Annotated in this window: 111 protein-coding genes, 1 tRNA gene, 1 pseudogene and 3 riboswitches (1 of these 116 only partly in view); of the genes and pseudogenes, 29 read left to right on the forward strand and 84 right to left on the reverse strand. The window is 61.8% G+C overall.

Annotation, left to right across the window (positions count from 1 at the left end):
• The 4 genes in view from ccmB to ACQKP1_RS18865 are tightly spaced (at most 59 nt apart) and all read left to right on the forward strand, a layout consistent with a single transcriptional unit that may run on beyond the window.
• Positions 1-76 carry the 3' end of a heme exporter protein CcmB gene (gene ccmB / locus ACQKP1_RS18850; protein ID WP_054150054.1) on the forward strand. It extends 584 nt beyond the left edge of the window, so the window shows 76 of its 660 coding nt (coding positions 585-660); its start codon lies beyond the left edge, outside the window; the stop codon is at positions 74-76.
• 59 nt (positions 77-135) lie between these two features.
• Positions 136-903 carry a heme ABC transporter permease gene (locus ACQKP1_RS18855; RefSeq protein WP_427276553.1) on the forward strand — a complete coding sequence of 256 codons (768 nt, stop codon included), beginning with the start codon at positions 136-138 and terminating at the stop codon, positions 901-903.
• Positions 900-1,073, forward strand: a complete 174-nt coding sequence (ccmD, locus tag ACQKP1_RS18860; RefSeq protein ID WP_427276554.1) for a heme exporter protein CcmD — start codon at positions 900-902, stop codon at positions 1,071-1,073. Before ACQKP1_RS18855 ends, ccmD begins: the two co-directional genes overlap by 4 nt.
• Positions 1,070-1,660, forward strand: coding sequence for a DsbE family thiol:disulfide interchange protein (locus ACQKP1_RS18865; protein ID WP_427276555.1), 591 nt, complete (start codon positions 1,070-1,072; stop codon positions 1,658-1,660). The genes ccmD and ACQKP1_RS18865 overlap by 4 nt, the downstream gene beginning before the upstream one ends.
• A 10-nt stretch (positions 1,661-1,670) precedes the next feature.
• Here ACQKP1_RS18865 and ACQKP1_RS18870 read toward each other — a convergent pair whose 3' ends face one another.
• The 11 genes from ACQKP1_RS18870 to ACQKP1_RS18920 all read right to left on the reverse strand — a co-directional run bounded on the left by ACQKP1_RS18870 (position 1,671) and on the right by ACQKP1_RS18920 (position 12,352).
• On the reverse strand, positions 1,671-2,261 hold the full coding sequence (locus ACQKP1_RS18870) for a DUF2585 domain-containing protein (protein WP_427276556.1): 591 nt from the start codon (positions 2,259-2,261) through the stop codon (positions 1,671-1,673).
• On the reverse strand, positions 2,258-2,899 hold the full coding sequence (locus tag ACQKP1_RS18875; RefSeq protein ID WP_427276557.1) for a septation protein A: 642 nt from the start codon (positions 2,897-2,899) through the stop codon (positions 2,258-2,260). Before ACQKP1_RS18875 ends, ACQKP1_RS18870 begins: the two co-directional genes overlap by 4 nt.
• Before the next feature lie 27 nt (positions 2,900-2,926).
• The gene (gene ftsY, locus ACQKP1_RS18880; protein ID WP_427276558.1) at positions 2,927-4,291 is read right to left on the reverse strand and encodes a signal recognition particle-docking protein FtsY; all 1,365 of its coding nucleotides are present in this window, start codon (positions 4,289-4,291) and stop codon (positions 2,927-2,929) included.
• Between the two features lie 19 nt (positions 4,292-4,310).
• Positions 4,311-5,603 carry a tRNA (N(6)-L-threonylcarbamoyladenosine(37)-C(2))-methylthiotransferase MtaB gene (mtaB, locus tag ACQKP1_RS18885; RefSeq protein WP_427276559.1) on the reverse strand — a complete coding sequence of 431 codons (1,293 nt, stop codon included), beginning with the start codon at positions 5,601-5,603 and terminating at the stop codon, positions 4,311-4,313.
• Positions 5,600-6,508, reverse strand: coding sequence for a diaminopimelate epimerase (gene dapF, locus ACQKP1_RS18890; RefSeq protein ID WP_427276560.1), 909 nt, complete (start codon positions 6,506-6,508; stop codon positions 5,600-5,602). Before dapF ends, mtaB begins: the two co-directional genes overlap by 4 nt.
• An 87-nt stretch (positions 6,509-6,595) precedes the next feature.
• A complete protein-coding gene (locus tag ACQKP1_RS18895) occupies positions 6,596-7,201 on the reverse strand; it encodes a thiamine phosphate synthase (RefSeq protein ID WP_427276561.1) in 606 nt (201 codons plus the stop codon).
• On the reverse strand, positions 7,198-7,974 hold the full coding sequence (locus ACQKP1_RS18900; RefSeq protein ID WP_427276562.1) for a thiazole synthase: 777 nt from the start codon (positions 7,972-7,974) through the stop codon (positions 7,198-7,200). Before ACQKP1_RS18900 ends, ACQKP1_RS18895 begins: the two co-directional genes overlap by 4 nt.
• 1 nt (position 7,975) lies before the next feature.
• Complete coding sequence (gene thiS, locus ACQKP1_RS18905; protein WP_203018681.1) at positions 7,976-8,173, reverse strand: sulfur carrier protein ThiS; 198 nt, start codon at positions 8,171-8,173, stop codon at positions 7,976-7,978.
• Positions 8,170-9,153: a glycine oxidase ThiO gene (thiO, locus tag ACQKP1_RS18910; RefSeq protein ID WP_203018679.1), complete on the reverse strand. Its 984-nt coding sequence runs from the start codon at positions 9,151-9,153 to the stop codon at positions 8,170-8,172. The genes thiS and thiO overlap by 4 nt, the downstream gene beginning before the upstream one ends.
• A complete protein-coding gene (thiC, locus tag ACQKP1_RS18915; protein ID WP_427276563.1) occupies positions 9,150-10,988 on the reverse strand; it encodes a phosphomethylpyrimidine synthase ThiC in 1,839 nt (612 codons plus the stop codon). Before thiC ends, thiO begins: the two co-directional genes overlap by 4 nt.
• Positions 10,989-11,079: 91 nt before the next feature.
• Positions 11,080-11,209: riboswitch (TPP riboswitch) on the reverse strand.
• Between the two features lie 57 nt (positions 11,210-11,266).
• Positions 11,267-12,352 (reverse strand): MBL fold metallo-hydrolase, encoded by a 1,086-nt coding sequence (locus tag ACQKP1_RS18920; RefSeq protein ID WP_427276564.1) that lies wholly within the window; start codon positions 12,350-12,352, stop codon positions 11,267-11,269.
• 308 nt (positions 12,353-12,660) lie between these two features.
• Here ACQKP1_RS18920 and ffh point away from each other — a divergent pair, with 308 nt between their 5' ends.
• The 5 genes from ffh to trmD all read left to right on the forward strand — a co-directional run bounded on the left by ffh (position 12,661) and on the right by trmD (position 16,672).
• Positions 12,661-14,232, forward strand: coding sequence for a signal recognition particle protein (gene ffh, locus ACQKP1_RS18925; RefSeq protein WP_427276565.1), 1,572 nt, complete (start codon positions 12,661-12,663; stop codon positions 14,230-14,232).
• A gap of 10 nt (positions 14,233-14,242) precedes the next feature.
• On the forward strand, positions 14,243-14,563 hold the full coding sequence (locus ACQKP1_RS18930; RefSeq protein ID WP_427276566.1) for a chorismate mutase: 321 nt from the start codon (positions 14,243-14,245) through the stop codon (positions 14,561-14,563).
• A 67-nt stretch (positions 14,564-14,630) separates the two neighbouring features.
• The gene (rpsP, locus tag ACQKP1_RS18935; protein WP_203018674.1) at positions 14,631-15,005 is read left to right on the forward strand and encodes a 30S ribosomal protein S16; all 375 of its coding nucleotides are present in this window, start codon (positions 14,631-14,633) and stop codon (positions 15,003-15,005) included.
• 388 nt (positions 15,006-15,393) lie between these two features.
• Complete coding sequence (gene rimM / locus ACQKP1_RS18940; protein WP_203018673.1) at positions 15,394-15,972, forward strand: ribosome maturation factor RimM; 579 nt, start codon at positions 15,394-15,396, stop codon at positions 15,970-15,972.
• A 7-nt stretch (positions 15,973-15,979) separates the two neighbouring features.
• Positions 15,980-16,672: a tRNA (guanosine(37)-N1)-methyltransferase TrmD gene (trmD, locus tag ACQKP1_RS18945; RefSeq protein WP_427276567.1), complete on the forward strand. Its 693-nt coding sequence runs from the start codon at positions 15,980-15,982 to the stop codon at positions 16,670-16,672.
• On the opposite strand, the gene ACQKP1_RS18950 is transcribed toward trmD, so the two are convergent.
• Entirely contained in the window at positions 16,654-17,400 is a 747-nt protein-coding gene (locus ACQKP1_RS18950) for a sulfite exporter TauE/SafE family protein (protein ID WP_427276568.1), read from the reverse strand. The two genes, trmD and ACQKP1_RS18950, sit on opposite strands and share 19 nt — an antisense overlap.
• A gap of 278 nt (positions 17,401-17,678) precedes the next feature.
• On the opposite strand from ACQKP1_RS18950, the gene rplS reads away from it, so the two are divergent.
• Positions 17,679-18,215 carry a 50S ribosomal protein L19 gene (rplS, locus tag ACQKP1_RS18955; RefSeq protein ID WP_054150070.1) on the forward strand — a complete coding sequence of 179 codons (537 nt, stop codon included), beginning with the start codon at positions 17,679-17,681 and terminating at the stop codon, positions 18,213-18,215.
• Between the two features lie 68 nt (positions 18,216-18,283).
• Here rplS and ACQKP1_RS18960 read toward each other — a convergent pair whose 3' ends face one another.
• Together ACQKP1_RS18960 and leuC are read right to left on the reverse strand one after the other, a co-directional pair.
• A complete protein-coding gene (locus ACQKP1_RS18960) occupies positions 18,284-19,114 on the reverse strand; it encodes an EamA family transporter (protein WP_427276569.1) in 831 nt (276 codons plus the stop codon).
• 182 nt (positions 19,115-19,296) lie between these two features.
• The gene (leuC, locus tag ACQKP1_RS18965; protein WP_427276570.1) at positions 19,297-20,706 is read right to left on the reverse strand and encodes a 3-isopropylmalate dehydratase large subunit; all 1,410 of its coding nucleotides are present in this window, start codon (positions 20,704-20,706) and stop codon (positions 19,297-19,299) included.
• 329 nt (positions 20,707-21,035) lie between these two features.
• Here leuC and ppk2 point away from each other — a divergent pair, with 329 nt between their 5' ends.
• Positions 21,036-21,929 (forward strand): polyphosphate kinase 2, encoded by an 894-nt coding sequence (gene ppk2, locus ACQKP1_RS18970; RefSeq protein WP_427276571.1) that lies wholly within the window; start codon positions 21,036-21,038, stop codon positions 21,927-21,929.
• A 4-nt stretch (positions 21,930-21,933) separates the two neighbouring features.
• Here ppk2 and ACQKP1_RS18975 read toward each other — a convergent pair whose 3' ends face one another.
• Genes ACQKP1_RS18975 through ACQKP1_RS18985 form a run of 3 tightly spaced genes read right to left on the reverse strand, consistent with a single transcriptional unit; the run spans position 21,934 to position 24,591 of the window.
• A complete protein-coding gene (locus ACQKP1_RS18975) occupies positions 21,934-22,941 on the reverse strand; it encodes a glycosyl transferase family 90 (protein ID WP_427276572.1) in 1,008 nt (335 codons plus the stop codon).
• Positions 22,938-23,756 carry an amino acid ABC transporter permease gene (locus ACQKP1_RS18980; protein ID WP_427276573.1) on the reverse strand — a complete coding sequence of 273 codons (819 nt, stop codon included), beginning with the start codon at positions 23,754-23,756 and terminating at the stop codon, positions 22,938-22,940. Before ACQKP1_RS18980 ends, ACQKP1_RS18975 begins: the two co-directional genes overlap by 4 nt.
• Before the next feature lie 37 nt (positions 23,757-23,793).
• Positions 23,794-24,591, reverse strand: coding sequence for a transporter substrate-binding domain-containing protein (locus ACQKP1_RS18985; protein WP_427276574.1), 798 nt, complete (start codon positions 24,589-24,591; stop codon positions 23,794-23,796).
• A 220-nt stretch (positions 24,592-24,811) separates the two neighbouring features.
• On the opposite strand from ACQKP1_RS18985, the gene ACQKP1_RS18990 reads away from it, so the two are divergent.
• Entirely contained in the window at positions 24,812-25,318 is a 507-nt protein-coding gene (locus ACQKP1_RS18990; RefSeq protein ID WP_427276575.1) for a nuclear transport factor 2 family protein, read from the forward strand.
• A 69-nt stretch (positions 25,319-25,387) separates the two neighbouring features.
• Here ACQKP1_RS18990 and ACQKP1_RS18995 read toward each other — a convergent pair whose 3' ends face one another.
• Positions 25,388-26,218 carry an aldo/keto reductase gene (locus ACQKP1_RS18995; protein WP_427276576.1) on the reverse strand — a complete coding sequence of 277 codons (831 nt, stop codon included), beginning with the start codon at positions 26,216-26,218 and terminating at the stop codon, positions 25,388-25,390.
• A gap of 153 nt (positions 26,219-26,371) precedes the next feature.
• A complete protein-coding gene (locus ACQKP1_RS19000; protein WP_427276801.1) occupies positions 26,372-26,902 on the reverse strand; it encodes a L,D-transpeptidase family protein in 531 nt (176 codons plus the stop codon).
• A gap of 151 nt (positions 26,903-27,053) precedes the next feature.
• Between ACQKP1_RS19000 and ACQKP1_RS19005 the strand changes: the two genes are divergently transcribed.
• Together ACQKP1_RS19005 and ACQKP1_RS19010 are read left to right on the forward strand one after the other, a co-directional pair.
• Positions 27,054-27,737, forward strand: a complete 684-nt coding sequence (locus tag ACQKP1_RS19005) for a response regulator transcription factor (protein WP_006724290.1) — start codon at positions 27,054-27,056, stop codon at positions 27,735-27,737.
• A 117-nt stretch (positions 27,738-27,854) separates the two neighbouring features.
• On the forward strand, positions 27,855-28,310 hold the full coding sequence (locus ACQKP1_RS19010; protein ID WP_054149799.1) for a cyclic nucleotide-binding domain-containing protein: 456 nt from the start codon (positions 27,855-27,857) through the stop codon (positions 28,308-28,310).
• Positions 28,311-28,332: 22 nt separating this feature from the next.
• On the opposite strand, the gene ACQKP1_RS19015 is transcribed toward ACQKP1_RS19010, so the two are convergent.
• The 6 genes from ACQKP1_RS19015 to tesB all read right to left on the reverse strand — a co-directional run bounded on the left by ACQKP1_RS19015 (position 28,333) and on the right by tesB (position 35,763).
• Positions 28,333-29,139 carry an exodeoxyribonuclease III gene (locus ACQKP1_RS19015; protein WP_427276577.1) on the reverse strand — a complete coding sequence of 269 codons (807 nt, stop codon included), beginning with the start codon at positions 29,137-29,139 and terminating at the stop codon, positions 28,333-28,335.
• 116 nt (positions 29,140-29,255) lie between these two features.
• Positions 29,256-29,927: an outer membrane lipoprotein carrier protein LolA gene (locus ACQKP1_RS19020; protein ID WP_420804537.1), complete on the reverse strand. Its 672-nt coding sequence runs from the start codon at positions 29,925-29,927 to the stop codon at positions 29,256-29,258.
• Between the two features lie 110 nt (positions 29,928-30,037).
• Positions 30,038-32,689, reverse strand: coding sequence for a DNA translocase FtsK 4TM domain-containing protein (locus ACQKP1_RS19025; protein ID WP_427276578.1), 2,652 nt, complete (start codon positions 32,687-32,689; stop codon positions 30,038-30,040).
• Positions 32,690-32,911: 222 nt separating this feature from the next.
• The gene (locus ACQKP1_RS19030) at positions 32,912-34,285 is read right to left on the reverse strand and encodes an ammonium transporter (RefSeq protein ID WP_427276579.1); all 1,374 of its coding nucleotides are present in this window, start codon (positions 34,283-34,285) and stop codon (positions 32,912-32,914) included.
• A 27-nt stretch (positions 34,286-34,312) separates the two neighbouring features.
• A complete protein-coding gene (locus ACQKP1_RS19035; RefSeq protein WP_194842755.1) occupies positions 34,313-34,663 on the reverse strand; it encodes a P-II family nitrogen regulator in 351 nt (116 codons plus the stop codon).
• A 215-nt stretch (positions 34,664-34,878) separates the two neighbouring features.
• On the reverse strand, positions 34,879-35,763 hold the full coding sequence (gene tesB / locus ACQKP1_RS19040) for an acyl-CoA thioesterase II (RefSeq protein WP_427276580.1): 885 nt from the start codon (positions 35,761-35,763) through the stop codon (positions 34,879-34,881).
• Here tesB and ACQKP1_RS19045 point away from each other — a divergent pair.
• Positions 35,751-37,061 (forward strand): ubiquinone biosynthesis hydroxylase, encoded by a 1,311-nt coding sequence (locus ACQKP1_RS19045; protein ID WP_427276581.1) that lies wholly within the window; start codon positions 35,751-35,753, stop codon positions 37,059-37,061. The genes tesB and ACQKP1_RS19045 overlap by 13 nt on opposite strands.
• A gap of 35 nt (positions 37,062-37,096) precedes the next feature.
• Here ACQKP1_RS19045 and ACQKP1_RS19050 read toward each other — a convergent pair whose 3' ends face one another.
• From ACQKP1_RS19050 to ACQKP1_RS19065, 4 genes are all read right to left on the reverse strand, one after another.
• Entirely contained in the window at positions 37,097-37,294 is a 198-nt protein-coding gene (locus ACQKP1_RS19050; RefSeq protein ID WP_427276582.1) for a Trm112 family protein, read from the reverse strand.
• A 3-nt stretch (positions 37,295-37,297) separates the two neighbouring features.
• On the reverse strand, positions 37,298-37,975 hold the full coding sequence (locus tag ACQKP1_RS19055; RefSeq protein ID WP_006724300.1) for an LON peptidase substrate-binding domain-containing protein: 678 nt from the start codon (positions 37,973-37,975) through the stop codon (positions 37,298-37,300).
• An 86-nt stretch (positions 37,976-38,061) separates the two neighbouring features.
• Entirely contained in the window at positions 38,062-39,036 is a 975-nt protein-coding gene (gene trxA, locus ACQKP1_RS19060) for a thioredoxin (RefSeq protein ID WP_427276583.1), read from the reverse strand.
• A gap of 68 nt (positions 39,037-39,104) precedes the next feature.
• Positions 39,105-39,608, reverse strand: a complete 504-nt coding sequence (locus ACQKP1_RS19065; RefSeq protein ID WP_427276584.1) for a prolyl-tRNA synthetase associated domain-containing protein — start codon at positions 39,606-39,608, stop codon at positions 39,105-39,107.
• Between the two features lie 275 nt (positions 39,609-39,883).
• Here ACQKP1_RS19065 and ACQKP1_RS19070 point away from each other — a divergent pair.
• A tRNA-Gly gene (locus tag ACQKP1_RS19070) sits at positions 39,884-39,958 on the forward strand.
• 108 nt (positions 39,959-40,066) lie between these two features.
• Here ACQKP1_RS19070 and ACQKP1_RS19075 read toward each other — a convergent pair.
• From ACQKP1_RS19075 to ACQKP1_RS19095, 5 genes are all read right to left on the reverse strand, one after another.
• Complete coding sequence (locus ACQKP1_RS19075; protein ID WP_427276585.1) at positions 40,067-41,077, reverse strand: aldose epimerase family protein; 1,011 nt, start codon at positions 41,075-41,077, stop codon at positions 40,067-40,069.
• A gap of 42 nt (positions 41,078-41,119) precedes the next feature.
• On the reverse strand, positions 41,120-42,304 hold the full coding sequence (locus ACQKP1_RS19080) for a vWA domain-containing protein (protein ID WP_427276586.1): 1,185 nt from the start codon (positions 42,302-42,304) through the stop codon (positions 41,120-41,122).
• Positions 42,305-42,405: 101 nt separating this feature from the next.
• On the reverse strand, positions 42,406-43,335 hold the full coding sequence (metA, locus tag ACQKP1_RS19085) for a homoserine O-acetyltransferase MetA (protein WP_427276587.1): 930 nt from the start codon (positions 43,333-43,335) through the stop codon (positions 42,406-42,408).
• A gap of 91 nt (positions 43,336-43,426) precedes the next feature.
• A riboswitch (SAM riboswitch) is annotated at positions 43,427-43,504 on the reverse strand.
• A gap of 352 nt (positions 43,505-43,856) precedes the next feature.
• Positions 43,857-44,063 carry a DUF1737 domain-containing protein gene (locus ACQKP1_RS19090; RefSeq protein ID WP_069042784.1) on the reverse strand — a complete coding sequence of 69 codons (207 nt, stop codon included), beginning with the start codon at positions 44,061-44,063 and terminating at the stop codon, positions 43,857-43,859.
• Complete coding sequence (locus ACQKP1_RS19095) at positions 44,060-44,980, reverse strand: HpcH/HpaI aldolase/citrate lyase family protein (protein ID WP_427276588.1); 921 nt, start codon at positions 44,978-44,980, stop codon at positions 44,060-44,062. Before ACQKP1_RS19095 ends, ACQKP1_RS19090 begins: the two co-directional genes overlap by 4 nt.
• 110 nt (positions 44,981-45,090) lie before the next feature.
• Between ACQKP1_RS19095 and ACQKP1_RS19100 the strand changes: the two genes are divergently transcribed.
• Positions 45,091-45,321, forward strand: a complete 231-nt coding sequence (locus tag ACQKP1_RS19100; RefSeq protein WP_203018646.1) for a hypothetical protein — start codon at positions 45,091-45,093, stop codon at positions 45,319-45,321.
• A gap of 164 nt (positions 45,322-45,485) precedes the next feature.
• On the forward strand, positions 45,486-46,091 hold the full coding sequence (leuD, locus tag ACQKP1_RS19105; RefSeq protein ID WP_203018645.1) for a 3-isopropylmalate dehydratase small subunit: 606 nt from the start codon (positions 45,486-45,488) through the stop codon (positions 46,089-46,091).
• Positions 46,092-46,148: 57 nt separating this feature from the next.
• On the opposite strand, the gene ACQKP1_RS19110 is transcribed toward leuD, so the two are convergent.
• Positions 46,149-47,081 carry a pyridoxal-phosphate dependent enzyme gene (locus tag ACQKP1_RS19110; protein WP_427276589.1) on the reverse strand — a complete coding sequence of 311 codons (933 nt, stop codon included), beginning with the start codon at positions 47,079-47,081 and terminating at the stop codon, positions 46,149-46,151.
• Positions 47,082-47,257: 176 nt separating this feature from the next.
• On the opposite strand from ACQKP1_RS19110, the gene leuB reads away from it, so the two are divergent.
• Positions 47,258-48,370, forward strand: a complete 1,113-nt coding sequence (leuB, locus tag ACQKP1_RS19115) for a 3-isopropylmalate dehydrogenase (RefSeq protein WP_427276590.1) — start codon at positions 47,258-47,260, stop codon at positions 48,368-48,370.
• A 320-nt stretch (positions 48,371-48,690) separates the two neighbouring features.
• Entirely contained in the window at positions 48,691-49,563 is an 873-nt protein-coding gene (locus ACQKP1_RS19120; RefSeq protein ID WP_427276591.1) for an RNA polymerase factor sigma-32, read from the forward strand.
• A gap of 67 nt (positions 49,564-49,630) precedes the next feature.
• Here the strand turns inward: ACQKP1_RS19120 and ACQKP1_RS19125 are convergent, their stop codons facing one another.
• From ACQKP1_RS19125 to ACQKP1_RS19160, 8 genes are all read right to left on the reverse strand, one after another.
• Positions 49,631-51,157, reverse strand: coding sequence for a M48 family metalloprotease (locus ACQKP1_RS19125; RefSeq protein WP_427276592.1), 1,527 nt, complete (start codon positions 51,155-51,157; stop codon positions 49,631-49,633).
• Positions 51,158-51,380: 223 nt separating this feature from the next.
• Positions 51,381-52,124 (reverse strand): ATP-binding cassette domain-containing protein, encoded by a 744-nt coding sequence (locus ACQKP1_RS19130; protein WP_427276593.1) that lies wholly within the window; start codon positions 52,122-52,124, stop codon positions 51,381-51,383.
• The gene (gene thiP / locus ACQKP1_RS19135) at positions 52,114-53,769 is read right to left on the reverse strand and encodes a thiamine/thiamine pyrophosphate ABC transporter permease (protein WP_427276594.1); all 1,656 of its coding nucleotides are present in this window, start codon (positions 53,767-53,769) and stop codon (positions 52,114-52,116) included. The genes ACQKP1_RS19130 and thiP overlap by 11 nt, the downstream gene beginning before the upstream one ends.
• 6 nt (positions 53,770-53,775) lie before the next feature.
• Positions 53,776-54,774, reverse strand: coding sequence for a thiamine ABC transporter substrate binding subunit (gene thiB, locus ACQKP1_RS19140; RefSeq protein WP_427276802.1), 999 nt, complete (start codon positions 54,772-54,774; stop codon positions 53,776-53,778).
• A gap of 66 nt (positions 54,775-54,840) precedes the next feature.
• A riboswitch (TPP riboswitch) is annotated at positions 54,841-54,955 on the reverse strand.
• Positions 54,956-55,087: 132 nt separating this feature from the next.
• Positions 55,088-56,917 (reverse strand): ABC-F family ATP-binding cassette domain-containing protein, encoded by a 1,830-nt coding sequence (locus ACQKP1_RS19145; protein ID WP_427276595.1) that lies wholly within the window; start codon positions 56,915-56,917, stop codon positions 55,088-55,090.
• Positions 56,918-56,921: 4 nt separating this feature from the next.
• Positions 56,922-57,575 carry a thiamine diphosphokinase gene (locus tag ACQKP1_RS19150; protein WP_427276596.1) on the reverse strand — a complete coding sequence of 218 codons (654 nt, stop codon included), beginning with the start codon at positions 57,573-57,575 and terminating at the stop codon, positions 56,922-56,924.
• Between the two features lie 123 nt (positions 57,576-57,698).
• Entirely contained in the window at positions 57,699-57,836 is a 138-nt protein-coding gene (locus tag ACQKP1_RS19155) for a hypothetical protein (RefSeq protein WP_193353698.1), read from the reverse strand.
• Complete coding sequence (locus ACQKP1_RS19160; protein WP_006724320.1) at positions 57,800-58,090, reverse strand: hypothetical protein; 291 nt, start codon at positions 58,088-58,090, stop codon at positions 57,800-57,802. The genes ACQKP1_RS19155 and ACQKP1_RS19160 overlap by 37 nt, the downstream gene beginning before the upstream one ends.
• A 365-nt stretch (positions 58,091-58,455) precedes the next feature.
• On the opposite strand from ACQKP1_RS19160, the gene ACQKP1_RS19165 reads away from it, so the two are divergent.
• Positions 58,456-59,295, forward strand: coding sequence for an AAA family ATPase (locus tag ACQKP1_RS19165; RefSeq protein ID WP_203018628.1), 840 nt, complete (start codon positions 58,456-58,458; stop codon positions 59,293-59,295).
• A gap of 125 nt (positions 59,296-59,420) precedes the next feature.
• Here ACQKP1_RS19165 and bfr read toward each other — a convergent pair whose 3' ends face one another.
• From bfr to ACQKP1_RS19190, 5 genes are all read right to left on the reverse strand, one after another.
• Positions 59,421-59,906 (reverse strand): bacterioferritin, encoded by a 486-nt coding sequence (gene bfr / locus ACQKP1_RS19170; RefSeq protein WP_006724322.1) that lies wholly within the window; start codon positions 59,904-59,906, stop codon positions 59,421-59,423.
• A gap of 231 nt (positions 59,907-60,137) precedes the next feature.
• Positions 60,138-60,461: a (2Fe-2S)-binding protein gene (locus ACQKP1_RS19175; RefSeq protein WP_427276597.1), complete on the reverse strand. Its 324-nt coding sequence runs from the start codon at positions 60,459-60,461 to the stop codon at positions 60,138-60,140.
• A gap of 120 nt (positions 60,462-60,581) precedes the next feature.
• Positions 60,582-63,938 carry an error-prone DNA polymerase gene (locus tag ACQKP1_RS19180; RefSeq protein ID WP_427276598.1) on the reverse strand — a complete coding sequence of 1,119 codons (3,357 nt, stop codon included), beginning with the start codon at positions 63,936-63,938 and terminating at the stop codon, positions 60,582-60,584.
• 16 nt (positions 63,939-63,954) lie between these two features.
• A complete protein-coding gene (locus ACQKP1_RS19185) occupies positions 63,955-65,535 on the reverse strand; it encodes a Y-family DNA polymerase (RefSeq protein WP_427276803.1) in 1,581 nt (526 codons plus the stop codon).
• The gene (locus ACQKP1_RS19190) at positions 65,423-66,352 is read right to left on the reverse strand and encodes a hypothetical protein (RefSeq protein ID WP_203018624.1); all 930 of its coding nucleotides are present in this window, start codon (positions 66,350-66,352) and stop codon (positions 65,423-65,425) included. Before ACQKP1_RS19190 ends, ACQKP1_RS19185 begins: the two co-directional genes overlap by 113 nt.
• Positions 66,353-66,511: 159 nt before the next feature.
• On the opposite strand from ACQKP1_RS19190, the gene ACQKP1_RS19195 reads away from it, so the two are divergent.
• Positions 66,512-66,955, forward strand: a complete 444-nt coding sequence (locus tag ACQKP1_RS19195; RefSeq protein ID WP_006724327.1) for a metallopeptidase family protein — start codon at positions 66,512-66,514, stop codon at positions 66,953-66,955.
• Positions 66,956-66,961: 6 nt separating this feature from the next.
• Here the strand turns inward: ACQKP1_RS19195 and ftrA are convergent, their stop codons facing one another.
• Entirely contained in the window at positions 66,962-67,993 is a 1,032-nt protein-coding gene (gene ftrA / locus ACQKP1_RS19200) for a transcriptional regulator FtrA (RefSeq protein ID WP_427276599.1), read from the reverse strand.
• Between the two features lie 68 nt (positions 67,994-68,061).
• On the opposite strand from ftrA, the gene ACQKP1_RS19205 reads away from it, so the two are divergent.
• Entirely contained in the window at positions 68,062-68,460 is a 399-nt protein-coding gene (locus ACQKP1_RS19205) for a rhodanese-like domain-containing protein (RefSeq protein ID WP_427276600.1), read from the forward strand.
• 18 nt (positions 68,461-68,478) lie between these two features.
• Here ACQKP1_RS19205 and ACQKP1_RS19210 read toward each other — a convergent pair whose 3' ends face one another.
• The 10 genes from ACQKP1_RS19210 to obgE form a co-directional block, all read right to left on the reverse strand.
• Positions 68,479-69,012, reverse strand: a complete 534-nt coding sequence (locus ACQKP1_RS19210) for an RNA pyrophosphohydrolase (protein ID WP_427276601.1) — start codon at positions 69,010-69,012, stop codon at positions 68,479-68,481.
• 7 nt (positions 69,013-69,019) lie between these two features.
• Positions 69,020-70,201, reverse strand: coding sequence for a divergent polysaccharide deacetylase family protein (locus tag ACQKP1_RS19215; RefSeq protein WP_427276602.1), 1,182 nt, complete (start codon positions 70,199-70,201; stop codon positions 69,020-69,022).
• An 83-nt stretch (positions 70,202-70,284) separates the two neighbouring features.
• Complete coding sequence (locus tag ACQKP1_RS19220) at positions 70,285-71,604, reverse strand: S41 family peptidase (RefSeq protein WP_203018617.1); 1,320 nt, start codon at positions 71,602-71,604, stop codon at positions 70,285-70,287.
• The gene (locus ACQKP1_RS19225; protein ID WP_427276603.1) at positions 71,594-73,081 is read right to left on the reverse strand and encodes a murein hydrolase activator EnvC family protein; all 1,488 of its coding nucleotides are present in this window, start codon (positions 73,079-73,081) and stop codon (positions 71,594-71,596) included. The genes ACQKP1_RS19220 and ACQKP1_RS19225 overlap by 11 nt, the downstream gene beginning before the upstream one ends.
• A gap of 71 nt (positions 73,082-73,152) precedes the next feature.
• Positions 73,153-73,635: a 23S rRNA (pseudouridine(1915)-N(3))-methyltransferase RlmH gene (rlmH, locus tag ACQKP1_RS19230; RefSeq protein ID WP_006724334.1), complete on the reverse strand. Its 483-nt coding sequence runs from the start codon at positions 73,633-73,635 to the stop codon at positions 73,153-73,155.
• A 103-nt stretch (positions 73,636-73,738) separates the two neighbouring features.
• Positions 73,739-74,098: a ribosome silencing factor gene (gene rsfS, locus ACQKP1_RS19235; protein ID WP_427276604.1), complete on the reverse strand. Its 360-nt coding sequence runs from the start codon at positions 74,096-74,098 to the stop codon at positions 73,739-73,741.
• Between the two features lie 179 nt (positions 74,099-74,277).
• The gene (locus tag ACQKP1_RS19240; RefSeq protein ID WP_427276804.1) at positions 74,278-74,874 is read right to left on the reverse strand and encodes a nicotinate-nucleotide adenylyltransferase; all 597 of its coding nucleotides are present in this window, start codon (positions 74,872-74,874) and stop codon (positions 74,278-74,280) included.
• Positions 74,875-74,911: 37 nt separating this feature from the next.
• Entirely contained in the window at positions 74,912-76,195 is a 1,284-nt protein-coding gene (locus ACQKP1_RS19245; protein WP_427276605.1) for a glutamate-5-semialdehyde dehydrogenase, read from the reverse strand.
• Positions 76,188-77,363: a glutamate 5-kinase gene (gene proB / locus ACQKP1_RS19250; protein ID WP_427276606.1), complete on the reverse strand. Its 1,176-nt coding sequence runs from the start codon at positions 77,361-77,363 to the stop codon at positions 76,188-76,190. The genes ACQKP1_RS19245 and proB overlap by 8 nt, the downstream gene beginning before the upstream one ends.
• Positions 77,363-78,451 carry a GTPase ObgE gene (gene obgE / locus ACQKP1_RS19255; protein WP_427276607.1) on the reverse strand — a complete coding sequence of 363 codons (1,089 nt, stop codon included), beginning with the start codon at positions 78,449-78,451 and terminating at the stop codon, positions 77,363-77,365. The genes proB and obgE overlap by 1 nt, the downstream gene beginning before the upstream one ends.
• An 87-nt stretch (positions 78,452-78,538) precedes the next feature.
• Between obgE and ACQKP1_RS19260 the strand changes: the two genes are divergently transcribed.
• A complete protein-coding gene (locus ACQKP1_RS19260) occupies positions 78,539-79,399 on the forward strand; it encodes an endonuclease/exonuclease/phosphatase family protein (RefSeq protein WP_427276608.1) in 861 nt (286 codons plus the stop codon).
• Between the two features lie 35 nt (positions 79,400-79,434).
• Here ACQKP1_RS19260 and ACQKP1_RS19265 read toward each other — a convergent pair whose 3' ends face one another.
• The 18 genes from ACQKP1_RS19265 to phnG form a co-directional block, all read right to left on the reverse strand.
• Positions 79,435-80,022 carry a GNAT family N-acetyltransferase gene (locus tag ACQKP1_RS19265; RefSeq protein ID WP_427276609.1) on the reverse strand — a complete coding sequence of 196 codons (588 nt, stop codon included), beginning with the start codon at positions 80,020-80,022 and terminating at the stop codon, positions 79,435-79,437.
• Positions 80,019-80,657: a GNAT family N-acetyltransferase gene (locus tag ACQKP1_RS19270; protein WP_427276610.1), complete on the reverse strand. Its 639-nt coding sequence runs from the start codon at positions 80,655-80,657 to the stop codon at positions 80,019-80,021. Before ACQKP1_RS19270 ends, ACQKP1_RS19265 begins: the two co-directional genes overlap by 4 nt.
• Before the next feature lie 124 nt (positions 80,658-80,781).
• Positions 80,782-81,051, reverse strand: a complete 270-nt coding sequence (gene rpmA, locus ACQKP1_RS19275; RefSeq protein ID WP_054158048.1) for a 50S ribosomal protein L27 — start codon at positions 81,049-81,051, stop codon at positions 80,782-80,784.
• A gap of 33 nt (positions 81,052-81,084) precedes the next feature.
• Complete coding sequence (rplU, locus tag ACQKP1_RS19280; RefSeq protein WP_054150254.1) at positions 81,085-81,399, reverse strand: 50S ribosomal protein L21; 315 nt, start codon at positions 81,397-81,399, stop codon at positions 81,085-81,087.
• 262 nt (positions 81,400-81,661) lie between these two features.
• Positions 81,662-82,261: a phosphonate metabolism protein/1,5-bisphosphokinase (PRPP-forming) PhnN gene (gene phnN, locus ACQKP1_RS19285; RefSeq protein ID WP_425958662.1), complete on the reverse strand. Its 600-nt coding sequence runs from the start codon at positions 82,259-82,261 to the stop codon at positions 81,662-81,664.
• Positions 82,261-83,397 carry an alpha-D-ribose 1-methylphosphonate 5-triphosphate diphosphatase gene (locus ACQKP1_RS19290; RefSeq protein ID WP_427276611.1) on the reverse strand — a complete coding sequence of 379 codons (1,137 nt, stop codon included), beginning with the start codon at positions 83,395-83,397 and terminating at the stop codon, positions 82,261-82,263. The genes phnN and ACQKP1_RS19290 overlap by 1 nt, the downstream gene beginning before the upstream one ends.
• A gap of 4 nt (positions 83,398-83,401) precedes the next feature.
• Positions 83,402-84,103, reverse strand: a complete 702-nt coding sequence (locus ACQKP1_RS19295) for a DUF1045 domain-containing protein (RefSeq protein WP_203018602.1) — start codon at positions 84,101-84,103, stop codon at positions 83,402-83,404.
• Between the two features lie 50 nt (positions 84,104-84,153).
• A complete protein-coding gene (phnE, locus tag ACQKP1_RS19300; protein WP_427276612.1) occupies positions 84,154-85,680 on the reverse strand; it encodes a phosphonate ABC transporter, permease protein PhnE in 1,527 nt (508 codons plus the stop codon).
• 7 nt (positions 85,681-85,687) lie between these two features.
• Positions 85,688-86,650 (reverse strand): phosphonate ABC transporter, permease protein PhnE, encoded by a 963-nt coding sequence (gene phnE / locus ACQKP1_RS19305; RefSeq protein WP_427276613.1) that lies wholly within the window; start codon positions 86,648-86,650, stop codon positions 85,688-85,690.
• Between the two features lie 83 nt (positions 86,651-86,733).
• Entirely contained in the window at positions 86,734-87,639 is a 906-nt protein-coding gene (gene phnD, locus ACQKP1_RS19310) for a phosphonate ABC transporter substrate-binding protein (RefSeq protein WP_427276614.1), read from the reverse strand.
• 78 nt (positions 87,640-87,717) lie between these two features.
• Positions 87,718-88,575: a phosphonate ABC transporter ATP-binding protein gene (phnC, locus tag ACQKP1_RS19315; RefSeq protein WP_427276615.1), complete on the reverse strand. Its 858-nt coding sequence runs from the start codon at positions 88,573-88,575 to the stop codon at positions 87,718-87,720.
• Positions 88,576-88,696: 121 nt separating this feature from the next.
• Positions 88,697-89,311, reverse strand: coding sequence for a DapH/DapD/GlmU-related protein (locus ACQKP1_RS19320; protein WP_427276616.1), 615 nt, complete (start codon positions 89,309-89,311; stop codon positions 88,697-88,699).
• Positions 89,308-90,015, reverse strand: a complete 708-nt coding sequence (phnL, locus tag ACQKP1_RS19325) for a phosphonate C-P lyase system protein PhnL (protein WP_427276617.1) — start codon at positions 90,013-90,015, stop codon at positions 89,308-89,310. Before phnL ends, ACQKP1_RS19320 begins: the two co-directional genes overlap by 4 nt.
• An 11-nt stretch (positions 90,016-90,026) precedes the next feature.
• A complete protein-coding gene (phnK, locus tag ACQKP1_RS19330) occupies positions 90,027-90,803 on the reverse strand; it encodes a phosphonate C-P lyase system protein PhnK (protein ID WP_427276618.1) in 777 nt (258 codons plus the stop codon).
• A complete protein-coding gene (locus ACQKP1_RS19335) occupies positions 90,800-91,693 on the reverse strand; it encodes an alpha-D-ribose 1-methylphosphonate 5-phosphate C-P-lyase PhnJ (RefSeq protein ID WP_427276619.1) in 894 nt (297 codons plus the stop codon). Before ACQKP1_RS19335 ends, phnK begins: the two co-directional genes overlap by 4 nt.
• Positions 91,690-92,796, reverse strand: a complete 1,107-nt coding sequence (locus tag ACQKP1_RS19340) for a carbon-phosphorus lyase complex subunit PhnI (RefSeq protein ID WP_427276620.1) — start codon at positions 92,794-92,796, stop codon at positions 91,690-91,692. Before ACQKP1_RS19340 ends, ACQKP1_RS19335 begins: the two co-directional genes overlap by 4 nt.
• A gap of 3 nt (positions 92,797-92,799) precedes the next feature.
• Positions 92,800-93,408: a phosphonate C-P lyase system protein PhnH gene (gene phnH / locus ACQKP1_RS19345; protein ID WP_427276621.1), complete on the reverse strand. Its 609-nt coding sequence runs from the start codon at positions 93,406-93,408 to the stop codon at positions 92,800-92,802.
• A complete protein-coding gene (gene phnG / locus ACQKP1_RS19350) occupies positions 93,408-93,878 on the reverse strand; it encodes a phosphonate C-P lyase system protein PhnG (RefSeq protein ID WP_427276622.1) in 471 nt (156 codons plus the stop codon). The genes phnH and phnG overlap by 1 nt, the downstream gene beginning before the upstream one ends.
• 103 nt (positions 93,879-93,981) lie before the next feature.
• Here phnG and phnF point away from each other — a divergent pair, with 103 nt between their 5' ends.
• Complete coding sequence (phnF, locus tag ACQKP1_RS19355) at positions 93,982-94,701, forward strand: phosphonate metabolism transcriptional regulator PhnF (protein WP_203018590.1); 720 nt, start codon at positions 93,982-93,984, stop codon at positions 94,699-94,701.
• A gap of 39 nt (positions 94,702-94,740) precedes the next feature.
• Here the strand turns inward: phnF and ACQKP1_RS19360 are convergent, their stop codons facing one another.
• Positions 94,741-98,988 (reverse strand): beta strand repeat-containing protein, encoded by a 4,248-nt coding sequence (locus ACQKP1_RS19360; RefSeq protein ID WP_427276623.1) that lies wholly within the window; start codon positions 98,986-98,988, stop codon positions 94,741-94,743.
• 390 nt (positions 98,989-99,378) lie between these two features.
• Here ACQKP1_RS19360 and ACQKP1_RS19365 point away from each other — a divergent pair, with 390 nt between their 5' ends.
• Positions 99,379-102,084, forward strand: a complete 2,706-nt coding sequence (locus ACQKP1_RS19365) for a cation-transporting P-type ATPase (RefSeq protein ID WP_427276624.1) — start codon at positions 99,379-99,381, stop codon at positions 102,082-102,084.
• Between the two features lie 30 nt (positions 102,085-102,114).
• Here the strand turns inward: ACQKP1_RS19365 and ACQKP1_RS19370 are convergent, their stop codons facing one another.
• Positions 102,115-102,792, reverse strand: coding sequence for a GntR family transcriptional regulator (locus ACQKP1_RS19370; RefSeq protein WP_427276625.1), 678 nt, complete (start codon positions 102,790-102,792; stop codon positions 102,115-102,117).
• Between the two features lie 157 nt (positions 102,793-102,949).
• Between ACQKP1_RS19370 and ACQKP1_RS19375 the strand changes: the two genes are divergently transcribed.
• Positions 102,950-103,636, forward strand: a complete 687-nt coding sequence (locus tag ACQKP1_RS19375) for a type 1 glutamine amidotransferase (protein ID WP_427276626.1) — start codon at positions 102,950-102,952, stop codon at positions 103,634-103,636.
• 6 nt (positions 103,637-103,642) lie between these two features.
• Here the strand turns inward: ACQKP1_RS19375 and ACQKP1_RS19380 are convergent.
• Positions 103,643-104,426 (reverse strand): annotated as a pseudogene (locus ACQKP1_RS19380) (LysR family transcriptional regulator).
• Between the two features lie 123 nt (positions 104,427-104,549).
• Between ACQKP1_RS19380 and ACQKP1_RS19385 the strand changes: the two are divergent.
• Positions 104,550-105,479, forward strand: a complete 930-nt coding sequence (locus ACQKP1_RS19385) for a ring-cleaving dioxygenase (protein ID WP_427276627.1) — start codon at positions 104,550-104,552, stop codon at positions 105,477-105,479.
• Positions 105,480-105,534: 55 nt separating this feature from the next.
• The gene (locus ACQKP1_RS19390; protein WP_427276628.1) at positions 105,535-106,143 is read left to right on the forward strand and encodes an alpha/beta hydrolase; all 609 of its coding nucleotides are present in this window, start codon (positions 105,535-105,537) and stop codon (positions 106,141-106,143) included.
• Positions 106,144-106,205: 62 nt separating this feature from the next.
• On the opposite strand, the gene ACQKP1_RS19395 is transcribed toward ACQKP1_RS19390, so the two are convergent.
• From ACQKP1_RS19395 to ACQKP1_RS19410, 4 genes are all read right to left on the reverse strand, one after another.
• Entirely contained in the window at positions 106,206-107,222 is a 1,017-nt protein-coding gene (locus ACQKP1_RS19395) for a zinc-binding alcohol dehydrogenase family protein (protein ID WP_427276629.1), read from the reverse strand.
• 76 nt (positions 107,223-107,298) lie between these two features.
• Positions 107,299-108,270, reverse strand: a complete 972-nt coding sequence (locus tag ACQKP1_RS19400; RefSeq protein WP_054150306.1) for an ABC transporter permease — start codon at positions 108,268-108,270, stop codon at positions 107,299-107,301.
• Positions 108,271-108,315: 45 nt separating this feature from the next.
• Positions 108,316-109,869: a sugar ABC transporter ATP-binding protein gene (locus tag ACQKP1_RS19405; protein WP_427276630.1), complete on the reverse strand. Its 1,554-nt coding sequence runs from the start codon at positions 109,867-109,869 to the stop codon at positions 108,316-108,318.
• 100 nt (positions 109,870-109,969) lie between these two features.
• On the reverse strand, positions 109,970-110,956 hold the full coding sequence (locus ACQKP1_RS19410; RefSeq protein ID WP_203018572.1) for an ABC transporter substrate-binding protein: 987 nt from the start codon (positions 110,954-110,956) through the stop codon (positions 109,970-109,972).
• Between the last annotated feature and the right edge of the window lie 115 nt (positions 110,957-111,071).

Here is a 111,071-nt window from a genome sequence, read left to right on the forward strand (position 1 = left end):
CTCGGCCATCACGCTTCTCTTTGCCGTGATCGGTCCCGTGGGTGCGGCCGCGGCCTTGCGCAGTTCCGGCGATTGAGACAATTCGGCTTGACCAGGATCAATTGCAGGGCCGGCTGAGACAGGCTAGAACAAGGCATGACCGACAATAGCCTCGCCCTGACCAAGATCATCGATCTCGCCAACCCGACGCGATTCCTCGCTTTTGTCGAGCGGGCCCTGCCGTGGTTCGTGGGCATCACCGCGCTCCTCTTTGTCGTGGGGCTTTCCCTTGGTTTCACGTCCGAGACGGACTACCAGCAGGGCGATACCGTGCGCATCATGTATGTGCATGTGCCTGCCGCCTGGCTCTCGATGATGTGTTACTCCGTGATGGCGATCTCGGCGATCGGCACGCTGGTCTGGCGTCATCCGCTGGCGGATGTCAGTCACAAGGCGGCAGCCCCGCTCGGGGCGGCCTTCACCCTGATTGCTCTCGTCACCGGTTCGCTCTGGGGCAAGCCCATGTGGGGCACCTGGTGGGTCTGGGATGCGCGCCTCACGTCAGTCTTCGTGCTGTTCCTGATGTATCTAGGCCTAATTGCGCTCAATCGCTCCATGGATGATCCGTCCAAGGCTGCGCGCGTCAGCGCCGTCCTGATCCTGGTCGGCTTCGTCAACATCCCGATCATCAAGTTCTCGGTCGACTGGTGGAACACGCTGCACCAGCCGGCCAGCGTCATGCGCCTTGATGGTCCGACCATTCACCCCGAGTTTCTCTGGCCGCTCCTCGTCATGGCTCTGGCCTTCACCCTCCTCTTCTTCACGCTCCATCTGATGGCGATGCGCAACGAGATCTGGCGCCGCCGTGTCGGCGCACAGCGCCGCATGGCAGCCCGTCAGGCTGGCCGGGAGCATCAGGCATGACACACGCCTTCTACGTCATTGGATCTTATGTACTGACAGCCGCCATCTGTCTCAGCCTGGCTGTCTGGATCTATCTCGACGGTCGGGCGCGGCAGGCGGAACTGAAAGCATTGGAAGGACAGGGCATTCGCCGCCGTTCGGCCCCTGCCGGACAGGACACGTCGGCATGACCGAGCGCAGCGAAACCGAATTAGCCGGTTCCAAGGGGCGTGGGCGTTACTTCATTGCCGCCTTGCCGCTCGTCCTTTTTGCCGGTCTGGCTGCGGTCTTCATGACCCAGCTCCAATCCGGTCGCGACGTATCGGAGATCCCGTCGGCGCTAATTGGGACAAAGGCTCCTATGCTCGACCTTGTTGCCCTTGAGGGCTCCGAGCTCCCCGCACTGACCACGGCCGCCATTTCCGGCAAGCTGACGCTGGTCAATGTGTTTGCCTCCTGGTGCGTGCCCTGCCGGCAGGAGCATCCTATGCTGCTCGAGCTCTCCAAGGATCCGCGCGTCAATGTGGTTGGCATCAACTACAAGGATCGCAACGACAACGCGCTCAGGTTCCTTGGTGAACTCGGCAATCCCTACGATGCGATCGGGGTTGATCCAAATGGCAAGGCTGCCATCGATTGGGGCGTCTATGGTATTCCGGAAAGCTATCTCGTGGGACCCGATGGCATGATCCTCTACAAGAAGGTCGGCCCCTTCGATCCGGAGAGTTTTCAAACGCAGCTGATGCCGGCGATCGAAAAGGCCCTGGCCGGCAGCTGAGCCTCCTCGGTCAGAGCGCTCCCTGCCAGGTCTTTACAGCCTCGATCGGCCAAACCAGCATGACGACATTGAGCGTCAGGTTGTCTCTGATGATGATGGCCGTCAGGATTTCAAAACCGATCGTGAGCACTGCCGTCAGCCAGATCGGTGCGCGCGCCGCAAAGAAGAAACCGGCGATCATCGCGACCATGTCCATCCCGGAATTCAGAATGCTGTCGCCGCTATAGCCGACCGCCATGGTAGCCGTCCGGTAGCGGTCGATCACGATTGGCGAGTTTTCCAGGATCTCCCAGCCTGCCTCGATCAGGGCGGCAAGCGCAAGCTTCGCGGTGATTGGCTTGTCGCGCATCACCAACCAACCCAGGCCATAGAACAGAAAGCCGTGGATGATGTGCGATGGCGTGTACCAGTCGAAGAGGTGCTGCGAATTGCCGGGCGTGTTCACGCCCGCTTCGAAGAGCTTCACATAGCCGCATTCGCAGATCCAAAGCCGCCCCATCAGATACTGGGAGACAACCTGAACGAGGATGATGACGAAGGTCACGGCCAGCCAGAAACGCGTCGTCGAGTTCCCCTCCGTTTGGCTGGTCGAATCGGTCATTCCGCTTCCTTCTCTTCCAGCGAGTGCTTCATGATCAGCGGCATCTGGGCGAGCGTAAAGAGGATGGTGATCGGCATGGTGCCCCAGACCTTGAAGCTAACCCAGACATCATCCGAGAAATTCCGCCAGACGACTTCATTCAACACTGCGAGGAAGAGGAAGAAGATGCCCCAGCGGAATGTCAGCTTCCGCCAGCCTTCTGCGTCGAGCTGGAAGGCGGCGTTGAAGACGTAGCCCAGAAGCGAGGTGCCGAAGGCGAGCCCGCCAAGCAGGACCACGCCGAAGAGCGTGTTGACGATGGTCGGCTTCATCTTGATGAAGGTTTCATCCTGCAGCCAGATCGACAATCCGCCGAAGACCAGAACGACGATGCCGGAGACGAAGGGCATCACCGGCAGGTGCTTGAAGACGATCTTCGAAATGATCAGCGAGATGACCGTTGCGACCATGAAGAGGGCCGTTGCAATCAGGAGAGGTCCGCCGATGGCGCTGAGCTCCGGAAAGGTTTTCGCCAGCCATTCGCCGCGCAGGTTGCCAAAGAAGAAGATCAGGAGCGGCCCGAGCTCGAGCACCATCTTCAGCAGAGGATTCTGCTTTTCGGCCTTGGAGGCGTGGGTATCGGTGGATGTATCCGACATGGTGTCGTTTCCTAATGTTTCCGGCGCTCAGCGCGCGATGCCGGCGATGGCACTGGCGAAGTCTTCCGCCTCGAAGGGTTCGAGGTCGTCGATGCCTTCGCCGACGCCGATGAAATAGACGGGCAGCTTGTGCTTGGCTGCGATGGCAACAAGGATGCCGCCGCGCGCCGTGCCGTCGAGTTTGGTCATGATCAGGCCGTTGACGCCCGCAATGTTACGGAAGATTTCGACCTGTTGCAGGGCATTCTGGCCCGTCGTCGCATCGAGCGTCTGCAGCACGGTATGGGGGGCATCCGGATCCAGCTTGCCGAGAACGCGGACGATCTTTTCCAGTTCCGCCATCAGTTCGGCCTTGTTCTGCAGGCGGCCGGCGGTGTCGATGATCAGCACGTCGGATTTCTCCGCCTTGGCGCGCTCGAAGGCTTCATAGGCCAGGCCTGCGGCATCCGCGCCAAGCTTGGTACCGATGAAGGTCGAGCCGGTGCGGTCGGCCCAGATCTTCAGCTGTTCGATCGCCGCCGCACGGAAGGTATCGCCGGCCGCGAGCATCACCTTCAGACCCGAGCCCGAAAGCTTGGCGGCGAGCTTGCCGATGGTCGTCGTCTTGCCCGTGCCGTTGACACCAACGACGAGAATGATATGCGGCTTGTGGTTCAGATCGAGAGCGAGCGGCTTGGCGACCGGCTTCAGCACCTTGACGATCTCTGTCGCCATGATCTTGGTCACGTCCTCGCCGGTCACGTCCTTGCCATAGCGCTCGGAGGCCAGCGTGTCGGTGACGCGGAGCGCCGTTTCGACGCCGAGGTCGGCCTGGATCAGCAGGTCTTCCAGTTCCTCCAGCGTCTCGTCATCCAGTTTGCGCTTGGTGAATAGCGCTGTGATCTGGCCAGTCAGCTGCGAGGAAGTGCGGAAGAGGCCTGCCGTCAGGCGCTGAAACCAGCTCAGTTTTTCCGTCGGGGCAGGGGCCTCGGGCTCCGGAGCTCTCGCTTCAGCTGCGGCGAAACCTCTGGGCAGAACGGGGACGACGGGCGCAGGTGCAGCAGAGATGATCGCCGCTACATGTTCGTCTTCCGTCTCCATCGTCTCTGGAAGTGCTGCGGCCTCCTGCGGGTCCGCGCCAAGGTCTTCTTCGGCTTCCGCCTCGAGCAATTCGAGCGGCACCATGGTCAGGTCTTCAGGCGAAAGATCGTCGGAAGGACCGCCGGCTGTTTCCATCTCTTCCGCGAGAACCGGATCCTCGGCCAGGGGTAAGTCTTCCAACCGACCCTTCGGCTCGCTTTCCGCCAAAATCGCGGCCTTCTCCTCGGCCGTCAACTCCGCTGGCGCTGCAGGCGTTTCTGCCGGCTTCTCCTTGCCGAAGGTGAAGACTTTCTTAATGAAGCCGAGGGCCATGGTCACTCTATTCCGTCTGTCAGGCAGCAGCGTTTGCCGCTGCCGATGCAATCGTCAGATGGCGGCTGGTATGCCCGCCGATCGAAACCTCTATCAGACTGCCAGGTGTCATGCCCGGTGTCGCAACGAGGGTGAAGTCTTCCGTATGCGCCATTTCGTTGCGCTCGACCAGTAGCTTCTGCCGGGTCCCGACGCGGGCGGCGAGATGGATAGCCTGCAATCGATCGGCGACGGCCCGAAGGTCTGCTGCACGCGCCTTGACGAGTGCCCGGTCGAGCTGCGGCATGCGGGCTGCCGGCGTGCCGGGGCGGGGGCTGTAGGGAAAGACATGCAAATGCGCGATGCCGATCTCCTCGGCGAGGCGCGCCGAGTTTGCCGCCATCTCCTCGGTCTCCGTCGGGAAGCCGGCGATCATGTCGGCGCCGAAGGCAAAGCCGGGGCGCAGGCGCCGGACCTGCTCGGTAAAGGCAATCGCATCGGTGCGCGAATGCCGCCGCTTCATGCGCTTCAGGATCATGTCGTCGCCATGCTGCAGCGACAGATGCAGATGCGGCATGAAACGCGGCTCGTCAGCAATCAGGTCGAAGAGATGGTTGTCCGCCTCGATACTGTCGATCGAGGAAAGGCGCAGGCGCTGGATTTCCGGCACTTGCTTCAGCAATGTCTTGGCGAGAAGGCCGAGCGTCGGATTGCCGGGCAGATCCGCGCCGTAGCTCGTCGCGTCCACCCCGGTCAGCACCACTTCGCGGTATCCGTTCTCGACGAGCTTGCGCGCCTGTTCGACGACGGCGCCCATCGGCACGGAGCGTGAATTGCCACGGCCATAGGGGATGATGCAGAAGGTGCAACGGTGGTCGCAGCCGTTCTGCACCTGCAGGAAGCCGCGCACATGACCGTCGATATGCGCCACCATCTGCGGAGCCGTCTCGGTCACGCTCATAATGTCGTTGACGGCCACCTTCTCTTCCGCCGAGACGCCGAAATCCGGCAGGCGGCGGTAGTGCTCGGCCTTCAGCTTTTCCTCGTTGCCCAAGACGGCGTCCACCTCGGGCATGGCGGCGAAATTCTGCGCCTCCGTCTGGGCAGCACAGCCGGTAACGATGATACGGGCTTCCGGGTTCTCCCGGCGTGCCCGGCGGATCGCCTGGCGGGCCTGGCGCACGGCCTCGGAGGTGACCGCACAGGTGTTGACGAGGATCGCGTTGTCGAGGCCGGCCTTGGCAGCCTCGGCTTTCATGACCTCGGATTCATAGGTGTTCAGGCGACAGCCGAAGGTGATGACCTCGACAGAACCCTTTTGCAAAGACGTCACGGGGTGGCGGCCTCTGCTTGGCCGCTCTCGTCGCGCTGCCAGCTGCCGGTCACCGGATCAAGTGTGCCGGACCATTCCCATTCGGCGGGACCGGTCATGACGACCTTATCATCAGGGCGCCAGTCGATTGTGAGCGTACCGCGGTTCGGGCTGGACGCCACCGTGATCGTCACCTTGCGCTCGGTGCGACCGGTGCGGGCGGCGGAAACGCCAGCGGCGCAGGCGGCAGAGCCGCAGGCGAGCGTCAGGCCGGCGCCGCGTTCCCAGGTGCGGGTGATCATTGATGTCTTCGAGGTGACCTGGGCCAGCGTGATATTCGCCTTTTCCGGGAAGATCGGATGGTTTTCGAGAAGCGGGCCAAAGCGTTCCAGATCATAGGTCATGGGATCGCGATCGACCCAGAAGACGGCATGCGGATTGCCCATCGACATGGCCGAGGGCGAATGCAGGATCGGCGCGTCGATCGGGCCGATCTGCAGCTCGATGCGGCTGGTGTCGTGGAATTCTTCCGAGAGCGGGATCTTGTCCCAGGCAAAGACGGGCTTGCCCATGTCGACGGAGATCGTGCCATCCGCATGTTCGACGGCGTTCAGGATGCCGGCAATGGTCTGGAAGGTGAAGCTCTTGCGGCCGGTTTCACTGGCAAGCGCCTGCACCACGCAGCGCGTGCCGTTGCCGCAGGCCTGGGCCTTCGAGCCGTCGCAATTCAGGATGTCGATATAGGCGTCGGTGCCGTCGAGCTTCGGATCATGGATCGCCATGATCTGGTCGAAGGCGGTCGCTGGGTCGGCAGCGAGCGCGATTGCCGCAGCCGGCGTCACCCGGTCGGTGCGACCGCGCATGTCGACGACCAGGATCTTGTTGCCAAGCCCGTTCATCCTTGCGAATTCGACCCGATCCGACATCGTCACTCCAGAAAGCTGCATTTTCAGCCTATATGGCGGAAATGCAGCGGAATTACCAGTAGAGCGGGCAAAACCGCGCGACCATGGTCAACGGCATGGCTCGGTCACATCAAGCCATTCCCGGGTTCGCGCTTCGGGATCGGCATTGAGCGTGATGTCCGTCACGACGGCGGCACTGTCTGCCCCGGCTGCAAAGATGCCGGGAAGCCGGTCAGGGCGAAGCCCGCCGATCGCGACCAAGGGCAGGGGGGCGACCTTTTCCTTCCAGGATGTCAGCCGTTCCAGGCCTTGTGGCGCCCAGGGCATCTTCTTCAGGATCGTCGGATAGACAGGGCCGAGAGCGACATAATCAGGCTTGGCGGCGAGCGCCGTTTCGAGTTCCGCCCCGTCATGGGTCGAGAGACCGAGCTTCAGGCCCGCGCTGCGGATGGCGGCGAGGTCTGCCGTCGCCAGATCCTCCTGTCCCAAATGGACAAAGTCGCAGGCCTCGTCGATGGCGATCTGCCAGAAGTCGTTGACGATGAGCTGGCAGCCGTGGTCGGCACAGCATTGCCGGGCGCGGCGGATGTGCTGGCGAAGCAAGCTTTCCTCGGCGTCCTTCATCCGCAGCTGCACCAGTTTCACCCCCAGCGGCACCAGCCGCTCGATCCAGTCGGCATTGTCGACGATGAGGTAGAAGGGATCGAGCTTCATGCAAAGACCCCCTTTCCGATGACGGGGGTGGATGGCACGGCCATGTCGCGCGGTTCCAGCATGCCTGCTCCATGAGCAATATGCCCAGCCTCAATGGCCTTGGCAAAGGCCTCTGCCATATCAGCGGGATCGCCGGCCGAGGCAACAGCGGTGTTGAGCAGCACGGCGTCATAGCCGAGTTCCATCACCGCTGTGGCATGGGAGGGACGCCCGATGCCGGCATCGACGATCAGCGGCACATCCGGGAATTCTGCCCGCATGGATTTGAGTGCCGGCAGATTCTGCGGCCCCATGGCGCTGCCGATCGGTGCGCACCAGGGCATCAGCACCCGGCATCCGGCGGCGAGCAGTTTCTCCCCGACCACCAGATCGTCTGTCGTGTAGGGGAAAACCTCGAAGCCCTCGCCCACAAGGATCTTCGCCGCTTCCACCAGTTCGAACACATCGGGTTGCAGCGTGTCGTGATGGCCGATCACCTCGAGCTTGATCCAGGTGGTGCCAAAGACCTCCCGCGCCATCTTTGCCGTCAGGACCGCTTCGCGGGCGCTGTGGCAGCCGGCGGTGTTGGGCAGGACGTGAACGCCGAGATCGCGGATCAGCTGGAAGAACGCCCCGCCCACCTTGCCGCCTGCGGTTTCCCGGCGCAGCGAGACGGTGACGATCTCGGTCTTCGAGCGCCGCACGGCCTCCGCCAGGATCGTGGGCGAGGGGTAACGCGCGGTGCCGAGCAATAGGCGCGAGGCGACTGTCTTGCCGTAGAGTTCGAGTGCCATCTCAGCCTCCCTGCATGGGCGAGAGGATCTCTATCCGGTCGCCATCGTTCAAAGGATGGGCGGCCCGCTCCTCGCGGTGAACCAGCTCGCCATTGATGGCGGTTGCCAGCCAGTCGCCTTCGTAGTCGAGCTTTGCGAGCAGATCGGCGAGATTGCCTGCATCGAGCTCCAGGGTTTCTCCGTTAACGGTGAGCTTCATGCGGTCCTCCTTTTCTCCAGGGCGTGGGCGGTCGAAAGCCTATCTGCGGCTTCACGGGCCAATGCCGGAGCGAGCAGAAAGCCGTGGCGATGCATGCCCGCAACCGCCAAACCTTCTGCCGTCTCGACGAGGCGGGGCACATTGTCCGGGAAAGCCGGGCGGATGCCGGTACCGGTTTCCACGATGCGCGCCTCGGCAAAGGCCGGGTGCAGCGCATAGGCGGTGTTGAGCAGTTCCATCATCGAGCGCGCCGTGATCGGCCCGTCATCCTCTGTCTCGATCATGGTCGCGCCCAGCATGAACAGCCCGTTGCCGCGCGGCACGATGTAGAGGGGGTGGCGGGGATGCAGGAGGCGCACGGGGCGGGAGAGGGTGACATCGCTTGTCTCGAGATAGAGCATCTCGCCACGCACGCCGCGCAGGTCTTCGATCTCACTGATCGCCTGCGGCCCCCGGCAATCGACGACGCTCGAATAGGCTCCCGCATCACCCGCCTCCTCGCCGAAGCGGAAGGAGACACCCAGCTGCCGCACTGCCTGATAAAGACCCCGCAATGCCTTGCGGGGATCGAGATGGGCCTCCTCTGCAAAGAAAAGGCCGGTGCCGAAACGCCCGGCGAGATCCGGCTCCAGGTCTCGGATCTCCTCTTCGCCCAGCCAGCGATGGCCGCGCGTGCGGGTCGCAAAGCGCTTGAGGTCGGCGAGATCGCGGGGATTGGCCAGCACCAGCGTGCCCCGGCGTTGGACGAGACCGGGCACGGCCTCGTCCCACCAGTCGGCAGCCAAGAGACCTGATGTCAGCACGATCTCTTCCGCCGCCTCCCGCTCGCAATAGGGGGCAAGCATGCCGCCCGCCCAATGGGAGGCGCCAAGCCCGATATCGGCTCGGCGCTCCACGACCTCGACGGAGACACCCCTGCGCGCCAGTTCCAGCGCCGTCGCCAGCCCCGCGACACCGGCGCCCTTCACGAGAACCGTCATGACTGCTCCCCCGTCTCAAGTGCCGCGATCTCGTCTGCCGTCATGTAGAGATCGCCGCCGGCGCGGTACTTCTCCGCCATGGCGGTCAGACCCTCCTTCTGGGCCTCGGCGCGGATATCATGCGAGATCCGCATCGAGCAGAATTTCGGCCCGCACATCGAGCAGAAATGCGCGACCTTGTGTGCCTCCTTCGGCAGTGTTTCGTCATGCATGGAGCGCGCCGTCTCCGGGTCGAGCGACAGATTGAACTGGTCCTCCCAGCGGAATTCGAAGCGGGCGCGGGAAAGCGCATCGTCGCGCAGCTGCGCTGCCGGATGACCCTTGGCGAGATCTGCGGCATGCGCCGCGATCTTGTAGGTGATGACACCCACCTTGACGTCGTCACGGTCGGGAAGACCCAGATGCTCCTTCGGCGTGACGTAGCAGAGCATGGCCGTGCCGAACCAGCCGATCATCGCCGCCCCAATGCCCGAGGTGATGTGGTCGTAACCCGGCGCGATATCCGTCGTCAGCGGCCCCAGCGTGTAGAAGGGGGCCTCGCCGCAGGTCTTCAGCTGCTTGTCCATGTTTTCCTTGATCTTGTGCATGGGAACATGGCCGGGACCTTCGATCATCACCTGGCAATCTTTCTCCCAGGCAATCTTGGTCAGCTCACCCAGCGTCTCCAGCTCGGCAAACTGGGCGGCATCATTGGCATCGGCAATCGAGCCGGGGCGCAAGCCATCGCCCAACGAGAAGGAGACATCGTAGGCGCGGCAGATGTCGCAGATTTCCTCGAAATGCTCGTAGAGGAAGCTCTCTTTGTGATGATGCAGACACCACTTGGCCATGATCGAACCACCGCGCGAAACGATGCCGGTGACGCGGTTGACGGTCAGCGGGATGTAATGCAGTCGCACGCCGGCATGGATGGTGAAGTAGTCGACGCCCTGCTCGGCCTGTTCGATCAGCGTGTCGCGATAGACCTCCCAGGTCAGATCCTCGGCAATGCCGCCGACCTTTTCCAGCGCCTGGTAGAGCGGCACGGTGCCGATCGGCACGGGTGAATTGCGCAGGATCCAGTCGCGGATGTTGTGAATGTTGCGGCCGGTCGAGAGATCCATGACCGTGTCGGCGCCCCAGCGGATCGCCCAGACCATCTTCTCGACTTCCTCAGCCATGGAGGAGGTGACGGCCGAGTTGCCGATATTGGCGTTGATCTTCACCAGGAAATTCCGGCCGATGATCATAGGCTCCAGTTCGGGATGGTTGATGTTGGCGGGAATGATTGCCCGGCCCAGAGCGATCTCTTGGCGGACGAATTCCGGCGTCACGTGATCGGGGATCGCGGCGCCGAAGCTTTCGCCGTCGCGGATGAGCGCTTCTTTCATGGCCTTGCGGCCAAGGTTTTCGCGGATCGCCACATATTCCATTTCCGGCGTGATGATGCCGGCGCGGGCATAGGCGAGCTGTGTGACGGCCTTGCCGCCCGTTGCGCGAAGCGGCTGATGTTTCACGGGAAACGCCGGCGTGAGTTTCTCTGCGGAGACGAAGCCGTTGTCCTCTGGCTTTACATCGCGGCCGTCATAGGCCTCCACATCGCCGCGCTGCCTGACCCAATCCAGACGGCGGCGGGCAAGGCCTTGATCGATTGCGATGGTTGCCAGCGGATCTGTGTAGGGACCTGAGGAATCGTAGACATTAACCGGTGGTTCGCCCGAAGTCGGGTGCAGCGCGATCTGGCGCAGGGGTACGCGAATGTCCGGATGCATGTCTCCTGCTAAGAAGATCTTGGTCGAGGCGGGAAGCGGCCCGGTGGTGACGTCGGGCTTTGGGAAGTTAGGGGCAATGTTCATCATGGAGCTCCAAGTGTTCAGGTTGGAGACCCAGTCATGTCAGCCGGAATGATGGAAAGACGCCACGGGATTCGGGTTTTCGAATCGTCGTTTTGCAGCGCTCGCACCGTCCCTACGCCAGTATGAACTGGATCAGGTTCAACGGGTCATCGCGCTGCATGTCCCTTGCGGTTGGCGTAGCGAAATCTCAGCCCCTTGTCGGGACACCCCTGGTGAATGCTTCAAGTCTGGCCAAAAGCTCGGCTGCTGTCAACGAGCCTTTGGGGAGCCTTCGGGCCTCAGGCGCCGGCGCGCGGCACCTCGAACTGCTGGCCGGGGCGCAGGCCCTTGAAGCGCCCGCTGCCGATCCCGGCAGCAGACATCGCTGTCGCGAGCGCCTTCGGCGGATCGTCGATGCCTTCATTGGTCAGCTGGAAGGTGCCGAAATGGTGGCCGATGCCGAAAGCCGCGCCGCTCGAACGAAAGCCTGAAATCGCCTCCTCCGGGTTCTGGTGCTGCGCCTTCATGAACCAGCGCGGCTCATAGGCACCGATCGGCATGATCGCGAGCCTGATGTCGCCATGCTTTTCCCTGACTTCGCGATAATGCTTGCCCTCGGCATAGCCGGTGTCGCCGATATGGTAGATCTTGCCGGCCGGGGTCTCGATGACAAAGGCGGCCCAGAGTGCCATGCGCCGGTCACCCATGCCGCGTGCGGACCAGTGATGGCAGGGCTCGCAGTGGAAGACGAATCCACCTCCGAGATCGAGCCGATCGCCCCAGTCCATGACAGTGGTTCGAGAAAATGGATTTGCCGCGCGAATGATCGTGTCATTGCCGAGCGGTGTGATGATTTGCGGATTGTGTGCACGCACAAGCTTGTTGAGCGTTGCTGTGTCGAGATGGTCGTAGTGATTGTGGGTCACAATCACGATGTCGATCTTCGGCAGGTCATCGAAGGCGACGCCGGGCGGATTGTTGCGTTTCGGCCCGGCAAAGGGCACGGGGCTCGCGCGTTCCGACCACACCGGATCGGTCAGAATGTTGAGCCCCGCCGTCTGGACGAGAAGCGTCGCATGCCCAACCATGGTGACGACAAGCCTGCTTCCTTCGACGCGTGGTTCCGGCCTCGTCGTCACGACGTCGGCCGCCGTGACAGGTTTCGGCCATTCCATCTTGCCGCCTTCGAACTGCCAGCGGAGCAGGTCGGAGAGACCACGGGGCTCTTCGCCACCCGGGTTGAAGAAAACCTTGCCATCGAAATGATCCGACATGGGGCCGGAATAATAGCGGTTGCCCGCATGTGCCTCGCGCAAGCCGAGACCTCCGAGTGTTGCGACAACAAGGCCGAAGCCCGACCATTTGAGAAAGCTGCGTCTGTTCATGGCATACCCATATGTGGTTTCGTCGGTTGTACGACAATGGGCGTGCCGCAGATCGTCAACTCCGCGCGAAGTCCTTGTTCCTCCGGACTTCGCTTGACTTTCCGGCCGTTTTCCTGTTTATCCGCCGCAATCTGCGAAGAGACGAGCACTCCGAGCCGCCGACCGGGACCCGTGAAGGTATAAAGAGATCCCGGAGGTCAACACCCGACAGCGCGTTGCGCCCTCGGGTGCTTTTTGGCTTTGCGTCTTGTTTTCCGCGCGGAGAAGACCGAGGTTTCGGGTGTCCGAAACCATGCAAGGAAGAGCCGATGTTTGAGAACCTCCAGGACCGTCTTGGATCCATTCTGAATGGACTGACCGGCCGTGGCGCGCTGTCCGAGGCGGATGTCTCGGCTGCTCTGCGCGAGGTCCGTCGTGCTCTTCTCGAGGCCGACGTGGCCCTCGAAGTGGTCCGCGCCTTCACCGAAAAGGTCCGCGAAAAGGCCGTTGGCGCCTCGGTCCTGAAATCGATCAAGCCCGGGCAGATGGTCGTCAAGATCGTCCATGACGAGCTGGTCGAAATGCTCGGCACGGAAGGTGTGTCGATCGATCTCAATGCCGCAGCGCCCGTCGTCATCATGATGGTCGGTCTGCAGGGCTCGGGTAAAACCACCACCACTGGCAAGATCGCCAAGCGCCTGACGGATCGCGACAAGAAGAAGGTCCTGATGGCCTCGCTCGACACGCGTCGTCCGGCCGCTCAGGAACAGCTTCGCCAGCTCGGCGTGCAGACCGGCATCGATACGCTGCCGGTTATTGCCGGCCAGTCGCCGACCGATATTGCATCGCGTGCTGTGCAAGCCGCGAAGCTTGGCGGCCATGACGTGGTCATCCTCGACACCGCCGGCCGTACGCATATCGACGAGCCGCTGATGATCGAGATGGCCGAGATCAAGGCCCGCTCCAAGCCACATGAAATCCTGCTGGTCGCCGACTCGCTCACCGGTCAGGACGCCGTCAATCTCGCCCGCAACTTCGACGAACGCGTCGGCATCACAGGCCTCGTTCTGACCCGCATGGACGGCGATGGTCGCGGTGGTGCTGCCCTTTCGATGCGTGCCGTTACCGGCAAGCCGATCAAGCTGATCGGTGTCGGCGAAAAGATGTCGGAGCTCGACGAGTTCCATCCGCGCCGTATCGCCGACCGCATCCTCGGCATGGGCGACATCGTTTCGCTGGTCGAAAAGGCCGCCGAGAACATCGACGCGGACAAGGCCCGCGCCATGGCCGAGAAGATGGCCAAGGGCAAGTTCGACCTCAACGACCTCGCCGAACAGATCAAGCAGATGCAGGCCATGGGCGGCATGGGCGGTATCATGGGCATGATGCCGGGCATGGCCGGCATGAAGGACAAGATCTCGGCCGCCGGTCTCGACGACAAGGTATTCAAGCGCCAGCTCGCGATCATCTCCTCGATGACCAAGGCCGAACGCGCCAATCCTGACGTCTTGAAGCATTCCCGCAAGAAGCGCATCGCAGCCGGCTCCGGCACCGATGCCTCCGACATCAATAAACTGCTCAAGATGCATCGCCAGATGGCCGACATGATGAAAGCCATGGGCGGCAAGAAGGGCGGCGGCATGATGAAGCAGATGATGGGCGGTCTCGCTTCTAAGATGGGCCTCGGCGGCATGGGTGGCGGCATGGGCATGCCGGATCTGTCGAAGATGGACCCGAAGCAGCTCGAAGCGCTTGCCAAGCAGGCGGAAGCCGCTGGCATCAAGCCGGGTGGTTTGCCGGGCCTCGGCGCCGGTGGATTGCCTGGTCTTGGCGGTCCGAAGCTTCCTGGCCTCGGTGGTGGTGGTTTCCCGGGGCTCCCCGGCCTGCCGAAGAAGAAGTGAGGGCGCGCCGATGATTGATCCGTCCGTCAAGGAGCAACTGTCAGGCTATCGCCAGTCGATCGACAATATCGACGCGGCGCTGGTCCACATGCTGGCGGAGCGCTTCCGCTGCACCAAGGCCGTCGGCGTGCTGAAGGCCACACACGAATTGCCGCCCGCCGATCCGGCGCGCGAGGAATACCAGATCACCCGCCTGCGCCATCTGGCTCAGGATGCCAATCTGGACCCGGATTTCGCCGAGAAGTTCCTGAACTTCATCATCAAGGAAGTCATCCGGCATCATGAAGCCATTGCCGCCGAACATGGCGGTGCAACTGAAAAGACCGCCTGACGGCGGCCTCAACAAGAAAAACAGGCATGCCCCGGCAGCCTGCATCGAAAACCTAAGGAGTAATGCAATGTCCCTCAAGATTCGTCTCGCCCGCGGTGGTTCCAAGAAGCGCCCCTACTACCAGATCGTCGTTGCCGACGCCCGTTCGCCGCGCGACGGCCGTTTCCTCGACAAGGTTGGTTCGTGGAATCCGATGCTCGGCAAGGACAACGAAAAGCGCGTCGAGCTGGACGCCGAAGCCATCAAGGCTTGGGTTGCCAAGGGCGCACAGCCGACCGACCGCGTTCTTCGCTTCATGGCTGAAGCTGGTCTCGCCGAGCGCGCCGCCCGCAGCAACCCGGACAAGGCAAAGCCGGGCAAGAAGGCTCAGGAGCGCGCTGCCGAGCGTGCCCAGAAGGCCGCTGACGCTGCTGCCGCCGCTTCGGAAGCCGCTGCAGAATAATCGGCAAATAGCCGTTTTCAGCGGGCGGTGGGTCATCCCACCGCCCGTTTTTGCGTTTTCTTTCCGGTCGCTTCCGCCTAATACCAAGTGTCGATGATAGGAACCGATAGGATGGCTTATTGTGGGTTTCTGGCTAGGCGCGGCGCGCCGGGCGATGCTGTCGCATCGGCCAAGCAGCGCAACAACGCCAGAGGCCCACAATAAGCCACTTTTGGTCGGCTTCCCGCCCGTTCTGGTGTCGTCGAGCTCCTTGACCGATGCGCCAGCATCGCTCGTCGGACCTCTCCTGGCCAGAAAGGGCGGTCGAGCCGATCCTATGGGTTTCTATCATCGACACTTGGTATAAAAGGAATGTCGAACCGAGACGTGTGCAGGACCGTTCCCACTCATGAGCAAGCTTGAAAATCCGATACTGATGGCCGTGATCGGTGCCGCCCAGGGGCTCCGGGGCGAGGTGCGGGTCAAGACCTTCACCGAAGATCCGCTCGGTCTCGGCGACTACGGCTTCCTCTATGCGGCCGATGGTCGAAAGTTCGAGATCCTCGAGATCCGTGACGGCAAGACGGTGGCCCTCGTCCGTTTCCGCGGGGTCAACGATCGCAACGCCGCCGAAGCACTCAACGGCACCGAGCTTTTTGTCGACCGGGATGCGCTGCCGGATGACGATCTCGACGAGGACGAATTCTATTATGCCGATCTCGAAGGCCTCGAGGTCTATGATGCCGAGAACAATCACTACGGCGCGGTGACCGCCGTCTATGATTTCGGCGCCGGTGACCTGCTCGAGTTGAAGGGCCCCGGCAAGCGGCCCGTGCTCATTCCCTTTTCCGAAGCCGCCGTGCTCGAGATCGATCTCGAAGGCGGCCGTCTGCTCGTCGATCCGATTGCAGCCGGTCTGAAGGATGACGGGGAAGAGAAGCCCTACGGCAATGCCGGCGGCAAGCCGCGGCCGAACAATGGCCGCTGAGCGTCCCATGCCTTTCAAGGCTTCCATCCTGACGCTCTATCCGGACATGTTTCCGGGCCATCTCGGTCTGGCGCTCGCGGGCCGGGCGATGGAGCGTGGCGACTGGGCCCTGGAGGCGGTGCAGATCCGCGATTTCGCCGAAGACAGACATCGCAGCGTCGACGATACCCCGTCGGGTGGCGGTGCCGGCATGGTGCTGCGTCCCGATGTGCTGGCGCGTGCCATCGATTCCATAGCCGACGATGGACGTCCTCGCCTGCTGATGAGCCCGCGGGGTCGTCCGCTGACGCAGGAGCGGGTTCGACAACTTGCCGCAGGTGAAGGCGTAGTGATCGTCTGTGGGCGCTTCGAGGGCGTCGACCAACGGGTGATCGATGCGCGCCAACTCGAAGAAGTCTCGATCGGCGATTACATCCTCTCGGGTGGTGAGCCCGCGGCGCTGACGCTACTCGATGCGGTGGTACGCATCCTGCCCGGCGTGATGGGCAACCAGTTGTCCGGCGTGCATGAAAGTTTCGAGGGTGGTTTGCTCGAACATCCGCAATACACGCGTCCCCAGGTCTTCGAAGGGCGGGCGATTCCCGAAGTTCTTACATCTGGAAATCATGCCGCCATCGAAAAATGGCGACATGAGCAGGCGGTGAAGCTTACCGGCGAGCGGCGCCCTGACCTGTTGCCCGATCAGCCGGTTATAAAGTAGTAGGCGGCAAGCGCCAGACCTGCGGCGACCACGATCCAACGCAAGACAGCCTGCGGGACCTTTCTGGCCATCGCCACGCCCGCATAGCCGCCGGCGGCCACGGCCGGGATCATGATCAGGGCGTGAAGCCAGGAGAGCGCGCCCGCACCGACGAAGACGACGATCGCGACGGCTGCGATGACGATCGACAGGAAGTTTTTCAGCGCGTTGAGGCGGTGATAGTCACCGCCGCTCGCCAGCCCCAGTGATGCCAGCATCATGATGCCCATGCCGGCGCCGAAGAAGCCGCCATAGAAGGACGTCACACCCTGCAGCGCAAGCCCGAGCGGGCTGGCCGGATGGCTCTCGCCTTGTGTCTTCGGCCTCAACTTCGGCCCCGCCGCGAAGATCACTGTCGCGACGAGCAGCAGCCAGGGAACCATGGTTCGGAAGGCGGGATTGGAGAGCGAAATCAGGAACAGCGCGCCTCCGAGAGCCCCGACGGCCGAAACGGCAGCGAGGACCCATACCCCGCGTCCCATGGCCCGCAATTCCTTGCCATAGGCGAGCGTCGATGTGATGTAGCCGGGGATCTGAGTGACCGAGGATGTGGCGTTGGCGCTGATCGGCGGAAGGCCGACAAGTGTCAGTGCGCCGAAAGTGAGGAAGGTCCCGCCGCCGGCGATCGCATTGACAGCGCCAGACAGGAAGCCCGCCGCAAAGAGCAGCGCGATCAGAGCCATCGACATATGTACCATCTCCTCCATGATGAGGAGGACGTGATAGGAGGAGAGTTCCTGCGCCGCAAGGCTTCGCGCCGCATCGCACGTGCAAAAATTCGCAGCGTTAGGGGTGACAAGCGGAGCGTCTTGGTGTATTGGCCGCCTCGGAAATGGGCGATTTGCCCGTCTGCCAAAACAAAGAACCGCGTATCCGCTCCGGCCCGTCAGGGTCAATATCCTCAGGCATCGTTCCAAGGGATCATCGTCGAGCGCTCTGGCTGTTTCAGAAGAAACCGAGGTTAGACATGAACATCATTCAGCAGCTGGAAGCCGAACAGGCCGCCAAGATCGAAGCCAAGCGCAAGCTTCCGGAATTCTCCCCGGGCGATACGGTCCGCGTCAACGTGACCGTCAAGGAAGGCAACCGTACCCGCGTACAGGCCTATGAAGGCGTTTGCATCGCGCGTTCGGGCGGCGGCATCAACGAGAGCTTCACGGTTCGCAAGATCTCCTACGGCGAAGGCGTGGAGCGCGTATTCCCGGTCTACTCGCCGCTCGTCGAAAGCGTCGAAATCGTTCGCCGCGGTAAGGTCCGTCGCGCCAAGCTCTACTACCTGCGCGATCGTCGCGGCAAGTCGGCTCGTATCGTCGAGAACACCGGCACCCGCGCTCGCAAGCTGAACGACGCCGAGCGCGCCGCCGTTGCCGAGGAAAAGGCACGTCTGGAAGCCGAGAAGGTTGCAGCAGCACAGGCACTTGCCGCCGAAAAGGCAGCAGCCGAAGCCGCTGAAAAGGCCGCTGCCGCTGAAGCCGCTGCCGCAGCTGAAGCTTCTGCCGAATAAGCAGCTGCAAGCTTGCAATATGACGAAAGGCTCCGGTTTCCGGAGCCTTTTTTCGTTTGGGCTGTCCGTTAGAGGCTGACGCTGATTGCGCCGCCGGCAACGATCAGGCAGGCAAGAAGCCGTCGGACGGTGAGAGGCTCGCCCAGCAGGAGGGCGCCGATCAAGACGGCGAAGACGACACTTGTTTCCCTGACTGCCGTGACAAGCCCTGCAGGGGCATAGGCATAGGCCACTACGACGAGGCCATAGGCCAGCATGGCGACGACGCCTCCAGCGGCCGCCTTCCAGGTCAGCGGCGAGCGCAGATCGATGATCAGGCCCCGGCGTGCCACGGCAAAGGCGATCGTGATCATGATGCCAAAAAGAAACAGCACCCAGAGCGCATAGGCGATGGGTTCTTCGACCAGCTTCACACCGCGCGAGTCGACGGTCGAATAGCAGGCGATGATCAAGCCAGTGGCCAGCGCGAACAGGATCGATGAGGTCGCAGCCCGGGTCTTGCCAAGCGCCAGGCTCATGATGCCGGTCGCAATCATGATGACGCCGAGGGTCTGCCACGGCCCCAAGACTTCGCCGAAGAAGAGAAATCCGCCCAGCGTGACCAGGAGAGGAACCGTGCCTCGAACGATCGGGTAGACCTGGCCCAATTCGCCATGCCGGTAAGCCGCCACCAGAAACAGGCTATAACCCACCTGAAGGCTTGCGGAGAGCAGGATATAGGGCCATGCGGCTGCCCCTGGCACAGGCACCGTAAAAAGGAAGGGAAGCGTGATGATACTGCCCGCCAGGCTCATCACGGTGATCGACCAGAGACGGTCTGCTCCCGTCCGCAGGAAGGCGTTCCAACTGGCGTGCAAGATCGCGGCGATCAGCGCCAGCCCCACGGCAACAGCACTCACTACCGCGGCCTGCGGATCGAGTTGTCGAATTCACTGGTTTTCATGAGAGACCCGCAAGCGGCAGATGACAGTTTTGTAACAGCGCGACGATAGTCGCTTCACGTCTGTTTGCAACGGGCAGCCATAAAGAAACCGCCCGCTTTTCAGCGGACGGCTGATGATAGGTCGATTGTCGCTTGCGCTTATTTGAAGCTGCGGATGTCGACGAAGTGACCCGCTACAGCGGCTGCAGCGGCCATGGCCGGCGACACGAGGTGCGTGCGACCCTTGAAGCCCTGGCGGCCTTCGAAATTGCGGTTCGATGTCGAGGCGCAGCGCTCGCCCGGCTTCAGGCGGTCGTCGTTCATGGCGAGGCACATCGAGCAGCCCGGCTCGCGCCAGTCGAAGCCGGCCGCCTTGAAGATCTTGTCGAGACCTTCCGCTTCCGCCTGTTCCTTCACGAGGCCAGAGCCCGGAACAATCATGGCAGAGACGGTCGACGCAACCGTCTTGCCTTCCACGACCTTGGCGACCTCGCGCAGGTCTTCGATACGGCCATTGGTGCAGGAGCCGATGAAGACGCGGTCGATCGCGATGTCGGTGATCTTCGTTCCCGGCTTCAGACCCATATAGTCGAGCGCGCGCCACTTCGAAGCGCGCTTCGTCTCATCCTGGATGTCGTCGGGATTAGGCACGATGCCCTGGACCGAGACGACGTCTTCCGGCGAAGAGCCCCAGGAAACGATCGGCGGCAGGTTGGCAGCGTCGAGAACGACGACGCGATCGAAATGCGCACCTTCGTCGGACTTCAGCGTCTTCCAGTAGGAGATCGCCTGCTCCAGCGCCTCACCCTTCGGCGCGCGCGGCTTGTCCTTGATGTATTCGAAGGTCTTTTCGTCAGGCGCGATCAGACCGGCGCGGGCGCCGCCTTCGATCGTCATGTTGCAGACGGTCATGCGGCCTTCCATCGACAGCGCCTCGATGGCTTCGCCAGCGAATTCGATGACGTGGCCGGTGCCGCCGGCCGTGCCGATCTCGCCGATGATGGCGAGGATGATGTCCTTTGCCGTCACGCCTTCCGGGAGTTTCCCGTCGACGCGCACCAGCATGTTCTTCGCCTTCTTCTGGATCAGCGTCTGAGTCGCGAGCACGTGCTCGACCTCTGATGTGCCGATGCCATGGGCCAGCGCTCCGAAGGCGCCATGCGTCGAGGTGTGGCTATCGCCGCAGACGATGGTCATGCCGGGCAGGGTGAAGCCCTGTTCCGGGCCGACGATGTGCACGATGCCCTGACGCTTGTCGGAGGCCGAGTAGTATTCGACGCCGAATTCGGCTGCGTTCGTAGCGAGCGCCTCGACCTGAATGCGGCTTTCCTCGTTCTTGATGCCGAGGTGGCGGTCCGGCGAGGTCGGGACGTTATGGTCCACGACCGCCAGCGTCTTCTGCGGCGCGCGGACCTTGCGGCCGGCCATGCGCAGACCTTCGAAGGCCTGCGGGCTCGTCACTTCATGCACGAGGTGACGGTCGATGTAGAGAAGACAGGTGCCGTCGTCCTGACGATCGACGACGTGGTCGTCCCAGATCTTGTCGTAAAGGGTGCGAGGTGCGCTCATGGGTGAGTTCCATCCAGACTGAGTATAAGGGATTTCTTGAAGTGTGAGGTCTTATCGCGCCGGTCTTCCGGTCGCAGGAGCTCAGCCGCGAAGGCTCGCAAGGGCCCCTTGAACGCGCGCGAAGAAGCGTGCCGGCAGACGTTTGTGGTCCTGCAGCACGATGAACTGGTTCGCGAGGCATCCGAATTTCGATCCCATGGGCGGCGTCATACCAGTTTTCGCTGATGTCGGCAATTGGTTCGAGTACCCCATGACATGCGGCTGTCATGAAGCTTTCGCGTAAGCATGATTGATCTTCGTCAGTATCGCACCCTCTCGGAACCGGCGCAATGAACGAAGAGATCCACCGCATCAAAACCGAACTCCTCGACAGCTTCGACGAGGAGCTTGAGCAGCAATTGGAAGAGGATAGGCTCGACCAGCTGGTCGCAGACGGCATGTCGGAGCCGACGATCGACCGGAGGATCTACTTTCGCGAGCTCTTCCGGCTGCAGCACGAACTGGTCCGCCTGCAGGACTGGGTGCACTATAAGAAGCTGAAAATGGTCGTGCTCTTCGAGGGGCGCGATTCGGCCGGCAAGGGTGGTGCAATCAAACGCGTGACCCAGCGGCTCAACCCGCGCGTCTGCCGGGTCGTTGCGCTCCCCGCGCCGACGGAGCGCGAGCGCAGCCAGTGGTATTTCCAGCGCTATGTCCAGCATCTGCCAACGGCCGGCGAAATGGTTCTGTTCGACCGCTCCTGGTACAATCGCTCCGGCGTCGAGCGGGTGATGGGCTTCTGCACGCCGGACGAGCTCGAAGAGTTCTTCCGCTCCGTCCCGGAATTTGAACGCATGCTGGTGCGTTCGGGGATCATTCTCGTCAAATATTGGTTCTCGATCACCGATGAAGAGCAGGAATTCCGCTTCCGGATGCGGATCAACGATCCGTTGAAACAGTGGAAGCTCTCGCCGATGGACCTCGAAAGCCGTGTGCACTGGGAAAGCTATACCCGCGCGAAGGAAGAGATGCTGGAGCGCACGCATATCCCGGAGGCGCCCTGGTGGGTCGTTCAGGCCGTCGACAAGAAGAAGGCGCGTCTCAACATGATCGCGCATCTCTTGACGCAGGTGCCTTATGAGCATGTGCCAAAGGAAGCGATCGAGCTTCCCGCACGCGTGCGCAATGCAGACTACATCCGCCATCCTGTGCCGGCGGACATGTATGTTCCGGAAACCTACTGACGGGTCATGCAGGCTGTAATTCGCGCGTCTGCTGAAAGAACAGCGGGCTGAAGGCTGACGGGGGAAGCTGCCCCGTCGCTTCGAAATACTTCTGAAGCACCAGCAGGGAGATCTTGCGCTCGGTCTTGCGATCGCAGAACGAGGCGACATAGGCATTGGCATTGGCCACGATGTCCTGCGCCCATTGCGGATTGCGTTCCAGCTCGGCGATCTTGTCCTCGAGGTCGCTGAAATCAGGGCGTACTTCGACGAAGTGATGGTCGGGGATCAGGCCGCCTTCCATGAACCATGTCTCGTAGCGCCCCTTCGGCATCACGCAGACGCTGCGCGAAGCCATGATCCATTTCAGGTTGGTGGCGACGTCGAAGCCCTCGATGGACAGGATATAGCGATAGCCCATCTGGTCCTGCGGGCTGAGGAAGCCTTTGGCCTGGACACCGTCTTTTGTTTCTCCGATATGGCCGACATCGGCAAACGCGCTCTCATGATGCCGGCGTAGCAATTCCATGCGGAGTGGATTGTTGAGCGCTCCGCGCCACACGGCCATCGGCTTCTTCTTCTCCCAGGGCGTGTCGTCGGCGCATAGCCGGAAATGCCGGAGCTTGTCGAGGTTCAGAAGCACGGAGTTTCCGTTCTCCCCTCCGGTCGGGCGGCTCTTGACGATGCTTGGCGTGTTTGGAACCCATGTCACGTCGCCGAAGAGATAATCGACCTTCAACCGACAGGGAAAATAGCGCAGATACTCATCGAGATCGAAATAATAGCGGCTCTGGGCCCGGTCCACCGCGTTCAATCTCGTGCCGGGCTCGACAGAGCATGGGGGCAATCTGTTGTAGTAGTTCGCCCTTCGCATCAGCTCTTCGAGCTCGGGTGATGCCTCGAGCTCGCCGAGGATCTGTCTGCACCGCTGCAGATACCATTCGCGCGGCACCGCATGTCGTGTGATGCCGGCTGCATAGTAGCGCACGCGATTTATGGTCTTTGCCGTTTTATCGAGCGCAGGGAGCTTCATCGATGCCGCGCCCTCATGCGCTGTTCAAAGCCTCGCAGGAGGATCGAAAGGCCGATCGTCAGCACGAGATAGACATAGGCCACGATCGAATAGGTCTCGAAGAAGCGAAACGAGCCGGAGGCGTAAACCTTGCCCATCTGGGTGATGTCGGCAACCCCGAGGACCGAGACGAGGGACGAGTCCTTCACCATGGCGACGAAGTCATTCGACAGTGGGGGGAAGATGACGCGGATCGCCTGGGGGAACACCACCAGACGAAAGCGCTGGCCGCGGCTCAAGCCCAGCGCCTTGGCCGCCTCGATCTGCCCCTTGTCGATCGACTGGATCCCGGCGCGAAAGATTTCGGCGATGAAGGCAGAATAGCCGATCATCAGCGCAATGATCGCACGCCACATCAGGGAGATGTCACGCACCACCATAGGCTCCGCGAGGCCTGCCGATATGAGTGGAGACGTGATGAAATTATAGAGCGCGACAAGGCCGGGCGCGCCGACAAAGGCGATGTAGAAGAGCAGGACGATGATCGGAATGCCGCGGACGACCTCGACGTAGAACCGGGCGATTTGGCGCAGGACCACGCTGTCCGACATTCCAAGAAGTGCAATCAGCAGGCCGAGAGCCGTCGCCAGGGCAAAGCCGACCAGCGTGACGAAGATCGTCACCCAGAGACCCTTGGCCACCGTGTTGAAGACCTGCGCATAGAGGTCGCTGACGAAGATGACGCCGGCAAGTGCTGCCGCCAGCACAAGGAAGGCGATCAGCCACCAGGGCCGATCGCCTTTTTGATCACCCTGCGGAAGGGTCTGAAATGCCATCAGTTACCCGCTTTCAGGTCGCAGGGTCGGACGCGGTTCATTCGCCCATCTTGTAGTCTAGAAACCACTTCTTGTTCAGCGTCTCGATGGTGCCGTCGGCCTTCATCGCGGCGATCGCGGCATTGACGGGCGCGACGAGTTCCGAGCCCTTCGGGAAGATGAAGCCGAAGTCTTCCGAACCGAGCGGGCCACCGACGAGCTTCAGGCCGCCATTCGAGGCATCGACATAGCCCTTGCCCGCCGTGCCGTCCGTCAGCACGACATCGACGTCGCCGGTCTTGAGTGCCTGGACAGTCGCGCCGAAGGTCTCGAACAGCTTGATGCGCGGGTTCTGCTCATTGCCGTCGAGGATCTCATAGACGGCCGTATAGAAGGGGGTCGTGCCCGGCTGTGCGCCGACAAGGCCGTCTTCGAACTCGGCGAAGCTCTTGCCGTCGCTGAACCGGCTCTCGTCGCCGCGAACCAGCATGAACTGCTCGGAGCGCATATAGGGCTCGGAGAAATCCACCTTTTCCTTGCGGTCTTCCTTGATGGTGATGCCGGTCATGCCGATCTGGAACTGGTTATCCGACACGGCCTGGATCATCGCATCCCAGGAGGTGTTCTGATACTCGACCGTGAAATTGAGCCGCTTGGCGATCTCGTTCATCGCGTCATATTCCCAGCCGATCTGTAGGCCGGACTTCGGGTCGACGAACTGCAGCGGCGGATAGGCATTCTCCGTCACAACGACGACCGTCTTGCCGCCCAAATCCGGCAGGTCGGTGGCGTTGGCAGCGAGAGGCAGCAGGGCAAGAGCGGAGAGACCGGCAAGGACAGCGCGGCGAAACAACATGGAAATCTCCCGAATTGTGGCAGCGCACAGTGTCACATCTTGTTCAGGGATGGCAAGAACTGCCCATGCCAGAGACCATCTCCGGCTCCCAGTTCTTGTGGAGCAGACATAGTGCCGGTTCTGTTTTGCAGACTTCGGCTGAAAAAACTGCCTTCTACCTGCTTCGGCCAGCAAGCGGTATCACCGGATGATATCCCCTTCTGTCTCCGAGGATGAAACCATGATCAAGCAATCGGCCATTCTTGCCGTTACCCTCAGCCTGTTTTCACTGTCGGCCCATCCCGCCCCGGTTTTCGCTCAGGAAGCGGTGGTTGCCGCGGCCGACAAGGAGGCCCTGTTCACGAGTCCCGATCCGAAGCTGCATGCCAACAAGCAGGTCGTCTATCACATCATGCGCGACCTTTTAGAGGCCGGGCACTGGGATCAGGCCGACCGCTTCTTGACCGAGCGCTACATCCAGCACAATCCGAACGTCGCCTCCGGCCGCGATGCCGTCGTTGCATTTTTCACCGAGGTCTTGAAAGTCGAGAAGAAGCCGCTCCCCGAAAAGCTTTCGACCCCGGTGGCCTTCGTCACAGCCGAGGGCGATCTGGTGACCGTCGGCATCGTCCGCGAGGAGAAGGATCCTCAGGATCCGTCCAAGACCTATACCACCACCTGGTATGACACCTGGCGGATCGTCGACGGCAAGGCCGACGAGCACTGGGATTCTGGCGTCAAACAGTGAACGGCAAACGGGCCGCCCCCTTTTCGGGTGGCGGCCCGTTTCATGTCGATCAGCCGTGTCTCACGTGAATCAGAAGGTTGCCGTCTTGGGATCCGGTCCGATACGGGCGCCCGCATCGTCGAGACCGTTCAAGGTATCCAGATCTTCCGCCGACAATTTGAAGTCGAAGACCTTGAAGTTTTCGTTGATCCGCGACGGTGTGACCGATTTCGGAATGACCACAAGACCGTTGTCGATGTGCCAGCGAATGATGACCTGAGCCGGCGTACGACCAAGCTTGGTGGCGATGTCAGCGATTGCAGGGTGACCGAGAAGCTTGCCCTGGCCCAAGGGGCTCCAGGATTGCGTTGCGATACCATGCTTTTCATGGAAGGCGCGTGCCTCGCGCTGCTGGAAATCCGGATGAAGTTCAATCTGGTTGATGACCGGCACAACGCCGGTCTGGGCGACGATCTTCTCGATATGCTCCGGGTAGAAATTGGACACACCGATGGATTTCGCCCGCCCTTCTTCCTTCAGCTTCACAAATGCCTTCCAGGTGTCGACGAACAGGCCCCGATGGGCCGAGGGCCAATGGATGAGATAGAGATCGACATAATCCGTTCCCAACCGCTTCAGGCTGGCATCGAAGGCTTTCAGCGTCTGGTCATAGCCTTGCTCGGTGTTCCAGAGCTTGGTCGTGAGGTAGATTTCCGACCGGTCGATCCCCGACTGGCGGATGCCTTCGCCGACGCCCTCTTCATTTTCATAGACGGCGGCCGTATCGACATGGCGATAGCCGGCCGACAGCGCGGCCTTTACGGCGGGAGCCGCTTCGTCGTTCGGTGTCTGCCAGACACCCAGCCCCACCTGGGGGATGCGGGCGCCGTCGCTCAGGGCAATATGCGTTTGGTCTGTCATCAGTCGAAATCTCCAGATCTGTCATTCGTTGCGCTCAGCGCGAAATCGGTGGCGGTCACGAAGGGGCGCAAAAACGCCGTCCGCCACCTCGCTATCTAGGATGCTCCGCCATCGGTAACAGGGCCGGGTCGCCCAAAAGCCCTGAATAGCCGTTCAGAGAACCTGAAGCGTGGTGTGGGGACCGAGATGCGGGAGCAGGCGCCGCATGTCCCGAGGACTGATGGCGACGCAGCCCTCTGTCGGTGTGTAACCGGGTCTTGCGATGTGAAGGAAGATTGCAGAGCCACATCTGCGCTTGCGGCTTCGCAGATTCCAGTCGAGCACGATGCAGACATCATACAGTTCGTCGTTCCGCTGCAAGGTCTCATGGCTGGGGCTGAAGGGTGCGCGGACGGGGCGATTGTAGTTCGGATCGCCGACCGCGTCGCACCAGAGCATGTCGGATGATGATCTCCGCATGCTCAACAGGGTTGAAGGCCAGGGCCCACGGTCACCCCGGCGATAGGCAGAGAGCAGAGGCATGACCGCAATCGGTGTCGCACCATCGCCCTCACGTTTGCGACTGGTACGCCCGCCGCGTCCGAGGGCCGCTCGGAAGGTCAGCGATCCCGCCTGAAGAATAGCCTGCCTTTGATTTCCAGGAGCGGGGCGGATTAACAGTCGTTTGACTGCCGAACCGGCGATTTTCGCTGCCTTCCGCCTCTTGGTCACGACTTTTTGCCTTGTTCGTGAATATTGTTGTATTCATAGCCCTTAAACGGCTGCGAGTAAGGCTTACATCCAGTGTACTTGGGCAGCAAGACCCGAACACGGGACCAATTCGGAAGGATGACGGATGACGACGCGGACCATTCTGCTTGTAGATGATGACGACGATCTGAGGCAGATCCTGGTCGAGCAGCTCTCTCTCTATGAAGAGTTTTCGCTCATGCAGGAAAGCAATGCGACCCGCGCCATGCAGACGGCAAAAGCCTCCCAGATCGATCTGATGATCATGGATGTCGGGCTGCCGGACATGGATGGCCGCGAAGCGGTCAAGCTCCTGCGCAAGGGCGGCTTCAAGTCGCCGGTGATCATGCTGACAGGTCACGACACGGATTCCGACACGATCCTCGGCCTTGAGGCGGGCGCCAATGATTATGTCACCAAGCCCTTCCGCTTCGCCGTTCTGCTCGCCCGTATCCGCGCACAATTGCGGCAGTTCGAGCAGAGCGAAGACGCGACGTTCGGGGTTGGCCCCTATCTCTTCAAGCCGAGCCAGAAACTGCTGACGACCGAAGACGGCAAGAAGATCCGGCTGACGGAAAAGGAATCCGCAATCATCCGCTATCTCTATCGCGCCGGCCAGAAAGTGGTGACGCGCGATGTGCTGCTGGAAGAGGTCTGGGGTTACAATTCCGGCGTGACAACCCATACGCTGGAAACCCATGTCTACCGGCTTCGCCAGAAGATCGAGCGCGATCCCTCGAATGCGGAAATCCTGGTCACGGAAAACGGCGGCTACAAGATCGTTCCCTGAGCGACTTAACCGAATGCGGCGGGGATGAAGGCGACCTCAGTGTCGTTTTCATCCCCGTTTTGCGTTATGGACTGACTGCGGGCGTATCGAGCACGCCCGATCGGACCAGGAAACGTCATGTCACTCAGCGACGATATCGAGCTTCTGTCGGCTCTGCCCCTCTTTTCCGGTCTGGACAAGGATCAGTTGCGGCTGATCGCCTTCGGTGCCGAGCACCGGCAGGTCGCGGCGGGTCAGGCTCTTTTCCGGGAAAAGGCGCCGGCAGAATGCGCCTATGTCGTCGTTCGCGGCGAGATCGAGCTCTATGTCATCGGCCGGGATGGAAAGCCGCATCTGGAAGCCCGGGTCGGTCCCGGAATCATGCTGTCCGAGCTTGCCCTGATTACCATGGTGGAGCGGAAATATACCGCCGTTGCGGTCGAGGATGTCGACGTCATCCGGATCACCCGCACGCTCTTCCACCGACTGCTCGAGGAGTATCCGCAGATGGCGCGACAGGTCGAGGGACGGATCAAGCAGTCGCTTGCGGCCCTGATCGACGGGGCGGAAGCCCTGGCGCCGAAATTCTCCTAGATAGCCGACGTTACATCGTCTGCTATGGATTCTGGAAGCGGGCCGTCACCGGAACATGGTCGGATGGCTGGTTCCAGCCCCGCGCTTCCTTGAGGATGTCGATGCGCGACAGGAGGGGTGCGAGATCCGATGACGACCAGATGTGATCGAGACGACGGCCTCGATCCGCTGCAGCCCAATCCTTCGCCCTGTAGCTCCACCAGGTGTAGAGCTTTTCCGAAGCCGGTACGTGCTGGCGCATCAGGTCGACCCACTTGCCCTGACGCATGATGTCGAGCAGCCCGTCGGTTTCGACCGGCGTGTGGCTGACGATCTTGAGCATCTGCTTGTGGGACCAGACATCGTGCTCGAGTGGCGCAATGTTGAGGTCGCCGACCAGAATGGAGCCCGTGTTCGGTTCTGCCTCGGCGGATAGGGCCTTCATCTCCTCGATGAAGTCGAGCTTGTGCCCGAATTTCGGGTTGATCTCGCGGTTCGGCTCGTCGCCGCCGGCCGGCACATAGAAGTTGTGCAGGCGGATCCGCCGTCCGGCCCATTCGAAGACTGCCGAGATGTGACGGCTGTCGCCGACGCCGCAGTAATCCTGCCGGTGATCTTCGGCCAATGGCAGTTTCGAGCAGATTGCTACCCCGTGATAGCCCTTCTGCCCATGGATCACGATGTTGGAATAGCCGAGTTCTGCGATCTCCGCTGCCGGAAACTGGTCGTTCTGGCACTTGATTTCCTGCAGGCACAGGATGTCCGGATTTTCACGCTTGAGGAAGTCCTGGACGATCGGCAGGCGCAGACGCACCGAGTTGATGTTCCAGGTCGTGATTGCGAGTGTCATCGTGGCCGCCTTGAATGTTCCTTTGGCTGTTTAGGAGATTCAGCTGCCCATGAACAGGAAAAGGCGGCCGTTCCCTTGCGGTCGGCCGCCTTCTCCACAGGTCGAAACGGATTGTCTCAGCCGCCGCGTCTCTGGCCATGCACTTCGGCATAGGGAATTTCGAAGACGCTCGGGTCGAACTTCACGCCGTTCTGAACATTGAAGATCATCACCGACGTATCCTTCTTCTGCACGTCGGTGATCGTCCACTGGCGCAGTTCGTAGGATTTCGGATCGAACATCAGGGTGATCGTCGAGTCGCCGAAGATCGTCCGGTCGCCGAGCACGATGGTGGTCAGGTCGGCTTCCTGCTTGACGTCGCGGACCATCTGGTTGCCGAGATCGATGCGGTTGGCGAGAAGCAGGCTGAGCGGCGTCTTGTTGAGCGGGTAGAGGTCCCAGGTCTTCAGCTTGGTATTGCCGATGACGACATTCTTGCCATCGGAAATCACGCGCATCGGCGACGGGCGTTCATAGTTGAAGCGCAGCTTGCCGGGACGTTCGATGAAGAACTTGCCCCCTGTCTGCTCGCCACGCGGACCGAACTGGACGAATTCGCCCATCATGGTGCTCACGCTCGAGAAGTGGTCGGCGATCTGCTGGGCCGCACCCGCTTGTGCAAAGACTGGAAACGGCAGAGCGGCACAAGCCATCATCGCAGCCGTTCCCAGCACGAACTGGCGACGGCTGGCCATCATCGGGAGGCGGGCGTCGCGTTCCTTGGTTTCTTTCATGCGATACTCCTTCATATGCTTCGGTCTCGCCGAAAAAGGCGGCGGCTTCATGGCCGTCATCGCCCTAGCCGCTGCGGCAACTCGTCCAGCTGCCCGCTTGTTCCATACCGGAACCGATTCGGTGCCTACTCTTCGGTCGGCACCAGTATTTCGCGTTTCCCGGCATGGTTCGCAGGGCCGATGATGCCCTCTTTCTCCATGCGCTCGATCAGGGAGGCTGCACGGTTATAGCCGATGCCGAGGCGACGCTGGACATAGGAGGTCGACGCCTTGCCGTCACGCAGCACGATGGCGACCGCCTGATCATAAGGGTCGTCCGATTCACCGAGGTTTCCGGTGCCAAGAGGACCGCCGCCATCTTCGCCGTCTTCATCGTTGTCGACGGTGATCGCTTCCAGATATTGCGGCGACCCTTGTGTCTTGAGGTAAGCGACGATTTCTTCGACCTCATGGTCGGAGACAAAGGGACCGTGGACACGTTGGATGCGCCCGCCGCCGGCCATATAGAGCATGTCGCCCATGCCGAGCAGCTGTTCGGCCCCCTGCTCGCCGAGAATGGTGCGGCTGTCGATCTTCGACGTCACCTGGAAGGAAATTCGGGTCGGGAAGTTCGCCTTGATCGTACCGGTGATGACGTCGACCGATGGGCGCTGGGTTGCCATGATCACGTGGATGCCGGCTGCACGGGCCATCTGGGCAAGCCGCTGCACGGCGCCTTCGATGTCCTTGCCGGCCACCATCATCAGGTCTGCCATTTCGTCGATGATGACGACGATATAGGGCAGGGGCTGCAGGTCGAATTCTTCCGTCTCGTAGATCGCTTCGCCCGTCTGGCGGTCAAAGCCGGTCTGCACGGTGCGGGTCAGCACCTCGCCCTTCTCAAGCGCCTGGGCAACACGGGCATTGAAGCCGTCGATATTGCGGACACCGATCTTCGACATCTTCTTGTAGCGCTCTTCCATCTCGCGGACGGTCCATTTGAGCGCCACCACGGCCTTCTTCGGATCCGTGACAACAGGCGAGAGAAGATGCGGGATGCCGTCATAGACGGAGAGTTCCAGCATCTTCGGATCGATCATGATCAGGCGGCACTGCTCCGGCGTCATCTTGTAGAGCAGCGACAGGATCATCGTGTTGATGGCGACCGACTTACCCGAGCCGGTGGTACCGGCGACGAGGAGATGCGGCATCTTGGCGAGGTCGGCGATGACGGGTTCGCCGCCGATCGTCTTGCCGAGCGCCATGGCGAGCTTTGCCTTGTTGCCATCGAAGTCGCGGCTGCCGATCAGTTCACGCAGGTAAACGGTCTCGCGCGTCTGGTTGGGCAGTTCGATACCGATCGCGTTGCGGCCAGGGACCACTGCAACACGGGCGGCAATTGCGCTCATCGAACGCGCAATATCGTCGGCAAGGCCGATGACGCGGGACGACTTGATGCCGGGTGCAGGCTCGAGCTCGTAGAGCGTGACGACAGGACCGGGCCGGACATGGATGATCTCGCCCTTGACGCCGAAGTCGTCGAGAACGCCTTCGAGCAGGCGGGCATTGTGTTCCAGCGCCTCGGCCGACAGCGTCGCGTCGCGTGTAATGGCGCGCGGCTCGGCGAGGAGATGGACGGACGGCAGCTGGAAGCCTTCGGGACGCAGAAGCGATCCTTGCGCGTCGCGCTCCATGCGTGGGCCCGGCTTGGGCCGTGCTGCGGGTGCCGCAACGCGCGGCGAGGCTCCGGCAGGCTTTGCCGGCGCCGATCGCACGCCGTCGTCGGAGAGGATGCCGGCCGGCCGCGGCAGATCGTCGAGACCGAAATCCTCTTCATCGTCATCGAAGTGTCCCGCCGACATGGGCGGCGGGGATACGATCGAGCGGCCGGTCGGGCGCAGTGGTGCGCCATCCAGGGAGGGTTCGACGCGGGCATTGAGCGGTGGTGCCTTGGCGCGCACCGGCTCGTTGAGTGTCCCGAATTCGTCATCGTTGAAATCATAGGGCTGTTCGAAATCGCGTTCGCGACGATCGCTGGTGGTCAGGCCGAACAGGCGTCGGACGCGGGCGCGCGTCGTGTACCAGTTGTGAGTTACCGCACCCATGACCAGGGCGATCGGGCCTTCGCGTTCGTCGTCTTCTTCATCGTCCTCGAAGACGGGTGCCTTTGGCTTGGCGCGCATGAGCGGCGCGACAGGCTCCTCGTCATCCGCCGGCTCGACAGCTTTGCCGACAATGCCGGCCGCAAACAGCATCAGCCAGGTCGCCGGCAGGGCCAGCACCGCACCCAGGATCATGGCGAATGTCGACGTCGGATAGGCGCCAATGAAGAGGGCTGGAAAGCGCAGGATGAGATCGCCGAGCACGCCGCCTGTTCCACTCGGCAGGGGCCAGGTCTGCGGCGGTGGAAAACAGCCGACTGCGGCAGCTGCAACCAGGGCACCTGCAACCCAGGCACCGAGACGGGCCGGGATGCGGGTCACGCGGCGTCCGCCGATGAGGGCGAAGGACCAGGCCATGACCGGCAGGAGCGCCAGCAGACTGCCCAGCCCAAAGAACTGCATCATCAGGTCGGCAAAGACGGCGCCGGGCAGTCCGAGGATATTGGTCGGCGGATTGTCCGTCGCATAGGAGAGGCTCGGATCCGAAACGTTCCAGGTGGCGAGTGCTGCGACTGCGAGCACCAGAAGGAGAAACAGCCCAAAGCCGGTCAGTGCCATGATCTGGCGCAGCAGGAAGGCGGACAACGCCGAGCGCGTCGAGTGCTCCGGAAGCGTTGCTGAATGGCTTCTGCTCATGGGGTTTCTGTCCGTCCTGTTGCCGGTGATGCCTTTGATCCCCGCCCGGGACGGAGATCACCACCCGCTAGACTACAGGATCGAGGGTTAATGCTGCATTAACCATGCGCGTTGCGACCAATGTCTCTTGGAAACAGTCGAGCCCGGGCCTCAAAGACCCGGGCTCGTCATCAGTTCGTCATCCCTGCGGACAACGAAAGGTCAGTCACCCAAGCGTCGATCTCAGCGCTTGGTGAACTCCGGATAGGCTTCTACGCCGATTTCGACGACGTCGAGGCCGGTCATCTCTTCTTCCGCGCTTACACGGATCCCCATGGTCGCCTTGAGGATGGTCCAGACGATCGCCGACGAAACGGTGACGAAGAGACCAACGATCACGATCGAGGCGAGCTGGCCGAAGAGCGTGGCGTCCGGGTTTGTGAAGACGACGGCAATCGTGCCCCAGATGCCGCAGACCAGGTGGACCGGGATCGCGCCGACGACGTCATCGATCTTGAGCTTATCAAGCAGCGGAACCGAAACCACGACCAGGATACCGCCGACGGCGCCGATCAAGACGGCGGAGACGAGGCTCGGGGTGAGCGGTTCGGCAGTGATCGAGACAAGACCGGCGAGGGCGCCGTTCAGCACCATGGTGATATCGATCTTCTTGTAGAGGATCTGGGTCAAGGCCATAGCTGCCAACGAGCCACCGACGGCTGCCATGTTGGTGTTGGCGAAAATGCGCGATACGTCGGTCACGTCACCGATGGAACCCATAGCCAACTGCGAGCCGCCGTTGAAGCCGAACCAACCGAGCCAGAGGATGAAGGTGCCGAGTGTCGCGAAGCCCATGTTCGAGCCCGGGATCGGGTTGACCTGGCCATTCGCACCGTACTTGCCGGCGCGCGCACCCAGAATGATGGCGCCAACAAGTGCCGCCCAGCCGCCAACGGAGTGAACCACGGTCGAACCAGCGAAGTCGAGGAAGCCGAAGTTGGTATCCAGGAAGCCGCCGCCCCATTTCCAGGATGCTTGGATCGGATAAATCAGACCGGTCAGGATGGCAGTGAAGACGAGGAAGGGCCAAAGCTTGATGCGTTCGGCAAGCGTGCCGGAGACGATCGAGGCGGTCGCGGCGCAGAACATCAGCTGGAAGAAGAAGTCGGAGCCGGCCGATGCATAGCCGACATCGACATCTGCGGCAGTGGCGCCAACCGGCTGCAGCGATGTGATGCTGAATGCACCGATGACATTGAGGATCGTCCAGTTATCGCCGGGATACATCAGATTGTAGCCGACCAGCAGGTAGAGAAGTGCTGCAATGCCGAAGAGTGCAACATTCTTCGTCAGCTGCATCGAGACGTTCTTGGAGCGTACGAGACCTGCTTCGAGCATGGCGAAGCCGGCGGCCATGAAGAACACCAAGAAGCCGCTGACAAGAAAGAGCAGCGAATTCATGATGTAAACGACATGAGGGGCGACATCCGGAGCCGCGGCAGCTGCCTCGGCTGCAGCGGGCGCTGCTTCCTGCGCGAAGGCGACAACCGGCGCCAGCACAGCGGCGGACGCGGCGCCAAGGCGCACAAGATTGGAATTCAGATTGGCAAATGACATCAGTAACAACTCCCCTTACAGCCGTTCTTACAGCGCTTCGGTATTGGTTTCGCCGGTGCGGATGCGCACGGCCTGATCGATCGCGTAGACAAAGATCTTCCCGTCGCCGATCTGGCCGGTCTTGGCGGACGAAGCGATGGCTTCGACGGCCTTGTCGGCAAGCTCGGACGAGACTGCGATCTCGATCTTCAGTTTCGGCAGAAAGCTGACGGCGTATTCGGTGCCGCGGTAGATTTCAGTGTGCCCCTTCTGGCGTCCATAGCCCTTGACCTCGGTCACGGTCAGGCCCTGGATCCCCACAGCCGTCAAGGCCTCGCGTACCTCGTCCAGCTTGAACGGCTTGATGATAGCCATCACAATCTTCATCTGGTTTCCCATCCTTTGCTTGTCCTCGGCTCGGAGCCGACTCTCCTTGCCGCCCGCAGCAAGATTCGCGCAGCGACTGGAGAATGACATTCAAAAGGCGTGCCAGATTCAGAATTGCCTGTAAGTTATTGAAATCTAAAGACTATGAAAAACCCCGCCAATAAACAGGCAAATGAATGCGCAATGGGCGCACATAAATTGTGCAGAATATGATGAATGGCTTAAATTTAGTCATTTGCTCGTTTGCGGATCAACCCCTCCTGAGCCACGGAGGCAACGAGCCGTCCGTCGCGGGTGAAGATGCTGCCGCGGGTCATGCCGCGCGCGCCTGCCGCACTGGGGCTGTCCTGCGTGTAGAGTAGCCAGTCATCCAGCCGGCAGGGACGATGGAACCACATGGCATGGTCGAGACTGGCCACCTGCAGTTCGGGGTCGAAGATTGAGGTGCCGTGCGCATAGAGCGAGGTGTCGAGCAGGGTCATGTCCGAGAGATAGGCAAGGATTGCCGCCTGATAATGCCTATCGTCGGGCACGAGGCCGGATGCGCGAACCCAAATATGGGCCTCCGGTTCCAGTTTTTCCCGGGACAGATAGTGGGTCAGCGATGTCGGGCGGATCTCGATCGGCCGTTCGCGGCCCCAGTATTTCTTCACCGTATCCGGTGCCTGAGCCAGGAAGGCGGCGCGAAACTCGTCTTCGCCCATCAGCTGTTCCGGTGCGGCGACGTTCGGAATCTTCACCTGGTGATCAAAGCCCGGTTCCTCGATCTGGAAGGAGGCCGACATCGAAAAGATCGCCTTGCCATGCTGGATTGCGACAACGCGCCGCGTGGTGAAGGAAGAGCCGTCTCGGATGCGCTCGACCTGGTAGACGATCGGGATGGACGGATCGCCCGGGCGCATGAAATAGGCATGGAGCGAATGGACGATGCGGTCGGGGTCGACGCAGCGCTGTGCCGCCATCAGGGCCTGCGCGATGACCAGGCCACCGAACACCCGCTGCCAGCCGTTCTGCGGACTGCTGCCGCGAAACAGGTTTTCCTCCAGCTTTTCCAGATCGAGACGCTCGATCAGGTCTTGCATCGGTTTGGTCTGGCCTGATGGCTGCGACATATTGCATTGCTCCGCTTATAGGCACCCGTTCAAGGCTGATCTATATAGGTGTCATCAGGTCTACAAGAACAAAGGAATTTGCCATGCTGGATGTGCTCGTCGTCGGCGGTGGCTATGTCGGTCTTTCCGCTGCGGTCGCAATCAAGCAGGCGGCCCCGCATCTCGCCGTCGAGGTTGTCGAAGCGGCGCCCGAGGACGCGTGGAAGAAGGACCCGAGGGCCTCGGCGATCATTGCGGCTGCGACCAAGATGCTCGATGTTTTCGGGCTCTGGGACCAGATCGAGCCGGATGCGCAGCCGATCAACCGGATGATCGTGACCGATTCGAAAACGTCCGATCCCGTGCGCCCGGTCTTCCTGACCTTCGATGGTTCTGTCGAAGACGGTCAACCCTTCGCGCACATGATTCCGAATGTCAGCATGGTTGCGGCATTGCGCCAGAGCTGCGAAGAGCGCGGCATCACCATTCGCCACGGTCTGCGGGCGACCGGCTTTCGCGACACCGGACCGAGCGCCGAACTGACGCTTTCTGATGGCAGCGTCGTTTCGTCACGCCTGGTGATTGCCTGCGACGGCGTGCGATCCAAGCTGCGCGATCTCGCCGGCATCAAGACCGTCACCTGGAAGTATGGCCAATCCGGCATCGTCACCACCGTGGAGCACGAGCGGCCGCATGACGGCGTTGCCGAAGAGCATTTCCTGCCGGCCGGTCCGTTTGCCATCCTGCCGCTCAAGGGAAACCGTTCGTCCCTGGTCTGGACGGAGAGGACTGATGATGCCGACAGGCTCGTCGCCTCTGATGACCTGTTGTTCGAGGCCGAGCTGGAGCGTCGCTTCGGCCACAAGCTCGGCACCATCCGTGCGACGCCGGATCGTCGGGCCTTCCCGCTCGGCTTGACCCTTGCCCGCGCCTTTATTGCGCCGCGTCTGGCGCTTGCCGGTGACGCGGCGCATGGCATCCATCCGATCTCCGGTCAGGGCCTCAATCTCGGCTTCAAGGACGTCGCGGCACTTGCTGAGACGATCGTCGAGGCCGACCGCCTGGGTCTCGATATCGGCTCGGTCAATGTGCTCGAGCGCTACCAGATCTGGCGGCGCTTCGACACGTTCCGCATGGGTGTCACGACGGATGTGCTGAACCGGCTGTTCTCGAACGACGTGACACCGATCCGGGTGCTGCGCGATTTCGGCCTTGGCGTCGTTGATCGGATCCCGGGCCTGAAGAACTATTTCATCCGCGAAGCTGCGGGCACATCCGGGCATGCCGGGCCGCGGCTTCTGGGTGGCCAGAGCATCTGAGACTCATTGAAGGAACTGGCAGAGGCCAGGCCTGTTCAGGCGGGCATTTCCAGCTTGCGGGCTTCCGAAACCAGCATGATCGGTATCCCATCGCGGATGGGATAGGCGAGACGCGCCTTCTCGGAAACGAGTTCGTTCTTCTCCCGATCCCATTTCAGGGTGCCCTGCGTCAGAGGACAGACCAGAAGTTCGAGCATCTTCGGATCGATGAGGCTGGTGGGATTATCGGCCATGGCTCACTGGAGAATGGTGTCGGCATCACCGAAGGTCCGGGCGAGGACAATTTCGGTGATGGCGATCAGGGTCTCGGCGCGGGTCTTCAGGTCGGGCGCCTCCAGAAGCGCCTGTTTTTCAGGCGGGCCGAAGGGCGACATCATCGACAGGGAGTTTACCAGCGTCAGGTTCGATGCGCGCTCGACGCTTTCCCAATCAGCTTCAAGCTTGTTTGCCTCCAGATAGGCCTTGAAGGCCGCCAGGAGGCCGGCACGGTTGACCTGTCCCTCGTCTTCCGCCGAGCTCAGATCGGCGATGAAGGGTGCGATCTGGAAGCTGCGGAAGGGCTTGCTGGTCGTCACCTCGTCCATCAGCCGGAAACGGCATACCCCTGCCAGCGACACGATGTAACGGCCATCGCCGGTTTCGGTGAAGGACGTAATCCTGCCAAGGCAGCCGACCGGCGCCAGCTGCGGGCGCTCGGGCAGTATGTTGGCCTGGACCTCCGACATCGCCGGCTGAATCATGCCGATCAGTCTGTTGCCAGAGAGTGCCGCATCCAGCATAGCGAGGTAACGCGGTTCAAAGACGTTCAGCGGCAGCTGGCCGCCGGGCAGCAACAGCACCCCTGAGATAGGAAAGACCGGGACCGTCTCGGGAAGGTCACCAGCCGTCAGATATCGGGCATTTCCCACTTGCATCGAAGCACATCCTGTCCGGAAAATTCCGGCGTTCATTCCTGCTTCTATCTGGGTCGCGCCGGCCAAAACTCAAGGCCGGCCGCGGCTCACGAAAAGAGGATCGACGAGAGTTTGCGCCGCGCCATGATGGTAGCCGGGTCTTTCGGACCCCAGACTTCGAAGAATTGCAGCAGCTGTTTGCGTGCACCGTCGTCCTCGAAGGTGCGATCCCGCTTCATGATCAGCAGCAGATGTTCTGCGGCTTCCTCGCGCCGGCCTTCGACATTGCGGATCTTGGCGAGTTTCAAACGCGCCTCGTGATCGTCGGGGTTCAGCGACAGCGTGTGCTCCAGCGCCACGGGATCACCGAGCTTGCGTGCCTCGTCGATCTGATCCAGCCGCGTGAGAACGGCCTGGATTTCGGCGGCCTTTGCCAGATCTTCGGGCAGCTGGCTGACCAGTTCGCGGGCGCGCTGGTGCTGGTTCGCCCCGATCATGCAGTCGGCAAGCCCGGCAATCGCCTTTGTGTTGTCGGGGTCGGCCTGGAGGATCGCGGCAAAGAGCTGGGCTGCCCCATCGATGTCTCCAGCGGCAAGCAGGCCTGCGGCTTCTTCAAGCACGGCCGCAATCTCGGCTGCCTGATCGGCGCCGGCCGGACCTGCCACCTTGTCGATGAAGGCCTTCACCTGGCTCTCAGGCAGCGCGCCCATGAAGCCATCGGCCGGACGGCCGTTGACGAAGGCAACGACGGCCGGGATCGACTGGATGCCGAGCTGGCCGGCGACCGACGGATGGTCGTCGATGTTCATCTTGACGAGCTTCACGCGGCCACCGGCTTCGTTGACGGCCTTTTCGATGATGGGGGTCAACTGCTTGCACGGACCGCACCAGGGGGCCCAGAAATCGACGAGAACCGGCTGGTTGCGCGATTCGTCCATGACGTCGCGGGCGAAGTTCGCCGTCGTCGTATCCTTGATCAGGTCGCCTGCTGGGGGCGTGCCTTGAGGAGCGCCACCGAACTCCGCCTTGGCCGTCATGGTCTGGTTGCCGTAGCTGCCGTAAGGGTTGCCGTAATCGCTCATCTTCTCGCATCTCCCGCCTGTTTCGCAGCCTTTGGGGAGGCTGCCGTCCTTGCCGTTAAGATCGTATGTCAGCCTGAGACTTTCAAGACAAGCGGCGTGTGGCCGGTTGCCTCCATGAAGCGGATGAGGTCATCCCGGCCGATCGATGTCGTCGCGTCATTGGAGAGCGGATGGCCATTGATGATGTCATGCTCCATCAGATCCTTGTCGAGCACGAAGGTGACATTCTTCCCCGTATCGTTGATCGCACCGAAGGCCGTCACCGAGCCCGGAACGACGCCGAGATACTCCATCAGCTTTTCCGGCTTGCCGAACGAGACCTTGCTGGCCGCGCCGATGATCGTGTGCACCGTCTTCAGGTCCACCGATGCATTCTCCTCGACCGTCAGCAGGAAGAAGTTGTCCTTCTTGTCCTTGACGAACAGGTTCTTGGTGTGGCCGCCGGGAATCTCGTCGCGCAGCGAGACCGATTCCGCGACGGTGAAAACCGGCGGGTGGGTCTTCGTCTTGTGGGCGATCCCGAGTTCGTCGAGGAAACGGAAGAGGTCTTCGGCGGTTCTGGCTGTCGTCATGGCTGTTCTCACTCTGAATCGTCCGGGGCCTTGAGCTCCCACTATCGGATCTCCACCTCAGCAATAGGTCTAGGACCGACGTTTCGCAATCTTTCGTACGCCGCGAAAGCCCGGAAAAGCTGAGCTTTCTCAGGTCGTTGTGCCCTTTCTCGATTTTTTTCGCGCCGATCCGTCATTTCCCTGTTGCATTTGAAAAACGGTTGGGCCATATAGCGCCCGTCGCCGCAAGACGGACGGCCCACGATCCAGACACTACCCCAGGATCGAGGTTATGAGCGGGTGTAGCTCAGGGGTAGAGCACAACCTTGCCAAGGTTGGGGTCGAGCGTTCGAATCGCTTCACCCGCTCCATTTTTCCTCCAGGCATTGATTGACGTCGTGAGATTTGTGGCGCCTTTGCGCCGTGCTCGCTGCAACGCGTTACCGGCCGCAGGTTGCCCCGCAGCCGGTTTTCTTCATTCAGGCTTTCGAGAAGACGTAGTCCGTTTCCTGGCGCAGGACTTCGCCCGGCCGCAGTACCGCGTTCGGGAAGTTCGGATGGTTGATCGCATCCGGCCAGACCTGGGTTTCCATGCAGAAGCCGGCAAAGGCGCCGTAGCGGCGGCCTTCCAGGCCGGGAACGGCTGGAGCGACCTTGCCGCCGGCGTAGAACTGCACGCCGGGCTCCGTCGTCAGGATTTCCATCGTCACGCCGGAATTGACGCTGCGTGCAAAGGAGACACTGCGCTTGGCGACCCGGCTGCTCGAGAAGCAGAAGTTATGGTCATAGCCGAGCTGTGCGCCCTCGACTTCGAGTCGGATCGGCCGCATCTCGCGAAAGTCGAAGGCGGTGTTCTCGACCGGCCTGATTTCCCCCGTAGGGATCAGACGCTCATCGACCGGCGTATAATGATCGGCGGCGATCATCAGATCATGGCCGAGGATGTCGGGGCGGCCGTCGAGATTGAAATAGGCGTGGTGGCAGACATTGGCGATGGTCGGCTTGTCGGTCACGGTTTCATAGAGCGCCGAGAACACGCCGCCTGGCTTCAGCGCAAATGTAGCTCGGGTGCGTGTGGTCCCCGGATAGCCGGCACGACCGTCCGGATCGGTCACCTCCATCACGACGAAATCGCTGCCATGCTCGAGGATCGTCCAGTTCTGTCGGCCCATACCGTCTGAGCCGCCGTGCAGATGGGAGATCCCCTTCTCGTTCAGCTCCAGTTGGTAGTCGACGCCATCCAGGGTGAAGCGCCCGCCGCCAATACGGTTGGCACAGCGTCCGGGTGTCGCGCCGAAATAGGGGGAATGGTCGAGATAGCCGGCGAGATCCTCGAAGCCGAGCACCAGTGGTGCATCGTGCCCTTCTAGACGCAGATCCTGCAGGACTGCACCAAAGGTGATGATCGACGCCTTAAGGCCCCCACCCTTCAGCACCACCTTCTCGACCGCCTCGCCCGTGGGCATCACGCCGAATATCGTCTTCGTCATTCTGTCGTTTCCTCGCCTTGTTTCTTCAGAGTCTTTTGTCCGTCATCGCGCCAATTCGCGGGCGGCGGCTTCGAGCCCGCCCAGCGTCAGAGGATACATCCGGTCGCCGATCAGCCGGCGAATCAGGCCGACGGACATCGTATAGTCCCAGTTCGCCTGCGGAAGCGGATTGATCCAGAGATGCCGGCGGAAGTGATCGGTCAATCGCGTCATCCAGGCCGCCCCGCTTTCGGTGTTCCAGTGCTCGACCGACCCGCCCGGATGGGTGATCTCGTAGGGGCTCATCGCCGCGTCGCCGACGAAGATCAGCCGGTAGTCGGCGCCGAAGGTTCTGATGACGTCGGATGTCGGAATGGTATCGGCATGGCGGCGCTGATTGTCCTTCCAGACGCGCTCATAGGGGCAGTTGTGGAAGTAGAAATATTCCATATGGCGAAATTCTGAGCGTGCCGCCGAAAACAGCTCCTCGACCTCGCGCACATGGTCGTCCATCGAGCCGCCGATATCGAAGAACATCAGCAACTTCACGGCATTGCGTCGTTCGGGTTGGGTCTTCACGTCGAGATATCCGTGCTCTGCGGTCGAGCGAATGGTGCCGGAGAGATCCAGTTCTTCCGGAGCTCCCTCGCGCACAAAGCGGCGCAGCCGTCGAAGCGCGACCTTGATGTTGCGGGTGCCGAGTTCGACGCGGTCGTCGAGATTGCGGAACTCGCGCTGGTCCCAGACTTTTACCGCGCGGCGGTGCCGGCTTTCCTCCTGGCCGATGCGCACACCTTCCGGATTGTAGCCATGGGCGCCGAAGGGTGAGGTGCCGGCCGTGCCGATCCACTTGTTGCCGCCCTGGTGGCGTTCCTTCTGCTCGGCGAGGCGTTCTTTTAGCGTTTCCATCAGCTTGTCGAAGCCGCCGAGCGCTTCGATCAGCTTCTTGTCCTCGTCCGAGAGATGTTTTTCGGCGATCTTGCGCAGCCAGTCTTCGGGGATTGCCTGCCGATCAACACCGTCCGCAGCCTCCTCGCTCAGGATCCCGCCAAAGACCTCGGAAAACACACGGTCGAAGCGATCGATGAAACGCTCGTCCTTCACCAGGGTGGTGCGGGCGAGATAGTAGAAGCCCTCCGGGTCGAAATCGACCAGACCTGACTGCAGGCCCTCGAGCAAAGCCAGATATTCCCGCAGGGTCACGGGAACCTTCTCTTCTTTCAGACGCAGAAAAAACGGCAGAAACATCGGATGACAATGGCTCGGTTCATCGGCGGCGGCATCCTGTCATAGCGGACCCCGCCTGTCCTGGCAAAATCCGCTCCCGTCCCCCGTCCCCCGTGCCGCTGTCAGCCAGCCAGATCCTTGCCGATCTCGTTCAGATCGTATGGCGTCATCTGGTAGATCTCGTTGATCCAGTTGCCGAACAGGAGATGCGCATGGCCGCGCCAGCGGTTGAGCGGCGTCAGCGTGTCGTCATTATGCGGGAAATAATTGTGCGGCAGCTTGATCGGGATCCCCGCCGACTTGTCACGGAAATACTCGTCGCCCAGCGAGGTCGAATCATATTCGACATGGTTGAACATGTAGAGCCGGTTTGCCCGCTTCTCCTGCACCAGGCAGACACCCATCTCGTCGGATTCGAGCAGGATCTCCAGTTCAGGCACCTTCTCAATGTCTTTCCGGCGGACTTCCGTCCAGCGGGAGACCGGAACCTGGAAATCATCGGAAAAGCCGTTCAGATAAACGGAGGAGGGCGCGAGATTGCGATGGCGATAGACCCCGAAGGCCTTCTCCTTCAGGGCATGCTTCGGCACCTTGTGGAAGTGATAGATCGCCGCCATGCCGCCCCAGCAGACATTCATCGTCGAATGCACGTTGGTCTCGGTCCAATCAAGGATCTCTTCCAGTTCCGGCCAGTAGGTCACCTCCTCGAAGGGTAGAGTCTCGACCGGTGCGCCGGTGATGATGAAGCCGTCGAACTTGCGATCCTTCACCTCGTCCCAGGTCTGGTAGAAGGAAAGAAGATGCTCTTCCGGCGTGTTCTTGGCCTTGTGGCCACCGACTCGCACCAGCGTCAGTTCCACCTGGAGCGGCGAGGCGCCGATCAGGCGGGCGAACTGCACCTCGGTCTTGATCTTGTTCGGCATGAGGTTGAGCAGGCCGATCTGCAGCGGGCGAATGTCCTGGCGGATGGCCACGGTTTCGGTCATCACCCGCACGCCCTCATGCACGAGGGTCTCAAAGGCGGGCAGCGTATCGGGGATCCTAATCGGCATCTTACTCTCGACTTTCCTTGTCACGGCGGTTTCAGACCGCGGAAACAAAAATACCGGCAGCTTTCATATCGCCACCGGTCCTCGGAAAGTCTTCAAACTCGCCTCGGCCCTTTAGCGACTTATTTTACGTGGCTGCAAGCCGGCCGGCCAAATCACCACGGAACACGTGGCCTTTTTACCCCTGTCGGGGTTGCGAATCAATGGGCAAGGCAATCGCTGCCTTTGCCCACCTCACCCGCAAGGGTGAGTGCTTCTGGCGCCTCGTCGGATCCTCGGGTTTAACCCGAGGGCAAGCATCACCCGAACGGGAGGGAGCGATCCCGACCGGCGGCGAGGCTTGGGGTTTTTGACATCGACATATCCCCTCACCCTGAGGTGCCCGACATCGTCGGGCCTCGAAGGGCCAGGCCACAGTTACTGAAGAATAAGAGGGGTGCTTCGAGGCCCGCGATTCTCGCGGGCACCTCAGCATGAGGGCATCGAGACGCAAGCTTAGAGCCCCTCTCCCATGATGCAGCGCCTTACTGCTCGCCGAGCTTCATCGACGGATCGTATTCCTTTCCATGCACAGTCTTCACCACGGCCTGGCCGCAATACAGCTTGTTCTCGGCGGCGTTGAAGGTGTGGCTCGGTGAGCCGTGCAGTTCCCAGCCCTTGTTGAGCGCGTCGGTGACGCGGTGGCAGAAGCTGGAATCATCCGGTCCGGTAAGAAAACGATAGACTTTCATGGCTTGTCCTTTCTGGCGGTGATCAAGGCGACCTTGGCGAGAAGGCGGGCGGCCTCCTCGGCATGCAGTCGTTCGATCATTCGCCCATCGATGTTGATAACGTTGAGGCCCGCATGGGCCGGGTCGGAGAAGGCGTCGGCGACGAGACGCGCCTCGGCAATCGCGGCATCCGAGGGGCCGAAATGGCGATTGGCGGGTTCGATCTGCGCCGGATGGATCAGCATCTTGCCGTCGAAGCCCATGGCCCTGCCCTGTGCGCATTCGTCCGAGAAGGCTTCCATGTCGCGAAAGTCGTTCGACACGCTGTCGATGACGTCGAGCCCATAGGCGCGGGCGGCGAGTATGACCTGCATCAGATAGGGCACCAGATAGGTGCGTCCGGGGGCTGCCGGAATGCCGGTCGCCTTGCGCAGGTCGTTCAGCCCGACGACGAAGGCGTCGAGCCGGCTGTCGCTTGTACGCCCTGACGAGGCAATCGCTGCCGCGTTGAGCACACCGCGCGGCGTTTCGATCATGGCCCAGATCCTGAGACCTTCCGCCGCATCCTGTTCGCCGAGCAGGTCGGCCACGTCCTGCACCGTGACCGGTTCCTCAACCTTGGGAAGCAGCACGACGTCGGGCAGGCACTGCAAGACGAGGCGCATGTCCTCGCGGAAATGCGGAGTGTCGGAGGCATTGATTCTGATGATGCGTTCCCGATGGCCAAGATCGGTATTTTGCAGTAATTCCAGAAGCTTGTGCCGGGCGTCGGCCTTCCGGTCCTCGGCGACGGAATCCTCGAGATCGAAGATGACGGCATCGCAATCGAGGCCCGTCACCTTGTCCAGGGCGCGGTCGTTGATCGCGGGCACCGTGAGGACGGATCGGCGAAGGCGGGACGGGTGGTGGAACCGAAAGGAGGAGGCCTCTGATGTCATGGCCGAGTTCTGGCAAGCTTTGGCCGGCCACGCAAGATGACAATTGGGTGAAAGGCCCTTGCAAAGCCTTGGGATAAGGACCACTTTGGAAAGTGCGAAAGGACACGAACATGCAGAACATCCGCTCCGCCGCCTATGCCCTCGTTGGCCTCGCCTTTGTCGGCCTCGCCGCCGCCTTCGCGGTGTCGCTCACTCTGGTGATCGGCGCACTCCTGACCGTGACCCTCGGCGCCCGCATGCTGATGGGCAAGACGAAGCGTGCACCGGTTTATGTGAAGGCCAAGCGTCGCGATGATGTCCGCGTCTGGAACGACGGCAAGGGCACGATCATCGATCTTTGATCTGGCCGCAGGCCGATCCATCGTCTCACCCGTCCATCGGGTGAGATCTCCTTTGCGTGCGGAAGACGGCGACAGAGCCTCTTCAAGATTCTCCTTCAAATTTCTGCGGTTTTGCTCTATGGGCGGGGCATCACACGCGCATTAGCCAGATCGAAGGCAGACTGATGGACAAGTTCGTAAAGCTCACCGGTGTCGCGGCACCGCTTCCGGTCGTCAATGTCGACACGGACATGATCATCCCCAAGGATTACCTGAAGACGATCAAGCGCACCGGTCTTGGCACCGGCTTGTTCGCCGAGGCTCGCTACAAGGAAGACGGTTCGGAGAACGCGGATTTCGTTCTTAACAAGCCGGCCTATCGCAATGCGCAGATCCTCGTTGCCGGCGACAATTTCGGGTGCGGTTCCTCGCGCGAGCATGCCCCGTGGGCGCTTCTCGACTTCGGCATCCGCTGCGTGATCTCCACGTCGTTTGCCGACATCTTCTACAACAACTGTTTCAAGAACGGCATTCTGCCGATCGTCGTCAGCCAGGAAGACCTGGACAAGCTGATGGACGATGCGTCGCGCGGTTCGAACGCCGTGCTGACCGTCGATCTGGAAGCTCAGGAAATCACCGGTCCTGACGGAGGCAAGATCTCCTTCGAAATCGATGCCTTCAAGCGCCATTGCCTGCTGAACGGCCTCGACGATATCGGCCTGACACTCGAGAAGGCGACGAGTATCTCGACCTTCGAGCAGTCCAACGCCGCCCAGCGTCCCTGGGCCTGAGCCGGTCTCAAGTGCTGAATTGATGAAGCCGGGCTCGCGCCCGGCTTTTTCTTTGGCTCAGAGGAAACGGGCCCGCCACGCTTCAAGCGCTGCGAGCGACACGCCGATCCCGCCGCAGACCTCGATGAGTGGCGCCTTGAAGCGCGACAGCAGATCGGAATGGACGTCCGCCACGGCAAGGGCTGCACCGCAGGCGGGCTCGACGAGGATGCGCTGGGCATCGGCGAATTTCAGGCAGGCTGCAACGGCCTCGGCGTCGGTCACCGTGACGCTTTCGATCGGATGCGTTTCGAGAAGATCGAAGACATGTTGTGCGACCTGGCGCGCGCCAAGCGAATTGGCGATCGAGGTGATCGCCGGAAGCGTCACCCGTTCTCCTGCCAGGGCGGCAGCGTGGAACGAGGCGGCGCCTTCCGTTTCGACCGCGATGACGGGCACATCGCTAAGCCCGTTTCGGCGCAATCCTTCAACGATGCCGGCGAGCAGGCCGCCGCCGCCGACGCTCGTCACCACGCAATCGAACTCGGCACCTGATTTGACCACCTCGTCGATCAGGGTCGCGTGGCCTTCCCAGAGTAGCGGATGATCATAGGGATGGACGTAAGCGGCCTTGCGTTCCGCCGCGAGCGCCACCGCATGGGCATTGGCCTCGTCGAAGACGGACCCGTGCACCAGAACATTTGCGCCCGTTGCGGCAATTCGCGTGCGAACCTCGGCGGACGTTGTTTCCGGGACGACGATGGTGACCGGCACGCCGAGCGCCTTGCCAGCAACGGCCGCCGCAATGCCGGCATTGCCGCCGGAGGCGCAGAAGATTTCCTTTGCCCCCTTGGCGACCTCGTGCTGGCAGAGCAGTCCCACCCCACGTAGCTTGAAGCTGCCAGAAGGCTGCAAGGCATCCAGCTTCAGCCAGAGAGGTAAGCCGCTCGCGCTGTAGTCGGCGGCCGTGCGCAGGAGTGGTGTTTCAATATGGAGGGGAGAAAGCGGCATGAGGCACTCGGGGATGCTGGAGGGATGCAGATCTTTTGGACCTCGGAAACAGCCGGGTCAACCGGGAAGCCCCTGCTTGGAATGGCCGGAACCGTACCGTTTCGGGCCTATCTCGCTTGAAATGACCCTGACCCGCGCGTAAGACACCGCAACTTCTTTTCGAGTGGAGGGTTTCCATGACAGCTCGCAATCTTCTCCTTTTGCCCGGTGACGGCATCGGCCCCGAGGCCATGGCCGAAGTTCGCAAGATCATCGGCTACATGAACGAGGCGCAGGGCGCTGGCTTCGTCACCGACGAAGGTCTCGTCGGCGGTTCCGCGTATGATGCCCATGGCGCGGCAATTTCCGAAGAAGACATGGCTAAGGCGCTTGCTGCCGACGCCGTTCTCTTCGGTGCCGTTGGCGGCCCGAAGTGGGACGACGTCCCTTACGAGGTTCGCCCGGAGGCCGGCCTGCTTCGTCTGCGCAAGGATCTCGAGCTCTTCGCCAATCTGCGCCCCGCCATCTGCTATCCGGCGCTCGCCAACGCTTCCTCGCTGAAGCCGGAACTGGTCGAGGGTCTCGATATCCTCATCGTCCGCGAGCTGACTGGTGGCGTCTATTTCGGCGAGCCGAAGACCATCACCGATCTCGGCAATGGCCAGAAGCGCGCCGTCGATACGCAGGTCTACGACACCTACGAGATCGAGCGCATTGCCGCCGTCGCCTTCGAACTTGCCCGTACCCGCAAGAACGCCGTCTGCTCGATGGAAAAGCGCAACGTCATGAAGTCGGGCGTCTTGTGGAATCAGGTGGTCACCGCGACCCACAAGGAGAAGTTCTCCGACGTCAAGCTCGACCACATGCTGGCCGATGCCGGCGGCATGCAGCTGGTGCGCGCCCCGAAGCAGTTCGACGTCATCGTCACCGACAACCTCTTCGGCGACATGCTCTCCGACGTTGCCGCCATGCTGACCGGTTCGCTCGGCATGCTGCCGTCGGCCTCGCTCGGCGCCCCGGATGCGAAGAGCGGCAAGCGCAAGGCGCTTTACGAGCCGGTGCACGGTTCGGCACCCGACATCGCCGGCAAGGGGATTGCCAACCCGATCGCGATGATCGCCTCCTTCGCCATGTGCCTGCGCTATTCGTTCAACATGCTCACGGAAGCCGACCGTCTCGAAAAGGCGATTGCCAACGTGCTCGACAAGGGTATCCGCACCGGCGACATCATGGCTGACGGTTGCCGCCAGGTCGGCACGGTCGAAATGGGCGATGCGATCCTCGAAGAGTTCAAGGCTCTTTCGGCCTGATCCAACCATCTGAGGTCTGATTTGACGGCGCGGGGCAACCCGCGCCGTTTTGCGTTTCGGCGTCGTCGCGACCAGCTTTGGCCTCACCCTTTCTCTCACTTCACCGTGATCACCCCTGTTCGACAGAAGGTCGCACCCCACGCGGCAATCCGATGGGTCATGCGTGGCGTAATGGTGGTCAGACAAGCAGATGAGAGTGATGCAACCACCGCCCTGTTCGACATTGTTGGAACCTGACCGAGACTAAACCGTTCAGCAAACAATGCCGGCAAATAGGCCTGCGAGAGGCCAGCGGTCCCAAGAGACCATGGAGATGTTCGATGAAAGCCACATCCGCTGACAGACACATCATAAAGTATGCCATGTCACAGCCCTATTTGGAGCGCGAGGAAGAGCTCGACCTTGCGATCCGCTGGAAGGAAAATGACGATCAGGGTGCGCGAAACCGCATCGCCCAGGCGCATATGCGTCTGGTCATTGCCATGGCTTCCAAGTTCCGTGGTTTCGGTCTGCCGCTCAACGATCTCATCCAGGAAGGCTATATCGGCCTTCTTGAAGCGGCTGCACGTTTCGATCCCGGTCGCGAAGTGCGCTTTTCCACCTATGCCGGCTGGTGGATCCGTGCCTCGATGCAAGATTACATCCTGCGCAACTGGTCGATCGTCCGCGGTGGCACCAGCTCCAGCCAGAAGGCGCTGTTCTTCAACCTGCGTCGCCTGCGCGCCAAGCTCGCTCAGGGCGACAATCGCCTGTCCGATCAGGCGATCCATCAGGAAATTGCCTCGGCGCTCGGCGTCAGCCTCGCCGACGTTCAGTCGATGGATGCACGCCTCTCCGGCAACGACGCCTCGCTGCAGACCCCTGTGGCTGGTCGCAATGGCGAGGGTACCGAACAGCTCGAGATGCTGGAGAGCAACGAGGCGCTGCCCGATGAGCAGGTGACATCCATCATCGATGGCGAGCGCTGGAATGGATGGCTCAAGGATGCGATGAACCGCCTCAACGAGCGCGAAAGCCGGATCATCAAGGCGCGGCGTCTCACGGAAGATGGCGCAACGCTGGAAGAACTCGGCGCCGAGCTCGGGATTTCGAAGGAGCGTGTTCGCCAGATCGAGACCCGAGCGCTGGAAAAGCTGAAGCTGGCCCTGACCGACAAGGCTCCGGCCGCCTCGCGCTATGAAATGGCTTATTGAGAGATCCTGAACACCCTCGGAAAGCCGGCCTCGTGCCGGCTTTTTTGTTGGCTTGAGTTCAGGGGCCTTATTCGGAAATGATCTTGACGCGCATGCCCGGCGTGACCGTGGAGGTCGGGCCGAGTGCGTTGATCAGCCGGAAGAGTTCAAGCTTGCGATCGGTGCCCATCATACGTGCCGACAAGGTTCCGACTGAATCGTTGGAACCGACCGTCACCACACGGACGCGAAGCGGCTTCAGCGAGGCTGCTTCCTGCGGCGTGATCCGGCGGAAGGAGGCGCGCAGCTGAGCCGCTGTGGTTTCCAGAGCCGGACTGCCCTTGGGCACGGCCGTCAGGAAGCGGAAGATCTGCGGCCCGATCCTGATGACGGTGATATCGAAATCCCAGCGATCGGCGGAGGCGCGGGCTGTTGCCGCTTCCAGGCCGTTGACGCTGATGGTCCGGATTGTATCCGGCAGAAGACCGGTGACCCAGCCGCTCGAGATATAGTTCGGCAGGCTGATCTTTTGACTGTCGGCCACGCCGTCGAAACGGATGGCCACATCGCCAGGTCCGGTGGCGAGGACGGCCTCGACCTTGTTGTCGATCTGGAACCCCTGGGGCACGTCGAAGCGGATCCCGAGTTGCCCATGCAGGAAGGTCTGGCCACGGACGAAGCCCTCCTGGGGGCTGTCGCCATAGAGCAGGCCGTCAATGCCGTTCAGATAATACTCGCGGCCTGTTTCGCCATGGCTGCCCTCCGGGCCGAAGGCACGTGCATGGCGCTTGGCAAGTTCCACACGCTGTGGCGCGTTCGGATGGCTCGAGAGGAAGTCCAGGCTCTGGTCGGCATCGGGATCGACCGAGCTGAACTGGCTGTAGCGGGCCATGGAATCGAGGAAGCGGGCGGCTGCATAGGGATCATAACCTGCTTCACCCAGCGTGCGCACGCCGATGACATCGGCCTGCAGCTCCTGCTGGCGCGAGAAGGCGGCGAGGCGCAGCTTGCCGCGCGCCAGCGCCTGCTTGCCGGCGAGGTCGCTGGAGAGCACTTCAGCAACGACGCGGCTCGCAATCACTTCCGCCTCTTCGCGTCGCTGGCGCTCGATGCCGTGATTAGCCGTGACGTGCGCCATTTCGTGGCTGAGTACGGCTGCCACTTCTGACGCGTCGTTGGCGAGCGCCAGGAGACCGCGTGTCACGTAGAGATAGCCGCCCGGCAAGGCGAAGGCGTTGATCGCCGGCGAGTTCAGGATGGTGATGCGATAGGACTGATTCGGGTTTTCCGAGACCGCCGTCAGCGCGCCGGCGATGCGCGCCACCAGGCGTTCGGTCTTGGCGTCCGAATATTCGCCGCCATAGGATGCGACGATGCGGGGGTGCTCGCGGGCACCCATCTGAGCGCGCGGATCGCCTTTCTGAACTTCATCGACGATCTGCGGATTGCTGGAAGGCGAAACGGACGGCTCGTAGGCCTGCTCGAACAGAGATTGGCAGGAGGATAGGACGAGGCCCGCCGAGACGAGCACGGCAACACTCGACGCAAACCTGAAAGGCCGGCGCCGCAGATCTGTTTCTGCAGCTATCGTGCTGTTCCGGCTCAAAAACTGCATCCTGCCCCTTCACCCTGTTCCCGAACGATCGCCAAGCTGGCGACATCCGGGTGCAGCATCCAATTGCCTTCAGCCGATATCCGCATTCTGCTGATCCGGCAGCATTTCACATAGTGCGAAAACACCGCTCGCTCCAGAAGATAGTCACGCCGAAGCAAATGACCAATGCTCTTGCTGAAGGAACAACCATTACAAACGCGCATGGCAGGCGCGGGCGACCAAATTAAGGCGATTCGGGTGCAATCGGTGCCACGCTGAGGAAGTCGCGTACGGCTGTGACATCGGTTCTCGTGAGAAAATCACTCTTCGATGCATTCACCAGCACATGACCGTTTTCGAGGAAGACGACATGGTCCGCCAAACGCATGATGTCGCGAGGATCGTGGGTGACGAGCAGGATGGTGGCCGCCGTTTCGGCATGAAGTTCTACAAGCAGGTCAACCATCGCGCTCCGCAAACCCGGATCGAGTGCGGCGAAGGGCTCGTCGAGGAGCAGGATCGGGCGGCTGCGGACTAAGGCGCGAGCGAAGGCTGCCCGCTGCCGCTCTCCGCCCGAGAGCGAACCCGGCAGCCGCCGCTCGTAGCCTGCAAGGCCGACGCGCACCAGAGCGGCGGAGATCGCCTTGCGGTCGGCCGGCGCCAGGCGCAGGCCCGGATGAACTCCAAGGCCGATATTGGTGAAAAGATCGAGATGGGCAAAGAGGTTGTTGTCCTGGAAAACCAGCGAGACCGGCCGCTCCGCCGGCGCCAGATCCGTCACATCTTGTCCCGCGATTTCGATCCGACCCGTGTCGGGTTGCTCGAAGCCGGAGACGAGGTTGAGCAGGGTGGACTTGCCCGATCCGGACGGGCCGACAATCGCGGTGATCTTGCGGGCATTGAAGCCGAAGTCGAAATGAAAGTCGCGCTGGCCGAGTGTCAGTCGCACCGCATCGAGGTGGATCGCCGTCGAAGTCTCATCGCGCATCGGGGGCCTCCCGCTTACTTGCCTGACGGGTTCCCGGCGCCCCGAGGAGCGCGAGGAGGAGGCAGACCATTCCGAGCAGCAGGGCAAGTCCATCGGCATCCGTGCTGCGGTAGCTTCCCATGGACGCATAGATGAGGGCGGGTAGAGTCATGATGTTTTCCGAGCCGAACAGGGCGACCGCTCCGAGATCTCCGAGGGAGAGTGCCATGGAAAAGGCGAGCGCGGTGAGAAATGGGCGCTTCAGCTCCGGCCAGTCGACGCGGCGCAGACGCTGAGCGACGGAGAGACCCAGGCTTTCGGCAAGGCGCCCCGTGCGTGCGCGGTGCTCGCGATAGGCCGGCTCCAGCACGCGTACGGCAAAAGGCAGGGCCATCAGCGCGTTGATGCCAGCGACGATCAGGGGGGCAAAGCGTGCGACCTCACCGCTCGACCGGAGCGCCAGAAACCAGCCGGTGGCAAGTACGCTCGTCGGGATAAGTAGAACCAGCGACGACAACGAGGCAAGTGCGATCGACATGAGGCGATTGCCGGCATTCCGGTTTCGCTGCGTGTCGATTTCGGTCCTTGCTGCGACCGCGCCAAAGGCAAGCAGTGTCGCCGTAGTGCCTGATACGAGTGCCACGAGTAGGCTGGTCAGGGCCGCCTGCTGGAAGGCCGCTTGCGATATCAGCCGAGCGAGGTCTGCCTGTAGCCCCGAGACGACGACCTGGCCAAGTGGCAGGACGAGGAAGAGGCCGGCCAGCGAAAGCAGCAGCGCGTCGACCAAGCGGACGATCGGGCGTCGGCCATCGAAACGGGGGAAGCGTCGCCCGCTGGTGACACCGGTGTCGGAGGCCGCCGGCAGCACGCTGAGGCCGATGAGGATCATGCCGGTGACCGTGATCTGCAGCAGTGCCAGCGATACGGCGCGCTCCGGATTGAAGTCGAAGCGGAGAGCCTGGTAGATGGCGACTTCGATCGTTGTTGCGGCAGGTCCGCCACCGAAAATCAGCACCAGCGTGAAGCTCGTCACGCAGAGCATGAAGATCAGCCCCGCGGCCCCCGGGATGACGCGCGCCAAAACGGGCCACTCGATGAAGCGGAAGGTGGCGATCGGTGACAGGCCGAGGCTCGCCGACATCCGCCAATATTCAGCCGGCACGCGCTCCAGGGCAGACAGCATCAGTCGCGTGGCAAGCGGCAGGTTGAAAAAGACATGGGCAATCAGAATTCCGGTCAGGCCGTAGACGGAGATGGGCTGCGAGAGACCGAGGCTGCTCAAGGCATCGTTGACGATGCCGCTACGCCCGAAAATACCGATCAGACCCAGAGCGCCGATCAGAACGGGCAGACCCATGGGAACAGCCATCAGGCGGATCAGCCAGATACGTCCGGGAAAAGCCGGCTGTCGCGCGAGCGCGCTGACCACGGGCAGGGCAAAACCAACGGAAAGAAGCGTCGAGAGGAAGGCCTGCCAGAGGGTGAATGACAGCACCGAACGCACGACGGGATCACCGAAGGCCTGCAATATGCCGCCTGTCATTCTTCCGGCGAGCAGTGCGGACAGGGCGATGCCGACAAAGCTCGCCACCACCAGCAAAACCAAAAGGCCGCCCGCGAGTGCGGGCAGCCTCTGACGTCTCGACTGGTGAAGCGGTCGGAGCATCCGGTCTTACTTCAGCGTCATGGCCTTCAGCCACTCGTCGATCCAGGCCTGGCGGTTGGCGGCGACTTCGGCCGGGTCCATCAAGAAGGTCGTCTTCGGCTGGACGAGCTTGCCGAAGGCCTCGGGTAAGGGCTCCGAGGTTGCGGCGACGGGCATCATCCAGTTGTTGGTCGGGATGGTGTCCTGGAAGCCGGGCTCAAGCATGAAGGCGAGGAATTGGCGGGCGAGCTCCTTTTCCGGCGCATTCTTCAGAAGGCCTGCGACCTCGATCTGGATGTAATGCCCTTCGGAGAATTCGGCTGCCTGATAGCGGTCGGTCTCTTCGGCGACCATGTGATAGGCAGGCGAGGTCGTGTAGGAGAGCACCATCGGTGCCTCGCCCTTGGTGAACAGGCCGTAAGCTTCCGACCAGCCGGGCGTGACGGTCAGGACACGGTCCTTGAGCTTGGCCCAGGCTTCCGGCGCCTTGTCACCATAGACCGATCTGACCCAGAGCAGGAGGCCGAGGCCCGGCGTCGAGGTGCGGGGATCTTGGATGACGATCTTCTGGGCCGGATCGCCCTCGACCAGTTCCTTGAGGCTCGTCGGCGGGGTCTTGATGACCTCGGTGTCATAGATCACGGCGAAATGGCCGTAGTCGTAAGGCAGGAAGACATCGTCGCTGAATTCGCCGGGTATCTGGACCTTGGCGCCATCAACGCCATGGGCTTCGAAGAGGCCGGTCTCTTTGGCTTCCTCGACAAGATTGGTATCGAGACCGAGCACGACGTCTGCCTTCGAGGTCTCGCCTTCCAGCTTCAGGCGTGTGAGCAACGCCACGCCATCGGCGACACCAACGAAATTGACGGTGCAGTCGCAGGTCTGTTCGAAGGCTTCCTTGACCTTGGGACCGGGACCCCATTCGGAAACAAAGCTCTCATAGGTGTAGACGGTCAGCGTCTTGTCGGCAGCGAGCGTCGGGGAGACGAAGCCGATCATGGCGGCTGCAACGCCGCCGATAAACATGGAAACAGTCGTGGGTCGCATGGCGCCCTCCTCCTTCATCATCATTGCTGTCGGGATAGGGCGTTTGCGATCGACGCGTCTAATCCCTCCGCCGGTGTTAACCGGATCAGGTTCCGCGGGTTGGCTGACGCCTCTCAGCATTTCGGTCCCGAAGGATCGAAAGGCACCCCGTTAGAGCACTGTGGAGATAGCGCGCGTCACCGGCGAGCGCAAGGTGGGCAATGCATGCGCAGTCGGCTTCAGGCGCGCTCGCCGGAACCGGGCAGTTGGAGAAGTGGGGATATCAGGGCCTGATGAGAGACGCTGGAGAGCCTCAGCCCTCAAGCTCCTCGCGCAGCATTTCGAGCTCCAGCCATTCCTCTTCCATGCGCGTGATGTCGGCACGCAGCTTTTCCATCTCGGCGGCGAGCTTGTTGAACGTTGCCGGGTCCTTGGTGAAGAGGTTGGGATCAGCCATCCTGGCTTCGCGCGCGGCGATTTCCTTCTCGGCCTTTTCCATTTCCTTCGGCAGATTTTCGAGGGCGAATTTCTGCTTGAAGGAAAGCTTGCCCTTGCTGTTTGCGCTGCCGGCCGACTTGCCGCCTGAGGCTTCCTGGGCCTTGGCCTTCTCGGCTTTTTCAACGCGTTTGCGTTCGTCCTCGACGCCCTTGCGCTGGGCGAGCATGTCGGAATAGCCGCCGGCATATTCGATCCAGCGACCATCGGGTGCGTCGGGGTTGGCCGGCGCGATGGTCGAGGTCACCGTACGGTCGAGGAAGTCACGGTCGTGGCTGACCAGGATCACGGTGCCGGAATAGCCCGCGACGATTTCCTGCAGCAGATCGAGGGTCTCGATGTCGAGGTCGTTGGTCGGTTCGTCGAGGATCAAGAGGTTCGAGGGCTTCGCCATGATGCGCGCCAGCATCAGGCGCGCGCGTTCGCCACCCGAGAGGTTGCGGATCGGGGTACGAGCCTGTTCCGGCTGGAAGAGGAAGTCCTTCATGTAGCCGGTGACATGCTTCTGTTCGCCATTGACCAGAAGGTTGTCACCACGGCCATCGGTCAGGTAGTGGGCAAGCGTGTCATCAGGATTCAGGTCCTCGCGCTTCTGGTCGAGAACGGCGATCTCCAGATTGGTGCCGAGCTTCACTGAGCCCTCGTCCGGCGAGAGCTGACCCGTCAGCATCTTGAGAAGCGTCGTCTTGCCGGCACCGTTCGGGCCAATCAGACCGATGCAATCGCCGCGATGAACGCGGATCGAGAAGGGGGCAACGATGGTCCGATCGCCGTAGGTCTTGGTGATCTTGTCGGCTTCGATGACCAGTTTGCCGCTTTCCTTGCCCTCCGTCGCCGATGCCTGAATCGTGCCTTGCGGACCCTTGTGTCCACGGTAATTGGCGCGCAGGGCCTGGAGATTTCCGAGGCGGCGCATGTTGCGCTTGCGGCGAGCGGTGACGCCGTAGCGCAGCCAGTGCTCTTCGCGCTCGATCTGGCGACCCAGCTTGTGCTGTTCGATCTCTTCCTCTTCGAGCACCTGATCACGCCATTCCTCGAAATGGGCAAAGCCACGGTTCAGTCGTCGCGACTGGCCGCGATCGAGCCAGACCGTGGCGGTCGAGATCTTTTCGAGGAAACGTCTGTCGTGTGAAATCAGGACAAGCGCGCTGCGGCTCTTGGATAATTCGCCTTCCAGCCATTCGATGGTCGGCAGGTCGAGATGGTTGGTTGGTTCGTCGAGCATCAGGATATCAGGCTCGGGCGCAAGCACGCGGGCAAGGGCCGCGCGGCGGGCTTCCCCACCGGAGAGACGGGTCGGATCTTCCTGGCCGGTCAGGCCGAGATGTTCGAGCAGGTAGGTGACGCGATAGGGATCGTCGCCGGGTCCAAGGCCGGCCTCGGCATAGGCCTGGACCGTGGCATAACCGGCAAAATCCGGTGCCTGTTCCAGGTAGCGGATGGTCGAGGACGGATGGCGGAACACCTCGCCGGACTGCGCTTCGACGAGGCCGGCGGCAATCTTCATCAGCGTTGATTTGCCAGAACCGTTGCGGCCAACCAGGCAGATGCGGTCGCCAGGCTCCACCTGCAGGCCGGCGCCGGCGAGCAAAGGCGTTCCGCCGAAGGAGAGTTGGATATCGTCAAGTTTCAGAATGGGAGGTGCCAAGGCATCAGGCTCCGGAAAGATCGTAGGGGCGGGCGAGCAGAATTGCTCTGCCACGGGACAGCGAGACCGAGATCGGTCCTTCGGCGATGTTGGATATCGTGCGCGACGAGCCGAAGGGCAGACTGAAGTCCTGCAATGGATAGCGTGCGTTGCGGATCGTAAGCCCTTCGAGCGTGGTAAAGCCGAGCACCGAGAAAAGCGCGCCTTTTGGCATTTCGAGAGCCAGTTCGCTGTCCGCGGCGAAAGGATAGGCTTCTTCCTCGCCGGAGGTCAGGACCACCTCATAACCGTCTTCGACGAGGCCGATGGCGTTCAGATAATGTTGCAGCGCATGATCGGAGCGTTCGCCGCCGAGGGCGCCGACGCAGATCAACCGGGTGGCGCCGCGCGCGATTGCTTCCGCAACCGCGATTTCCCCGTCGGTGACGGCCTTTGCTGCCGGATAGCTGCGGCGTTCCACAGTCGGAAAACGGGCGATCAATCCGGTGTCGCTGCTGTCGAAGTCTCCGACCCAGAGCTCCGGGGTCACGCCGAGGCTTTCTGCATGGCGCATGCCGCCATCGGCCGCAATCACGCGGCTTCCTCCGGTCAGCGCCCGCAGGCGGTCGGTAACGGCGAGGCTTCCGCCGAGAAGAAGGGTGAAAGAGGTCGTGGTCATGCGCCTGCCCTTAGCGCATCTTCGCCAAAAAGGGAAAGGCGAATGCGTCGCAGACTGTGCTTGGCTGCTTGTCAAACGGCTCCCCGGACCAGCCGTTTCAGGCATGGTCCGGGTCGAGGGATTTCAGCGCTTCTTGGGAGAAGCGGCCTCGGCACTCTTGATCTGAGTGGTGAAGCTCGAAACCGCGGTCGCAGCCGGCTTGGCCTTGTCCTGCTTCGGCTTTCTTACTTCGCGGTTCGAACGCTGTTGGCCTTTAGCCATGAGGTGCTTTCCTTTTTCGGGGTGCTTGCGGGAGCCGCCGTCCGGGCGGACGCGTTGCTGCGGCTGGGATCAATATCGGTTTCGGCGATGCAGCGATCGAAGCTCTCGCTTTCGAAGCGGACGCGGTACTGGCGGCTTCCGCCGGTCTCGGGGAGCGTCGCCAGCACTTTGCAGGCGCCATTGCTGCGGGCGAGGCGGACAGGGCCGTCTTTCAGCGTCACTGTGTCGCCGATGGAATACAGGTGTCTGGTCATGGGGATCTCCTGCAGCTGGGAGGCTGCGGTCGGGACAGACATCCTTTGTGACCTGCGGTTCGGACGAAACGTCCCGCCGGTCTATAGGAGCCTGCCGTTCTACGAGGCATTGCGGCCGGACCAATTGGTCCAGACTGCGGATGTGGGGTCTAGGAGAAGGTCGGTGATGTCCGGAGCCCGAAATTCCGTCCTTGCGGATGGGGCACTTGCAGACGGACAAGCATCAGCGTTCATGGAATGCAGCCTGTCAGATTGCCGGGAAAATACAAGCTTTTTCTGGTAAGCGGGCGAAAGCCGTGCCTTTGCTTGCACCCTGTCGGATGCGTCATTAGGTTGTGGCCGAAGATGAATGAGGCTCAGGCACGATGCAGTTTCAGGGTACCGCAGACTATGTGGCAGACAAGGATCTGATGATTGCGGTCAATGCTGCGATCCGGCTGGAGCGGCCTTTGCTCGTCAAGGGAGAACCGGGAACCGGCAAGACCGAGCTTGCCCGGCAGGTGGCAGCTGCGCTCGGGCTCGATATCCTGGAGTGGAATGTCAAATCGACCACCAAGGCGCAGCAGGGGCTTTATGAGTATGATGCCGTTTCGCGCCTGCGTGACAGCCAGCTCGGCGACGAGCGCGTCAACGACGTGAAGAACTATATCCGCAAGGGCAAGCTCTGGCAGGCCTTTGCCACGGAAATGAAATGCGTGCTTTTGATCGACGAGATCGACAAGGCGGATATCGAGTTTCCCAACGATCTGCTGCAGGAACTCGATCGGATGGAGTTCCACGTCTACGAGACCGGGGAGACGGTCAGCGCAAAGATCCGCCCGATCGTCATTATCACCTCGAACAACGAGAAGGAGCTGCCGGATGCTTTTTTGCGGCGCTGCTTCTTCCACTACATCCGCTTTCCCGATGCAGAAACGCTGGAGCGGATCGTTGAGGTTCATTATCCCGGGATCAAGAAGACGCTGCTGCGCAACGCGCTGACGCAGTTTTACGAGATCCGCGAGACGCCCGGGCTGAAGAAGAAGCCGTCCACCTCGGAGGCGCTCGACTGGATCCGCTTGCTCGTGGCCGAAGACGTCGATCCCGCCGATCTGCGCGGCGAGGCGAAGAATGCGCTGCCGAAGCTGCATGGCGCGCTTCTGAAGAACGAGCAGGATGTGCATCTGTTCGAGCGCCTCGCCTTCATGGCGCGCCGCGATCGCTGAGTTCGCACCTGCGCGGAGACGCAAATGCCAAGCGTCGATACTTGGCATAAAAGCGGTGTGCATGCCTGCCCCCACAAACGAAAAAAGCCCCGCAAGCGGGGCTTTCGTGAAGAGCGAGTGGCGGTTTACTCGGCGTTGTCTGCCGAATCCGCGTTGAGCTGACCGTATTTTTCTTCGCCGATCTTGGAGAGAAGTTCGAGCTGGGTCTCGAGGAAGTCGATATGGCCTTCCTCGTCGATCAGCAGTTGTTCGAAGATCTTCATCGAGACGTAATCGCCGGCCTGATAACAGATGTCGCGCGAAGCCTTGTAGGAGGTGCGGGCGTCGTATTCGCCGGCGAGATCGGCTTCGAGCACTTCCTTGACGTTCTGGCCGATGCGCAGCGGTGCAACCGTCTGCAGGTTGGGGTGACCTTCGAGGAAGATGATCCGATCGATGATCTTGTCGGCGTGCTGCATTTCCTCGATCGACTCGGCCCGCTCCTTCTTGGCGAGCTTCGTGTAGCCCCAATCGTTGAGCAGGCGGTAGTGCAGCCAGTACTGATTGACCGCGCCGAGTTCGAGAAACAGCGCTTCGTTGAGCCGTTCAATGACCTTCGGATCACCCTTCATGATGTTCGTCCCTTGTATGAATTGAATGGCGCAACTCTAGCGCCAGCGCTGTCGCCTGTCGAGCTCTTTTTAGAAGTATTCTAATTCTTGGGAGTGGCACGCAGGTTTCAGCGACCAGATCGACAGGGCCGATTCCCATCTGCGTGGTGTCCGAGAACTGGTGCGTGACGGGTAGGTAAATCGTTCAGGCGGCCTAGGTGGACGGCCGATGCCGATACCAATGTCGGCGTCTCAGCCGGCTGCGCGTCGGGCTGTCAGGGTTGCCTGGCGCCGTTCGGCCATCGCTGCCTTCTGCTCTTCGTGGAATTGCTTGAGGCGTTCCATGAAGTTGATGACCTTGGTTTCTTCGGTCTGGCGGAGGGCGTGATATTCTTCGGTGGTGCGAATGATCAGGTCAACGACATTCGGAAAACAGCCACAGCAGCGGCCGCGCTTGTTCATGGCGTGGTAGACCTTACCCGGAACAATCAACTGCCAACAGTCTTCGTCCAGCATCTCGTTGATGACTGACTTGATGTCTTTGTCGGTGATGTAATTGCAGCTGCAGACCAGCATGGACGGGGCACTCGTCAAACATGACATTCACTCTCGCCTTTCTCGTAAACCAGATGGCCTTTGTCAAGAAAAATCGCGGATAGGGCAGCAGATGTGATCGCCGCCCGAAGCGTCGATCCGTCAGTGGAAGTTCCGCCCTTTCGGCATAAGGTCCGCCATGGCGCTGCGGCGAGGATGGCCGGGCGGAGGGGCGGCCGGTGGGGGGAGACGTGGGACCTTTTCCCGCTTTGCCTGGCGCTGATCGACACCCGGGCGACGAACCTCATCCGCATGGGCGAGCGTGTCGAAGGTCTTGAGCTCTTCGAGCAGCAGACCGAGCCGGGCGCTTGCGTCGACCAGATGGTCTGCGACCACATGGATGACGCCATGCGCCTTCTGCAGGCGCCCGCGCAGGGCGACCAGCCGCGCGCCCATGACGACCGGGCGGTAACGTTCGAACACCTTCGGCCAGACAATGACATTGGCTGTGCCCGTCTCGTCCTCCAGCGTCATGAAGATGACCCCCTTGGCCGAACCCGGTCGTTGGCGGACAAGGACCAGGCCTGCAATCTCCACCTTGGCGCCATGGGAAAGATTTTCGAGATCGGTTGCCGATTTGAGGCCGGCCCGCTGCATGGCCTGGCGAAGGAATGAAACGGGATGTGCCTTCAGGGAGAAGGTCAGACTGCGGTAATCGCTCAAGACCTCTTCGCCCGGCAACATGCGGGGGAGGATCATTTCCGCCTCGCGCTGCAGATCTTCCTGGGGGGCTGCCTCGAAGAGCGGCAGGACTTCGACGGCCGCCTCTCCATCGAGGGCCTGAGCCGCCCAAAGTGCCTCGCGACGCGATAAGCCAAGAGAGGAAAAGCAGTCGGCATCGGCGAGTTTCTCGATGACGGGGCGGGCAAGTCGCGTGCGCAGCCAAAGGTCGCGAACGGAGTCATAACCCGCACCCCGTCTTGCAACGAGGATATCCATGGCCTCCTTCTGTATGCCTTTGATCTGGCGAAATCCGATGCGCACGGCCTTTTTCGTCCTGATGACGCCGGCCATGGACTGGTGACGGCTTGCGATGCGGGCCGGATCGAAATCGCCCGCCTCTTCCTCATCACTTTCGAGCAGGCAGTCCCAGGCCGAGTGGTTGATGTCGACCGGGCGGATATCGACGCCGTGATCACGGGCATCGCGCACGAGCTGGGCGGGGGCGTAAAAGCCCATGGGCTGTGAATTCAGGATCGCGGCACAGAAGACATCCGGATAGAAGGCCTTGAACCAGCAGGAGACATAGACGAGCAGGGCGAAGGAGGCGGCATGGCTTTCGGGGAAGCCGTATTCGCCGAAGCCCTCGATCTGACTGAAGCAGCGGGCTGCAAAATCCGGATCGTAGCCATTGGTCACCATTCCCTCGATCATGCGCTTCTGGAAGCTGGAAACCTGGCCGGTGCGGCGGAAGGTGGCCATGGCACGGCGCAGCTTGTCGGCCTCTCCCGGGGTGAAACCGGCAGCCGTGATGGCGATCTGCATGGCCTGCTCTTGGAAAAGGGGGACGCCCAGCGTGCGTTTCAATACGCTGCGCAGTTCATCGCTCGGATAGTCGATCGGCCGGCCGGCCAGCACGTCCTCCCGTCGCTTCAGGTAAGGGTGGACCATGTTGCCCTGGATGGGGCCTGGCCGGACGATCGCCACCTCGATCACCAGATCATAGAACTCGCGGGGCTTCAGCCGCGGCAGCATGCTCATCTGGGCGCGGCTTTCGATCTGGAAGACGCCGATCGTGTCGGCGCGGCAGATCATGTCATAGACCTCAGGGCACTGGTCCTGATTGACCGAGGCCAGCGTCTCGTGACGATCATAGTGAAGTGCCAGCAGCTTGAAGGCCTTGGCGAGGCAGGTGAGCATGCCAAGCGCAAGAACGTCGATCTTCAGGATCTTCAACGTGTCGAGATCGTCCTTGTCCCATTCGACCATGAAGCGGCCATCGGCCGTGTTCATGATCGGCACCACTTCATCCAGACGGTCGCGGGTGATGACGAAGCCGCCGACATGCTGGGAGAGATGGCGGGGGAAGCCCTGCAAGGCCTGGGCGTAATCAAGCACGCGCCGGGTGGTGGCATCCTTGAGGTCGAGGCCGGCAGCCTTTGCCTGTTCCTCGGTGAAATCGCTGGTCCACCAGCCCCAGATCGAACCGGCAAGCGCGGACTGCACATCTTCCGACATGCCGAAGGCCTTGGCCACTTCGCGGCCTGCTGACCGGGCGCGATAGCTGATGACGGCCGCTGTCAGGGCGGCATGCTGGCGACCATAGGTTTCGTAGATGAAGCGGATCACATCCTCCCGCTTCTCATGTTCGAAATCGACATCGATATCCGGCGGCTCGTCGCGTTCCGTCGAGATGAAGCGGTCGAACAGCAGCGTCGTCTTCTGCGGGTCGACTTCCGTGATGCCGAGGCAGAAACAGACGGCAGAATTGGCGGCCGAGCCCCGGCCCTGGCAGAGGATGCCTGCCTCCCTGGCGTGACAGACGATCCGGTAGACGGTCAGGAAATAGGGTTCGTAGCGCTTCTCCGCGATGAGCTTCAGTTCGTAGTCTAGGAGACCGAGGACCTTTTGAGGAATGCCCTCCGGATAGCGGTTGCGCGCGCCTTCATAGGTCAGCCGTCGGAGGGCCAGAGGCGGAGATTCTCCGTCGAAGATCTCATCTGGGTACTGGTGTGACAATTCATCGAGAGAAAACCGAAGCCGGCTAAAGAAATTGATGTTGTTGTCCAGGGCCTCCGGCCAGGCTCTCAGCAGCCGGGCCATTTCTTCCGGGCTTTTCAGGTGTCGTTCGGCATGGGCGTGCAGGCGAAGTCCGGCTTCGGCAATCGTCACATGTTCGCGGATTGCGACGACCACATCGGCAACCGGCTTGCGCTCGGGGGCGTGGTAAAGGGCGTCGTTGGTGGCGATCAGGGGAAGACCGAGCCGTTTCGAAATTCCGTCAAGCTCCGCGAAATTCTTCTGGTCGGCGCCATCATGACGGGGAACGAGGGCGAGATACAGACGATCCGCCAGGCGAGAGCGGAGAGAGGCGAGCCGGCTTTCAAAGGTTTCGACATCGGCATGGCTTGCCAGCGGGGGTGGCATGGCGATGAACAGAAGATCCTCGCACCATGCCAGAAGATCCTTTTCCCAGAGCGTACAAACGCCCTTTTTCGAGCGCAGGTTTCCCTCGCTCAGCAAACGACAGAGATTGCCCCATCCCTTGCGGTTCAAGGGATAGGCAAGAAGTTCAGGCGTGTCGTCGTCGAAGACGAGGCGGGCGCCGGGGCGGAATTCGAGACCATTCAATTTGGCCGCGGCATGCAGGCGGACAACACCGGCGACCGTGTTGCGATCGGCGAGGCCAAGGCCCGAAAGGCCGAGAAGCAGCGCGCGTTCCACCAGTTCCTCGGCATGGGATGCGCCGTCGAGGAAGGAGAAATTGCTGCGCAATCCGATTTCGTAAAACCTCTGCATCGTCACGGATCCTGCTTCACGCAAAGAAGCCCTGAAGGAACCAGCTCGGCGTCACGGTCCGCCGCTCATAAAGACCCTCGCGATACAGCCAGAAGCGCTGGCCATCGGTATCCTCGATGCGGAAATAATCGCGTGGCGGGGCATCCTCGCCATCAGACCACCATTCCGGCGTTAGGCGCTCCGGACCTTCGGCTCTCAGGATACGTCGTTGCACACGGCGCCAGCGGAAGCTGGCCGGTGGACCATCCGGGACCACGGACATGACCTCGACCTCTTCAGGCCGGTGGAGGAGGCGCAAGGGACGCAAGGCACGCGCCTGTCTCGCAGACGTCTGGGATCGAGGCAAAGAGAGATCTGCCGTCTTGAGCGCATCGGCGGCGGGGGCATGTGTCGACGCTCTCTCCGGCCAGTGGCTGGCCAGCGGCACGGGCAGGCGAAGCGCCCGTTCTCCCAGGCGGGCGGCCACCTGATCGAGGAAGCGCGTGAGATCCTCGCTGCCGTCCTCCTCGTCGGCAAGGGCGGACTGGCGCACTTCAAAGGCCTCGCTCAGGAGGACATTGAGGCGCACGAGTTCGAAGCCGAAGCCGGCATCGAGCTCGTCATGGATGACGGAAAGGCGCTCCTCGAACAGGGCCCGGATGCGGCCTGGATCGCGCAAGGGGGCGGAGGCTCCGACCTCGATCCGAAAGACCTTGCCATCGACACGGAAGACCAGAAGTTCGAACAGACGGCCCCCTTCGCCGCGGGCTTCAAGCGAGGTTTTCAAGCCGGCAGCCAGGCGGCCGGCGAGATCGAGGACCTGATCTTCGGTCATGATCGGTTCTGCGAGACGCCGTTCGGCCGAAAGCAGAGGCAGGTGGCGTCGCGGCGAAATGGGTTCTCCCTCGTGTCCCAGCGCCTGATCGAGGCGAAGGATCGGACCCGCACCGAAGCGGCGGGTGATCGGCGCACGCGGGGCGGCGAGAAGATCCCCTGATGTCTTCAAGCCGACACGGGCGAGATTCATGACGATCTGCGGTTCGAGGCGGAGAGCGGCGATCGGCAGGGGGGCGAGCGCGGCTGCGGCCTCGGATGGGGCGACGCGCCGGGGGCCGTCAAAACGGCTGCAGGCACGGGCGAGACCAGGGGTCGGGCCGACCGCGATCTTGACCGCAAGGCCGAAGGCGATCATGCGACGATCAACGTCCTCGATCAGCCTTTCCTCGCCGCCGAAGAGATGGGCGCAGCCGGTGATATCGAGCATCAGCCCGTCATCACCGTCGAGAGCCACCAGCGGCGTGTAGCGGTCACACCAGTCGGCGATGGCATCGAGAAGCGCGCGGTCGGCGGCCGGATCCGCTTCGATCACGTCGAGATCCGCACAAATGGCACGGGCTTCCGCCAGCCCCTGTCCGATCCGCAGGCCGAAGCCTTCCGCCATATCATCCAGTGCGGTGATCCGCATGGCATTGGCGGAACGGCCGGCGCAGGCCAGTGGCGCCCGATCAGGATGCTCGGTCGAGCCTTGGTGCAAACGCCACGATAGACCCCAGCGCCGTCGGGCGATGCGGTCGGTCGGGAGCCTTGGGAAAAACAGCGAAAGAATGCGGCGATCCAAGGCTTGCGGGTTCGGGCTGCTCGAAAAGTTGAAGGCGGCGGTCATCGGAATTCCACTCCAGAATGAGTTCGGGTGAGCCCGGAATGCGGGATTTCTCAGGTGTGATGCGAAAGACTGACGACCCGATGCTGCCGCCCAGCGGGGACCCGTCGGCGAGGGATCGCGCCGCCGCCGGCGCGGGTTCGACAAACAGGCGAAGAAGAGCGCTCGACGCCTCTTCCTCGCCTGCCTGACGGAGGATCAACAGCCTGCCACCGGTGGCGCGTGCCTTGAGGCTCAGGCGCCGGCTCTCGGTGAGGCCGAATTTCTTCGGATTGCCCTGTACTTCCAGGAGCACGGTGGAAAAGGCACGGGAGGCAAGCGCTGCCTCAGCCAGCCAGAGCGCGTCCTCGATCCGGCGAGGCAGGGCATGCACCAATGCGGTCGACGACAGGCCGAAATCGAGGAGGCCAGGACCATAGGCGAGACCCGCTTCCCGGACGACCTGGGGATCGGCGATGAAGAGGAGGCGCTGCCTCTGCGTCTGATTGTTCTCCGCGGCCATCAGAGCAAGGGCGAGCCCGAAACCGGTCACGGTTCCCGCCTGTTGCAGCCTCTGTCCCCTCACTTCGATCAACGTCCCCCGGGCCAGGCTTTCACCCACAATGCTGTCCAAGAGATCGCGTTGCTCGAGCCTTTCATTCATGGCCCTTTGTTTCGAGGCCGCGCCGGTAGGCTGGACCGTCAGGCGTGCGGCATGGTCGGGCTTTCCCTCGATCCGGGCTATTGCTTCTCGCAAGGCAAAAAGCGTCTCGCGCGCCTGAGGGCTCTCGCCCATGACGATGTCTCCTGATGAATTGTTCTCTATTTGTTCCTATGGATTCCAGAGCTTCGCGGAAGAGTCAACCGGATTCAAATGAGAATTTATTCCTCGGTTGAATTCACTCTCGAAATACCGTCGCAAACATCCTATATCTCCGGGCAGTAAGGAGTATTCATGGCCCGCATAGACCAGAGCGAGGATTGGCGCGAACGACACGCCCCGACGATCAGCACATTCGAGTCGCTGGCGATCGAGGCTTATGGGCACCTGCCGCAGGAGTTCCGCGATCTCAGCCGCGATCTCATCATCGAGATTGCCGATTTCCCCACGGACGAAGTCTTCGAAGACATGGCGCTTGAAACGCCCTTCGACCTGCTCGGTCTGTTCGAGGGGCGCGGGATTTCTGAACGCTTCTCGATGGAAACGGGCATGATGCCGAACCGCATCATCCTCTATCGCCGCCCCATCCTCGACTACTGGGCTGAAAACGAGGAAACGCTGGGTGATATCATCACCCATGTGTTGATCCACGAGATCGGCCATCATTTCGGCCTTTCCGATGACGACATGGAGCGCATCGAGGAAAGTGCCGAAGAGGCCGCCGCTGCCGACCGGTAGGTCCGGCTATCCATTCTTGCCTGTATGCCCGAACCTGGCCCGATAGGCGGCCGGGCTCGTCGAAAGCCGTGTGCGGAAATGATGGCGCAGCGTTGCCGGGGTGCCGAAGCCTGAGGCGGTAGCGATGTCGTCGAGCGACAGGGCAGCCTGGCGCTCCAGAAGATCGCAGGCATGGCGCAGCCGCCGGGTCAGCAAGAACTCGCCGGGGCTGTGACCTGTCAGGTCGCGGAAGCGGCGCTGGAAGGTCCGGCTGCTCATCCCGGCCCGCGCGGCCATCTCGGCGAGTGTCACCTCGCGCTGCAGATTTGCCTCGATCCAGTCGATCAGCGGCCCCATGCGCTGTCCTTCGCGCTCCTGTGGCACGGGCTTGACGATGAATTGCGCCTGCCCGCCTTCCCGATGGGGCGGGACCACAAGACGACGGGCAACGCTGTTGGCGGCCTCGGTGCCGAAATCGCGGCGGACGACATGCAGGCAGAGATCGATGCCGGCAGCACTGCCGGCGGCCGTCAGGATCTGGCCTTCGTCAACATAGAGCACGTCGGGATCGAGATGGATGTCGGGATGCCTTCGTGAAACCTTTTCGGCATAGCGCCAGTGGGTCGTGGCTTTCCTGCCATCGAGGAGGCCGGTCGCGGCCAGCACCGCCACGCCGGAACACAGCGACATCAGGCGCGCACCCCGGGCATGGGCTGCCCGCAGCGCCTCGATCAAGGAGGCTGGGACAGGCTCGTCGACCCCGCGCCAGCCAGGCACGACGATGAGATCTGCTTCCTTGACGAGTTCCAACCCTCCTGAAGCGCTGACCGTCAGACCGCCGGCAGCACGCAGAGGGCCCGGCTCGATCGCTGCCGTTGCATGACGATACCAGCCCTCTCCCATTTCCGGTCGCGAGAGGCCGAAGACCTCGACGGCAACCCCGAATTCGAAGGTGCAGAGGCCGTCATAGGCGAGCGTCACGACGCGGGGTCCCGTCAGCGGTGAGGATGGGAAAGGTGATGCCGGCGTCATTGGCGCGATCTTTACGCATGTTGTCATTCACGCCAGTTTTCCAAAATCCTCTGAAAAGGCAAGGTCTCGATATCAAACATCGAAAGGAGCCTGTCATGCCAAGCCTCGTCAGTGAAATTCCCGCCGCCGATCCCGCCCTCGTCGCGCAGCACTATCAGGCGCGGCTCGCCTTCGAGACGGACTGCTGGGATGTGCATGAGGTGATGAGCCGGGGCGAGGCGGACTTCGTGCTTCTCGATGTGCGCGGACCGAAGCTTTACGAGCGGGAACATGTGCCCGGCGCCATCAACCTGCCGCATGGCAAGATGACCGAGCGGAAGATGGCGGAATGGCCCGAGGATACGCTTTTCGTCGTCTATTGCGCCGGGCCGCATTGCAACGGAACCGATCGGGCAGCACTCCGCTTGGCGCGGCTCGGGCGCCGGGTCAAGGTGATGATCGGCGGGATGACCGGCTGGGCGGATGAAGGTTTCGAGATCGAAAGCGGGGCCTGATCCTGGTTGTCGGTTCGCTCATCCTGCCAGATGGGCGAACTCGGCGACGACCTCTTCGTAAACGCGGCGCTTGAAGGGCACGATGAGACCCGGCAGATCCTGCATCGGTTTCCAGTCCCAGGCATCGAATTCCGCTGCATGGCCGCCCGGCGGTGGGTTGATGGCGATCTCGCTCTCGTCGCCTTCGAAGCGGAAGGCGAACCAGCGCTGGGTCTGGCCACGGAACTTGCCGCGCAGACCAATCCCGATCAAATGCGCCGGCAGGTCGTAATTGATCCAGCGACCGGCTTCGGCGAGCAAGGAGACAGATTTGATGCCGGTCTCCTCATAAAGCTCGCGCATGGCGGCCGGCAGCGGATCTTCGCCTGGATCGATCCCACCCTGCGGCATCTGCCAGAGCTGCGGCGAGCCGTCATATTCGGAATTGCCTTCGGAAAGACGGCGTCCCGCCCAGACGTGACCCTCGCGGTTCAGCACCATGATGCCGACACAGGGGCGATAGGGCAGGTCTTCGGCCTTCACCTGGGGCTTGGTCGATTGGTGTTCGGTCATGATATCCTCAGGGGCTGTTGTCGTTGGCGAGTGCTGAGACGCCGACGAATTCGATGCCACGGGCAACCGCTTCATTACGCCATTCGGCGACAGCTGCAATGGTCTCGTCGAAGGCCGCACCGACGCCGATCGCCTGGCCGTTGCGCCGCGCAATACGCTCCAATTCATCGAGTTTCGTCAGGATCGCCTGACGATCCACCTGCGCGTCGATCATCACGTCCGCATAGGCATGCGGGAAGCCGATCGCCTTGGCGAAATCACCCGACAGCGAGCGCGCGGTGGAGCCGTCGTCGAGGAACATCAGGCCACGCTTGCCGATATCGCGCATGACAGGGTCCATGGCCTTGTCGTCGGCGAGGAAGCGGGCGCCCATATAGTTCATGATGCCGGTGTAGTTCGTGATCTGCGCCATGGCCTGGTGCAGGTTGGCGATATTGGTCGCTGCCGTCTTCTCGGCCAGCAACGCGCCTCGCCCCGGATCATTGGCCGGATAATCGAAGGGCTCCATCGGCACCTGAAGAACGATCTCATGTCCCTTGCGGCGGGCCTCCTGCATCCAGCGCTGCAGGCTGTTGCCGGTTGCGGCAAAGGCGAGGGTGATGTCCTCGGGCAGTTCGCGGATCGCCTTCTGGCTGCCGGTCTGGCTGAGGCCGATGCCGCCAATGACGATCGCGATCCGTGTGCCGCGCGCGCCGGACCACGGTCTTGCATAGAAATCGACGGGGCGGAGGCCGGAAGCCGACACGGCAGGAAGCTCGCCCGCATCGGTCAGTTCGATCAGGTCTTCATTGGGCTGGCCGGCAAGCCTCGGGTCTTGGGTCGGGGCTGTGCCAATGATGACAGGCCCCTGTCGACCCGTCGGGCTGAAGGTCGTGACGATATTGCCGTCCGCAGTGGTGGTGCGGCGGAGCACGGCTCCGTCGTTCGGGCCGCTCCTGGCGATACCGGCTGCCTCCTGCTGCGGTTCGCGGCTCGCCGATGTGTCTGGAGCCTCGGCCGTTTCCGGTGGCGCGGGGGTGAGATTGATCGGCGGTACCGAGCGCAGGTTTGCCGGGGACAGGGCCGTCCATGCGGAAAAACCTGCAAGGGAGACGACGGCAAGGGCAGCCGCAAGACTGGACAAAGCAGAGCTGCCTTTGCCTGGCTTCTTGTCCTTTCGCTCCTGACCGAGCGGTGCATGAAGATCCATGCGATACTTCCAGTGATGTCGGCAGTCCGGATACAGAAAGACCGCCCGCGCATCAGGGATACGCGGGCGGTCAGATCAGATGCTTACTGCAGAGCTGCCTTCTGCGGATCGGCGGGGAAGGCCGGATCGGTCTTCACGCCACGCAGCAGGTCGAGTGCATAGTTGAGCTGGACGTCGTCCTTGGCTTCCGGTGGCACATAGGCAACCGAACCGGAGCCTTCCTCGTTCTCGTTCTGGCCCTTGATGTGGCCAGGAAGAGAGGATTCGCCCTCGGTCCGCACCTTGCCCTGGAGATCTTCCGGAAGCGGCTGCTCGACCTTGATGTCGGGCTCGATGCCGGTTCCCTGGATCGAACTGCCGGAGGGTGTGTAATAGAGTGCCGTCGTCAGGCGCAGTGCGCCCTTGTCGCCCATCGGGATGATGGTCTGCACGGAACCCTTGCCGAAGGAGCGGGTGCCGAGCACGGTCGCACGCTTCAGATCCTGCAGCGCGCCGGCCACGATTTCCGATGCCGATGCCGAACCGCCATTGATCAGGACGACCACCGGCTTGCCGTCGGTCAGATCGCCTGCGGTGGCGTTGAAGCGGCGGGTATCCTGCGGATCGCGCGAACGGGTCGAAACCACTTCGCCACGCTCCAGGAAGGCGTCGGAGACATAGATCGCCTGATCGAGCAGGCCACCCGGGTTGAGACGCAGGTCAAGGACATAGCCCTTCAGCTTGTCTTCCGGGACTTCCTTCTTGATCTTCTCGATCGCCGCTTCCAGATCGTCATAGGTCTTCTCGGTAAACGAGATGACGCGCAGATAACCGACATCGCCCTCGACGCGCGACTTGACGGCGCGGATCGCAATGATCTCGCGGGTCACGGTGATGTCCAACGGCTTGTCGGCACCCTCGCGCAGGATGGTCAGCTTGATCGGCGTGTTGACCGCCCCACGCATCTTTTCGACAGCTTCCTCGAGCTTGAGGCCGCGCACGCTTTCGCCGTTGATTTCGGAGATGAAGTCGCCGGCGAGAATGCCGGCCTTGGCGCCGGGCGTGTCGTCGATCGGCGTGATGACCTTGACGAGCTCTTCCTCCATCGTGACTTCGATGCCGATGCCGCCGAATTCACCGCGCGTCTGTGTCTGCATGTCGGCCGCATCCTTGGCGTTCATGTAGACGGAGTGCGGATCCAGCGAGGTCAGCATGCCGTTGATGGCACTTTCAACCAGCTTGTTCTCGTCCGGCGGTGTCACGTATTGGGCGCGAATGCGCTCAAAGACATCGCCGAAGATCGACAGTTCACGATAGGTGGAATTGCCCGCAGCCTGCGCCGGAACACCCGCCGAATAAATGACGCTCATCGCGGTTGCGCCCATCAATGCGCCGACGAGGAGAAGAGAGACCCTACGTATCATTCTGTGCCTTTCCAGAATCGCCTCCGGCCCACCAGGGACGGGAATCAACCGGTTTACCGTCTTTCCGAAGTTCAATGTAAAGCGTCGGCCGATCGGTTTCCAGCGCCAATACCGTCGCGCTTGCCACTCTTTTCTCACCCATGGTCGCCAGAGGCTCCCCAGAGAGGACGAACTTGCCTTGGCTCGTGCTGATCCGGTCCATGCCGGACAGCACCATATGATAGCCGTCGCCCGTATTCAGAATGATCATCTGGCCGTAGCTTCGAAAATTTCCAGCAAACACTACCCATGCATCGGCCGGTGCAGTGACCAGCGAACCGGGCTGTGAGGCAATGACGATGCCCTGCGCCTGGTGGCCTGTCCCGTCCGGATCGCCGAACTGTCGCAGGGTTTCGCCGGCAACCGGCAAGTCCAGTTTCTGCTTCAGCTCAGAGAACGGATATGCTGGCGCAATGCGGTTTTTATCGGGCAGTCCGGACTGCGCAAGCTCCAGCGCGCGGGCTCTCTGCTCCTCGCTCATCTGGCTGCGTCTTGCCTCCTCGGCGCGGGCAAGTTCTGCCGCCTGACGCACCGAGGTGATCTCGCTTTCGAGCGACTGGATCAGGGCCTCCATCGTTGAGGCACGCTCGGCAAGTGCCTCCGATTGCTTGCGTTCTGCCTGCAGCTGCAGCGAATTCGTGCGGGCGAGCCGATCGTTTTCGACGACGAGAAGATCCATCCGCCGCTCTTCCTCCTGGCGGTTGGCGATGGCCGCGACGAGGCCGTCCATCTCCTGCTTCCCCGCATTCCTGAGCGCGATCAACTCTTCGAGATCGGCGGCCAGCTTGTCCGTCTCGTGGCGAATGCCGGGGACGACAGCACCCAGAAGGATCGCTGTGCGGACGGAGCCGAGTGCGTCCTCGGGACTGACCAGCAGGGCCGGCGGCGGATTGCGGCCCATCCGCTGGAGAGCGGCCAGGACCTCCGCCAGCGTCGCCCGACGCTCCCGGAAGGAGCCGCGGATCTCATCCTCACGCAGGCCGATATCGGCGAGCCGCTTCTCGCCCTGGTTGATCTGATTTTCGATGTCCTTGCGGCGTTTGGCCGATTCGATCAGCGCCGTCTTCAGGCTCAGGGAAGTCTTTTCCAGCTCCGCGATGCTGTTCTCAAGTTCGGTCGCTTTTTCTTCCGACAGCTTCATGCTGGCGGCGATTTCCTGCAATTCCGAGCTCACCTGATCGCGTTTGGAACGCAGTTCGAGGGCTGGATCAGGCGCTGGACCTGATACGACACGGTCACCCGTGGTCGCGGGGCCCGGCGGCAACGCGCCGGTGGTGGTATTAGTATCCGCAGGCGTGTTCTGTTGCGCATGGGTCGAAAGGGGGGATGCCGACGCCAGGAGTGCCGCCAGAACAAAGGCCGCAGCCAAGCCAACCTTGCGGCGGCTGCCGTCGATCAGACGTGCGTTGTCATTGGCTGCAGTGGGCAAAGGCTTCATCCGGTTCGGCGGGAAAATACGCTGATTTGCGAACAAGGCAAAGGTATGCCGCGCCGATCGTGATCAGCGCCTCAAACGCGGTGATAGGGATGTCCCGTCAGGATGGTCACGGCCCGATACAGCTGCTCGGCAATCAGGATGCGGACCAGCTGATGTGGCCAGGTCAGTTTGCCAAGATTGAGAACGAGGCGGGCGCGATCACGCAGGTCCGGGTCAATGCCATCGGCGCCGCCGATGACGAAGGCCATGTCGCGCTGGCCGTTGTCGGCAGCATCGCCGACGAATTTCGCAAATTCGGCGCTGTCGAAGGCCTTGCCGCGCTCGTCGAGGACGACAATCAGCGCGCCGTCAGGAATCTGGCGGGAAAGCTCCTGGGCTTCCTCGCGCTTTCTCGTGTCGGCATTGCCGGCGCGGCTTTCATTCAGCTCCACGGAGCGCGTGAATTCCAGGCCGCATTGCGGTCCAGCCTTGGCGAAGCGGTCCAGATAGCGGGACGCGAGTTCCTTCTCCGGACCGGCTTTCAGCCGGCCCACGGCGTAGATGCCAATTTTCATGCGGGCAGTCCCAGGTTCAGGTCACAAAACCATCTCTATCGGCAGCAAGAGCACTGCCGTGTCAATCCGGCTTCGGGACCGTCCGACGGACGGCCGGCCGTTTTCAGTGCAGGCGATCCTCGATATCCGGCACTGCCCACATCCTTTCCAGGTTGTAGAATTCGCGGATTTCAGGTCGGAACACATGCACGATGATGTCTCCCGTGTCGATCAGAACCCAATCGCCGGTCTCCAGGCCTTCGACGCGGGCGGAACCCAGGCCTTCGTCCTTCAAGTCGGAGATGAGGTGTTCGCTGATCGCCGAGACATGACGGTTCGAGCGTCCGGATACGACCACCATGTAGTCGCCCAGCGCCGATTTGCCGGCAATGTCGATGGAGACGATGTCTTCTGCTTTCGAGTCCTCGAGGCTTGCGAGGACCAGCTCAAGCGCACGGGCTGCAGCATCGGCGCCACGTTCCATGCTCTTCGGGATAGCGCGGGAGGCGCGTCCCTTGGTGTGTACTGTTGTCAGAGTTCGTCCTTTCCTTGGCAAAACAGAACAGCACGTCTGCGATTCTCATAACTGAGATCACCGACAAAAGGTGGCATCGATCCATTAAACTTTCAAGGCATGGTCGCAGATGCGGGGGCTTTGCGTCGTCATTGTCGCACGGTGCCTGCGGCCGCTCGGATCGCCGACGAACTCAGCGTCGAGCGGGGTCCGTGAATGAAGGTCCAGGCCGGCGCCCGCTTCTGCCAGAGTACGCCTGCATCCTCCTCATCGACACGTGCATAGTCGAAGGTGCGGGCCATCTTCGAGGAGAGATAGGCGAGCGTCGAGCCAGGTCGGTCGATCACGGCGATCGGGAAGGTGGTGGCGATCTTCTGCCAGCGCTGCCAGCGATGGAAACCGGCGAGATTGTCGGCCCCCATGATCCAGATGAAATGGGCATGTGGATTGCGAGTACGAATGAACTCGAGCGTGCGTGCGGTGTAACTCGTTCCGAGCGTTTTCTCGAAGGCGGTGACCTTGATGCGCGGATCCGTGGCCAATTGCTCGCAGGCGTTCAGACGCTCTGCGAGAGGCATCAGCTCCGTTCGGCTCTTCAACGGGTTGCCCGGTGTCACCAGCCACCAGAGCTGGTCAAGACCAAGGCGACGCAGAGCGATTTCGGCGACGAGCAGGTGTCCTTGATGCGGCGGGTTGAAGGAACCGCCGAAGAGGCCGATCACCATCCCGCGCTCGACATGCGGCATCACGAGATGACGATGGGCGACCGCCTCTTCCGCCACGTCAGGGACGGACCTGGCCGGTGCCGCGGACGCGGTACTTGAAGGAGGTCAGCTGCTCGACGCCCACGGGCCCGCGCGCATGCATCTTGCCGGTCGCGATGCCGATCTCGGCGCCCATGCCGAATTCGCCGCCATCAGCGAACTGGGTCGATGCGTTGTGCAGCAGGATGGCCGAATCGATCTCGTTGAAGAAGCGTTCGACGACGGCGGGGTCTTCTGCAATCACGGCTTCGGTGTGGTTCGAAGAATAGCGAGCGATATGGTCGATCGCACCACCAATGCCATCGACCACCGCGACGGAAATGATCGCGTCGAGATATTCCGTGCGCCAGTCCTCCTCCGTTGCCGGCTTGAAGCCCGGCATGACCCGGAGCACTGTTGCGGAGGCGCGGACTTCGCAGCCCGCTTCGGTCAGCGCCTCGATCAGGGGCTGCAGATGGGTGCCGATTGCGGCACTGTCAATCAGCAGGGTTTCAGCCGAACCGCAGATACCGGTGCGGCGCATCTTGGCGTTGACGACGATCTTCTTTGCCATCTCCAGATCGGCGGAGCCGTCGACATAGACGTGGCAGAGACCTTCGAGATGGGCAAAGACCGGGACGCGTGCTTCCTGCTGGACGCGCGCGACGAGGCTTTTTCCCCCGCGCGGCACGATTACGTCGATCGATCCCTCAAGGCCGGAAAGCAGAGCGCCGACGGCGGCACGATCGGTGGTCGGCACAAGCTGGATCGCGTCAGCGGGCAGGCCGGCGGAGAGAAGGCCCTTGACCAGGCAGGCATGGATAGCGCGCGATGAATTGGCCGAATCCGAGCCGCCGCGCAGGATCACCGCATTGCCGGCCTTCAGGCAAAGAGCGCCCGCATCGGCAGTGACGTTCGGGCGGCTTTCGTAGATCACGCCGATGACACCGAGCGGCGTGCGAACGCGTTCGATATGAAGGCCGTTCGGGCGGTCCCATTCAGTGATGACGGTGCCGACGGGATCTGGCAGGTTGGCTATCTCGCGCATCGACTGGGCGATCGCGGCTACGCGGGCCGAATTGAGAGTGAGCCGGTCGATGAAGGATGCGGCAAGGCCCGATTCTGCGGCATTCTTGAGATCGATCGCATTGGCGGCGAGGACCTCGGCCTCGGCCGCCATCAAGGCGTCGGCCATGGCCAGCAATGCCTGGTTCTTTGCTTCTGTCGATGCGATCGCCAGTGGTCTTGCTGCAGCGCGGGCGCGGCGGCCGATGTCGAGCATCAGGCCTTCGACAGAGTTCTGGTTCGACACGGTATCATGCATGGGCGGCATCCTTCCGGTCACCGGCTGCGCTTTCGCGCTGGCCGAGTTCGGTCATGACGAGGTCGTCGCGATGAATCATCGCAGCGCGACCTGCATAACCGAGGATCTGCTCGATTTCGTTGGATTTGCGGCCGCAGATGCGGCGCGCCTCGTCGGCGTCGTAACCCGCCAGTCCACGGGCGATCTCGCGTCCTTCGATCGTGACGATCGATACGGTATCGCCGCGATGGAAGGCGCCGGAGACGGAGCGCACACCGGCCGGTAACAGGCTCTTGCCCGAGCGCAGCGCGCCTTCGGCGCCGTTGTCGACCTGAAGCGTGCCTGCCGGCTGCAGCTGACCAGCGATCCAGGTCTTGCGTGCCGTGACGGGCGACTTGGAGGCTGCAAACCAGGAATGGCGTGCTCCGTTTTCGATCGATGACAGCGGGTTCATCGTCTTGCCGGAAGCAATGATCATGGCGCAGCCGGCGCTGGTTGCGATCTTGCCGGCATCGATCTTTGTGCGCATGCCTCCACGGGAGAGCTCGGAGGCAGCCCCTCCGGCCATGGCTTCGATCGCGGGCGTGATTTCCTCGATCGTGTCGAGGAACTGCGCCTGAGGATCGAGGTGCGGCGGGGCGGTGTAGAGGCCGTCGATATCGGAGAGCAGCACAAGCAGGTCGGCGCCGGCCATGGTCGCCACTCGGGCTGCCAGGCGGTCGTTATCGCCGTAACGAATTTCGGTGGTGGCGACCGTATCGTTCTCGTTGATGATCGGGATGGCGCCAATCTTCAAGAGCTGGCTGAGGGTGGCGCGGGCGTTCAGGTAACGCCGGCGTTCCTCGGTGTCGCCGAGCGTCAGCAGGATCTGGCCGGCAACAATCTGGTGTCGCGAAAGGCTTTCCGACCAGTGGCGGGCCAATGCGATCTGGCCGACAGCAGCGCAGGCCTGGCTCTCCTCGAGCTTGAGGGCACCGGAGGGCATGTCGAGCACGGTTCGACCGAGCGCAATCGCACCTGAGGACACGACGAGAACGTCGGTCCCACGGGCTTTCAGGGCTGCGATATCGTCACAGATCGCATCGAGCCATTGCTTGCGGATCCCGGACCCTCGATCGACCAGAAGGGCGGACCCGATCTTGATGACGACCCGCTTGACGCGGGAAAGCGAGCGGAGCCGGGTGGACATCAATCGTCGCTTTCTCCGTCGAAGTCGGCTTCCAGATTTCCGTCGTCATCCCGCTTGCGGCGGTTCTTCTCGCGCTTTTCGGGCAGGGGCTGGTTACCCTGAGCCGCGACGATGATATCGCGCAGGGCGCGCAGCGCATCGGTCATGCCCTTGCCGGTGATCGCGGAGAGCAGAAGCGGTGTCTGGCCGCAGGCCTTCTTCAGTTCCGCCGCCTTCTTCTTCAGTTCGGCCTCGTCAAGCACGTCGATCTGCGCCAGCGCGACGATTTCCGGCTTGTCATCCAGACCGCCGCCATAGGCATCAAGCTCGTAGCGCACGGTCTTATAGGCCTTGCCGACCTGTTCTTCCTGAGCGGAGACAAGGTGGAGGAGCACACGTGTGCGCTCGACATGGCCGAGGAAACGGTCGCCAATGCCGACACCTTCATGGGCGCCTTCGATCAGGCCTGGAATATCGGCCAGGATGAACTCTCGCTCATCGACGGTCGCAACGCCGAGGTTGGGGTGCAGCGTCGTGAAGGGGTAATTGGCAATCTTCGGCCGGGCGCGGGTGACGGAGGCCAGGAAGGTGGACTTGCCGGCATTGGGCAGGCCGACGAGGCCGGCATCGGCGATCAGCTTCAGCCGCAGCCAGACGGTCTTTTCCTCGCCTTCGAGGCCCGGATTGGCCCAGTCCGGGGCCTGGTTCGTGGATGTCTTGAAATGGGCGTTGCCGAAGCCGCCATTGCCGCCCTTGGCGATGCGGAAACGCTGGCCTTCGACCGTCATGTCGACGATCAGTGTCTCGTTGTCTTCCTCGAAGATCTGTGTGCCGACGGGAACCTTCAGCGTCACGTCTTCGCCATTGGCGCCCGTGCGGTTGCGGCCCATGCCGTGCGTGCCGGTCTTCGCTTTGAAGTGTTGCTGGAAGCGGAAGTCGATGAGGGTGTTCAGGCCGTTCACGGCCTCGACCCAGACGTCACCGCCACGACCGCCGTCGCCGCCGTCAGGTCCGCCGAACTCGATGAACTTTTCGCGCCGAAACGAAACAGCACCGGCGCCGCCGTCGCCCGAGCGAATATATACCTTAGCCTCGTCGAGAAATTTCATCTTGCTGCCGTCAATTCTTCTGTCAGGTTCTGCGCGGAGAGTTGCGGCCATCGATATAGCCGCTTGGCGCGGAGGTCAAAGAGTATCGTGAAGTTCGTAAGCTACAACATCCAGTATGGCGTCGGCCAGGACGGGCGTTTTGACCCTGATCGGATCGCCGACAGCATCCGCGATGCGGACGTGATCGCTCTGCAGGAGGTGACCCGTGGCTATAGCCGGAACGGTTACGCCGATCTGGTCGAGACCTTTTCCGCATTGTTTCCGGACTACTTTGCGGCCTTCGGTCCGGCCTGCGACGTGCTGGTGGATAATACCACGATTGACGGTCGCCTCCGTGAGCGGCGCTTCCAGTTCGGCAACATGGTCCTGTCGCGTTATCCGATCCGATCGAGCCGCAACCTGCTTCTGCCGCGCAACCGCACATTCGACAAGCTGAACCTGCAGCGCGGCGCGTTGGAGACCGTTATCGAGACGCCTGATGGCGCCCTGCGTGTCTATTCCGTCCACCTCGACCATGTCTCGCCGGACGAGCGCATCGCCCAGGTCGCTTATCTCAAGGAGCGTGTCTTCGGTTATCTCTCCGAGGGCGGAGCCCTTACCGGTGCGATCGAATTCGCCGTCACCGATCCGCCGCTGCCGGAGGACTTCCTTGTCATGGGCGACTTCAACATGGAGCCGGAAAGCCCTGAATACATCACCATGGTCGGGCGAAAAGACGCCTATTATGGACGTGCGCCGAGAGCGGGCTATCCCGTCGATGTCGAAGCTCAACTCAAATCGCGGCGAGCGGATGGCTATAGCTGGATCAGCGAGGATGGATCGCGGCGCATGCATCTCGATTACTGCTTCGTCAGTGGCGGTCTCGTTGGTCGACTGAGGAACTGCCATGTGGATCGGTCGGCCGTCGGATCCGACCATTTCCCGGTCTGGGTCGAGCTCGGGGAGTAGTGACTCCGGGCGCGGAGCGCCCGGAGGAAAGTCGGCTATGCTTTGTAACTGCGGCTGGCAAAATCCGTCTGGCCGAGCCGCATTTCGACCAGCGACACCATCTGCGCGCGCGACTTCGAATAGACGTCGCGCACCCCGACGATCCGGAATCCGCGCCCTTCCAGCACCCGGCGCGAGGCCGGATTATCGGCAAAGGCGCCGCTTGCGATCTCGACCCCCGGCATGCGTCGGAAGAAGCGCTCGAGCGCTGCCTCGAGCGCTTCGGACATGATGCCCTTGCCCCAATAGAAGCGGTTCAGCCAGTAGCCGACGTGCCAAAGACCATGGCGGACCTCCAGAGAGACGACGCCGACATGCACCCCATCCAGGGTGATTGCAAAATGCCAGTCGGACTTCAGGCCCGATGTCACCATGTTCAACCAATCGCGACCGTCCTCCCGATCATAGGGAACAGGCACACGCGTCAGCATGCGGGCGACTTCGAAGTCGCCGAGCGACCCGGCAATCGCATCGGCATCCTGCATCCGATGTGGACGCAGGGTGAGGCGTGCCGTCTCGATGATCGGGCAGGGGCCCGGCATTGCCGCGGCTGTCGCCGGTCTATCCGCCAGCATCGCGCTCATCGCATCTCCCCCCAGCTCTTCAGGGACAGCCAGGTCTTGCGGTCAAGCCGGTACCATTCGACGGGGACTGTTCCGCCCATGGCCAGGTTGCCGACCATGCCGGTGCCCTGGAACTGGAAGCCGCACTTTTGGATGACGCGGCGTGAGGCTATGTTCGTTACCCGGCAACGGGCATCGATGCGGCTCACCCATTCACGGGTGCGGAAGGCCATGTCGATCAGCGCGTGGGCCGCTTCCGTTGCGTAGCCCCTGTTCCAGTAGGGTTCGCCCAGCCAATAGCCCATTTCCAGGATCGTATCGTCGGCCGGATTGGGCTCCAGCGCGCAGCAACCAAGGAATTCGCCGTTGTCCGCTTTGGTGATGGCATAGACGCACTTGCCGATCTCGCCGATATTCGTGCGTCGCACGAAGTCGGCCGCGTCTTTCGCCGTGTAGGGATGCGGCATGCGCGCCACCATGGTGGCGATGGCGGCGTTATTGGCGAGATGGGCAAGGGCGTCGATGTCTTCGATGTGGGGAGCGCGCAGGACGAGCCTTTGCGACAGTAAGACAGGGCAATCGCTCCTCGGCCGATCGGGCCTTGGCCGTTCTTCGGGCGACCGTGATTGGTCATCCCTCAACATCAGACTTTCCATGGTTCAGTCTCCTTCGTTGGACAAGAAAAAAGGGGAGATGGCGCCCCATCTCCCCTTTTTTCTAGACTGAACCTGGTGCGGTCAGCCGGGTCGATGAGACGCCGGCTGTTAAACGCTACCGGCTTTATTCTGCTGCTTCGGCTTTCGGCATTACGGACACGTATACCTTGCCGTTGGCCTTGGTACGGTACGCGACATTGCCTTCGATGAGCGCAAATACGGTGTGATCCTTGCCCATGCCGACATTGGCGTCGGGATGCCACTGCGTACCGCGCTGACGCACGATGATGTTGCCCGGAATGACGGCTTCGCCGCCGAACTTCTTCACGCCGAGGCGCTTGGAATTGGAATCGCGACCGTTGCGCGAGGAACCGCCAGCTTTTTTGTGTGCCATTGGATTGCTCCTTTAAACCTTGTTATCCGCGTTTCAGGCTGCGACGATGTCGGTGATGCGCACCACAGTGTGGTGCTGACGATGGCCGCGCGAACGCTTGGAGTTCTGACGACGACGCTTCTTGAAGGCGATGACCTTCTTGCCGCGGGTCTGCTCGACAACTTCTGCCGTGACCTTGGCGCCAGCCACGAAGGGCGCGCCGATGGTTGCGGTTTCGCCTTCGCCGACGACGAGAATCTCGGTGAATTCGATGGTTGCGCCAGCTTCGGCTTCCAGCTTTTCGATGGTCAGCACGTCGTTGGCGTTTACGCGGTACTGCTTACCGCCGGTCTTGATGACTGCGAACATTTTTTATCCTTTCATGTTCGTTCCGGCTCTCCCCTTGCGAGGGGCCGTCTTTTTGCCAGTCGGAGGAGCAGGATTTTTGATCCTGCCGGTTGAGCTTCGCCGGAGGCGAATAACAGAAGGCGCAGTTCGCCTACGCTTTAAGTCGAGCGTCGCATACGTGAGGGTGGGCGGAGTGTCAAGGAGAAAGCGGCAAAAAGCCAGCGCGCGCAGCGCTTAGGCCGTGCCGTGTGGCACCATGATCGATTTTCGCGCGCAATTGCGCTCAGACTTCGCTCCGCAAACCTTCAATCAGGTCCACCAGTCGCCTGCCTGCTACGGCCAGATCCCCGCTGTTGTCGATCGTTACGACCTTTACATCCTCGGGTAAGGGGTCCGTTGCACGGGCGAGTCTTGCCTCGATATCGGCTGCCGTTTCGCGTCCGCGGGCGGCGAGACGCTTGGCCAACACGTCCGGACGGGCAGTGACGTTCACGACCAGCAGCTGCGGAAATGCGGCCCGAAACCCCTCGAGGGCGGAGCGGGAACCGTTGACGATGACGACGCGACCGGCAGCGAGATCGTCGTGGACATCGGCCGGAATGCCGTAGCCGAGGCCGTGGGCCTTCCAGTACACGGCAAAGGCGCGTGACCGCACCAAGGCCTCGAAGGTCTCAGCAGTGACGGGTTCATGATCCTCGCCGATGGAGTCCTTCGGGCGGGTGATCATGCGGCGGACGAAAAGAATGTCTTCTGTGCCGGAAAAGTGCCGGCGTGCGAAATCCATGAGGCTGTCCTTGCCGACGCCGCTCGGGCCGACAACGGCAATGACCGTGCCGCGTGACGCATCCCGTTCTAGTGCCATGCCTGTCGCTGCATGCATCATCAGGCCACCCGGCGCCCTTCCCGCCAGACGGCACGGATCACCGGCACGCCTGCGTCGCGGCGGACGCGCACGAGATCTGCGCGAAGGCCGGTTTCTATCCGGCCGCGGTCGTCAAGGCTTACCGTTCGCGCCGGCGTCGCCGTCACCATGGCGATCGCCTGGGGCAGCGAAATGCCGTCGATCTCGTCGGCGAGCACGAAGCTCGCATGCAGCAGGCTCAGCGGCACGTAATCAGACGAGAGGACGTCGAGCACACCGCGCTTGGCCAGATCACGGGCTGCGATGTTGCCGGAATGCGACTTGCCGCGGACAACGTTGGGGGCGCCCATCAGCACGCTCATGCCCGACTGGTGCGAGGCTTCGGCTGCCTCGATGCTGGTCGGGAATTCGGCGAGCTTGACGCCATGACCCTTGGCTTCCTCGACATGGGCAAGCGTTGCGTCGTCATGGCTTGCGACCGTGATGCCGCGTTCGGCGCAGGCCCTGGCGAGCGTGTCGCGATGCACGGCTGAATAACGCTCGGAGAGCTGGAGGCGGCTTTCGACGAAACGGGCGAACTGCTCGTCGGTCAGGCCGCGCTTGGTCTTGTAGTAGAGCGTGTACTGCTCCATCGTCTGGAACTGGCGCTGGCCCGGGGAGTGGTCCATCAGCGAGACGAGACGCACATGCGGGTCGTTCTCGAAGTCGGCGAAATGCTCGAGCACATTGTCGGAGGCGACTTCGCAGCGCAGGTGGATTAGATGCTCAGCCCGCAGCCGGTCGTCGCGTTCGGCGGCCTGGATGGCGTCGGCCATGTCGCGCATCTCACCCTTGTCGAAGCCGCCGTCCTCATCGGAGCCCATGCGCAGGCAATCGAAGACGGTGGTGATGCCGGAGGTGACGATCTGGGCGTCATGGGCCTGAATGGCCGAGGTCATGTGCCAGCGCACGCCGGGGCGGGGGGAATAATGCGATTCCAGATGGTCGGTGTGCAGTTCGACGAGGCCCGGGATCAGGTAGTCGCCGCCGAAGTCCTCGCCGGTGCGGCTCGGGCCCTCCTCGATTTCGGCGATCAGGCCATCACGGACCACGACTGTGCCGTCGACAATCTGGTTTTCGAGAACGATGCGGGCATTGGAAAAGATCTGTTCGGACATGGGGTCAGCCGTTTTGTTGGGCGGCCTTTAAGGGCAGCCATGAATGGACGAGGAAAGGTGCGCCGCGCTCGGGCTCAACGAAGAGCGCGAGGCCGTCGATCCGGAGAGGGCGGCCGATGAAATCGGCGAAGCGGAGGTTGAGCACATTGGCCATGGCAGGCGACTGGGCGTCCGATACAGGCCCGGTCAACGTCATGTGGAAGCGGAACTCATCGAAGACGTAAGGGTAGCCCCAGTTCAGCAGATTTTGGCGCTGACTCGGCGGCAGTGTGTCCGCCTTGCGCCTTGCGACATCCGCTTCGGAGAGCGGGGCGCGGAAGGGCTCGAAGGTTTCTACGACATCGGCTGCGAATTGCTGCAGCGGCCGATGAAGTGTCTCGGGAAGCAGAGCGAAGAACGGCCCAAGCTGGCCGACGATAATCGAGGGGACTTCGAAGGCCGCCGTTTTCGCGGCGAACGCGGCAAATTCGGCAAGCAAATCGGCTTCGCTCATGCCTTCGGCCAGGTGAAAGGGCGCCTTGAGCGTCGCGTGAAAGCCGTATCGCCGGGGATCGGCCGTCAGAGCATCCAGTTCTTCCGCCGGAAAATCCGTTTCGGCCGTTCTTGGATGTTCAATCCCGGTGAAGGCATCGCGTCCCAGCCAAGCCGCCGCCGTCTGGCTCAGCGGTGCGTCGGCGCAGGGTGCGAAGTAAAAGGCGTAACGCAAGGCTATGTCTTTCGTGTGTGGTGGCGCGGGAATGGACCCCGCTCTCAGAATCAGTGGCGGCTCTTGCCCATCAGGCGGGAGCGCAGGCTATTGGAGATGCCGTCGAATAGGAACACCACGATCAGGATCAGGAGCACCATGTAGGCGACATTTTCCCAGTCGGAATTGGTGCGCATGGCTTCCCAGAGCTTGAGGCCGATGCCGCCTGCGCCGACCGCGCCGATGATGGTTGCCGATCGTGTGTTCGATTCCCAGAAATAGAGCGCCTGGGAAGCGAAAACCGGCATCACCTGCGGAAGCACGCCGAAGCGTTGGACTGCTGCCGCCGGGGCGCCGACCGACTTCACCCCTTCGCGCTGCTTGTCGTCGATGTTCTCCAGCGCCTCGGCATACAGCTTCCCGAGCGTGCCGGTATCGGTGACGAAGATCGCCGAGATGCCGGCAAGCGGCCCAGGGCCGAAGGCGCGGGTGAAGAACAGGGCCCAGATCAGCATGTCGACCGACCGGACGAAGTCGAAGAAGCGCTTGGTGATCTGGTTGACCGGCCGGTTGCGGGTGATGTTGCGCGCCGCAATGAAGGAGAGCGGGAAGGCGACCAGCATGGCGAGCAGCGTACCCATGAAGGCCATGACGATGGTCTGCAAGAGCTTCGTCCAGACGTCGAGGTGTTGCCAGGAGGCATTGTAGAGAATGTTGTTCCAGGCGAGTGCCAGATTGCTCATCTTCGGATCGATGCGTTCGCCGGAGGTAATTGTCTGCCAGACTTCACCGGAAGAGAGGCCGAAGAAGGGCGAGTTGGTATCAAAGATGAAATTCTCCCAGCCGAAGAACCGCTTGCGGACGCGGACGCGATCCGAGGAGACGTCGAGCCAGCCGGCCGAGCCGAAATAGGCGATCACGCGGCCGCCTTCGAGGCGCTGCTCCACCCAGTCGGGACGTGCGCCTTCGACCGTCACGGTGTCCCTGGCGGGATCGAGCAACAGGGTCACTGTTTCTTCGCCGCGAACAAGTGTGACGCGATCACCGGCAATGTCGATACGGGCCGTGCCGGAGAGTGCCACCTGTGCTTCGGTGATCACTTCCTCGGAGGTTGCTTGGGCTGCGGCGACATTTGTCTCGGCGCTGGCGGTCGCAGTTGATGCCTGCGGATTCGGGGACGTCATGAAGCTGAAGGTCGAGCTCGGCGTGGGGGCCGCTGGGGCCGGCGCTGCAGCCGCAGGGGTCTGCGGTTCGGACCGGGTGATCGTTTCGCGTTTCGTCTCGATCCAGTCCGGATTGGGGTTCGGTCCGATGGGATCGAAGCGCGGATAGTTGATCGTCAACGCCCCGTCGCGGTCGATGTCGAATTCCGGGCGTATCTCGTAGGAGACCCAGTCGGCAAGATAGTTGCCGGCGATGCCCCAATTGGCCTCCGACATCGTTTTGCCAATGGCGAAGAACCACCAGCAAAAGAGGAAGTAAAAGGTCAGGATGCCGAGCGAAGCCGGAATGCGGTAGCGTTGCCAGAGGCTGCGCTCCAGCACCTGCGGATAGCGTTCGGCCAGACGGTTCAGTTCGGCGGTGTTGATCATGGACATCGAAACCTCACGTGACCGACTGGAAAGACTGCTCGCCGACGAGCTTGCGGCGCAGCCATGCGGAGAACTGGTCGACGGCGATGACGGTCGACAAAAGCAGAAGGATGATGGCGAGCGTCTTGGCTTCGTGGCCCTGACCGATCGAGAGGCGCAGGGCTTCACCGATGCCGCCGCCGCCCACAGCGCCAATGATCGTCGAGGCGCGCACGTTGATTTCTATGCGCAGCAGGAAGTAGCTCATGAAGTTCGGCATGACCTGTGGCGTGATGGCAAACCAGACGCGCTCGAACCAGTTGGCGCCGACGGCGCGCAGACCTTCGTCCGGCCGCATGTCGGCATTCTCGATGACTTCGAAGAACATCTTGCCGAGTGCGCCGATGGTGTGGATCGTCACCGCGATGATCGCAGGGATGGGACCAAGCGAAAGGATGGCCAGGAAGAAGCCTGCTATGACCACTTCCGGAAAGGCGCGCAGGATCTCCATGAAACGGCGCACCGGCCAGCGGATCCAGGCGCTCGGCATGGTGTTCTTGGCTGCAAGGAAGGCGAGCGCATAGCCGAAGATCATCGCGATCACGGTCGACAGGAGCGCGATGTTCACCGTCTCCAGCATCTTGTGGACGTATTCGGGGAGGTAGAGGCTGTCGGTGATGTAGAACCGACCCTCCGGATAATTGTATTTCAAGCTGCCGTCGTCATAGGGGGAGGGCAGGTCGAACAGGGCGCGCCAGATTTCCCATCCGTCGCGGGGCACGAGTTCGCCCACGAAGTCAAAAAGGTAGGGCAGGCGGTCGAAGAACTTGCCGGCATTGGTGTCGTTGGCGAACCAGAGCGAACCGGTCACGGCGAGGAGCAGGATCACGGCGCCAAGGCCCGTATAGATGCGCCGTTTCGCCGCCAGTTCCTGCCAATGGCGCTCGACGACTGCGCCGCGCTCGCTCAGGGTGGGCTGTGTCGCCGTCATGGCCATCACCGCAAATCCTCTGGAAAAGACTTCAAGGAAAGACCGCCGGCGGTGTCCCGGCCGGCGGTCCTATTGGTTTCGTTAAGCGATCAGCCGCCGATGGTTGCCTTGCGGGCATCGATGATCGGCTTGTAGAAGTCGACGTTGACTTCGGTGTAGCCCGAGAAGTCGCCACCCTGGACCGCCGAGAAGCAGGCCGGATCAGACTTCGGAAGATCGACCATGAACTGCTTGAACTTGGTCTTCATATCGTCGTTCATCGAGGTGCGGACAACGATCGGGCCGTTCGGGATCAGCGGGGACTTCCAGACTTCGACGAGGTCGTCCATGTTCAGGACGCCCTTGTCGACCATCTTGCGCAGGTTGCCGGAGGTGTAGCCGTCCTTGAAATCGCCAACGCCCGAACCCCAGGTGGTGCCGACGTCGAAGGTGCCCTTGACGACTTCGAGAACCAGGTTCTCATGGCCGCCGCCGAAGCCGGTGGAGGCGACGACCTGGTCGACCGGAGCGCCGAGGGCTTCCGGCAGGGTGACGAGGGGGACGAGGTAGCCGGAGGTCGAATCCGGATCGGCGTAGCCAAGCTTCTTGCCCTTGACGTCTTCGATCTTGGTGATGCCCGAATCCTTGCGGGCAACCATGATCGAGTAATAGCCGCTGGAGCCGTCGGTCTGGACGGTGGTCAGGATCGGCTCGACGGCGTCTTCCTTGGCGAGGTAGACCTTGGCGAAGGCCGAGGCGCCGAGCTCGGCGTAATCGAGCGTGCCGCCGAGCAGGCCCTGAACGACGCCATCATAATCAGCGGCCGGGAAGAGCGAGACCTTCTCGACGCCGAGAGCGGCCGGGAGCTTTTCGGTCATGCACTGGAAATTGCGCAGACGGTCGGCTTCGTTTTCGCCACCGAGAATGCCGATGCGGAATTCCTTGAGGTCTTCGGCGTGAACGCCGGAAGCCAGAGCGACGAGAGCCGCCGTGGCAAGCAGGGTCTTCTTCAACATGAGTGCATCTCCTGTTTCGTAGGATGAGGGTATGTCTTGCGGTATTGCCCTAGTCGCAGGGCCAGCGATCTTCGTGGCTCAGGCCTCGGCAACGGCGAGAGGGCGCAGGCCAGCGGATGGGATTTTGCGTTGTGCGTTGTCCTGATGCGCAATGCTGATGCTCGTCGAGGTCATCGTTTCATCGATGCCGGCGCCGTGCTGGTCGGCGCCGTAGATTTCATGCACTGCCTCGGCCGTGAGCTCTGCCGGCGTGCCGTCGAAGACGACGCGGCCCCGCGCCATGCCGATGATGCGCTCACAGTAGTTGCGGGCGGTGTCGAGCGTGTGCAGGTTGGTCATGACGGTGATGCCTTCGCGCTCGTTGATGTCGCGCAGCGCATCCATGACGATCTTGGCGTTCAGGGGATCGAGCGAGGCGATCGGCTCGTCGGCGAGGATCATCTTCGGCGACTGCATGAGCGCGCGGGCAATGGCGACGCGCTGCTGCTGGCCGCCCGAGAGCGTGCCGGCTGCCTGCAGCGCGGTCTGCTCGATGCCAAGCCGCTCGAGGGCGGCGATTGCCATCAGGCGCTCTTCGCGGGTGAAGACGTTGAGGATCGAAAGGGCTGTCGACCGATGGTTCAGGCGGCCAAGCAGTACATTCGTCAGCACGTCGAGGCGCGGCACGAGGTTGAACTGCTGGAAGATCATGGCGCAGTCGCGCTGCCAGTTGCGCAGCGCTGTGCCGTGCAGATTGGAGATTTCGAGATCGTCGAAACGGATGCTGCCGGAGGTCGGATCGACGAGGCGGTTGATCATACGGAGCAGTGTCGACTTGCCGGCGCCCGAACGGCCGATCACACCAACCATCTGGCCGGCGGGGATCTCGAGGGTTACCGAGTCTACGGCCTTGGTTGTCCCGAACTGGCGGGTGAGGTTGTCCAGCCTGAAGAGCATCGTCTTTCCTTCGCCGTCATTGATTGCGGTGCTGGCAATGCATTAACGCTGGTGCGTGAAGCCGGAATGTCAGATTTGTGTAGAATTTGTTAAACTGTGTAAGCCTCTGAAATATTTGCGATTAGGCGTATTTTTCGAGGAAAGCTTCAGTGTCCATGTGACGAAAATCGTCGAGTGCGGCGAACAGCCGGTCGTGATCCCAGTCCCACCAGGCGAGCGCCTGCATGCGTTCGGAAACTGATTTTGGAAATCGTTCACGGATGAGCCTGGCCGGGACTCCACCGACGATTGTGTAGGGGGCTACATCGCGTGACACGACGGCGCCGGCGCCAATCACCGCACCGTCGCCAATGGTGACGCCTGGCAAGACGGTTGCCCCGTGACCGATCCAGACGTCGTGGCCGATCACGACGCGGTTTTCGCGACGCCAAGCGAAAAAGTCGTGATCGTTCTCGGCACCGTCGAAATAGTCTGCCGCGCGATAGGTGAAGTGATGCAGGGTGGGGCGCCAGGTCGGATGGTTGGTGGCGTTGATGCGCACGGCAGCCGCGATGTTGGCAAACTTGCCGACCGTCGCACACCAGATGGAGCCGTCCTGCATGATGTAGGAGTAGTCACCCATTTCCACGTCTTCGAGGCGGCAACGATCGGCGACTTCCGTGTAGCGGCCAAGCGTCGAATTCACGACCCGTGCCGTCTCGTGAATGAGGGGAGCGACCCCGAGCTTCTTCGTCATGCGGCAGCCTTTCGCGGCGAAAACTGCATGACGTCGAGAATGCGGTCTGCGACGGCTTCGCGCACTTCCTCGTCATGGAAGATGCCGAGGAGGGCTACACCGGCTTCCTTCTTGGCGCGGATCATCGAGACCACGACGGCGCGGTTGGCTGCGTCGAGCGAGGCGGTCGGCTCGTCGAGCAAGAGCACGGCATGGTCGGTGATGAAGCCACGGGCGATGTTGACGCGCTGTTGCTCACCACCCGAGAAGGTGGAGGGGGGCAGCTGCCAGAGATCGCGCGGCAAGTTTAGCCGGCTCAGGAGCTCGCTCGCGCGTTCGCGGGCTTCTTCGGCCGAAATACCGCGTGCAAGAAGCGGTTCAGCGACCACGTCGAGTGTCGAGACGCGGGGCACGGTGCGCAGGAACTGGCTGACATAGCCTAGTGTGCCACGGCGCACTTCGAGCACCGTACGCGGATCGGCGCTGGCGATATCGACGATCCGGCCGCCGTAATTGACCAGGATTTGCCCCTGATCAACGGCGTAGTTGCCGTAGAGCATCTTGAGGATCGAGCTCTTGCCGATGCCCGAAGGGCCGCCGAGCACGACACATTCTCCGGATGCGACAGAGAAAGAGACGTTGGAGACGACCGGCAGGACGAGCCCGCCGCGCAAATGCATGATGAAGCTTTTCGCGACTTCTGAAACGATGAGGGGCGTGGCCATTGATATCTCCGTCAGACCTGCAGGATCGAGGATACGAGCAGTTGGGTGTAAGGTTCGCGCGGATCGTCGAGCACGCGGTCGGTCAGGCCGTGTTCGATGACGTTGCCGTCCTTCATCACCATCATCCGGTGGGACAGAAGACGGGCGACCGCCAGGTCGTGGGTAACGACGATGGCCGAGAGGCCGAGGTCGTTGACGAGGCCGCGAACGAGATCGAGCAGGCGTGCCTGCACCGAGACGTCGAGGCCGCCGGTCGGCTCGTCCATGAAGACCAGACGCGGGCCGGTGACGAGATTGCGGGCGATCTGCAGGCGCTGGCGCATGCCGCCGGAGAAAGCGCGCGGCTGGTCGTCGATGCGATCGGTCGAGATCTCGACGCGCTCCAGCCATTCGCTCGCCGTCTGGCGGATGCGGCCATAGTGGCGGTCACCGACGGCCATTAGGCGTTCGCCGACATTGGCGCCGGCAGACACCGTCATGCGAAGACCGTCAGCCGGGTTCTGGTGCACGAAGCCCCAGTCGGTGCGCATCAGGAAGCGTCGCTCGGCTTCACCCATGTGGTAAAGCTCGCGGTATTGGCCGTCGCGCATGTGGTAGTCGACGCTGCCGGTCGTCGGCATTAGCCGGGTGGACAGGCAATTGAGAAGCGTCGTCTTGCCCGAGCCGCTTTCGCCGACAATGGCGAGCACTTCGCCCGGCCAGAGATCGAAGGAGACGTTCGAGCAGCCGATCCGGCTGCCGTAGAACTTGGAGAGGTTGCGAACTTTCAGAAGCGGCTGGTCGCTCATTCGGCGGCCTCCTTTTTCTTCGCGAGCATTTCGCCGACATGGCCTTCGGCCTGGCGCGTCTCGCAGTGGTCTGTGTCGGAGCAGACGAACATCCGCCCACCCTTGTCGTCGAGCACGACCTCGTCGAGATAGACGTTGTGGGCGCCGCAGAGCGCGCAGGGCTTGTCGAATGTCTGAATCTCGAAGGGATGATCCTCGAAGTCGAGGCTGACGACGTCGGTATAGGGCGGGACCGCATAGATGCGCTTTTCGCGGCCGGCGCCGAAGAGCTGAAGTGCCTCCGACATGTGCATCTTCGGATTGTCGAATTTCGGCGTCGGCGACGGGTCCATCACATAGCGGCCCTCGACCTTCACCGGATAGGCATAGGTCGTGGCGATGCGGCCGTGTTTGGCGATGTCTTCGTAGAGCTTCACATGCATGAGGCCGTATTCTTCCAGTGCATGCATCTTGCGGGTCTCGGTTTCGCGGGGCTCCAGGAAACGCAGGGGTTCGGGGATCGGCACCTGATAGACCAGCACCTGGCCTTCCCTCAGCTTTTCCTCCGGAATGCGGTGGCGGGTCTGGATGATCGTCGCTTCGCTGGTCTTGGTGGTCACTGCGACGTCTGCGACTTTCTGGAAGAAGGCACGAATGGAGACAGCATTCGTCGTGTCATCAGCGCCCTGGTCGATGACCTTCAGTGTGTCGTCGCGGCCAATGATCGAGGCCGTCACCTGCACGCCGCCGGTGCCCCAGCCATAGGGCATCGGCATTTCTCGAGAGGCGAAAGGCACCTGGTAGCCGGGAATGGCGATTGCCTTCAGGATCGCGCGGCGGATCATGCGCTTGGTCTGTTCATCCAGATAGGCGAAGTTGTAGGTGGCGAGTTCCATTGCCGGCGCGCTCATTCTGCGGCCTCCTTCAGATCTGTCTGCTCAGTTCGGCTTGCATCGTGCTTGGCCCGCATGCGGCGGACGAGATCGAGTTCGGCCTGGAAGTCGACGTAATGTGGCAGCTTCAGGTGCTCGACGAAGCCGGTCGCCTGGACGTTGTCGCAATGAGAGATGACGAATTCCTCGTCCTGGGCAGGCGCCACGACATCCTCGCCGAATTCTTCGGTTCGCAGCGCCCGATCGACCAGTGACATGGACATCGCCTTGCGTTCGCTCTGGCCGAAGACGAGGCCGTAGCCGCGGGTGAATTGCGGTGGGGCCTTGGCCGAACCCTTGAACTGGTTGACCATCTGGCATTCGGTGACGCGGATTTCGCCGAGCGAAACGGCAAAACCCAGCTCAGGCACGTCGAATTCGACCTCGACCAGACCCATGCGGATTTCGCCAACGAAGGGATGGGTGCGGCCATAGCCGCGCTGGGTCGAATAGCCGAGTGCCAGAAGGAAGCCCTCGTCGCCACGGGCGAGCGCCTGAAGGCGTAGGTCGCGGGGCATCGGAAATTCCATCGGCTCGCGGGTGATGTCGCCGGCGACATGGTCCTCGGGCATCTCGCCATCCGGCTCGATCAGGCCTTCGCCGTCGAGGATGTCGGAGACCCGCATGACAGGATCGAGACCTTCCTCGCGCTGCTCGCCCGTTTCCACCGTTTCGTCATCGAGCAGCGAGGGATCGAGCAGACGATGGGTATAGTCGAAGGTGGGGCCCAGCAGCTGTCCGCCGGGCAGATCCTTGTAGGTAGCCGAGACGCGGCGCTCGACGCGCATCTCGGCCGTCTCGATCGGTCGCGAGGTGCCGAAGCGTGGCAATGTGGTGCGGTAGGCGCGGAGCAAAAAGATCGCCTCGATCATGTCGCCGCGCGACTGCTTCAGGGCAAGAGCTGCGAGAGCGCAGTCGTAGAGCGAGGCCTCGGCCATGACCCGGTCAACGGCGAGACCGAGCTGGGCAACGATCTGACCGATCGTCACCGACGGCAGCGACCTGTCACCCCGGCGGCGGTCGGCGAGAAGCTTGTGGGCGTTGGCGATGGCTTTTTCGCCACCCTTGACGGCAACATACATAGCTCAGGCCTCCATCTCGCGGATCTTGGTCGTGCGCGGCAGCGCGATGAAGCGGCGACCAGCGGTCAGCACCACGTCGACACCGCGCGGAAACAGGGCGCGGTTGTCGGCCCATTGGCGCAGGAAGGTTTCAGGCAGACCTTTCGGCTCAATGATGGCTGTGTCGCGAATGCCGGGGCCCGACAGCTGCAGAGGCTGGCCGCCCTCAAGCGATGCGACCTCCACGACGAGCGTCGTCGAACGGTCCGGGTATTCCTGGGTTCCCAGCGCAAATTGTGTCAGCGACGGGACCGGGGCGCCTGCTTCGACGAAAGCAAATTTGGCATCCGTCTTTGTGGCGGTCAGGCTGGCGCCGGTGTGGAAGCCGATCCAACCTGAAAGGACGGACTTGGCGAGAACAGGCGTGACCCAGATTGGCGTGTCGTGGTCGCAGAGTGTCAGCAGCAGGGCGCCTGCCGCGATGCCTAGCGGTGCGGGTGGCGCGACGGGCACATCGACGAGGCCGATGCTGCCGGGGCGGGCCATGGCGTCCATCACGCTGCGGAAGACAGTCTGGGCATGGGTAACGGCATCCGGGAAACCGCCGTCGAGGCTTTCAGTCACTTCGAGCATCAGTCTTCTCCGCGAACCATGGTGAAGAAATCGACCTTCGTGGCGGCCGTTTCGGTCTCGAGCTTCTTAGCTTCCGCCGCGAGGCGTGCTTCGAGCGGTGTCAGGAGGCGTGTTTCGAGCAATGCGCCGGCTGCTTCATCCTGCGCCACAGCATCGAGAACGGCAGAAAGCTTTGCGGACTTGCGGTCCGTTCCGAGCCTGTAGCCATGGCCGATGCGGCCGTCCGAGAGACGGATGCTTGCGCGACTGACGGTCGCTTCAGCGAGATTGAAGGGTGCACCGCCGCCGCCGATGCGGCCCTTGACCATGACGAGACCGGTCTCCGGACCGCGAAGGGCGGTGTAGGCCGGAACCGGGTCGAAGGCGGACATGGCGTCTTCGAGTTCGGCAGGCGTGGCCCGCGCAAGCAGATCGACGATCCGCTTTCTGTCGGTCTGAGCGCCGGGATCGATTTGCGTGGCTTTTTCCATTGTCAGTCCTCGAAATGTCTAGTAATATAGACAACCATACAAGTTACTGTATGAGTAACCTGCGGTCGTGACAAGCTTGTGACAGGGAGCCGGTATTTCCGTGATGCAGAGACAGAAGGGGGTCGCCCTCTGGCGCCAGATTTCCGATCGGATCCGCGCCAATATTCTTGCAGGTCTCTATGACAAGACGGGCATGGTTCCGGCGGAGACGGCGCTGGCCGAAGAGTTCGGGGTGAACCGGCATACCGTGCGTGCCGCGCTTGCGGCGCTTGCTCAGGAGGGCATCGTGCGGGCGGCCCAGGGGCGCGGCACGATGATTACCCAGCGCGACAAGTTCGACTTTCCGATCGGGAGGCGTACCCGCTTCAGCGAAGGCATTGGCGAGCAGGCGCGGGATCTCAAGGGGATCTTGCTGTCGTCCGCTCGCGAAATTGCCTCCGCCGATCTCGCCAAGCGCCTGAAACTCAATCCAGGCGAAGAGGTCCTGAGGCTCGATGGCATCAGAAAGGCCGATGGTCGTGCCGTCTCACGCTCAACCATGTGGTTTCCGGCAGAGCGGTTTGCTGGCATCGACACGGCATTTGCCGAAACGGGTTCGATTACCCGCGCGCTTACGCGCTGTGGAGTTGACGACTACGTCCGTGAGGTCACCGAGATCTCAGCCGTCCACGCAGAGCCTGATGACGTCGTTCATCTCGAATTGACGCCGGGTGCCATCGTGCTGGTGACCCGGGCGCTGAATACCGATCCGGCAGCCCGTCCGATCCAGTATGCGGTAACCCGTTTCCCGGCAGATCGTGTGCAGTTCACGATTCGAAACTGAGCTGAGGCCGACCGCTGGCCGACCTCATCCAGACTTTCATCATCCAGCCGACTGGTAGGCCGCGAGGACGGCGGCAATCTGGTCCGGGCTCAGGTAGTTGGACTGAGTCGACGTGATCGCCTGAAGCTGTGCGGAGGTCATGTTGGAGATCTGGCTGACCGTCAGGCCGGGTATCGCCTGCGGGCTGATCGCTGCGAGGTCTTCGGTCGAGAAGGTCCTCAGGTTGTTTGCACCAAGCGCCGTCAATTGTGCCGAACTGAGCCCCGCGACTTGTGCTGGGGTCAAGGCCTCCGCCTGGGCTGCCGTGAGGCCGCTGACCTGGGTCACGCTCAGACCGCCAATCGCCTTGGGATCCATGGCCGCGATCTGATCCGTCCTCAGCCAGGCGACCCTGTCTGTTCCCAGTGTCGCCAGTTGAACGGCATTCATCGCCCCGATCTGTGCCGTCGTCATGGCGCCGACCTGATCCTGGGTCATGGCTCGAAGCTGATGATAGGAGAGGGCCGCCACCTGACCGGTCGTCATTGCCGCGATCTGCTCTGGTTGCAGCGTGGCGAAGATCGCCGGCGACAGGCCGCCGACCGCGCTTGGCGAGAGTGCTGCAATGTCGGCAGAGGTCAGCGTTTCGAGCGCTGTAGGGCTGAAGGCCGACAGCTGGGTCGCACTCAGGGCGCCGAACTGCGCCGATGTCATCGCATCGATCTGGCTTGGGGTCAGTGTCGCGATCTGGGCCGTGCTCAAACCGGGGATGGCCTTGGTCGAAATAGCCGCGATCTGGGTGGCGGACAGACCGGAAATGGTCCCTGCCGACAGCGATGCGAGCTGGGTCGCGGTCAGGGCTCCAATCTGGGTTGCGCTCATCACGCCCAGCTGATCCGGACGCAGTGCGTTCAATTGATCGAAGGTCAAGGCGCCAACTTGGGCGGCTGTGAGGACGCCGATCTGCTCCTGGCTCAGGCCAGCGATGTTTCCGGCCGATAGTCCGGGGATTGCTGCGGGGGCGATCGCGGCGAGTTCGGCATTGGAGAAGGTTGCCAATTGCGCCGACGAAAGTGCGCCGATCTGCGTCGAGGTCAGAGCGGCAATTTGGGTCTCGCTCAGACTGTCGATCTGCGTTGTCGACATGGAGGCGATCTGGGTCGCCGTCAGGCCAGGGATCGCCTTGGCAGTGAGAGCCGCGATCCTTTCGCTTGTCAGTGTGGCCAGGGCGTCGTTCGACAAGGCGGCGACCTGGATGGCGCCCAAGGCTCCGATCTGGGTGTTCGACAGAAGTGTGACCTGCTGGGGCGTCATCGCGCCGACCTGTTCCGGGGTCAACGCTGCGATCTGCGTAGCGGTCAAGGCACTGATCTGGTCCGAGCCGAGGCCCGCGATCTGCTGGGTCGTCAGTCCGGCAATGGCGGTTGGGCTGATCGCCGCCAGTTTTGCCGTGGGCAGGTTGTTCAGCTGGGTCGGTGTCAGGGCGGCCACTTGTGCGGCCGTCAATGCGCCCATCTGTGCGGTGGTCAGGGCTTCGATCTGATTTGTCGACAGGGCCGCAATCTGGGTCGTCGAGAGCGCGGCAATCGCGGCCGTGCTCAGACCGGCAATCTGTTCCGGGGTCAAGGCGCCCAGCGCGGCCGTCGTCAGCGCCGTTGCCTGCGTTGCACCAAAGCCTGCCAGCTGTTTCGCGCTCATGGCATCGAGCTGCGTTGGCGTAAGCGCCGCGACTTGGTCCCTGCTCAGGGCGCCCAGCTGTGCTGGGGTCATGGCTGCAATCTGGTCAATGTTCAGTGCTGCGATGGTCTCTGCGTCGAGGCTGCTCAAGGCACTGGTGTTAATGGCCGCGATTTCTGCCGGCAGGAAGGCGAGAATATCAGCCTTGCGCATCGCGTCGAGCTGGCTTGCCGTGAGGCCCGCGACCTGGGTGGCCGTCATGGCATCGATCTGATCGGCGGACATGGCGGCGATCTGTTCCGTGCTCAGAGAGGCGATGCTGCGTGCAGAGAGGCTGGCAATCTGCTCCCGTGACAGCGATGCAATGTTGCTCGGAGAGAGCGCTGCGATCTGGGCGGAGGTTACTGCCTGCAACTGGCTGGAGCTCAACGAGGCCAGCTGCGTGGGCGTGAAGGCCACGAGCTGTTCGCTCTTCATAGCCGCGATCTGCGCCGTGGTCAGCCTTGCGATCTGCTCGAGGCTCAGTCCATCAATCTTGTCGGGCGATATGGATGAAATGGCGCTGGGCGAAATAGCCGCGATCTCGGCCGGAAGGAAGGTCGCCAGCTGCTGCTCGGACAGCGAACCGATCTGCGCCCCGTTCATCCTGGCAATCTGTGCGGCAGTCAGACTGTCGACCTGATTGTCATTCAGAGCCGTGAGCTGATCGGTGGTCAGTCCACTGATCGAAGCAGAAGAGATGGCGCCGATCTGGGAGGGCGACCACGCCTTTACCGCGTTGACCGACAGAGCCGATAGCTGCGCCGCCGACAATGCGCTGATCTGACTGTTGGTCATCGCTTCGGTCTGGAACGGCGTCAGGCCGGAGATCTGGTCGGCCTTGAGGCCTCTGATCTGGGTGGTGGTCAAGGCCGCGATCTGGTTCGGCGCAAGCGATGCCAGATTTTCCGACGTCAAACCGGTGATCGCCTTCGCGCTGATCGCCGCAATCTTTGCCGGGCTCATCGCTGCGATTGCCTCTTGCGGCATCGCTGCGATCTGAGTGGCATTCAGCGCGCCGATCTGGGTGTTGCTCAATGCATCCAGTTGATCCATTGACAGTGCGCCAATCTGATCGGCCGTCAGGCCAGCGATGGCGCGCGCGCTCAAGGCCGCGATCTGTTCCTCGGAGAAGCCCGTGACGAAGTTCTCGGACATGGCGGCGATCTGTGGGCCGGTCAGTCCGCGGATCTGTGTCGGGGTCAAGCCCGTGATCTGGTCTGCCGTGAAGGCCGCGACCTGTGTGGTCTTCAGGGCCGAGATCTGCGTGCTCGACATCGCCCCGATCTGACCAGGAGTGAGCGCGGAGATCTGCGACGGTGTGAGGCCCGTGACGGCAGAGGCACTCATTGCACCGATCTGAGCGTTCGAAAGGCCGGCGATCTGATCGCTCGACAGGTTTCCGATCTGGGTTGCGGTCATGGCCGCGACCTGAGAGGTGCTGAGCCCCTTGAGCTGATCGACGCTCATGGCCGCGAGTTGCTCGGCATTCAGTCCGGCGACAGCCTTCGGTGTGAGAGCTGCGATCTGGGTTGCGCCAAAGCCTGCGACCGTCGCTGGCGGTATGGCCGCGATCTGCGTCGCGCTCAATGCTCTGATCTGGGTTGTGGTGAGTGCCGATAACTGGTCCCCGCTGAAGGCGGCCATCTGCGTGCGGCTCAGGGCCGCGATTTGCGCACCAGTGAGGCTCGCCATCTGCTGCGGTGACAAAGCCGCGATCTGATCGGCCGAAAGACCTGACATGGCGCGCGGATTGATCGCCGCAATCTGGCTCATCGAGAAGTTGGCCACTTGTTCGGTGGTGAAGGCCGGCAGTTGCTTCGATGTAAGCGTTGCCATCTGCGCGGCGGTGAGCGCACCGACCTTTTCATTGCCAAGCGTTGCAATCTGGGTGGTCGAGAGGCCCACGATCGCGCGCGGCGAAATGGCCGCGAATTGTGTCGTGGAGAGGGCGCCCAGCTGGTCGGCCGTCAGAGCGGCAACCTGGGTTGCACTCAGGGCTGCCATCTGCTGGTTCGAAAAGGCACCGAGCTGTTGGGGCGTGAGCGCTGCAATCTGGGTCGGCGTGAGCGTCGCGATCTGGTTTGGCTTCAAGGCCGCGATCTGAGTGGTGCTCAGCCCCGCCAGTCTTTCGGGAGATTGTCCTCTCAAGGCAGCCGTGTTGATCGCGGCGACATCTTCCGGCGAAAACGTCGCGAGATCTTCGGCGCTGAAGGCGCTTAGTTGCGTTGCGGTCAATCGAGCGACCTGTGCCGGTGTCAAGGCTTCGGACTGCTCGGAAGACAGGCCGCCGAGCTGGCTTGCCGACATCGCGGCGATCTGTGAGACGACCAGACTTGAAACATCTTCGGTCGATAGAGCGGTGATCTGGTCCAGCGTCAGGCCGGTGATCGAACGGGGAGCGATTGCCCTCAATTGCGACGTCGACAGGCCTGCGACGGCTTCCGTCTGCAGCGCCGAAATCTGCGACGACGTCAGGGCGCTGACCTGCGTGCTTGAAAGCTGGCTGATTTCGTCGTCAGACCAGGAGCTAACCGTCGAGTTGGGGAGCGCCCGGATCTGGGCTGGGCTGAGCAGGGAAATCGACGTCATCGCTATCGGCCTCTTGTTCTGAAACGAATGTGCTCAAAAGTGTTCCGCCGGTTGGCATGCAGCCGATCGAGGCAATGCGTCTCAACCTTTTCAACACCTTCCGGCACAAAGTCTTGCCCCGCGGGTTTCAAGACATCGCGCAGGACGACCTGCTTTTAAGATGCAAGGCTTGCCTGAGCCTGTGCTTCCACACCTCCCGGTTGGTTCTCGCCGAAAGGCGATTCGAAGCGCGAAGCAGCGGCCGGCATCTCCAAAATTGTCATAGATCAAGGCGGCGGACCCATCGGAACGACATTCTCCCGCCACCTGCAGCGATGCAGTGCCCGAAAGGGCTGCCGAGGCCATTTTTCAGCGGGCCTGTTCGAAAATGGAAATGCGCAGAGGACCGGGATGACCGACAGAACAATCGATTTGATGCCGCATGCGTTGCCGCCCCAGGATGTGCTCCATTCGATGGAGACCGATGTCGCGGGGCTTGTAACAGAGGAGGCCAAAAGGAGGCTCGAGGTTCACGGCGCCAATCGTCTTCCTGCAGCGCCCAAGCGCAGCCCCGTCGTCCGCTTCCTGTCGCAGTTCCACAATGTGTTGATTTACGTCCTGCTGGCCTCCGCAGCGGTCACAGGCTTCATGCAGCACTGGATTGATACGGGCGTCATCCTCGCGGTCGTCTTTGGCAATGCCGTCGTAGGCTATCTGCAGGAAGGTCGTGCCGAAGATGCGATGAATGCAATCAGGGTCATGCTGGCGCCGCACGCCGCGGTGCTGCGCGACGGCCGCCGGACTTCCGTCGATGCCGCCGATCTCGTGCCAGGAGACATCGTGCTGGTCGAGGCTGGAGATCGCGTTCCCGCTGATCTGCGACTGCTGGAAGCGCGAAGCCTGAAGGTCGAGGAGGCGGCCCTGACGGGTGAATCGGTGCCTGTCGACAAGACCCACGAAGCCGTCTTGGCCGATTCCGTTCTGGGTGATCGCAGTTCCATGCTGTTCAGCGGAACGCTGGTTGCCACGGGGACGGGCAAGGGTGTGGTGGTTGCAACCGGCATGGCAACGGAAATCGGCAAGATCAGCGGGATGCTGGAGGCGGTGGAGTCTCTCTCGACGCCGCTCGTTCGGCAGATGAATGTCTTTGCGCGCTGGCTGACCCTCTTCATCCTCATCATATCCGGCTTGCTGCTCGCCTACGGGCTGGTTGTCGGGCATCTGCCTTTCGATGAACTGTTCATGACCATTGTCGGTCTCGCCGTCGCAGCGATCCCGGAAGGTCTCCCAGCGGTCATGACGATCACACTTGCCGTTGGTGTCCAGGCGATGGCTGGACGCAATGCGATCGTTCGACGGCTGCCGGCGATCGAGACGCTGGGTTCGGTGTCCGTGATCTGCACCGACAAGACCGGTACGCTGACGCGCAATGAAATGGTCGTGGCAAGCCTCGTGGCGGCGCGCCATGTTTATGCCGTTGATGGAGAAGGCTATGCACCGGAAGGTGCCGTCCGCTGGAACGACGCCGATGTTGATCCGCAAGATCACGCCGTTCTCTCCGAATTCGCGCGCGCAGCCGGGCTCTGCAACGACGCTGTGCTGCATTCGGCTGATGGCGCCTGGCGGGTGGAAGGCGACCCCATGGAAGGAGCCTTAATGGCGCTGGCGGGCAAGATCACCGGGGGCGGCAGCGATCCCTTCACCGCAGGTTGGCGGCGGATCGATGCCATCCCCTTCGATGCCGCGCATCGCTACATGGCCGTCCTTCATGTCGACGACGAAAACAAGAAGCATATCCATGTGAAGGGTGCGCCAGAGGCCGTTCTCGATCTTTGCGCCACCCAACGCATGCCGGATGGTTCGTCGGCAGCACTCGACGCGCCCTACTGGGAAAACATGGTCGAGGTCCTTGCTGCTGAAGGGCAGCGCGTGCTTGCCGTTGCTGTTGGTGATCCGCCAAGTGGCGGCGCCCATCTTGTACAGGCCGACCTTCCCGGCACGCTGGCGCTGATTGGCCTGGTGGGCCTGATCGATCCGCCTCGTCCGGAAGCGATTGACGCTGTGGCCGACTGCCATCAGGCGGGCATCCGAGTGAAGATGATCACCGGCGACCATGCCGCGACCGCCCGGGCGATCGCCGGAATGATCGGATTGAAGAACACCGACCGGGTGCTCACCGGAGCGGATCTCGACCGCATGGACGATGCCACGCTATCACTTGCCGCTGCCGAGACCGACATCTTTGCCCGGACCTCGCCAGCGCACAAGTTGCGGCTGGTGACCGCACTCCAATCCCAGGGATTGACCGTCGCGATGACCGGTGACGGTGTCAACGATGCGCCGGCCCTCAAGCGGGCCGATGCAGGGATCGCAATGGGTGTGAAGGGCAGCGAAGCGGCGAAGGAAGCCGCCGACCTGGTTCTGGCGGACGACAACTTTGCTTCCATCGCCGCTGCCGTGCGCGAGGGGCGTACCGTCTACGACAACATCAAGAAAGTGATCAGCTGGACCCTGCCGACGAATGCCGGCGAGGCAGCGACCATCATTATCGCACTTTTTGCCGGTCTGGCGCTCCCGGTCACGGCCGTCCAGATCCTCTGGGTCAACCTGGTAACGGCAATCACGCTCGGATTGGCGCTTGCCTTCGAGCCATCTGAAAAGGGGACGATGCGGCGGCCGCCGCGCCGCCGGGAGGAGCCGCTGCTGACCGCCGACCTCATCTGGAATGTTCTGCTCGTCTCAGTGCTTTTTGCCGCTGCGGTTTTCGGAATATTCCTCTACGCGTTGGACAGGGGCTATCCGATCGAACTCGCACGGACGATGGCGATGAATACCCTGGTCGTCATGGAAATCTTCAATGTCTTTTTCATCCGCAACATCTACGGCACATCGCTCACGTGGCAGGCCGTGCGCGGGACCAAGGTCGTCTGGATCTGCGTAATCTCAGTCACCGCTGCCCAGTTTGCGGTCACCTATCTGCCCTTCATGCAATCCCTGTTCGGGACGCAGAGCGTTCCCTTGCAGGACGGATTGCTGATCGTCGGGATCGGTGCGGTGTTCTTTGCTCTCGTGGAAATCGAAAAGCAGATGCGTTTGGCATTCCGCAATCGGGGCTGACGCAGCTCCCTAGGCACCATGCGCCACAAGTCATCGGGCGGCAACGGTTGCTTCCCTCAGGAAGTGCCGCCCGAGGTGACCGACCCCATCCTGAATGTCTGCTTCGATAGCTGCCGAAAGCGCGACTGCATCCCTGGCCCGGATCGCGTCGAGGGCCTCGGCATGTCGGTCGATTCGATAGCTTTCTTCCAGTTTGGCCGTGGCCAGGCGCATGAACGGGCCGAGGCGCAACCAGACAGACTCCATCAGATCGAGAAGGACGCCACTCGCTCCGGGCTCGTAAAGCGTACGATGGAAAAGGAAGTTGAGTTCGGTCGATTGCAGCAGATCATTCGCTGCATAGGCCTCGTCAATCGCGGTGTCGATCACCTGCAGGCGTTCAAGGCGCTCGGCGTCGATATGCGGCAGGGCCCTGGTCGCTGCGAGTGTCTCGAGCGCGATGCGGGCCGCAATGATTTCCTCGAATTTGGAGAGCGTCATTTCCGGTACGCGCACGCGGCGGTTGTCGAGATATTCGAGCGCACCATCGGCGACCAACCGGTGCAGGGCTTCGCGGACCGGCATGGCACTGACGGCCAGATCTTCGGCGACACCGTTGATGGTGATCGGCAGGCCTGGAGCGACCGCGCCGGACATTACACGGCTGCGCAAGGTCCGGTAGACCCGCTGCTTCAACGATTTCTCTGCCTTGCCCTCTTCAAGTGCCATGGGTCAGATCGAGATCCCGCCTTTTCGTCGCTATCGTTGTCAGGGCGTGCGGAATACCCGTGCGCCCTCTTGAAATTTGACCAAACTAGCATTTGGTATAGATGGACCGAGTGCAAGGCCCCCGCGTTGCTCTTTTCGCCTATTTCAGGAAGCCCACATGACCGCCAAGACCATCGGCATTCTCGTCACGGGTCACTCGCCCGCCGAACTCACAAGCGAGTATGGCAATTATGCCGATATGTTTGCCGCGCTGCTGGGCGATTTCGACTTCTCGTTCAAGCGCTACTTCGTCGTCGACGGCGAGTTTCCGGCGAGCCCGACGGAAGTCGACGGGTGGCTGCTGACCGGCTCCAAGTTCGGCGTCTACGAGGACCATGAGTGGATCCGCAAGCTCGAGGACTTCATTCGGCAGGTGCATGCGGCGAAGGTGCCGATGGTCGGGATCTGCTTCGGGCACCAGGTAATGGCCAAGGCTCTCGGCGGCGAGGTCGAGAAGTTCAAGGGTGGCTGGTCTGCCGGGCCTGTGACCTACAAGCGCTCCGATACGGGCGATGAGCAGGTTCTGCTCGCCTGGCATCAGGATCAGGTGATCAAGGTGCCCGAAGGAGCTGAAGTCGTCGGCAAGACCGACACCTGCGAGAATGCCGTCATCCGCTACGGCGACTGGGGTCTCTCCTACCAGCCGCATCCGGAGTTTTCGCCGCGCTTCTTCGAAGGGCTCGCGGAAGCGCGCAAATCAGCGATTCCCGATACCTTGTTCGAGAAGGTCAAGAAGGTCGAGGTCCCGATCGCGACCGACCGGATCGCCAAAGAAATCGGCGAATTCCTGGCGCGCGATCGCTGACGCGTCTCAGGTTGGTGCACCGGCATCCCAGCTTTCCCTGATGAAGGCTTCGAAGAAATCCGAGAAGGTCGCGACCCTGAGCGGCAGCTGCTCGTAAGGGGGATAGAAGAGCGTCAGCCAGATTTCCGGCGTGCTCCAGCCCGGGAGCACCTCGACCAGACGGCCGGCGGCAAGATCTTCCTCGACAATGAACCGCGGCAGGAGGGCGATCCCCTCTCCCGCGACGGCAAGCCGACCGAGGAAGTCGCCGTTGTTGATCGAAAAACGTCCTTTGGCTTCAACGATGCGGCTCTGTCCGGGCCGGCTGAGTTCCCAAGTCTCGGTCTTCGACTGGTCGTGATAGCTCAGGCATTCGAGCGTCGTCAGGTCTTCCGGCACCTTCGGGATGCCGTTGCGGGCCAGGAACGAGGGCGAGGCGACCAAAACCCTCGGGACTGGCCGGATTTTGCGCCAGATCGTCGACTTGTCCGTCGGCGGGCCGGAGATGCGGATCGCGAGATCATAGTTTTCCTGCAGAATGTCGACGAAACGGTCTGACAGCTCGATCGCCACACTCGTGCGAGGGTGGATGATGGAAAATTGCGACAGGACGGTCGGCAGCACTTTCATGCCGAGCGACATCGGGGCCGAGACGCGTAGCGAGCCAGCCGTAACCTTCTGCAGATCCCGGGTTTCCGGACACAGTGCGCGTAACGGATGCCGGCGTCATACCGAGACGACGGGCGGCGGCGCTGAAGCTGCTCTGTTCGGCAACGGTGAGAAAGGTCCGGATGGCTTCGAGTTCACCCATGAGATTATTGCTCCAAGCGTAATAATATTCGCGATATTATCGCTATTCTCTTGGGTAAAGTCATGGCCCATATTCGGTTCAACAGAACAAGACCGGCGGACGTGCCGGGAAAGGATCAGAGCCATGCTTACCCAGATCAAAGGCCTGCATCACGTTACCTCGATGGCTGCGGATGCCCAGGAAAACAACGATTTCTTCACCAAGACGCTTGGCCTTCGCCGCGTCAAGAAGACCGTCAATTTCGACGCTCCCGATGTCTATCATCTCTATTACGGTGACGAAGTCGGCAATGCCGGATCGGTCATGACCTATTTTCCCTTTGCCAATATGGGCAAGGGTGGTCGCGGCACCGGTGAAGTGTCGGAAACCGTGTTCTCGGTGCCAAGGGGTACGCTCGGTTTCTGGCAGGAGCGCCTGTCGAAGGAAGGCGTGAAGGAGCTCGGCTCCTATTCGCTCTTCGGCGAGGACCGCCTGCGTTTTGCGGGTCCCGATGGGGATGGTTTCGCGCTGGCCGAAGTTGATGGCGATAGCCGCGTGCCATTTGCCGGTCCGGTTGCGGTGTCGGAAGGCATTCATGGTTTCCGCGGCGTGACCATGCGGCTGCGCGACGAAGGCGCCACGGGTGAACTCCTGAAATTCATGGGCTATCAGCCGGTCGACAAGCAGGGCGACTTCGTTCGCTACGCGGTCCCCGGTGGCAATGGTGCGGATTATATAGATCTCGAAGTTCTGCCGGGCGCGTCGAGTGCTCTGCAGGGTGCCGGGTCGGTGCATCACGTCGCCTTTGCCGTCGAGGACCGGGCCGCCCAGCTCGAAGTGCGCAAGGCGCTGCTCGATACCGGTTATCAGGTGACACCGGTTATCGACCGCGATTACTTCTGGGCGATTTATTTCCGCACGCCGGGCGGCGTGTTGTTCGAGATCGCAACGAACGAACCGGGCTTCAACCGCGATGAGGATACCGCCCATCTCGGCGAGGCGCTGAAGCTGCCGACCCGCTACCAGCAGTATCGCTCGCAGATCGAAGCCCATCTGCCCCCGATCCAAGACTAATTGCACAGAAGGGACGACGCCTGACAGCGTCGTCCCTCTTGCGGAGGAAAGCATCATGGCAATCGATAGCTATATCCACTTCTACCAGGCACCGCAGGGTGCCGCACCGCTGGTCTTCACCTTCCATGGGACCGGCGGAGACGAACATCAGTTTCCGGGGTTGGTGAATCGGATCCTACCCGAGGCGGGTATCGTCTCGCCGCGCGGTGACGTCTCGGAATACGGGGCTGCTCGCTTCTTCAAGCGCACCGGCGAAGGTGTCTATGACATGGCCGATCTCGCAGAGAGGACGGTCCAGATGGCGGGTTTCATCCGCTCTCACAAGGAGACGAACCCGGATCGGCCGATTTACGGGCTCGGTTACTCGAATGGCGCCAACATTCTGGCTTCAGTTCTGTTCGAAGCTCCCGACCTCTTCGACCGCGTGATCCTGATGCATCCGTTGATCCCGTTCGATCCGTCGGCACAGCCGGGACTTTCGGATGTTGCGGTGCTCGTGACTGCCGGTCAGCGTGATCCGATTTGCCCTCTGCCGCTGACCGAGCGGCTGACGGCTTATTTCGAGGCGCAAGGTGCTCAGGTCGAGACATTCCTGCATCAGGGCGGTCATGAGGTCTCGCAGGGCGAGGTCGATGCCATTGCAGCTTACCTGCAGAAGGCCTGATGTCAGATAGACCGAATGCAAGAGGCCCGTGGCAGTACCGCGGGCCTCTTGCGTTTCGGACTTCAACCAATCCGGATGAGGGCCTTGATCAGTCCGGATTTCTCTCTTGCCCAGCGCGGTAGATCCGTTGCGAGATCTGTGAGGGTCGTCCGATGCGTGATCAGCTGGTCGATCGGCACGAGGCCATCCGCGATTGACTTGCGGACGTGATCGAAATCGACGCGGGTCGCGTTGCGGCTGCCGATCAGGGTCATCTCGCGCTTGTGGAATTCCGGGTCGGAGAAGGTGATGTCCTCCTTCACGACGCTGACGAGGACGAGGCTGCCGCCATGGGCGACAAAGCGGAAGGCGCGTTCCATCGAGGGGCGATAGCCGGTGGCGTCGAAGACGACATCGAAGCCGTCTCCTCTGGTCAATTCGGCAACAGCCGCTTCCAGATGATTGTCCGCGATGAGACCCGAAGTGAAGCCGAGGCGGTCCGCTGCCATGGAGAGGCGCTCGCTGCTGGTGTCGAGCAGGGTCACGTCATGTCCGGCAATGCGGGCGAAGATCGCCGTGCCAAGCCCGATCGGGCCGGCGCCGATCACCAGGGCCCTCGAACCCGAAGGTGTCAACGAGCGGCGGACCGCATGGGCGCCTATGGCCAGAAATTCGACGGTGGCGGCAGCTTCTGGCGAAAGATCGTCGGCGGGATACAGGTTGACGGCGGGGACCGTGATTTCCTCGCACATTGCCCCATCGGTATGCACGCCGAGCACGCGAATATTCGTGCAGCAGTTGGGCTTGTCCTTGCGGCAGGCGATGCAGGTGCCGCAGGCGATATAGGGATTGACGATGACCTTTGTGCCGAAGCCCAAGTATACGCCCTCACCCGCCGCCACGACGGTTGCCGAGATCTCGTGGCCCATGACGCGCGGATATTCGAGGAAGGGGTGCTTGCCTTCGAAGATATGATAGTCGGTACCGCAGATGCCCACATGGCTGATGGCGATACGGGCCTCGCCGGATTTCGGGCTCGGTGCCGGATCGCGATCGACGATCTCAAGACGGCCTGGTTCGACACACAATGCGGCCTTCATGCTTATTCCTTTCGGCTGCCCGGTTCGAAGAAAAAAAAGGGGATGCCATTCGCGGCACCCCCACCTTGGGAAATTCTCAGCGGCTGCCGCGGCGGCGCAGCTGGTCGAAATAGACGATCAGGATGATCAGGGCGCCGGTGATAATGCGCTGCCAGAAGGAGTTGACGTTCATCAGATTGGCGCCGTTGTTGATCGTCGCCAGAATGAAGGCGCCGAGCAGCGGACCCTGGACCGAGCCGACCGCGCCGAAGAGGCTGGTGCCGCCGATGACCGAGGAGGCGATTGCCTGCAGTTCCCAGCCTTCGGCCTGGGTGGCGTTACCTATCCCGATGCGCGAGGCGAGCAGGATGCCGACGAAGGCAGCACAAGTCGAGGACAGGATATAGGCCATGTAGATCGTGCGGTTGACGTTGACGCCCGACAGTCGGGCCGCTTCGCTGTTCGAACCGACCGCGAAGAGATAGCGGCCCCAGCGGCTTAGGTGCAGGAAGATATAGGCGGGAACGGCGACCACGATGACCATCCAGAAGAGGCTGGGGACACCGAGGAAATCGGCACGGGCGAAGTTGGTGAAGGCTTCGTTGGAGATCGAGATGGTCGAGCCATTAGTGATCAGGAGGCCGATGCCACGCAGCGAGGTGAGGGTTGCGAGCGTGATGATAAAGGCGGGAAGACCCATGCGTACGATGCCAAAGGCGTGGAAGCTTCCGATCGCGACGCCCATCAAAAGGGTGAGGATGATCGCCAGCCAGACCGGCAGGCCAGCGGCCAGCAGCCAGGCCAGAATGACGCTGGCAAAACCGACGACTGCGCCGACCGAGAGATCGATGCCGGCGGTGATGATGACGAAGGTCTGACCGACGGCGAGAATTGCCGTCATCGAGCCCTGACGCAGCAAATTGCTGATGTTGTTGGGCGTCCAGAAGCTGTTGGTGGCAAAGCCAAGGAGCAGCCACAGGAAGAGCAGGAGGCCGAGCAGCGTGAGGCTGAAGAGGATGCTCATGCCCCTCTTCGGTGCGACCTTGGTCTCGGTGGTGTCGGTGCTCATCTTTGTCCTCCCAGTCGTCTTGTCATGTCGTTGTTTGGCGGCAGCTCAGACGCCGATTGCCTCTGTCAGCACATCCTCGTGCGAGGCGGCTCTGTAGTCGTGGCTCGCCACCAGTTTGCCCTGGCGGAAAACATGCAGGCGGTCAGCCAGTTCGTAGACCTCCGGCAGGTAGGACGAGATCAGGATGATGCCTGCACCCTGCTTCAGGAGTTCTGCGAAGAGGCGATAGATCTCGGCCTTGGTGCCCACGTCGACGCCGACGGTCGGCTCATCAAAGATGAAGAGGCGTGCCCCATGGCTCAGCCATTTGCCGATGACAATCTTCTGCTGGTTGCCGCCGGACATGGCAGACGCAAGAACGGCCCGGGTCGGGGTCTTGATCTTCAGGTCGCTGATCTGCTTGTCGGCATTTCCGGCTTCCAGTTTCCGGCTGATGGTCAGACCTCGGCTCAAGCGTCCGAAGACCGGCAGGTTGATGTTGAGGCCGATCGGCAGGTTGAGGCAGAGGCCCTGGTCTCGACGACTTTCCGGTGCGAGCGCGATCCCGAGATCCATGGCCTTGCGCTCGGTGTCGATCACGACCTTCTTGCCGTCCCAGAAGACTTCGCCTGCCGTTAGTTTGTGGCGGCCATAGAGACCCAGCGCGAATTCGCTGCGGCCAGCACCGATCAGGCCATAGAGGCCGACGATTTCGCCCGAGCGGACCGAAAGCGAGACATCCGAGAAACCCGGACCGGAAAGGCCCTTCGCCTCGAGGATGGTGGCACCGATCGGCAGCTTTTCCTTGTGGTAGATTTGCTCGATCGAACGGTTGATCATCAGCGAGATGAGTTCGGCGTCATTGGTCTCGCCGATCAGCCGGGTGCCGACATGGGTGCCGTCGCGCAGGACCGAGACACGGTCCGCGAGTTCGAAGACCTCTTCCATGCGGTGGCTGATATAGACGATCGTCACACCTTCCGACTGCAGGCGGCGGATGAGGCGGAAGAGCTGGGCGGATTCCTGGCGGGTCAGATAGGCCGTCGGTTCGTCGAAGATTATAAAACGGATACCGCGCATGGCGGCTTTGGCGGTGGCGATCAGCTGTTGTTGACCGATCGTCAGGTTGCCGAGGATTTCGCCGGCGGGCAGATTGAAGCCGAGATCGTCGAGCACATTCTGCGCAGCCGTGGTCATGGCACGCTTTCGCATGATGCCGCCGGAGGACATCTCGTCGCCGAGGAACATGTTGGCGGCGACCGAGAGATGCGAGCAGAGAACGACTTCCTGATGCACCGCATTGATGCCGCGCTGGATCGCCTCGTTCGGGGTCGCGAGCGCGACCGGCTTGCCGCACCAACGGATCTCGCCCGACGTGCGCGGAATGACGCCGGTCAGGAGCTTGATGAGGGTGGATTTGCCAGCACCGTTTTCGCCGACGATGGCGTGGATCTCACCGGCAAGGAAGGTGACTGTCGCAGGCTTCAGAGCCTCGACGGCGCCGTACTTCTTCTGCAATCCGACAAGCTCAAGGATCGGCGTTCCAGGCGGGACGTGATCGGTTTCTGCCAGCTCCGGCTGGTCGTCGTGCCGGTGGCTCAGATCGTGCAGCGAAGTCATGTCATTCCTCCCAAATCGCAGGGAAAGCGGCCGGCGCCTCCCGCGCCTGCCTTTTCCAGTCCGGCACGCACGACATGTGCCGCGCGTGCCGAAGTCTCGATCAATTGACCTTCGGGTTCAGAAGGGCATCCATCTTCGGCTCGGTCATGTTGGCCTGGGTCACGAGGTTTGCACCGGTGTCTACGAAGGTCTCGACCTTCTCGCCCTTGGATACGGCAAGTGCCGTCTTCACGCCGTCATAGCCCATGCGGTACGGATCCTGGACGACGAGGCCGGCGAGCACGCCTTCCTTGAGGAAGCCGACGGTCTTTTCATCCGAGTCGAAGCCGATGACCTTGATCTTGTCGCCGAGCTTGTTTTCGGCAATCGCCTGGCCGACGCCCTGCGCCATGATCAGGTTCGAGGCGAAGACGCCGACGATGTTCGGGTTGGCGGTGATCAAGTCGGTCATCATGTTGAGGCCGGTCGTGGCCTGACCATCGGCAAAACGGTCGACCACTACGGTGATGCCCGGATACTTCGTCTTCATCTGGTCAAGGAAGCCTTCGCGGCGCTGGTCGAGCGAACCGACGCCCGGCAGGCTGGTGATGATGGCCACTTCGCCCTCTTCCTTGCCTGTCGCTTCCTTGATGGCGGCTGCGAGGCCGTCAGCAGCGATGCGTCCACCCTGGACATTGTCGGTGGTGAGGAACGAGGTGAAGGCCTGGGAGTCCGCGCCGGAGTCGATGCCGATGATCGGAACAGACTTGGCAGCTTCGTCGATCGGCTTGCCGAGAGCCTTGAATTCGGTCGGCGAGATGACGACAGCTGCGGGGCTTCCAGCAACGGCGTTCTCAAGAATGCTGATCTGGCCGTTGATGTCGGATTCGGACTGCGCGCCCAGTTCCGGCACGTTGACGCCGAGGTCCTTGCCGGCCTGGCGGGCGCCGGCGAGCACGATCTGCCAGTAGAAGGACGTGGTGTCCTTGACGATGATCGGAATGGTCACGTCCTGTGCAAAGGACGTGGCCGGCATCATCGACGTCATCATTGCAGCGCCAGCGATCCCCATCAGGGCGCGGCGAGTCATGCTCTTCAGAATGGTCATTGTGGTTCTCCTCTCAACGCGTCCTGTTCCTCCGGTGAGATCGACCTGCAGAACGCAACCGGGTCGATCTTTATCGATAAAAAACATTTTATCGAGGCACGCTACTCCAGCATTC

The organism is Allorhizobium sp. NPDC080224, assembly GCF_050281005.1.
Lineage (GTDB): Bacteria > Pseudomonadota > Alphaproteobacteria > Rhizobiales > Rhizobiaceae > Allorhizobium.

Coding starts and splice junctions, on each gene's coding strand:
- phnN (WP_425958662.1), bottom strand. CDS start 82,261: ATGATGCATGCAGCGACAGGCATGGCACTAGAACGGGATGCGTCACGC.
- ACQKP1_RS19055 (WP_006724300.1), bottom strand. CDS start 37,975: ATGCAAGTGGGAAATGCCCGATATCTGACGGCTGGTGACCTTCCCGAG.
- rlmH (WP_006724334.1), bottom strand. CDS start 73,635: ATGAAAATTGGCATCTACGCCGTGGGCCGGCTGAAAGCCGGTCCGGAG.
- ACQKP1_RS19400 (WP_054150306.1), bottom strand. CDS start 108,270: ATGAGCACCGACACCACCGAGACCAAGGTCGCACCGAAGAGGGGCATG.
- phnF (WP_203018590.1), top strand. CDS start 93,982: ATGCAGAGACAGAAGGGGGTCGCCCTCTGGCGCCAGATTTCCGATCGG.
- phnE (WP_427276612.1), bottom strand. CDS start 85,680: ATGTCCATGATCAACACCGCCGAACTGAACCGTCTGGCCGAACGCTAT.
- ACQKP1_RS19290 (WP_427276611.1), bottom strand. CDS start 83,397: ATGTCCGAACAGATCTTTTCCAATGCCCGCATCGTTCTCGAAAACCAG.
- ACQKP1_RS19125 (WP_427276592.1), bottom strand. CDS start 51,157: ATGCAGTTTTTGAGCCGGAACAGCACGATAGCTGCAGAAACAGATCTG.
- ACQKP1_RS18865 (WP_427276555.1), top strand. CDS start 1,070: ATGACCGAGCGCAGCGAAACCGAATTAGCCGGTTCCAAGGGGCGTGGG.
- ACQKP1_RS19375 (WP_427276626.1), top strand. CDS start 102,950: ATGACCGCCAAGACCATCGGCATTCTCGTCACGGGTCACTCGCCCGCC.
- ACQKP1_RS18895 (WP_427276561.1), bottom strand. CDS start 7,201: ATGAAGCTCGATCCCTTCTACCTCATCGTCGACAATGCCGACTGGATC.
- thiC (WP_427276563.1), bottom strand. CDS start 10,988: ATGAACATTGCCCCTAACTTCCCAAAGCCCGACGTCACCACCGGGCCG.
- ACQKP1_RS19215 (WP_427276602.1), bottom strand. CDS start 70,201: ATGGATCTTCATGCACCGCTCGGTCAGGAGCGAAAGGACAAGAAGCCA.
- ACQKP1_RS19045 (WP_427276581.1), top strand. CDS start 35,751: ATGGCTGCGACATATTGCATTGCTCCGCTTATAGGCACCCGTTCAAGG.
- ACQKP1_RS19050 (WP_427276582.1), bottom strand. CDS start 37,294: ATGGCCGATAATCCCACCAGCCTCATCGATCCGAAGATGCTCGAACTT.
- ACQKP1_RS19110 (WP_427276589.1), bottom strand. CDS start 47,081: ATGCCGCTTTCTCCCCTCCATATTGAAACACCACTCCTGCGCACGGCC.
- ACQKP1_RS19370 (WP_427276625.1), bottom strand. CDS start 102,792: ATGGCACTTGAAGAGGGCAAGGCAGAGAAATCGTTGAAGCAGCGGGTC.
- ACQKP1_RS19225 (WP_427276603.1), bottom strand. CDS start 73,081: ATGAAGCCTTTGCCCACTGCAGCCAATGACAACGCACGTCTGATCGAC.
- ACQKP1_RS18920 (WP_427276564.1), bottom strand. CDS start 12,352: ATGAACAGACGCAGCTTTCTCAAATGGTCGGGCTTCGGCCTTGTTGTC.
- ACQKP1_RS18855 (WP_427276553.1), top strand. CDS start 136: ATGACCGACAATAGCCTCGCCCTGACCAAGATCATCGATCTCGCCAAC.
- ACQKP1_RS19390 (WP_427276628.1), top strand. CDS start 105,535: ATGGCAATCGATAGCTATATCCACTTCTACCAGGCACCGCAGGGTGCC.
- phnD (WP_427276614.1), bottom strand. CDS start 87,639: ATGTTGAAGAAGACCCTGCTTGCCACGGCGGCTCTCGTCGCTCTGGCT.
- ACQKP1_RS19335 (WP_427276619.1), bottom strand. CDS start 91,693: ATGAGCGCGCCGGCAATGGAACTCGCCACCTACAACTTCGCCTATCTG.
- ACQKP1_RS19080 (WP_427276586.1), bottom strand. CDS start 42,304: ATGTTTCTGCCGTTTTTTCTGCGTCTGAAAGAAGAGAAGGTTCCCGTG.
- ACQKP1_RS19210 (WP_427276601.1), bottom strand. CDS start 69,012: ATGACCGAACACCAATCGACCAAGCCCCAGGTGAAGGCCGAAGACCTG.
- ACQKP1_RS19205 (WP_427276600.1), top strand. CDS start 68,062: ATGCCAAGCCTCGTCAGTGAAATTCCCGCCGCCGATCCCGCCCTCGTC.
- ACQKP1_RS18985 (WP_427276574.1), bottom strand. CDS start 24,591: ATGTTGTTTCGCCGCGCTGTCCTTGCCGGTCTCTCCGCTCTTGCCCTG.
- ACQKP1_RS19340 (WP_427276620.1), bottom strand. CDS start 92,796: ATGTATGTTGCCGTCAAGGGTGGCGAAAAAGCCATCGCCAACGCCCAC.
- ACQKP1_RS19175 (WP_427276597.1), bottom strand. CDS start 60,461: ATGCTGGTCTGCAGCTGCAATTACATCACCGACAAAGACATCAAGTCA.
- ACQKP1_RS19165 (WP_203018628.1), top strand. CDS start 58,456: ATGCAGTTTCAGGGTACCGCAGACTATGTGGCAGACAAGGATCTGATG.
- thiB (WP_427276802.1), bottom strand. CDS start 54,774: ATGTTTATCGGCGGCGTTGCAGCCGCCATGATCGGCTTCGTCTCCCCG.
- ACQKP1_RS19010 (WP_054149799.1), top strand. CDS start 27,855: ATGTCACTCAGCGACGATATCGAGCTTCTGTCGGCTCTGCCCCTCTTT.
- ACQKP1_RS19385 (WP_427276627.1), top strand. CDS start 104,550: ATGCTTACCCAGATCAAAGGCCTGCATCACGTTACCTCGATGGCTGCG.
- ACQKP1_RS19130 (WP_427276593.1), bottom strand. CDS start 52,124: ATGCGCGATGAGACTTCGACGGCGATCCACCTCGATGCGGTGCGACTG.
- ACQKP1_RS19155 (WP_193353698.1), bottom strand. CDS start 57,836: ATGGCTAAAGGCCAACAGCGTTCGAACCGCGAAGTAAGAAAGCCGAAG.
- ACQKP1_RS19190 (WP_203018624.1), bottom strand. CDS start 66,352: ATGGGCGAGAGCCCTCAGGCGCGCGAGACGCTTTTTGCCTTGCGAGAA.
- rpmA (WP_054158048.1), bottom strand. CDS start 81,051: ATGGCACACAAAAAAGCTGGCGGTTCCTCGCGCAACGGTCGCGATTCC.
- ACQKP1_RS19020 (WP_420804537.1), bottom strand. CDS start 29,927: ATGAAGGAGTATCGCATGAAAGAAACCAAGGAACGCGACGCCCGCCTC.
- ftrA (WP_427276599.1), bottom strand. CDS start 67,993: ATGACAACATGCGTAAAGATCGCGCCAATGACGCCGGCATCACCTTTC.
- ACQKP1_RS19015 (WP_427276577.1), bottom strand. CDS start 29,139: ATGACACTCGCAATCACGACCTGGAACATCAACTCGGTGCGTCTGCGC.
- ACQKP1_RS19320 (WP_427276616.1), bottom strand. CDS start 89,311: ATGACGAAGAAGCTCGGGGTCGCTCCCCTCATTCACGAGACGGCACGG.
- ccmD (WP_427276554.1), top strand. CDS start 900: ATGACACACGCCTTCTACGTCATTGGATCTTATGTACTGACAGCCGCC.
- metA (WP_427276587.1), bottom strand. CDS start 43,335: ATGCCGATTAGGATCCCCGATACGCTGCCCGCCTTTGAGACCCTCGTG.
- leuD (WP_203018645.1), top strand. CDS start 45,486: ATGGACAAGTTCGTAAAGCTCACCGGTGTCGCGGCACCGCTTCCGGTC.
- ACQKP1_RS19245 (WP_427276605.1), bottom strand. CDS start 76,195: ATGCATGATACCGTGTCGAACCAGAACTCTGTCGAAGGCCTGATGCTC.
- ACQKP1_RS18950 (WP_427276568.1), bottom strand. CDS start 17,400: ATGTCGATGGCTCTGATCGCGCTGCTCTTTGCGGCGGGCTTCCTGTCT.
- trxA (WP_427276583.1), bottom strand. CDS start 39,036: ATGAGCGATTACGGCAACCCTTACGGCAGCTACGGCAACCAGACCATG.
- leuB (WP_427276590.1), top strand. CDS start 47,258: ATGACAGCTCGCAATCTTCTCCTTTTGCCCGGTGACGGCATCGGCCCC.
- ACQKP1_RS19030 (WP_427276579.1), bottom strand. CDS start 34,285: ATGTCATTTGCCAATCTGAATTCCAATCTTGTGCGCCTTGGCGCCGCG.
- ACQKP1_RS19075 (WP_427276585.1), bottom strand. CDS start 41,077: ATGACGAAGACGATATTCGGCGTGATGCCCACGGGCGAGGCGGTCGAG.
- ACQKP1_RS19035 (WP_194842755.1), bottom strand. CDS start 34,663: ATGGGAAACCAGATGAAGATTGTGATGGCTATCATCAAGCCGTTCAAG.
- thiO (WP_203018679.1), bottom strand. CDS start 9,153: ATGACGGTTCTCGTGAAGGGCGCCGGTGTCGCGGGGCTGGCGACGGCG.
- ACQKP1_RS19100 (WP_203018646.1), top strand. CDS start 45,091: ATGCAGAACATCCGCTCCGCCGCCTATGCCCTCGTTGGCCTCGCCTTT.
- ACQKP1_RS18875 (WP_427276557.1), bottom strand. CDS start 2,899: ATGTCGGATACATCCACCGATACCCACGCCTCCAAGGCCGAAAAGCAG.
- ACQKP1_RS18975 (WP_427276572.1), bottom strand. CDS start 22,941: ATGAAGCTCCCTGCGCTCGATAAAACGGCAAAGACCATAAATCGCGTG.
- rimM (WP_203018673.1), top strand. CDS start 15,394: ATGAGCAAGCTTGAAAATCCGATACTGATGGCCGTGATCGGTGCCGCC.
- trmD (WP_427276567.1), top strand. CDS start 15,980: ATGCCTTTCAAGGCTTCCATCCTGACGCTCTATCCGGACATGTTTCCG.
- phnE (WP_427276613.1), bottom strand. CDS start 86,650: ATGGCCATGACGGCGACACAGCCCACCCTGAGCGAGCGCGGCGCAGTC.
- ACQKP1_RS19180 (WP_427276598.1), bottom strand. CDS start 63,938: ATGCAGAGGTTTTACGAAATCGGATTGCGCAGCAATTTCTCCTTCCTC.
- ACQKP1_RS18980 (WP_427276573.1), bottom strand. CDS start 23,756: ATGGCATTTCAGACCCTTCCGCAGGGTGATCAAAAAGGCGATCGGCCC.
- phnG (WP_427276622.1), bottom strand. CDS start 93,878: ATGGAAAAAGCCACGCAAATCGATCCCGGCGCTCAGACCGACAGAAAG.
- ACQKP1_RS19150 (WP_427276596.1), bottom strand. CDS start 57,575: ATGACCACGACCTCTTTCACCCTTCTTCTCGGCGGAAGCCTCGCCGTT.
- rpsP (WP_203018674.1), top strand. CDS start 14,631: ATGTCCCTCAAGATTCGTCTCGCCCGCGGTGGTTCCAAGAAGCGCCCC.
- ACQKP1_RS19025 (WP_427276578.1), bottom strand. CDS start 32,689: ATGAGCAGAAGCCATTCAGCAACGCTTCCGGAGCACTCGACGCGCTCG.
- ACQKP1_RS19365 (WP_427276624.1), top strand. CDS start 99,379: ATGACCGACAGAACAATCGATTTGATGCCGCATGCGTTGCCGCCCCAG.
- ACQKP1_RS18995 (WP_427276576.1), bottom strand. CDS start 26,218: ATGACAGACCAAACGCATATTGCCCTGAGCGACGGCGCCCGCATCCCC.
- ACQKP1_RS19395 (WP_427276629.1), bottom strand. CDS start 107,222: ATGAAGGCCGCATTGTGTGTCGAACCAGGCCGTCTTGAGATCGTCGAT.
- ACQKP1_RS19090 (WP_069042784.1), bottom strand. CDS start 44,063: ATGAAAGTCTATCGTTTTCTTACCGGACCGGATGATTCCAGCTTCTGC.
- ACQKP1_RS18990 (WP_427276575.1), top strand. CDS start 24,812: ATGATCAAGCAATCGGCCATTCTTGCCGTTACCCTCAGCCTGTTTTCA.
- ACQKP1_RS19195 (WP_006724327.1), top strand. CDS start 66,512: ATGGCCCGCATAGACCAGAGCGAGGATTGGCGCGAACGACACGCCCCG.
- phnL (WP_427276617.1), bottom strand. CDS start 90,015: ATGGCCACGCCCCTCATCGTTTCAGAAGTCGCGAAAAGCTTCATCATG.
- ACQKP1_RS19265 (WP_427276609.1), bottom strand. CDS start 80,022: ATGAGCGCGATGCTGGCGGATAGACCGGCGACAGCCGCGGCAATGCCG.
- rsfS (WP_427276604.1), bottom strand. CDS start 74,098: ATGGAACGTGGCGCCGATGCTGCAGCCCGTGCGCTTGAGCTGGTCCTC.
- ACQKP1_RS19065 (WP_427276584.1), bottom strand. CDS start 39,608: ATGACGACAGCCAGAACCGCCGAAGACCTCTTCCGTTTCCTCGACGAA.
- ACQKP1_RS19120 (WP_427276591.1), top strand. CDS start 48,691: ATGAAAGCCACATCCGCTGACAGACACATCATAAAGTATGCCATGTCA.
- ACQKP1_RS19270 (WP_427276610.1), bottom strand. CDS start 80,657: ATGGAAAGTCTGATGTTGAGGGATGACCAATCACGGTCGCCCGAAGAA.
- rplU (WP_054150254.1), bottom strand. CDS start 81,399: ATGTTCGCAGTCATCAAGACCGGCGGTAAGCAGTACCGCGTAAACGCC.
- thiP (WP_427276594.1), bottom strand. CDS start 53,769: ATGCTCCGACCGCTTCACCAGTCGAGACGTCAGAGGCTGCCCGCACTC.
- ACQKP1_RS18930 (WP_427276566.1), top strand. CDS start 14,243: ATGATTGATCCGTCCGTCAAGGAGCAACTGTCAGGCTATCGCCAGTCG.
- ACQKP1_RS19360 (WP_427276623.1), bottom strand. CDS start 98,988: ATGACGTCGATTTCCCTGCTCAGCCCAGCCCAGATCCGGGCGCTCCCC.
- ACQKP1_RS19240 (WP_427276804.1), bottom strand. CDS start 74,874: ATGCCGCATGTCGAGCGCGGGATGGTGATCGGCCTCTTCGGCGGTTCC.
- phnH (WP_427276621.1), bottom strand. CDS start 93,408: ATGCTCGAAGTGACTGAAAGCCTCGACGGCGGTTTCCCGGATGCCGTT.
- tesB (WP_427276580.1), bottom strand. CDS start 35,763: ATGTCGCAGCCATCAGGCCAGACCAAACCGATGCAAGACCTGATCGAG.
- ACQKP1_RS18900 (WP_427276562.1), bottom strand. CDS start 7,974: ATGGCACTCGAACTCTACGGCAAGACAGTCGCCTCGCGCCTATTGCTC.
- ftsY (WP_427276558.1), bottom strand. CDS start 4,291: ATGGCCCTCGGCTTCATTAAGAAAGTCTTCACCTTCGGCAAGGAGAAG.
- bfr (WP_006724322.1), bottom strand. CDS start 59,906: ATGAAGGGTGATCCGAAGGTCATTGAACGGCTCAACGAAGCGCTGTTT.
- ACQKP1_RS19160 (WP_006724320.1), bottom strand. CDS start 58,090: ATGACCAGACACCTGTATTCCATCGGCGACACAGTGACGCTGAAAGAC.
- ACQKP1_RS19410 (WP_203018572.1), bottom strand. CDS start 110,956: ATGACCATTCTGAAGAGCATGACTCGCCGCGCCCTGATGGGGATCGCT.
- proB (WP_427276606.1), bottom strand. CDS start 77,363: ATGTCCACCCGGCTCCGCTCGCTTTCCCGCGTCAAGCGGGTCGTCATC.
- thiS (WP_203018681.1), bottom strand. CDS start 8,173: ATGAAGCTCACCGTTAACGGAGAAACCCTGGAGCTCGATGCAGGCAAT.
- phnK (WP_427276618.1), bottom strand. CDS start 90,803: ATGAGCGACCAGCCGCTTCTGAAAGTTCGCAACCTCTCCAAGTTCTAC.
- ACQKP1_RS19405 (WP_427276630.1), bottom strand. CDS start 109,869: ATGACTTCGCTGCACGATCTGAGCCACCGGCACGACGACCAGCCGGAG.
- ACQKP1_RS19095 (WP_427276588.1), bottom strand. CDS start 44,980: ATGACATCAGAGGCCTCCTCCTTTCGGTTCCACCACCCGTCCCGCCTT.
- ACQKP1_RS18870 (WP_427276556.1), bottom strand. CDS start 2,261: ATGACCGATTCGACCAGCCAAACGGAGGGGAACTCGACGACGCGTTTC.
- ffh (WP_427276565.1), top strand. CDS start 12,661: ATGTTTGAGAACCTCCAGGACCGTCTTGGATCCATTCTGAATGGACTG.
- leuC (WP_427276570.1), bottom strand. CDS start 20,706: ATGAGCGCACCTCGCACCCTTTACGACAAGATCTGGGACGACCACGTC.
- phnC (WP_427276615.1), bottom strand. CDS start 88,575: ATGCTCTTCAGGCTGGACAACCTCACCCGCCAGTTCGGGACAACCAAG.
- obgE (WP_427276607.1), bottom strand. CDS start 78,451: ATGAAATTTCTCGACGAGGCTAAGGTATATATTCGCTCGGGCGACGGC.
- ppk2 (WP_427276571.1), top strand. CDS start 21,036: ATGAACGAAGAGATCCACCGCATCAAAACCGAACTCCTCGACAGCTTC.
- ACQKP1_RS19220 (WP_203018617.1), bottom strand. CDS start 71,604: ATGATACGTAGGGTCTCTCTTCTCCTCGTCGGCGCATTGATGGGCGCA.
- dapF (WP_427276560.1), bottom strand. CDS start 6,508: ATGTCGGATCGGGTCGAATTCGCAAGGATGAACGGGCTTGGCAACAAG.
- ACQKP1_RS19005 (WP_006724290.1), top strand. CDS start 27,054: ATGACGACGCGGACCATTCTGCTTGTAGATGATGACGACGATCTGAGG.
- rplS (WP_054150070.1), top strand. CDS start 17,679: ATGAACATCATTCAGCAGCTGGAAGCCGAACAGGCCGCCAAGATCGAA.